The sequence below is a fragment of the Streptomyces sp. NPDC002403 genome (assembly GCF_053593015.1).
On record NZ_JBSFBQ010000002.1, the window covers coordinates 1 to 111,401 of the forward strand.

Genomic DNA, 111,401 nt, shown 5'->3' on the forward strand with positions numbered 1-111,401 from the left:
GAGGGGGGTGGGGGGTGTGTCGGGGAGGGTGGTGAGGGTGTGTCGGGTGTGGTTGTCGTCGAGGGTGACGAGTGGGCCTGTGTGGGTGTTCTGGATGTGGGGGAGGAGGTCGGTCCGGGTGATGACGGCGGTGGGGCGGGCGTCGGTGAGGATGTGGGCGAGTCGGTCGGTGGGGTTGGCGGGGTCGAGGGGGAGGTAGGCGGCGCCGGATTTGAGGATGCCGAGGAGGGTGGGGAGGAGGTCGGTGCCGCGGGGGAGGCAGACGCCGATGAGGTGTTCGGGTCCGGCGCCCAGGGTGCGCAGGTGGTGGGCGAGGCGGTTGGCGCGGGCGTCGAGTTCGGCGTAGGTCAGGGACTGTCCTTCGGCGGTCACCGCGATCGCGTCGGGTGTCCGAGCGGCCTGCTCCGCGAACAGTTCGTGCACCGTCCGCGTCACCGGACGCTCCTCGTGAGGCGCTCCGGCGATCAGGGCGTGCTCGGCCTCGTCCAGGATGTCGACACGGGACAGCCGGGTGGTCTCGTCCTCGACGACCTGCTGGAGGAAGCGGACGAAGTGCCCGGTCATCCGCCGCACGGTGTCCTGCTCGAAGAGCGAGGTGGCGTAGATCAGCTGTCCCTCGAAGGTGCCGTCGGCCGAGGAGTTGATCTGCAGTTCCAGGTCGCACTTGGCCACGCCGCCGGTCGCCTCGAAGGGCTCGATGCCGAGCCCCGTCAGCTCGACGCCTCCGCCGCCTCGCTCATGGAGGGTGAACGCCACCTCGTACAGCGGGGTGCGGGACATGTCCCGCTCCGGGTGCAGCTCGTCGACCAGGCGGGCGAAGGGGACGGCCTGGTGCTCATGGGCCTGGATCAGGTTCTCGCGGGCCTGCTCGATCAGCGCGGCGAAGGGCGGGTCGCCCTCCCAACGAGTGCGGATCACAAGGTTGTTGATGCCATAGCCGATGAGGCCCTGGAGCTCGGGGCGGGTGCGGCCGGAGACCACCGTGCCGACGGGGATGTCGCACCGGGCGGTGTAGCGGGCGAGCAGGGCCTGAAAAGCGGGAAGCAGCACCGCGAAGGGGGTCGCGCCGTGCTTCAGCGCCAGTTCACGGACCTTCTCGGAGAGTCCGTGGGGCAGAGCGAAGGGCACGTTCGCGCCCTCATGGCGCCGGTGGGCGGGACGTGGCAGGTCGGTGGGCAGATCGAGCGGAGTGATGCCGGCCAGCTGCTCACGCCAGTGGTCCAGGTGCCGGGCGAACGCCGCACCGCTCTCCTCGGCGCGCTGCCATGCGGCGTAGTCCGCGTACTGCACCGGGAGGTCCGGCAAGGACGGCTCCCGGCCGCTCGCGAATCCCTCGTACAGGGCTACGAGTTCGGACAGGAGAACGTGTGTGGACCACGCGTCGAACGCGATGTGGTGGAGGGTGATGCTCAGGACGTGGTCGTCGTCCGCGAGCCGCAGCAGACGAGCCCGGACGGGCCACTCGTGCTCCAGATCGAAGGGGACGACCGACATCCGCGCGACGAACCCGGCGGCACACCGCTCCCGTTCGGCGGCGGACCGGGCGCTCTCCCGGTCCAGAGGGAGTCCGACGGCCGCGGGCGGGTCGATGATCTGGACCGGTTCGCTGTCGACCAGCCCGTACCGGGTGCGCAGCACTTCATGCCGCGCGATCAGTGCGGTCCATGCCCGTCCCAGGGCCGAGGTGTCGAGCTCGCCCCGCACCCGGAAGGCGAGCGGCACCAGGTATTCGGCGCTGTCCGGCTCCAGCCGGTTGAGGAACCACATCTGCTGCTGTCCGAACGACAGCCGCAGGGCCCCGGACCGGTCGACGGGGGTGATGGCCGAGCGGCGGCCGTGGGGACGTCCGCCGGCGAGCCGCTGACGGAGGAGCTTCTCCTGAAGGGCGTCGACGTCCGTCTGCTTCTTCTTTCCGACGCTCATCTGTTCCAGTCCTCCCGCTGCCGCCGCTATGAGTGAGCAATCGTTGTCCGACATTCCGTCGGACTTTTCCTGGATGTACCGGGGCAGTGAGAAATCAGCTCTCCGCTGCCTGCTCCATACGACGACGCAGGCTCAGGGGGCGCATGTCCGTCCATACCTCACCGATATGTGTGAGGCATTCCGCGCGCTTTCCCTCGACGCCCTCCGCGCGCCAGCCGGCAGGGAGATCCCGGTCGGCCCACCAGATGGAATACTGTTCCTCGTCGTTGACCACGACACGGTAGATCTGGCCGTCATCCTGTTCGTCAGCCATGACAAAACCCCTCCAAGAAGCCGCCGAAAAACGGCATTCGGGTATTCCATATCTGTTCGATCAGTTTTCTCGGCGACCCGATACTCCGTCTATACCGGGGCTATCCGGCAAGAAGCCCTCCGGCCCGGGGCCCGATCGAAGTCGGGTCCCGGGCCGGAGGGCTTCGGGTGTGTGTGCTGCGGAGCCTGCCTAATCGGCGGGTACACCGGCGGCGACGGGCGCCGGCTGCGGCTGTTCGCTCCTGCCGGGCAGTCGCTTCAGCACACCCGGCAGCGTCCAGGCCCGTTCGCCGAGCAGGGCCACGGCGGCGGGGAGCAGGACGCCGCGCACGATGGTCGCGTCGATGAGGATGGCCACCGCCATGCCCACGCCCATCATCTTGTTCTCGATGGCGGAGAGCGTGATGAAGATGGTGAACACCGCCGTCATGATGACGGCCGCGCTGGTGACGACGCCCGCGCTGGCGGCGATGCCGTCGACGACGGCCTCCCGTGTGGTGGCCCCGGCCAGTCGGCGCTCCCGGATCCGGCTGAGAATGAAGATGTGGTAGTCCATGCTCAGGCCGAACAGCACGACGAACATGAACAGCGGCAGCCAGCCGGCCACGCCTCCGTACGAGGTGAAGCCGAGCAGTGAGCTGAAGGCGCCGTCCTGGAACACCCAGGTCAGCACCCCGTACGCGGCACCGATGGAGAGCAGGTTCAGCGCGATCGACACCAGCGGAATGGCCAGCGACCGGAACACCACCAGCAACAGCACGAACGCCAGGACGAGGACGAACCCGACGACGAGCGCCGCCCGCGAGGTGAGCTGATCCTTGAAGTCCTCGGCGAACGCGGTCCGGCCGCCGACCGCGTAGTCGATGCCCTCGACCTTGCCGAGGGTCGCCGGAAGGGTGTCCTCGCGCAGCGTCTTCAGCGCGGCGTTGGAGACCTCGTCGGTGCCGCTGCCCGCCAGCGGAACGCGCACCATGAGGACGTCGTCGATCTGCACGGTCGAGATCGGGCCCGCCAGCCTGCCGCCACTGTCCGCGATGCGCTGGTGGAGTCCGTCGACCGCCGCCTTGACCTGGGGGGTGTCCGAACTCCCGCCGTCGACGCCCCAGACCGCGATCCGCGTGGGGGTCGGGGCACCGGGGAAGGCCTCCTGCATGCGGACCGCGGCGTCCACCGTGGGAGCGCTGCGCGGCAGGCTGTTGACGACGGCCGCGTCCTGCAGATGCATACCGGCCGCCGGTGCCGCCATCACGAGCAGCGCGACCACCGCGGCGCCGCCCCACACCGCCGGGCGCTTGACGACGGCACGTGCCAGCTTCTGCCAGGTGCGGGACTCGGTCGAGGTCGTGCGGCGCTTGCCGAGCCAGGGCACGCGGCCCTTGTCGACGCGGTGCCCGAGCGAGGCCAGCAGGGCCGGCAGCACCGTGACCGAGGCGATCATCGCCAGGCCCACCACGAGAGCGGTGCCGAGCGTGAGGCCGCGGAACACGCCGAGGCCGCTGAGAAGAAGGCCGCACAGGCAGAGGATCACTGTCACGCCGGAGACGATGACGACATGGCCCGAGGTGCGTGAGGCGATGTGCAGCGACTCGGACACACTGCGTCCGGCGGCCCGTTCCTCGCGCTCACGCCGCAGGTAGAACAGTGAGTAGTCGATGCTGACCGCGATGCCGATCAGCAGGATCATCGAGGTGGCGGCGCTGTTGACGGCGACCCATCGTTCCAGGATGGCGATGAGACTGAAGGTGCCCACGACCGTGGTCGCCGCCAGCAGCAGCGGGATCGCCGCCGCGACCAGGGCCCCGAACACGACGAGGAGAATGACCAGGGTGATCGGCAGCGCGGTGCGCTCCGCGCTGGCGAAGTCCTTCTTCACGGCGTCGTCGACGGCACGGGAAAGGCTGGTGTCTCCGGCCTGGACGACGCGCACGTCGCTGTTCCGTTCGGCGACCCTGTCCACCGCTTCGACCACCGCGTCGAAATGTGCGCCCATCTCTTCGTTCGGGCCCGCCACGAAGAAGGTGACCAGCCCGGAGCGGCCGTCCTTCGAGATCTGCTGTTCCGTCCCCGGATCCAACGGGGTGCGCAGGCCGGTGACGGCGCCCGGCGACTTGTCGAACTCGGCCACGAGGTCCTTGGTGGCCTTGACGAGCGCCGGGTCGTCCATGAACTTTCCGCCGCCGCCGTCGCGGGGCTGGACGAGGACGTTCTCCAGGACCGGCTCGTAGCTCTTCTGCGAGCTCAACGCCCGCTTGACGGCGCCGGACTCACCCGGGTCCGGCGTCCTGGCACTGGACCCGGAGAGCGCGGCGCTGGCGAGCAGCGCCACGACGACGAGGGCCAGCCAGCCGCCGATCGCCAGGGCACGGTGCCGCATCGACCAGCCGGCGATCCGCTCGATGAACGCGCCCTGGCCCCCACTCGCGGCTAAACCGCCCTTTTCGGTACTTTCCGACCCTTCACGAGTCGGCGACTCGGTGACTGCGTGACTACTCTGCGTACTTGAGCGTTTGCGCAAGCGCGACATGAACTAAGGTCCTTCCCGAAAGGGGCGATGCGTTGAAGACTCGCCGACGGCGAGGTGTTGCTTCCTTCTGCCGGGCCGTCAAGTTGCCGCTTGGCGGCCCGGTTCGGCTACTTTCTCACTCGATCTCCTTGAGAACGCGCTCGACCGAATGCATACGGGTCCGCAGATCGGCGAGATGCTCGTCGATGGCGGTCAGCTTCTGCTCGATGGCGTCCTCGTTCCGAACCGCTTTCTCGGCGAGCGTCCGGTATTCGTAATCACGGGCAAGAATGGCTCTGGCCCGCCAGGTCGCGGCCATGTTCCAGACGACGATCGTGACGATCACGATGACCATGCCGAAAATTCCGACGGCCCCGATGATTTCTTGCCAGCCCCGGGTGTTCATGAAGGAGATCCTTTCTCGCCGTTCGGCTGGACGGCGTCGCCCGCGCTGAGCGTCAGTACTGCGGCCGCGATGGTTTCCGGTGTGAGGTCGAGCGCGAAAGGGGCCAGCTCATAGAACTTCATGGCCTTTCCGTCGCTCGATATTTCGAGGTGGGCCGAGACGAGGCCCGCGGCTTCGAGCTTCCGTAGATGGGCCTGGAGCAGGGCGCGGCTGATGCCCAGCTCACGGGCCAGCTGGCTCACGTAGTTGCGTCGACGGGACAGCGCGGCCACGACCCGGAGCCGGTGCGGGCTGGACAGTGTGGCCAGCACCCGCACCATGTCGTCCCCGTCACGGAAGGAGGTTCTCACAGTGGCACACCCGACATGCCAAGGAATGTTAGCAGGTGTGTGCAGGGGTATCCACTCATGTCGATCAAGCGCTCCCGTCGCCAATTCGCTCATGACGCAAGCCTGTTGGCGCGTCGACGTACCGCCTGCTGCGCAAGCATGACCGCGCTCGCCATGAGCAGCGACAACGCAGGTCCGACCAGGAACGGGGGGATGCCGTCCGGGAGGGCCCGGCCTCCCAGGTAGCCGAATCCGATGGTGTACGAGAGGAACACGGCCTCGGCGATCCCCGCCCCCGCCAGGTACTTGCGGATCGGGAACCCCGAGATCCCGGCGGCCAGCCCGCCCGTGCCGCGCCCGGTGGGCACGAAACGCATCGCGATCACCGAGGGCACTCCGTACCGCTGGATCCGCCGCGTCGTCCACTCCAGTGTCGAGCGGCGCCGCGCGTCCCTCGACAGCCAGGCCAGCACGCGACCGCGTGACCTGCGCCCCATCCAGAAGACGCCGAGGTCCCCCAGGACGGCGCTGGTCAGCAGGATGGGAGCCAGGGCCGCGAGGTCGAGACCGCCCGTCGCGGCGAGGGTGCCCGCGCTCGTCAGCAGGGCGGAGTTCGGCACCAGGGGTGGCATCGTGGCGAGGATGAGGAGCACGTACATCCAGTGCACGCTGTCCATGACCACCAACTCCCCTGTTTGCCGTACACCTCTCTGCACCTGCATCTAAATGTTGGCAGGTGCCAAGCCGGGCATCAACCGCAGACGGGAGGGACCAGGGGCATCTGGGAGTCAACCCCTAGGGGTGCCGGGCGGGACCCCGGAGGAGGCGTTGTCCAGAACTCTCCGTCTTGGCCGAACTACACTCGTTGAAGCGGAAGTCGAGCCAGAAGCGTGGTCAGAATCCCGATGACCCGGGGCAGCGACTCGTCGAAGTAGAAGTGCCCGCCGTCGACCAGGTGCACCTCGGCACCACGGATGGCGTAGTTCTTCCACAGTTCCAGATCGGCGGGCGTGACCGACGGGTCCCGGTTGCCGCCCATGACGATCAGCGGGCAGGTCAGCGGAGCGCCCGCGGTGTATCCGTACCTCTCGATCGCGCGCAGGTCCCCGGAGATCACGGGAAGGGCGAGCTGCCACAGCTCCTCGTTCTCGTCCAGTTTCCGTGCGCCCTCGCCGCCCAGCTCGCGGAGGTAGGTCCGTAGTCCGTCCTCGTCGAACGACAGGCCGCGGGGGGTGCGCTCGGCCGGGGCCTTGCACGCGGACACGAACAGACCGGCCAGCGGCGAGGGGAAGCGCGGCTGGAGCCGGCGGGCGGCCTCGAAGGCCACCATGGCCCCCATGCTGTGTCCGAAGAACGCGGTGGGACGGTCGAGGGGCATCTCGATGCCCCGTACGATCTCCTCCGCCAGCTCGGGTATCGAATCGGGCATGGGGTCGCGGTAGCGGTCCTGTCGCCCGGGGTACTGGACCGCGACCAGTTCGACCGTCTCCGGGAACAGGTGCGCCCAGCTGTGAAATGTGCTTGCGGCACCTCCCGCGTGCGGGAAGCAGTACAGCCGGGTCCGCGCACGGGGGCGCGGCAGGAATCGCCGGAACGGGCTGGGCGTCGACATCGTGCGCTCCTACACATCGAGTGCGGCGATCACGCCGCACATCCTGTTCTCCGCTGTGCGCCGTGGCTCACGCGATGGCCGTTGCCTTCCGTACGTCGCCCAGGCGGCGCAGCACGACGGGTGCGCCGCCTCGCGCCGCCTCTCTGGCCAGCGCGGCGACCAGGCCCGGACCCAGGTCCACGCCCTCGACCAGCCAGCTGCCGCGAGGGCCGGGTCCGAGGTGCTCGACGGTCACCGGACCCGCTTCGCCGGGCAGCACCTCCAGACCGCGCAGATCCGCGGCGATGCCGACCCCGACGGCCTTCAGCACGGCTTCCTTCCGCGTCCAGGAGCGGAGCAGGAAGTCCCGCCGGTCGTCCTCGCGCCCGATCGCCCGCATCCGGGAGAGTTCGAGGTCGGACAGGACCAGTTCCGGCACGCCTTGCGGAGCGAAGTCGTGCACGGCTTCGATGTCGACGCCGATGCTGCCGCCTGCGGTGACGGCCAGCGCCCAGTGCGGACCCGATCGCGCGAGACCGAACTCCAGACCGGTGGCGGGCCGGGTGATCCGGGGCCGGCCGTGCGCCCGGTCCCCGCAGGCCGGGCAGATGTGCCGGCCGAAGCGGATCGAGCCGGGTGGCACACCGAGGTACTGATCGGCGAGCACACGGCGCAGCGCGGAGTGCACACCCGCGTAATGGGCGGCGAACGGAGGGCGTCTGGCGCGGACGACGCGGAGTTCCTCGTCGTCGAGGAGGCCGAGGTCGCCCGGGGCGGGTTCGTCCGGGACGCGGCCGTGCCAGATGTGCGTCGTGCGTGTCGCGGCGAGACGGCCGCGGCTGTCGTTCATCGTCTGGTCGCTTTGCTCGACGTGGAGTGCACGGTCGCCTTCATGCGTGGAGGGAGGAAGCGGAAGCCGGTGCCCGCAGTGGCCGCCCCATCGGTGTGGCGGCGGCCAGGGTACGGCGTTCCCCCATCGTCGGCCCCTCGGCTATACCCGCGCTATACGCGAGCTCCCCGCCCCGGTCGGGCCGGGGAGCGCCGCAGGCTTCCCCGGCCCGGTACGCCCGTTCGGCTCTTCGCGCCGCGGCGCGGCGGAAGCTGCGCGTATAGGGGGGCTATAGCGGGTGGACGAAGGGTTGTGCGCAGCAGCGTCGAGCGCCGAGAGGGCGGACCATGGCAGAGGTCGATGTCCGAGTCCTTGCGAAGTCGGACCACCGAGCCGCTCATGACCTGGCGAGAGGCGCGCAGCACGCCTCCCCGGTCTCCGACGGCGAGTGGGCGTACGTACAGGATCTCCATGAACCCGGGCTGGCCCTGGGTGCGTACCTGGACGGGGAACTGGTCGGTACCAGCCGTCTGCAGCGGTCACGGCTCGCGCTGCCCGGCGGTGCGACCGTGCCCATGGCAGCGGCGACCGGGAAGGGGGTGCGCGCCGACCGCACGCGGCGTGGGATCTTCACACTGCTGGAGCGTGAATGCCTGGACCTGGCCGTGGAACAGGGGTTCGCCGTGGTGGGCAGCCGTGTGAGCGAGGCGACCATCTACCGCCGTTTCGGGCACGGGGTCGGCAATCGGTCCCGCGCGGTGCGGCTGTACCCGCACGAGGCCCGGCTGCGGCCCGAGGTGCCCTGCGGCGGCGACGTGCGGCTGGTCGACGGCGCGTCCTCGGTCGCTCTGCTGCCGCGGCTGTACGAACGGCTCGGCCCCTACCGGCCGGGCGTGATCGGACGGTCCGCGGGCTGGTGGAAGGCCACGTGGGAGCCGCTGGCGCAGTCACCCAGGAGCCCCGTGGTCGCCGTGCATTCCGGACCGGACGGCGATGACGGCTTCGCCGTGTACCGGACCATGCAGAGTGCGGACTCCGGTGCCCGTGTCACGCTGATGGTCACGGACTTCCACGCGGCGAATCCGGAGGCCGTCGCGGGTCTGTGGCGCTTCCTGCTCGGCGTGGACCTGGTCGAAGAGGTGTGTGCGCGTCGCCGGCCCACCGACGAACTCGTCGAGGGAATGCTGGACGACTGGCGGGCCTGCCGCACCCACTCGCTCGACGACGACCTGTGGCTGCGGCTCGTCGACCTCCCGAAGGCGCTCGACGCACGCTCCTACGGTGACGGCGAGCCGTTGGTGCTGGAGGTCGCTGACGAGCTTCTGCCCGCCAACGCCGGGAGATATCGCATCTCGCCCGAGGGTGTGGAAGCGACATCGGAGCAGGCGCAACTGTCGATGGGCGTGGACGCATTGGCCATGGCCTACCTCGGAACCACGAGCTTCGCCACTCTGGCCGGAATCGGTGGTCTGCGGGTGTTCGACAGCAAGTCGCTGCCGAACGCGGACCGACTGTTCGGCACCTCCGCGGCGGCCTTCTGCGGAACCACCTTCTGACTGGGTTTCGTGTAAGGGGCCACGAATCTCCCCGGCTCTTCGCCGGATACCGTCCGAACGGTGTCCGGAGAGTCACTTGTGACAACGCTCCGAAGGAATACGGTATTTCGTCCCTTTAAATCGTTGATTACGGCTTCTACGACTTGTTGGTCCCAGGGGTCGGACGTAGTGTCGAAAGTGCCGCAGTCAGGAACAAGGAGCGGCACAGCGAACTCCTCCAGAGGAGGCGAAGATGAAGGTTCGTGGCATCTTCGACCACAGCGACAGGGGTCGCGGCGGATACGGCGGCCGTGGCGGATACGGCGGACGCGGATTCGGCGGCCGTGGCGGTTACGGCGGCTACGGCGGCCGTGGCGGTTACGGCGGACGCGGATTCGGCGGCCGTGGCGGTTACGGCGGCTACGGCGGCTACGGCGGCCGTGGAGGCGGCTGGGGTTACTGACCCTCTTCACCCCCTTCACCCCCGATCCCTGACCACCCCTACTCGAGGCAGGCTCGCGCAGCGCGCGGGTCGGCCTCGTCTTTTGGGCCCATTCCCATGGCCACGGACCACGGACCACGGACCACGGACCATGGACCGAGCACCACTGTGAGGTGATGCCCATGCGCTTTCACAGCCCGCTCAAGCGTTCCGCCCGTACCGAAGAGCCGCCCGAGGACCCGGTGACGGATGTTCCGATCCGTACCGATCCCGTCAGCATCCTGGCGTCCTTCCGGCGTTTCTGGCCGTTGACCAGAGGCGACCGGCGCTGGCTCGTCGTCATCTTCCTCTGTGCGGTCCTGGCCGCCCTCGCCGAGACCATCACCGTCCTGCTCTTCGCCAAGCTCACCGACAAGGCTCTGCAGACCGGCGACGTCAGCGCCTTCTGGACGCCCGCCGGTCAGTGGCTCACCGTGGCGGTCGCCGGTGCCGTGGTGGGGTATCTGGGCAGTTCGCTCGCGGCCTGGACCGCCGAACGCTTCGTGCTGCGGCTGCGGGCCCGGGTGTTCGGCCATCTCCAGAAGCTCCCGCCGCACTTCTTCCAACGCAACCGCCGGGGCGACCTGGTGGAGCGGCTGACCGGCGACGTGGAGGCCATCGAGGCACTGGTGGTCTCCGGCATCGTCGGGGCGGCGTCCGCACTGTTCGGCACCCTCTTCTACGCCGCGGCGGCCGTGTGGCTGCGCTGGGACCTGGCCCTCGCCACCTTCGTCATGGTCCCGATCCTCGTGCTCGCGACCCGCGGGTTCGCCGGACCGCTGCGCGCGGTGTCCCGGCGCGGCCGTGCGGCGGACGGCGCCATCACGGCCGTGGTCGAGGAGACGCTGGTCAACGTCGTCATGACGCAGGCGTACAACAGGCAGCAGGACGAGGAGGACCGGCTCAGCAGCAAGGCACGGGTCCGGTTGCGGACCGCGGTCAGGGCCGTCCGTCTCACCGAGTTCTACGAGCAGTTCATCGAGGTCCTCGAAACGCTCTGCGTCCTGACGATCATCGGCCTGGGGGCGTGGGAGATCTCCGCCGGCCGGATGACCCTCGGACAGCTCCTGGCCTTCGCCGCCTTCATCGGCTATCTCTACCCGCCGATCCGCTCGCTGGGCCAGCTCGGTCTGACCGCCACCGCCGCGACCGCGGGCGCCGAACGACTGCTGGAGATCCTCGACTCCGAGCCCGCCGTCACCGACCCGGGTGACTCCGTGCCCGTGCCGGCGCGGAGCCGGGCGCTGGGCGAGGTGGAGGCGCGCCAGGTGTTCTTCCACTACCCCGGCAACAGCGAGATGGTGCTCAGGGACCTCTCGTTCACCGCAGGTCCAGGGGAACTGCTGGTCATCACCGGCCCCAGCGGCGCGGGCAAGTCGACCCTGGCGGCGCTGCTGCTGCGGTTCTACGACCCGGACACCGGCAGCGTACGGCTGGACGGCGTGTCCGTGGACCGGATGCCGCTGACGTACCTCCGCCGGAACATCACTCTGCTGCCGCAGGACACCCTCGTCCTGCACGACACCATCGAGAAGAACATCGGCTGCGGAAGCCTCGACGCGAGCCACGACGACATCGTGCGGGCCGCGCGGGCGGCCGACGCCCACGCGTTCATCGAGGCGCTCCCGGAGGGATATGACACCGTCATATCCACCGGCACCTCCCGGCTCTCCGGCGGCCAGTTGCAGCGCATCGCCATCGCCCGCGCCATGCTGCGCGACGCACCCGTCCTCCTCCTCGACGAGCCCACCACCGGACTGGACCGGCTGGCCGCGGAGCGCATCCTGGAACCCCTGCGGCGGCTGGCCCGGGGCCGCACCACCATCGTGATCAGCCACGACCTGGCCCTGGCCGCGGACGCCGACCGCATCCTCGTGCTGGACGAGGGCCGGCTGGTTGAGTCCGGCACCCACACCCAACTGCTCGACAGGAGCGGCCTGTACGCCACGCTGTTCGAGCGCCGCACCCGGCCGCACAACGGAACGGTGTACGAGCCTGCGCGGCCGTCAGGAATCCACTGGAGGTAGCCGGCCCCCGGCTACAGGGCCCCAACCGTACGGACCGACCCGGTCGTTACTATCCGGCGTGGCCGAAACGACCGAAGGACCTGCCCCCCGTACCCGCATACTCGCCGATCTGACACCTCTGCGGAGCTCGCCCGACTACCGGCGGCTCTGGTTCGGGAACACGGTCTCCTGGATCGGGCAGGGGATGACCTCGCTCGCCGTGTCGCTCCAGGTCTACGACATCACCGGGTCCGCCTTCTCGGTCGGGCTCATCGGATTCTGCTCGTTCCTGCCGATGGTCGTCTTCGGGCTGTACGGCGGGGCCGTCGCCGACACCATGGACCGCCGCAAGCTCGGCCTGGCCAGCTCCGCCGGGTCGTTCACGCTCTCCGTCGCCCTCGTCGCCGTCACCGTCGCCGGGGTGGAGCGGGTGGGGCTGCTGTACGCGATCGTCGGCCTCCAGGCGGCCTGCTTCGCGGTCAACTCGCCCGCCCGCAGCTCGATGATCGCCCGGCTGCTGCCGCCCGAGCAACTGCCCGCCGCCAACGCCCTCAGCTCCATGACCAGCACCACCGGCACGCTGGTCGGGCCGATGCTCGGCGGGCTCGTCGTCGGCTGGTGGGGCTACCGGGCCGCGTACACCGTCGACGCCCTCACCTTCACCGCCGCGCTCCACGCGATGTGGCGGCTGCCCGCCATGCTGCCGCAGCGCGAGGAGGGCGCGGGGGACAAGCGGGCGTCCGTCGCGGACGGGCTGCGCTTCCTCGGTACCAGGCCCAACCTCCGGATGACCTTCTTCACCGACCTGTGCGCCATGCTGCTGGCCCACCCCCGGGCGCTGTTCCCCGTCGTCGCCGTCCTCTGGTACGGCGGTGACGCGAAGACCACCGGACTGCTGGTCGCCGCCCCGGCGCTCGGCGCGCTGCTGGGCGGGGTGTTCTCCGGCTGGCTGGGGCGCGTCCGCCGCCACGGCCTCGCCGTGCTGCTCGCCGTCGCCTGCTGGGGCACCGCCATCGCGGTCTTCGGCCTCACCCGGCAGCTCTGGCTCGGGCTGCTCTTCCTGGCGCTCGCCGGATGCGCGGACACCACCTCGATGGTCTTCCGCAACACCATGCTCCAGGCGGCCGTGCCGGACGAGATGCGCGGGCGGCTCCAGGGCGTGTTCATCGTCGTCGTCGCGGGCGGGCCCAGGCTCGGCGACTTCGTGGCGGGATCGGTCGCCGACCTGACCTCGCCCGCCCTGGCGGTGACCGGCGGCGGGATCGCCTGTGTCGTCGCCGTGGCCCTGCTGGCGCTGCGGTGGCGCGGGTTCGCGCGGTACGACGCGCGGGACCCGCAGCCCTGACGTTCCCGCCTCACTCCCGCGGCGGCCCCACCACCGAGCGGGCGAAGCCCAGTTCCACCAGGTCCTGGGGGCGCAGCCGCAGCTGGTCGGCCGTGGCACGTACCTCCTGCGGGGCGCGCTTCAGGATCGCCGCCGCCAGTTCCGGGGCGATCACCGAGAAGTAGCTGTCCCGGGTGACATGGGTGTTCCCCGGTGCCGCGAGTGCCAGCGCACCGCCCGAACCGCCCTCGCCGATCACCAGGGTGGTGACGGGGACCCGGGCCTCCGCCATCGCCGCGAAGGCGTCGGCGATGGCGGCACCCGCGCCCGCCCGTTCCGCCTCCGCGTCGTTCGCCGCGCCCGGGGTGTCGACCAGGGTGAGCACGGGGACGCCGAGCCGGCCGGCCAGCCGGATCACCCGCGCCGCCGCACGGTAACCGGCCGGGCGGGTCGCGGTGCCGCACTGGGCGACGTACGCGATCGACCGGCCGTCGCGCCACCCGAAACCGCAGAGCAGCCCCGGGTCCGTACCCCCGCAGCGGTCGCCGCCGAGCGGGAGCCGGTGCTCGAAATAGGCGTCCAGATACGCCTCGGCGCGCGGCCGGGCGGGCGAGCGGGCCTGGCGGACCGCGTCCCAGCCGCTCTGCGGGAGGCCGGTGGCGGACAGGGCGTCCGGCACGGGGGCGGGGAGCGCCGGGGAGCCCGGGGCGTGGAGCGCCCGCAGCCAGTGCGCCACCGTCTCCGCGAGCTCCCCGGGCGGCACGACCGCGTCGATCTGCCCCGCGGCCAGCTGACCCTGTGCGGTGTACGCGGAGGGGTCCGCGTCCGGGGGCCGTACCCGGGAGCCGGCGAACCCGACCTGGGCGCCCGGCAGCGCCAGGATCACATCGGCGCCCGCCCCCAGCGTGGCCCAGCCGCCGCCCGTCGTCGGGTCGCGCAGGACCGCGAGCTGCGCCGGGCCCGCCGCCCGCAGCCGTGCCGAGGCGCGGGCCACCCGCTGGAGCTGCGTCAGGGCGACCATGCCCTCCTGCATCCGGCTGCCGCCCGTCGCGATCAGCGAGACGAGCGGCAGCGCCCGGGTCCGGGCGGCCTCGTACGCGGCCTCCAGCCGGTCCCCGGTGCGCTGCCCCAGCGAACCGCCCAGGAACCCGAACTCGAACGAGACCAGCACACAGCGCCGGCCGCCGACGGAGGCGAGGCCGTGGACGACGGACTCCTCCTCGCCGGTACGGGCCGCGGCGCGGGCCCGGGAGTCCGCGTACCCGGCCCAGGCCAGGGGCCCGTCCCCGTCGTGACCGGGCGCGACGGCGTCCCCGGGCGCCGGGGACTCCTCGAAGTCGTCGGTGACTGCCGCGATCGCCGCTCTCGCCGTCAGCCGCTCAGGCATGGAGCGACCGCTTCATGATCTTGCCGAGGTCGTTGCGGGGCAGCGCGTCCAGGTAGTGGACCGTGCGCGGGCGCTTGTGCGGGGACAGCTGGGCGGCCACATGGCCGGCGAGCTCCTGCGCGGAGGGCGGCGAGGCCGGGTCGGCCGGTACCACCCAGGCGACGATCCGCTCGCCCAGATCCGGGTCCGGCTCCCCGGTGACGGCGGCCTCGCGGACGCCGGGGTGGTCCAGGAGCGCGTTCTCGATCTCCCCGGCGCCGATCTTGTAGCCGCCGCTCTTGATCAGATCGGTGGCCTTGCGCCCGACGATCCGTACATAGCCGTCGGCGTCCCGGGTGGCCATGTCCCCGGTACGGAACCAGCCGTCCCCGGTGAATGCGGCGGCCGTGGCGTCGGGGCGGTTCAGATAGCCGGTGAAGAGGTTCGGGCCGCGCACCTGGATCTCGCCGATGGCGTCGGGGCCGGTGGCATCCGCGCTGAGGACGGTGCCGTCCTCCTCGACCAGGCGGAGCTCCACACCGCGCAGGGGCGCGCCGACCGTTCCGGGGCGCGGCTCGCCGTCGGCCCGGACACCCGTGTTCATCAGGGTCTCCGTCATGCCGTACCGCTCGATGACCCGGCGGCCGGTGGCCGCCGCGATCCGCTCGTGGTCGTGCACCGGCAGCGCGGCCGACCCGGACACCAGCAGCCGGGCCCCGGCCAGCGCCTTCGCCAGTCCGGCCGCCCCGGGGCCGGAGCCGTCGAGGGCCTCGGCCAGCCGGTGGTACATCGTCGGCACGCCGAAGAGCATGGTGCCGCCGCACGACAGTTCCCGGGCCACTCCCTCGGTGGAGAACCTGCCCAGGTGCCGCACCGACCCGCCCCGGCGCAGCGGCCCCAGCACGCCCAGGATCAGGCCGTGCACGTGGAACAGCGGCAGGGCGTGGACCAGCACGTCCTCGCCGGTCCACTGCCAGGCCTCCTCCAGCGCGTCCAGCGAGGCGGCGATCGCCCGGCGCGGCAGGATCGCGCCCTTGGGCGGGCCCGTGGTGCCGGACGTGTAGACGATCAGCGCGGGGGACTCGGGGGAGGGCTCGGGCAGCGCGGCGCCGGACTCCCGCGGGCCGGTGTCGACATCGATGCGCTCCAGCGCCTCCAGCACCGGCGGAAGCGGATCGCCCGCCCCGGCCAGCACCACGCTCGGTTCGCTGTCGGACACGATGTGGGCCAGTTCGCGCGTCCCCGTCTTCGGGTTGAGCGGAACCGCGGGCACCCCGGCGTGCAGCGCGGCCACGACGGCGACCACCGTCTCGGGGGTGGGAGTGGCCCAGACCGCGACCCGCCCGGCACCGGCGATGCGCGCGGCGAGCGCGGTGGAGGCGGCGGCCAACCGCTCGTAGGTCATGGCGTGTTCGCCGAACCGGGTGGCTTCCCGGGTCGAACCGTCATCCGGCACAAACAGAAGAGGAGTCACCCACCGCACCCTAAGGGCTGCCGCAAGTGACAGACCCTAGTCCCGCCGGAGTCCCCGCATGCGCCCGTACGCGTACACGCAGCCCGCCAGCGCCAGGTCGGACAGCAGCATGAAGCCGATCGAGTACGAGCCCTTCGCGCTGTAGATCGCCCCCATCACCAGCGGTGGCACGAAGCCGCCCAGACCGCCCATCGCGCCGACGATCCCGGTCACGCTGCCCACCTTCGCCTGCGGCGTCACCTGCGAGACCAGGGCGAAGACGCTGCCGCTCGCGGTGCCCAGGCCCGCCGCCATGCAGAGCAGCGCGATCGTGCCGCCCGGGGCCAGCGGCGGGTCGAAGGCCTGGACGATCGCCATCAGGGCGGCCAGGCCGAGCGCCGCCGCCGTGACCACGGCCGGGTGGACGCGGTCCGAGAGCCAGCCGCCGATCGGCCGGAAGACGACGGTGACCAGGGCGAACCCGGCGGCCTTCGTGCCGGCGTCGGTGGGCGACAGGTCGTACCAGGTCTTCAGATACGTGGGGAGGTAGACGCCGAACGCGACGATGCCGCCGAAGCCGATCGCGTACAGCGCGGACAGCTCCCAGGTGACCCGCAGCCGTCCGGCGTCGGCCAGCCGGTGGGCGAGCGAGTCGGTCGGCACCGTTCGGTCCGGGCGGTCGGTGATCAGCACGGCGGCCAGCGCCGCGTACACCACGAGCGCCGCCGCGACCACCAGGTACGGGAGGTCGTCGCCGTGCCCGGCGATCCTCGGGGTGAAGTACCCGGACAGGGCGACGCCGCCCATCCCCATGCCGAAGATGCCGAGCGCGAGGCCCCGCTTGGCGGGCGGGAACCACGAGTTGACCAGCGGGATGCCGATCGCGAACGTGGTGCCGCCCAGGCCCAGCAGAAAGCCCACGACGAGCATCGCGCCGTAGGAGTCCCGCGCCGGGATCAGCAGCAGCACGGGCGCGATGGTGAGCGCCGAGACCAGCGGGAACATCAGCCGCGCGCCGTACTTGTCGGTGAGCGCGCCCGCCGGGATCCGCCCCAGCGAACCGACCAGCACCGGCACCGCCACCAGCAGCGACTGCTCGAACGAGGTCAGCCCCAGCCGCTCCTTGTAGTCCCCGGACAGCGGCGCGATCAGATTCCAGGCCCAGAAGGTGAGCCCGAACCCGATCGTGGCCATCACAAGGTTGCGACAGGCGGCCGCGGACGGCGCGTCGACCGTTGAGGGGGACTGCTTGACGGCGGTATCCACCCCCTCAGTCAAGGGCGGGCGCAGGCCCCGGGCCCGCCGGAATGCGCCATGCGAGTCATGCCCGGCCCCGGGACGGGAACGGGGGCGGGGTACCGCCGGACGCGACTTGCCCAGTCACGAACCGGACAAAGCTGCGACAATCGCAGTATGGACCGTCTGGACAGAGAAATCCTCGGCATCCTCCAGGAGGATGCCCGGATCTCGTACCGCGATCTGGGGGTACGGGTCGGGCTCAGCGCCAACGCGGCGGCCGACCGGGTGCGCAGGCTGCGCCGCGACGGCGTCATCCGCGGCTTCACCGTGATCATCGACCCGGCCGCCGACACCCGTACCGGACTCGTCGTCTTCATCGACGTGACGCTGCGGATCGACACGACGAACGAGGTGTTCGAGCGGGCGGTGCTCTCCCTGCCCGGCATCACCGAAGTGGTCCATGTGACCGGCGGCCACGACTATCTCGTACGGGCCGCCGTCGCCGACACCGCGGCCCTGGACGGACTGCTGCGCCGGCTCAAGCGGGAGGCCGGGGTCGCCCACTCCAGCACCCGGGTCGCGCTCAGAGCGGCGCCTGCCAGGTGAGGGTCGGCGGGCGCGAGCCGTCCTCCTCGCGCCCGTCGTCGGCGACCGTCAGCCGGACCGCTGCCCGCCCGTCCGGGAGAACGGCCGTCGCGTCCACCTCCACCTCGATCGCCGAGGCCCCGGCCCGCCGGTGCGCGGCCGCGAGCGCGCTGCGCAGCGCGGCGAGCAGCTGCCGGGCCACGGGCTCCCCGACCAGCGCGTCGACCGCCCCGGTGAAGTGCACCGACGGCGGGAAGCCGAGCACGGCGGCGGCGCCCCCGGTCTCCCGCAGCACCCGGCCCCGGAAGGTGGCGGGAGCCTCGGCGGGCGGCTGCTGAAGGGCGAAGATCGCCGTCCGGACCTCCTGGATGGTGGAGTCCAGCTCGTCGACGGCCCTGCCCAGCAGCTCGTCCGTCTCCGGGGCGGCGGCCCGGCGGCGCGTCGACTCCAGCATCATCTCGGTCGCGAACAGCCGCTGGACCACGAGGTCGTGCAGATCGCGGGCGATCCGGTCCCGGTCCTCGTACACCGCGAGCTGCTCCCGGTCGTGCCCGGCGTCCGCCAGGACCAGCGCCAGCGCGGCCTGCGAGGCGAACTGCGTGGCCAGCAGCCGGTCCACCGCCGTGTACGGGCGGTCGCCGCGCCGCCGGGGCAGGGCGAGGGTGCCGATCAGCCGCCCGCCGCTCTGCAACGGCAGCATCATGCTGGGGCCGAACCGCGACCGCACATGCGTCGTCATCCGCGGATCGGTCGCCGAGTCGTCGATGAACACCGGCTCCCCGCCCAGCAGTTGGACCAGCACCGCGGAGCCGGGCTCGATCGTCGTACCGACGATCCCGGCCGGGTCGTCGAGCGTGGAGGCGGCGACGATCTCCATCCCGCCCGCCTCGTCGGGCTGGAGGATGACCCCGGCGCCGGCGTCGGCGAGCGTCCTGGCCCCCTCGGCGACGGTCATCAGCGCGTCGGCCGCGCTCCCGCCGCTCAGCAGCGCGGTGGTGACGGCGGCCGCCCCCTCGATCCAGCGCTCCCGCTGCCGCGCCGCCGCGTACAGCCGGGCATTGGCGATCGCGATGCCGGCCTGCGCGGCCAGCGCCCTCAGCACCGCCTCGTCCGAGTCGGTGAAGCGGCCGGTGTGCTTCTCGGTGAGGCAGAGGTTGCCGAAGACCTGGTCGTGGACCCGGATCGGCGTCCCGAGGAAGGAGCGCATCGGCGGATGGCCGGGCGGTACCCCGCCGGCCCGCGGGTCGGCGGTCGGGTCGTCGCGGCGCAGCGGCCCCGGCCCGTCGGCGAGTGCCCCGGGCATTCCCGCGTGCCCGTCCGGGAACCGGCCGATCCGCTGCCGCCCGGTGTCGTCCCGTCCCGTGGTGTACAGCTCGCCGATGGTGCCGCGCTCCGGGTCGAGCACGCCGAGCGCGCCGTACCGGGCGCCGGTCAGCGCCGTCGCGGTGTCCACGATCTGCTGGAGCATGACCCGCAGTTCGAGATCGGAGCCGATGCCGAGCACCGCTTCCAGGAGCTCCGACAGCGGGGGCTTGTGAGGGGCGGGCTCCGCTGCCGCGACCTCCTCGCCGAACGGCTCCGCGGCCGTGTCCGTCGTGTCGTCGGTCATGCGCCGCACCCCCAGGGTCGTGCTCAGCAGGCGAGCGGGTCGAGGACCATCGGCTCGATCTTTCCGTCCAGCATGGCACCGAGCCCGAGTACCGCGCAGACGTCCGGGCGCTCCGCGATGTGCACCGGCATGCCCGTCGCGTCCCGCAGCATCTGGTCGAGCCCGGGCAGCAGCGCGCTCCCGCCGACCATCATGATTCCGCAGTCCACGAGGTCGGCCACCAGGTCCGGCGGGCAGTCGCGCAGGATCGTGCCGAGCCCGTCCAGGACCGCGGTCAGCGGGGCGTGGATGGCCTGCCGTACGGCGGCGGTGTCGACCTCCACCGAGCGGGCCAGCCCGGTCGCCACGTCACGGCCGTGGATCTCGGTCGTGGCGGGCCCCTTCGAGGTCAGGCCGCCGCCGCTGAGCGCCAGTTGCAGCGGGCGCACCGACTGGCTCGGCAGCATCAGCGCGTGGTGCTGCCGCAGATGCTGGATCACCGCGTGGTCGATGGCGTCGCCGCCGATCGGGATGCGGACGGCGGTCACGATCGAACCGAGCGAGAGCACCGCGATCTGGGTGGTCGCGGCCCCGCACACCATGATCATGGAGGCGGTCGGCTGCTCGACCGGCAGCCCGCAGCCGACGGCCGCCGCGATCAGGGTGTCGACCAGTTCGACCCGCCGGGCACCGAGCCCGACCAGCGTCTCGACGGCGGCCCGCTGGGCGAGCGGATCGCTGTCGTGCGGGGTGCAGGCGGCGGCCCGCAGCCGGGGCTTGCGGCGCAGCTGGCGGCGGAGCTTCTCGCCGAGCAGATGGCGGAGCATCCGCTGGGCCATCTCGATGTCGATGACGGTCCCGCCGGTGACCGGGCGGGCCACCCGGATGTAGTCGGGGGTGCGGCCCGTCATCTGTTCGGCGAGCGCGCCGACGGCGATGAGCGACCCGGTACGGGTGTTCACCGCGGCGACGCTCGGCTCGTCGACGACGAGCCCGAGACCCTTGACGTACACCCGGGTCCGGGCGGCCCCGAGGTCGACGGCGACATGGCAACGGCGCAGCTGCTCAAGGCTGACGGTCACGGCAGGTTCTCCCGAGTGGCGGACGACGGTACCGGCGGAAGCCGGCTCCCTCTGGCATCGTGCGCCGTTCGGAGTCGTGGCGCGCGTCGGGTTGAGCCGTAGGAGGTACGGGCTGACGGGCCGGCAGAAGGGGCGGCCGCGCGGTGCTCAGCCCGGGAGCAGCCGCTGGAACAGGCCCCAGGTGAACTCGGCGACGTACCGCTCGCCCGTTCCCGGTCCGGTGATCGCGAGCGCCCATCGGGTGGGCGCGCTGCCCTCCATCGGGCGGGCCGGCGCGAAGGCCCGCGCGACCTCGTCGACCGTGCCGGACCAGGGGCGCAGATCCTCGACCGTACGCAGCTGCGGGGCGGGCGCCCCCGGGGCCCGGACCAGCCACTCGTTCCACACCGCGCCGCCCGGCGCGACCATCACCTCGAACCTGAGATCCGGCCACAGCGGCACCGGCCACCGCAGCGCGTCGCACTCCAGATCGCCGATCGTGCGGCGCACGGACGAGGCGGGTTCGCCGAGCACCGAGCGGTAGCGGCGCAGCGCGCCCCGTCCGCCGGGCGCCCGCACCATGGCCTGCCAGCGGCGGTTGGCCTCGCGCATCTCGGCGAGCGAGGCGCTCAGCTCGTGCCGGGCGTCCTCGACGAGGCCGGGCTGGTGGTCGGCCATCCGGCGCAGCAGGACGAGCTGGAACTCACGGGGGCCGAAGGGTGCGGTCATGGATCCAACGGTTCCACACCGCGGTCCCCGGGGCCTGCCCGGTGGACGGGCCCGGCCGGGGCCTCGCGTTCGGATCGGGCCCGATCCGAACGAGGTTCCTAGCCCAGCATCCGGCGCAGCAGGTCCCGCAGCGTCGTCCGGTCCTCGTCCGACAGCTCGGCCAGCGGCTCCCGGGCGAAGGTCAGCGAATCGCGCAGCTGCTGCGCGGTCCGCGCGCCCAGCTCCGTCGGAGCGGCCAGCTTCACCCGCCGGTCGGCCGGATCCGGCCTGCGCTCCACCAGGCCGCGCGTCTCCAGCCGGTCGACGATGCCGGTGACGTTCGACGGCTCGCACTTCAGCTTCTGGGCGATCCTGCGCATCGGCATCGGCTCCAGCGAGAGCAGCCCGAGCACCCGCGCCTGCGCGCCGGTGAGCGAGTGGGCCGCCGCCGCCTCGTCGTACTCCTCGTAGTAGCGCGCCACGACAGTGCCGATGAGCTCGACGACTTCGAGGGTCAGAGGGTCTGTGCGCGGGGTGGCCATGACACCCAGGATAACCGGTTGCTTGACAACATGAAATATTCAGGAGCATGGTTGTTTCACTACATGAAGTATTTCGCTTCCCCGGTGCGGCTCCCACCGCCCCGGCCGGAGCTTCCCCCACCCCGTAGGACATTGAGGAGAACCCGAGCCCATGTCAGCAGCACTTCCCACGTCCAGCCGTGAATGGCACCTCGTCGCCCGCCCCCACGGCTGGCCGAAGGCCGAGGATTTCGCGCTGCGTGAGGCCCCGGTCACCGCTCCCGGCGAGGGCCGTGTCCTCGTCCGCAATCTGTACTTCTCGGTCGACCCGTACATGCGCGGCCGGATGAACGACGTGAAGTCGTACACCCCGCCCTTCGAGCTCGACCGCCCCATGGACGGCGGAGCGGTCGGCGAGGTCATCGCCTCGAACGCCGAGGGCTTCGAGGTCGGCGACCACGTCCTGCACGGCCTCGGCTGGCGCGAGTACGCCGAGTTCCCGGCCGAGCGCGCCGTGAAGGTCGACGCCTCGCTCGCCCCGCTCCCCGCCTACCTCGGGGTGCTCGGCATGACCGGGCTCACCGCCTACGCGGGCCTCTTCGACGTCGCCTCCTTCAAGGAGGGCGACGCCGTCTTCGTCTCCGGCGCGGCCGGTGCGGTCGGCAGCCAGGTCGGCCAGATGGCGAGGATCAAGGGCGCCTCGCGGGTCATCGGCTCCGCCGGCTCCGACGAGAAGGTCAGGCTCCTCGTCGAGGAGTACGGCTTCGACGCGGCCTTCAACTACCACGACGGCCCGGTCGCCGAGCAGCTGCGCGCGGCCGCCCCCGACGGCATCGACGTCTACTTCGACAACGTCGGCGGCGAGCACCTCGAAGCGGCGATCTCCTCGCTCAACCTGCACGGCCGCGTCACCGTCTGCGGAATGATCGCCCAGTACAACGCGACCGAGCCGACCCCCGGCCCGCGCAACCTCGCCCTCGTCATCGGCAAGCGGCTGCGCATCCAGGGCATGCTCGTCGGCGATCATGCCGCGCTCCAGCCGCAGTTCGTCCAGGAGGTTGCCGGCTGGCTGGCCTCGGGCGAGCTGAAGTACCGCGAGACCTTCGTCGAGGGCATCGAGAACGGCTTCGACGCCTTCCTCGGTCTGCTGCGCGGCGAGAACACCGGCAAGATGATCGTCTCCCTCGCCTGACAGCCGCCCCGGCGCACCCGTTAGGCTCATCCACAGGCCGTCGCGATCGTGGGCGCGAGTCGCGGCGCACAGCAGGAGGAATCCTCAGCATGACCATTCAGGACATAACCGTTGCCTACACCGCCGTCGCCACCGCCGAGAACGGCCGTGACGGCCGCGTCTCGTCCGACGACGGCAACCTCGACGTCATCGTCAACCCGCCCAAGGCCATGGGCGGAAGCGGCGCGGGCACCAACCCCGAGCAGCTCTTCGCGGCCGGCTACAGCGCCTGCTTCCAGGGCGCACTGGGCGTGGTGGCCCGCCAGGAGAAGGCCGACATCTCCGGCTCCACGGTGACCGCCGAGGTCTCCATCGGCAAGACGGCCGAGGGCGGCTTCGGCCTGGAGGTGGCGATCAGCGCCACCATCCCCAACGTCGACACCGCCACCGCGCTGGCGCTCGTGGAGAAGGCCCACCAGGTCTGCCCGTACTCGAACGCCACGCGGGGCAACATCAAGGTCGAGCTGTCGGTCGCCTGACCGCCCCGCTCGCGGCGGACCGAGGGCCGCACCCCACGAAGGGGTGCGGCCCTCGGCCATGTCCGCGGCAACGGCCCGTCCGGCGGCGCCCTTTGCCGCCAGTACGCTGACGTCATGCGTGATCTAGGGGCGGGCTTCGGCTACTTGATAAAGGGACAGCGCTGGGTCGGCCGGCACGGTCGGTGGTTCGGGATAGGGCTGCTGCCCGGACTGATCACCCTCGTGCTGTACGTGGCGGCGCTCATCGGTCTCGGCTACGGCGCCGACGACCTGGTGGACTGGGCGACCCCGTTCGCCGACGACTGGTCCTCGCCCTGGCTCGGCCTGCTCCGCACCACCCTGACCGTGCTGGTCTTCGGCCTCGGGCTCTTCCTCGCCGTGATCACGTTCACCGCCGTGACGCTGCTGATCGGCCAGCCCTTCTACGAGTCGCTCTCCGAGCAGGTCGACCGCACCGAGGGCGGCGAGGTCCCCGAGTCCGGGCTGCCGCTCTGGCGGGAGCTGTGGATCTCCGCCCGCGACAGCGTCCGCATCCTGGTGCGGGTGGGGCTCTACTCGGTGCTGCTCTTCGCCCTCGGGTTCATCCCGGTGCTCGGCCAGACCGTCGTCCCCGTGCTCGGCTTCTGCGTCACCGGCTACTTCCTCGCCGAGGAACTCACCGCCGTCGCGCTCCAGCGCCGCGCCATGGTCCTGAAGGACCGGCTCGCCCTGCTGCGCGGCCGCCGCCTGCTGACCCTCGGTTTCGGCGTACCGCTGGGGCTCGCCTTCCTGATCCCGTTCGTCGCCGTGTTCCTGATGCCGGGCGCCGTCGCCGGAGCGACCCTGCTGGCGCGCGACCTGGTGGGACCGGAGAACGAGGACGACGACCCGGCACCCACCCCGTACACGCTGGACAAGGACTGAGGAGACCGATCGCCCATGACCGAGCTCATAGCCGTCGCGGTCATCACCGTCCTCGCCGTCATCAGCCCGGGTGCGGACTTCGCGATGGTCGTCCGCAACAGCTACCTCCACGGCCGTACGACGGGACTCATGGCCGCCGCCGGGGTCGCCGCGGGCGTGCTCGTCCACGTCACGTACACGATGCTCGGCGTCGGGCTGCTGATCGCCTCGTCGACCGCCCTGTTCACCGCGATCAAGCTGGTCGGCGCGGCCTATCTCGTCTACATCGGGGTGCGGACCTTCTTCGCCCGCGGGGACGTCGAAGTCGATCTGGGGACCGAGCCGCGGCTGACCCGGCTCGGAGCCCTGCGGACCGGCTTCCTCACCAACGCGCTGAACCCCAAGACCACGCTCTTCGTCGTGTCGACCTTCACCCAGGTCGTCGGGCCCGGGACCGGGGTGTGGCAGCAGGCGGGCTACGGACTGTTCATGTCCGCCACCCACTTCGGCTGGTTCGCCCTGGTCGCGCTGTTCTTCTCGAACTCGCGCCTGCGCACCTCGATGCTGAGGTGGCAGAAGGCCCTCAACCGGGGCATCGGATCGGTGCTCGTCGGGCTGGGCGTCACCCTGGGTCTGGCCCGCTGAGCGACGCCCCGCCGGACCCGGGTCAGCTGCTGTGCACCTCCAGCGCCGACCTGACCGCCGACTCCAGCGCCCCCTCGATCCAGGCCGGCTTGATCGAGGTGTGGTCGCCGGCGAAGTGCAGCGGCCCCTCGACCGAGCGCACATCGGCGAACAGTTCGGTGTGCTGGCCCGGCAGCAGCACCGACGCCTCGCCGTACGCGTACGGGTCGCGCATCCACGACTGGGTGGCGCCCGCGCCCGTGTAGAAGACCTCGACGCGCTGCCCGTACACGTCCTGCACCCCGCCCAGGGCGTGCGGGTAGCGCTCGTCGTCGTCCAGCGAGTCCCACTTCAGCGCGTCGTCGGCCCAGCTGTACGAGGCGAGGACGACGCCGCCCGCGCTGCCCTCGATCGGGTGCGAGGGCTGGAACATGAAGCGGTTGGCGTTGTCGGTGACCGATCCGCCGCCGATGACATGCGCCGCCTCGGGCTGGTTGCGGGCGGTCGCCCGGTACGCCGCGTAGTGCACGCGCTGGTTGGGCGGGAGGTGGCCGGGCGGCACGGAGGGGTGGGAGCCCAGCAGGGAACCGTCGGCAGGTGCCTTGCCCAGCCGGTAGGCGTCGTACAGACCGGGCTTGACCCGCTCCAGCTCGGCCTTCCAGTCCTTCTCCTCGAACTCCCACCAGCGGCGGCTGAATTCGAGCAGCACCTTGGTCGCCGCGTCGTAGTGGATCTCGGTGATCGCGCGCCGCTTGCCGTACGAGAACGCGGGCGTGACCGGGATGTGGCGCAGTCCGGAGAACGGCACGGTGATGATCGCCCGGTCGCCGCGGAAGGTCTGACGCACCAGCGGCCTGCCGTCGCGGCCCTCGGAGACCGTCTCGACCTCGACACCGTCGGTGCCGTGACTGATCCTGGTGGCCCGGCGGTCCAGCCGCACCAGGTCCTTGACCCGCGCGTACATCGCGTCGGCGAGGACGCCGGTGCCGCCCGGCAGCTCGAAGAACGCGGTGTCCGGGCTGATCAGGGAGGCCCCGATGAAGCTGTGCACAAAAGCGAGATGGAGCCGGGACGTGAGGTTCTCGACCGTGCCGACGAGGTCGATGGTGCGCTCGTCGAGCTTGGCCGCCTCGGTCAGGAAGCGGAACATCGACCAGTGCCCGTACCGCTGGATCACCCGCGCCCAGCCCTCGACGAGCTCCCGGCCCTCCTTGCCCTCGAACTCCGCCCGCACGGGCTTGAAGGCATCCCGCACGATCGCCGCGGCGGTCTTGTTCTCGAACGCGGCGGGAACCCCGAACGAGCGGTTGATCGCCTGGGGCTTCGCCGCGTAGTCGGCCTTGCGCATCCGGATTCCGTTGACGTGGATCCAGGTGCGGTTGGCGGGCTTGCCCTCGGCGTCGACGTCCACCAGGTGGAAGCGGCGGCGCTTCAGGTCGAAGCTGTCCATGAGGCCGGTGACCAGCGGGTGGATGTCGGGGATGCGCATCGCGCCGGCCTCGGCGTTCTGCTTCGGGTCGGCGAAGGGCGCCTTCGCCTTCTCGTGGCCGCCCTGCCGGAAGGTCTTGATCCGGCCGCCGACGCGGTTGCCGTTGGCCTCGATGACGGTGACGGTGTGCCCGGCCTCGCGCAGCAGATGGGCGGCGGTGAGCCCGGCCGGTCCGGCGCCGACGATCAGCACCTTCTTGGGGCTCCTGCGGCTGCGCGGCAGGCCCTTGGAGAGCAGGATGTCGCGGTAGTGGGGGACCAGCGGCCGGTCCTGTTCGTCGCGTACGAGGATGGCGCGGGCGACGGTCAGGCAGGCGTTCCAGTCCGATCCGGTGGCCGCGGGGGCGGGCACGGTGCCGGATGCGGCGGGGGAGCCCGCGGCACCGGGTGCGGCGGCGCTCGCGGTGCCGGAAGCGGCGGTGACGGCTAACGCGGCGGCACCGGCGGTGGCACCCGTGATGAGGGTGCGGCGGGAGGGCAGGCCGGAAGAGGGTCCGGCGGGCTCGGTAGTCATGCGGCAACCCTGGGGCGCCCGAATGGGTGCTCTGTGCCCGGACGCGCGTAGACCGGCCCGAAATCACCCGCAGGGGGCGCGAGTCGATCAGGTTCCGCTGTACGTCGCCGCAGCTGATGTCATGATTGCGGGTTCTTCGCAGTCCCTTGTTCCGGCGGCTGCAAAAGCGCCAGGAAGTCCCCGAACGCCGCGGGCATGTCCACCGAGTCCGGGTCCAGCAGCCACTGGTACTGGAGCCCGTCCAGCACCGCCACGAGCAACGGGGCCGCGCGCTCCGGGGTCAGCCCGCCGGGCAGCCGCTCGCCGTACTCCGCGCGCAGTATCGCCGCCATGCTCGACCGGACCTGGGTGTAGCGGCGGGTGAAGAACTCCCGCGCCGGATGCCCCTCGGTCACGCTCTCGCCGAGCAGCGCCGAGAACGTCTGGACGATGCCGGGCCGCATCGCGTTGTACTCCACCAGCGAGGCCAGCAGCTCGATCCGCCAGACGCCGTCGCTCTGGGTGGAGCCGCCGGTGTCCCACTGGTCGCGCTCCGCCAGCACGGCGACGAGCAGCGCCTCCTTGGTCGGGAAGTAGTGCAGGAGCCCCTGCTGGCTGAGCCCGACCCGCTCGGCGACCGCGCTCAGCGAGGCGCCGCGGTAGCCGCGCTCGGCGATCACTTCGAGCGTGGCCCGGACGATCTCCGCCCGCCGCTCCGTACTCCTGCCCCGCACCATCGCCCCGGCCCCTTTCGGCGCTCCATCGGTCCTGCACTGCGGACCGTACGCCATTCGTGTGTCACGAAGTGATAACGAAACCTACTGCTCTACCTGTCATGGAGTCAGTATGGAGGCATTCAGTCCGGTTCCGACGAGGAGGTACGGCCGTGGCAGGCGCGTCCACACCCACCAACCCCGATGCGGTCCGCGAGGCCGCGGTCGACGCGGCGCTCGCCGCGCTCGGGCTCGACGACAAGGCGCGGCTGCTGGCCGGCCAGGACATGTGGTCGCTGCCCGCGCTGCCCGGCATCGGGCTGCGCTCCCTGGTGATGTCCGACGGGCCGATCGGCGTCCGGGGCGTCGCCTGGAGCGCCGACGACCCGTCCGTCGCGCTGCCCTCGCCCACCGCGCTGGCCGCGACCTGGGACCCGGCCCTGGCCCGCCGGGCCGGCCGGCTGCTGGCCCAGGAGGCTCACCGCAAGGGCGTCCACGTCCTGCTCGCCCCGACCGTCAACCTCCACCGCTCCCCGCTCGGCGGGCGCCACTTCGAGACGTACAGCGAGGACCCGTACCTCACCGGCGAGATCGGCACCGGCTACGTGCTCGGCGTGCAGGACGGCGGCGTCGGCACGACCGTCAAGCACTTCGTCGCCAACGACGCCGAGACCGACCGCTTCACCGTCGACAACATCGTCGCCCCGCGCACCCTGCGCGAGATCTACCTCGCCCCGTTCGAACGCATCGTCAAGAACGCCCACCCGTGGGGCATCATGGCCGCCTACAACCGGGTCAACGGCTCCACCATGACCGAGCACCGCTATCTGCAGAACGCGGTGCTGCGTGGCGAATGGGGCTTCGACGGCTTCATCGTCTCCGACTGGCTGGCCGCCCGCTCCACCGTCGCCGCCGCCGACGGCGGCCTCGACGTCGCGATGCCGGGCCCGAAGACGGTCTACGGCAAGGCGCTCGCCGACGCCGTGCGGGCCGGCGAGGTCGCGGAGTCCGTCGTCGACGGCGCGGTACGCAATGTGCTGCGGCTGGCCGCCCGTGTCGGCATCCTGGACGGCGCCCCGCCCGTCGTCGACGAGGCCGCCCGCCCCGCCGCCGTCGACGGGGACGCGCTGGCCCGCGAGATCGCCCGCCGCTCCTTCGTCCTCGTACGCAACGAACGCGCCGCCCTCCCCATCGACCCGGCGGCCGTCCGCTCCGTCGCGGTCAGCGGGGCGCTCGCCAGGGACGCCCGGGTCCTGGGCGGCGGCTCCGCGCAGGTCTTCCCGCCCCACGTCGTCAGCCCGCTCGACGGCCTCCTCGCCGCCCTCCCCGAGGGCGTCGTCGACTACCGCGTCGGCGCCGACCCCAACACCGAACTCGTCCCCGCCGAGAAGGGCTTCGAGTTCAGGGCCGTCTGCTACGACGAGGCCGGCACCGTCATCGGCACCGCACCGCTGCGCGGCGGCACCGTCCAGTGGATCGGCGACGACCTCCCCGAGGGCGTCACCCGCGCCACGCTGCACACCGTCGAGATCACCGGCACCTTCGTCCCGCGCGACAGCGGCGAGCACGTCTTCGGCACCCGGGGCACCGGCGCGCTCACCCTCACCGTCGCGGGCGAGACCCTGTACGACCAGGTCCACCGGGTCACCGGATCCGCCGACCCCGGCGAGGCGTTCTTCGGCAACCCGCTGGAGCGCGGCCGGATCACCCTCACCGCGGGCGAACCCGTCGAGGTCTCGCTGCGGCAGGTCCCCGAGACCCTGGACGACGACCAGCCGGTCCTCGGCGTCTCGTTCTCCCTCTGCCACCTCGGCCCGCGCCGCGATCCCCAGGAGCTGATCGCCGAGGCCGTCGGGGCGGCCCGCGCCGCGGACACCGCGATCGTCGTCGTCGGCACCACCGAACGCGTCGAGTCCGAGGGCTTCGACCGCACCGACCTGAGGCTCCCCGGCCACCAGGACGACCTCGTCCGGGCCGTCGCCGCAGCCAACCCGGACACCGTCGTGATCGTCAACTCCGGCTCCCCGGTGGAGCTCCCGTGGCGCGACGAGGTCGCCGCGGTCCTGCTCGGCTGGTTCCCCGGCCAGGAGGCCGGCCACGCGCTCGCGGACGTCCTGCTCGGCGCCGGCGAACCGGGCGGGCGCCTGCCCACCACCTGGCCGGCCGCGCTCGCCGACGTCCCGGTCTCCGGCACCACCCCCACCGACGGCGAACTCCACTACGACGAGGGAGTCTTCGTCGGCTACCGGGCCTGGGAGAAGGCGGGCACCGCGCCCGCCTACCCCTTCGGCCACGGACTCGGCTACACCACCTGGGAGTACGAGGGCCTCACGGCCGGCCCGGACTCCGTCACCGTGCGCCTCCGCAACACCGGCACCCGGCCGGGCGCCGAGACCGTCCAGGTCTACCTCGCCCCCCGGGACGACACCGCCGGGCGCCCGGCCCGCTGGCTGGCCGGCTTCGCACGGGTCGAGGCGGCCCCCGGCGAGAGCGCCGAGACGGTGATCGCGCTGGAGCGGCGTACGTACGAGATCTGGGACGAGGAGGCGTACGGCTGGGTCCTGGTCCCCGGCACGTACGAGGTGCAGGCGGCCCGCTCGCTCGCCGACGTACGCCTGACGGCGACCGTGGACATCGAGGAGTAGCGGCCGGGCGGCGGGGGACGGAGCGGTGCCCGTCCCCCGCCGCACCGTCAGCGCACCGTGAATCCGTACACGGTCGTCGAGACGAACTCCTCGCCCGGCCGCAGCACCGTGCTCGGGAACGCGGGCCGGTTCGGCGAGTCGGGGAAGTGCTGGGTCTCCAGCGCGATCCCGGCGCACGGGCCGAACGGCCGCCCGTCGAAGTGGTCCGCCGTGTACAGCTGGAGCCCCGGCTCCGTCGTCGTCACGGTCAGCACCCGCCCCGAGGCAGCGTCGTACAGCTCGGCGGCCGGACCCGTTCCCGCCGCGTCCAGCACGAAGTTGTGGTCGTAGCCCGCGCCGACCGGCCGCGGCTCACGGAAGTCGAACCGGGTGCCGTCCACCGGCAGGAACTCGCCCGTGGGCAGCGACTCGGCGTCCGCCGGGGTGATCCGCCCGGCCGCGATCCGCAGCGTCTGGCCGAGCGCGCTGCCGCTGCCGGCGCCCGCGAGGTTCCAGTACGTGTGGTTCGTCAGGTTCAGCACCGTCGGGGCGTCGGTCGTCGCCCGGTACGCGATCCGCAGCGCCCCGCCCTCGTCCAGGGTGTAGGCCGCCGACACCGCGAGACGGCCCGGGAAGCCCTCCTCGCCGTCCTCCGAGACCAGCGAGAGCTCCACACCCCCGGCGACCTCCCGCGCCCGCCACACGCGCTTGTCGAAGCCCCCGGCCCCGCCGTGCACCTGGTTGCGCCCCTCGTTCGGCGTCAGCCGGTGCGTGCGCCCGTCCAGTTCGAAGCGGGCCCCGCCGATCCGGTTCGCGTACCGCCCGACCAGCGCGCCGAAGTACGGGCCGGGGAACGCCTGGTACCCGGCCAGGTCCGGCAGCCCGAGCGCGACCTCGGCGCGCGCCCCGTCCCGGTCCGGCACCTCGACCGACTGCACGATGCCGCCGTACGTCAGCACGCGCACCCGCGTACCGTCCCGTTCCAGCGTCCATCGGTGCACCCGGCTGCCGTCCGCGAGAGTGCCGAAGTCTTCCGTGCGTGTTGCCGTGCCCGAACCAGTGACCATGATCACGGACCTTACGCGGGCGGCCGGGCGGCGGTGACATTGCGGTACGCGATCTCCGCCAGCCTCGCCTGCCCGTCGCGCCCCGGATGGAACCAGTCCCACTGGCTGAGCTGTCTGCCGGTGAAGGGGTAGTCGAAGACCGCCCCGCCGTCGTAACGGCAGCGCCGGTCCTTCGCGCAGACCTCCCGCAGCACCGTGTTGTACGCCACGACCCGTTCCTGCACCGACGCGCGCCGGGCCGACGCCCGCGCGCCCATGTCGTCCGCGTCGCCCAGCATCGACCGGCAGATCCCCAGCTTCCAGACCTGCTTGCCCAGCGCGTTGCCGCGCCCCGTCGACCAGAGCCGCTTGAGGTCCGGCACGCTCGACACGTACACCTGCGCCTTGGGCGCCCCGGACCGCAGCTGACGCATCGAGGCCTCGAACGAGGCGCGGAAATCAGCCACCGGCGTCATGTACCGCGCCGAGTCCCGGCAGGCGTCATTGGCACCGATCATCACCGTCACCAGATCGGGCTTCTCCTTCGCGGCCAGCGCCATCTGCTCCGGCAGCTGCGCGATCCTGGCGCCCGTCTCGGCGTGGTTCCAGCTGCGCGAGGCGGCCCCCGTCTCACCGAGCAGCCGCACGGCCAGGCTGCGCACCTCGCGGTCGGTGCCGGTCGCCCAGGAGACCTCGGGGCAGTCCGCCAGCACCGAACAGGCGTCGAAGCCCCGGGTGATGGAGTCGCCGACGGCGGCCACCGAATCCGGCTCACGGTCCCAGACCGGTCCCGGCCTGGCCGAAGGCTGCGCGGCCGCCCCCTTCGTCGTCCCCTCGGGTCCGGAGTCACAGCCCGTCAGCACGGCCGTGCCGAGCACCGAGACCGCCGCCAGGAGGGCGGCCGCGGTACGCGAACGGCGGCGGGCGGAACGATCCTGCATGCCTTGGTCCCCTCGGTTATGCCCCCGGCAACCCCTGGTGGCACCGGTCGGAAGGCCCGGCCGCTCCGGCGAGTGAAAGCTGAGCGGATGATGGGCCCGGGACCGACCGTACGTCACACCTGGGACCCCGCCGCGCGGTAGCTTTTCCTCGTCGAACCAGCGGCGCGTTCCCCCGCCCGGCTCCACTCGGGTGGCTTTCAGGAAATCACATCACGTCACATACTGTCCCTTTTCAGGAGTTTCACCCCGATGCTGTTTACTGATGACAACCTCGGGATCCGGCCGAGAAGAGACGGTACGGGTGCGAGACCGCTGGGGAAGGCGAACTTCGTCCCACACTGGAGGTCCCGGTGACGACACGTGGAGTTCTGTACGTTCACTCCGCACCGCGCGCGCTCTGCCCCCATGTCGAATGGGCGGTGGGCGGTGTCCTCGGTGTGCGGGTCCAGCTGGACTGGATCAGACAGCCTGCCGCACCCGGCACCTGGCGGTCCGAGTTCTCCTGGCAGGCCCGCCCCGGTACGGCGTCCAAGCTCGCCTCCGCGCTGCGGGGCTGGGACCTGCTGCGCTTCGAGGTGACGGCGGAGCCGAGCGCCACGTCGGAGGGCGAGCGCTACAGCTCCACGCCCGGCCTCGGCATCTTCCACGCCGTCACCGGCATGCACGGCGACATCCTGGTCCCCGAGGACCGGCTGCGGGCGGCGCTGGCCAGGTCCGTCCAGGGCGAGAGCGACCTGGAGGCCGAGATCGCCAAACTGCTCGGCAAGCCGTGGGACGACGAACTGGAGTCCTTCCGCCACGCGGGCGAGGGCGCACCGGTGCGGTGGCTGCACCAGGTGGTGTGACGGCGCGGAACGCAGCGAACGAGGCCCGCCCTCCCGAGAGGGGAGGGCGGGCCTCGTCGTACCGGGACCGCGGACCGCGGGTCAGACGCTGCGGAACGCCAGGACCACGTTGTGTCCGCCGAATCCGAACGAGTTGTTGATCGCGGCGATCGTCCCCTCCGGCAGCGGCCGGGGCTCGTCGCGCACGATGTCCGCCTCCACGGCCTCGTCGAGGTGCTCCACGTTGATCGTGGGCGGCGCCATCCGGTGGTGCAGCGCCAGGACCGTCGCGACGGTCTCGATGCCGCCCGCGCCACCGAGGAGGTGACCGGTCATCGACTTCGTCGCGGAGATCGCGACATGGTCGAGGTCGTCGCCCAGGATCTTGCGCAGGGCCTTCAGCTCCGCGACATCGCCCTGCGGCGTCGACGTGGCGTGCGCGTTGAGGTGCACGACCTCGGACGGCTTGAGGTCCGTCTGGTCCAGCAGGTTCTGCATCGCGGCGGCGATACCGCGCCCGGTCGGCTCGGGCTGCGCGATGTGGTGGGCGTCCGCGGACAGCCCCTGGCCCAGCACCTCGCAGTAGACCCTGGCGCCACGCTTCGCGGCGTGCTCCGCGGACTCCAGGACGACCACTCCGGCGCCCTCGCCGAGGACGAAGCCGTCACGGCCGGTGTCGTACGGACGGGAGGCCTTCTCGGGCTCCTCGTTGTTCTTGGACATCGCCATCATGTTGGCGAACGCCGCGATCGGCAGCGGGTGGATCGCCGCCTCGGTGCCACCGGCGAGGACCACGTCGGCGCGGCCGGTGCGGATCATCTCGACGGCGTACCCGATCGCCTCGGCGCCCGAGGCGCAGGCGGAGACCGGGGTGTGGACACCGGCCTGGGCGTTGACCTCGAGACCGACGTTGGCCGCCGGTCCGTTGGGCATGAGCATGGGCACGGTGTGCGGGGAGACGCGGCGTACGCCCTTCTCCTTGAGCACGTCGTACTGGTCGAGCAGAGTGGTCACGCCGCCGATGCCGGAGGCGATGACCGAGCCCAGCCGCTCGGGCCGGATGTTCTCGTCCTCGCCGGCCTTGCCGGTGAAACCGGCGTCGGCCCAGGCCTCACGGGCCGCGATCAGCGCGAACTGCGCCGAGCGGTCCAGCTTGCGGGCGAGCGGACGGGGCAGGACGTCGCCCGGGTCGACGGCCGCGAGGGCGGCGATCCGGACGGGCAGCTCGGCGAAACGTTCGCCCTCGAGAGGCTTGACGCCGGACCGGCCGGCCATCAGACCTTCCCAGGTCGACGCCGAGTCGCCACCCAGCGGAGTGGTTGCGCCGATACCGGTGACGACCACGGTGCGATTGGTCGAGTTCACTGGAAAATCTTCTCCACGTGTAGAGGGTCGTGAATCAGCGGCGCCACCGCCGGGTGGCGACACAGTGCAGGCCTGATCAGCCCTGGTGCTTGAGGATGTACTCGGCAGCGTCGCCGACCGTCTTGAGGTTCTTGACGTCCTCGTCGGGGATCTTGACGTCGAAGCGCTCCTCGGCGGCGACGACGACCTCGACCATGGACAGCGAGTCGACGTCCAGGTCGTCGGTGAAGGACTTGTCCAGCTGGACGTCCTCGACCGGGATACCGGCGATCTCGTTGACGATCTCGGCGAGACCCTTGACGATCTCTTCCTGAGTGGCGGCCATGTTGGCGCTCCTTCGATGTTTAACTGCAGGTTGGGGCGTGCGGGCCGAAACGGCCCGGTGTGCCTAGGGGAGGGTAACGACCGTCGCGGCGTAGACGAGACCCGCCCCGAAGCCGATGACGAGCGCGGTGTCGCCGCTCTTCGCCTGACCGGTCGCCAGGAGCCGCTCCATTGCGAGCGGAATCGAGGCGGCGGAGGTGTTGCCGGTGGTCTCCACGTCGCGGGCGACGGTGACGTTCTCCGGCAGCTTCAGGGTCTTCACCATCGAGTCGATGATCCGCATGTTGGCCTGGTGCGGAATGAAGACGTCCAGGTCTTCCGGGGCGATCCCGGCCGCGTCCAGCGCCTGCTGGGCGACCTTCGCCATCTCGAAGACGGCCCAGCGGAACACCGCCTGGCCCTCCTGCGTGATGGCCGGGAACTTCTCCGGGCGCTCGGCGTGGAACTCGTCCCACGCCACGGTCTGCTTGATGGTCTCGGACTTGTCGCCCTCGGAGCCCCAGACGGTCGGGCCGATGGCGGGCACCTTGGAGGGGCCGACGATGACCGCGCCGGCGCCGTCGCCGAAGAGGAAGGCCGTCGCGCGGTCCTCCTTGTCGGTGAGGTCACTGAGCCGCTCCACGCCGATGACCAGCACGTACTCCGCCGAGCCCTCGACGATCATGCCCTTGGCGAGGGTCAGCCCGTAGCCGAAGCCCGCGCAGCCGGCCGAGATGTCGAAGGCGGCGGGCTTGCCCGCGCCGACCAGGTGGGCGATCTCGGTCGCGATGGCCGGGGTCTGCTTGAAGTGCGAGACGGTGGAGACGATCACGGCGCCGATCTGATCGGGCGTGATCCCGGCGTCCGCGATGGCCTTGCCGGACGCCTCGACGGACATCGCGGCCACGGTCTCCTCCTCGGAGGCCCAGTGGCGGGTGGCGATGCCGGAGCGCGAACGGATCCACTCGTCGGACGAGTCGATCGTCTCGAGGATCACCTCGTTGGGCACGATCCGGGTCGGACGGTAGCCGCCGACACCCATGATCCGTGCGTACGGGGCGCCCTGGCTGGGCTTGATCTTCGACATTCTCTCGGGCTCCTTAGGCGCCTGCGTGCTCGGAGATGAGCGCGCGGGCCGCGTCGAGGTCGTCGGGGGTCTTGAGCGCGAGCGTCTGGACACCGGGCAGCGCGCGCTTGGCGAGCCCCGTGAGGGTGCCGCCGGGGCAGACCTCGACGAGAGCCGTGACGCCCAGCTCCTTGAAGGTCTCCATGCACAGGTCCCAGCGGACCGGGTTGGCCACCTGGCCGACCAGCCGGGCGATGACCTCGTCGCCGCCGGCGACGGCCTTCCCGTCGGCGTTCGAGACATATGTCACGGCCGGGTCGGCGGGCTTCAGCTCCGCGGCGGCCTCGCGCAGCCGGTCGACGGCGGGGGCCATGTGGCTCGTGTGGAAGGCGCCGGCGACCTTGAGGGGCACCACGCGGCGCACGCCCTCGGGCTTGTCCTCGACCAGCGCGGCGATCTGCGCGGCGGTGCCCGCGGCGACGATCTGACCCGCCCCGTTGACGTTCGCCGGGGTCAGCCCGAGCTTCTCCAGGTGCGCGACCGACACCTCGGGGTCACCGCCCAGCAGCGCGGCCATACCGGTCTCGGTGACGGCCGCGGCCTCGGCCATGGCGAGCCCGCGGGTCCGTACGAGACGCAGCGCGGCCTCGTCGCCGATGACTCCGGCGAATGCGGCTGCGGTGATCTCGCCAACGCTGTGACCTGCGACGACGTTCGGCGACGCGTCGAGTGCGGCGGCGGACAGCAGACCGGCGGCCACCAGCAGCGGCTGCGCCACCGAGGTGTCACGGATCTCGTCCGCGTCGGCCTTGGTGCCGTAGTGGGCGAGGTCGAGCCCGATGGCGTCGGACCAGGCCGCGACGCGGTCGGTGGCACCGGGGAGGTCGAGCCAGGGAGTCAGGAAGCCGGGCGTCTGAGCGCCTTGGCCGGGAGCGACGAGTACGAGCACCCTCACACTCTCTCTTGTGAACGGTCCGGAACACCCGTGGGGACAGGGACGAAGAACCGTATGGGGAATTGTTGATGTCCGACAAAAGTCTAGGACTGAGGATCTCTCGCGGCCAAGCGCCCCAGGATCAGGGCGATCCGCAGCGTGAACGCCGAGCGGACGTCGGAAGGGGACCATCCGGTGACGTCTGTCACACGTCGAAGCCGGTAGCGCACGGTGTTCGGGTGGACGAAGAGCATTCGGGCCGCGCCCTCCAGGCTGCTCGCCTGCTCCAGATACACACTGAGGGTTTCGAGCAGAGCGGAGCCCGCTTCTTCCAGCGGTCTGTAGATCTCCTCCACCAACTGGTCCCGCGCGGCGGGGTCCCCCGCCATCGCGCGCTCCGGCAGCAGATCGTCGGCGAGCACCGGCCGAGGCGCGTCCTGCCAGGCACCGCACGCCCTGAGTCCGGCGGCCGCGGCCTGCGCGGACCGGGTCGCCGCCAGCAGGTCGGGCACCACGGGTCCGGCGACGACGGGGCCCGCCGCGTACGGGCCGATCAGCGCCTTCGCGACCTGCAACGGGTTGTCGCTGCCGCCCGCGATGACCACCAGGCGGTTGCCGAGCACCCCGGTCAGGACCTGGAGCTTGGCGTGCCGGGCGGCCCGCCTGATCGCCTCCACGGTCAGCTCGCTGTCGCCGTCCGGGGCGGTGCCCAGCACCACGCAGACGTGTTCGGGGGAGTTCCAGCCGAGCGCCGCGGCGCGTGACACGGCGCCCTCGTCGGCCTCGCCGGACAGCACCGCGTTCACCACGAGCGATTCCAGCCGGGCGTCCCAGGCGCCGCGCGCCTCGGCGGCCTGCGCGTACACCTGGGCGGTCGCGAAGGCGATCTCCCGGGCGTAGACGAGCAGCGCCTCGCGCAGCACCGACTCGTCGCCGGGCGCGGCGACCTCCTCGATCGCGGCCTCCATGACCTCGATCGTCGTACGCACCATCTCGACGGTCTGCCGCAGGGTGATCGCCCGGGTCAGCTCGCGCGGAGCCGTCCCGAACACATCGGTGGAGATGGCCTGCGGGGTCTCCGGGTGCCGGAACCACTCGGTGAACGCCGCGATACCGGCCTGGGCCACCAGACCGATCCAGGACCGGTTCTCCGGTGGCATCGCCCGGTACCAGGGCAGCGACTCGTCCATGCGGGCGATCGCGTTCGCGGCGAGCCGGCCGGAGGACTGTTCCAGGCGTTTCAGGGTCGCGGCATGCAGGTGGGCGGCGTTCGCCTCGGGCTGTTCAGGATCGGGTCGGGGCACGGAGACAAGACTGCCTTATCCGGCCACGAGCACGGTGGGCCGGGGCGACCGCGGGTCGTACCGGCCGGTAGCGGCCGGGAGGTCCACCCGCGCCCCCGCCCGGCTACCGTGGGCGGGTGATCTCCGTACACCGCGCCGAGGACCGCTTCCAGGGCGGGGACCAGGACGCCGGCATCCTGTCCCGGCACGCCTTCTCCTTCGGCAGCTTCTACGACCCGGACAATCTGCGCTTCGGCCCGATCATGGCCTGCAACACGGAGCGGCTGGAGCCCGGCGCGGGCTTCGACGAACACCCCCACAGCCATACGGAGATCGTCACCTGGGTCGTCGAGGGCGAGCTGACCCACCGCGACTCCACCGGCCACGCCACGGTCGTACGCCCCGGTGGCCTCCAGCACCTCGGCGCCGCCTCCGGCGTGCGCCACGTCGAACGCAACGACGGGGACACCCCGCTGACGTTCGTCCAGATGTGGCTGGCGCCGCTCGAACCGGGCGGCGAACCCTCGTACACGATCGTGCCCGGCCTCACCGACACCACCCCGTACGCCGTCCCGGCGGCCGGTGCACTGCTCCACGTGCGCAGGCCGGCCCCGGGGGAGCGGGTGGCGCTGCCGGACGCGGCGCGGGTGTACGTCCATGTGGTGGCCGGGGGCGTACGGCTCGGCGACGAGGAGCTGGAGCCGGGCGACTCGGTGCGGATCACCGGCGAGGAGGGGCTGGAGCTGGTGGCGACCGGACCGGCCGAGGTGCTGATCTGGGAACTGCCGGCCTGAACTACCGGCCGCCGTCCCGCCGCCACATCGACCACATGGGCGGCCCGGCCCGAAACGTCATCTCCTCGTGCACGACGAAGCCGTGCCGCTGGTAGAAGGTGAGATTGCGGCGGTTGCTGGACTCCAGGAAGACCGGCCGCCCGTCCGCGTCCGCCCGCTCCAGCAGCCCGCCGAGCACCCGAGCCCCGCGCCCGGTGCCGCGCGCGTCCGCCCGGGTGCCGATGTACTCGACGTACCAGTGCTCGGGACCGGCCGGATGGCGGTGCTCCATGGCGAACAGCCTTCCCGCCGTACGCGGGAGTTGGGTCCTCGCCGCGCGTACGAGCGGTCCCGCGTTGCGCAGCAGGTACGTCGCCGGCAGCTTCCACTTCCCGGGCTCCGCCCACACCGCCGCGACGGTGCGCTCCGGATCGGTCCAGACCCGGCCGGCCGGGACCTGCTGGGCCAGGTGCGCGGTGAACAGCAGCCGCAGCCGCCGGTCCCGGTCGCGCGGCATCAGCCAGCTCCAGACGGGATCCTCGGCGTAGGCACTGGCGAGCACGGCGGCGAGCGCGGGGACATCGGCGGCGGTAGCGCGGACTATGTCGGCCATGGCCGAGGAGAGTAGCGGGTGTCGCGTCGGCCATGCCGCTCTGTCCGGCGGGCCGACCGATTCTGCCCTCGTGTACCTGGCCCGCACCTGCGCGTTTCGCGTAGTGATGGAGGGGCCACCACCCCGTGCACCCTTACGGAAGGCTTCTGATGCGCGCACGAGACTCCGAACGCGCCCATGGTTCCGCTCGCGCGCACACGCCGGTGAGACGACCGGAGACGGACGAACTCCCCGAGCACCTGCCGCTCAACCTCCAGAGCAGCCTCGGCAACGCCGCCGTCGTCCAGCTGCTCCGGCAGGCCGGACACTCCTGGGCGCACTCCGAGGAGGAGCAGCAGCAGTCGCAGGAGCACCGGCACGAGGTGCAGCGTTCCGCCGTCCACGACGTCCTGCGCACCGGCGGCAGGCCCATGGACGCCCCGCTCCGGGAGGAGATGGAGGCGCGCCTCGGCGCCGACTTCTCCGACGTACGCATTCACGACGACAGCACCGCCCGGGCTTCCGCCGCCGAGGTCGGCGCCCGCGCCTACACCTCCGGCCACCATGTCGTCGTCGGCGCGGGCGGAGGCGACAAGCACACCCTCGCCCATGAGCTGACCCATGTCGTCCAGCAACGACAGGGCGCGGTCGCAGGCACCGACAACGGCGCGGGCCTGCGGATCTCCGACCCCTCGGACCGCTACGAGCGGGCCGCCGAGCAGAACGCCCGCCGGGTCATGTCCGCACCGGTACGGACCGGGGTGCCCGGCGACCGGGAGGAGTCCGCCTCGCATGCGCCGTCGACCGCCGGGGCATCGGTCCAGCGCGCCGGTGACTGGAAGAACAACCCGACGAAGAACGCCCTGGCCGCGGAGAAGGCGGCCAACCCGGGCAACGCGCTCGTGCACACCCTGCACCACATCGTGCCCAAGTCGCTGCTCGAAAAATTCGCCGGTCTCCTCACCCCGGGCCAGCTGACCGATGTCGTGACGGCTCTGGCACCGGTCGCCCCGACCGCGTTCACCACGAACAGCAGCCAGCTCCCCTCCGTCTCCAAGGCGTTGAAGAACGTTCCGGCGAATTTCGCTCTCGGCCCCGAACCAGCGGTCAGGAACGACGACCCGGGCAGCAGCGGACCGGACCTCAACTTCGCCGAGGACGGTGCCATCACGCCCCGCTCCGAACAGCTGGAGCATGTCTACGACTTCATCGACGCGAAGGTCACCGCCGGGGCGGCGGTCACGCAGACGGAGCTGCAGAGCGAGTTCATCGATCCGTTGCGACAGGCCTGCGTCGAGCACAACGCCGTGGTCGCCAGTCTCGGCCTCGCCAACGGCGTGGGTCTCGACCCGAACCGGACGGCCTGGTCGGGCGACGCGGCCACGCGGTCCCAGCGCCGGACCCACATGATCGAACCGCTGGTCTGACGAGGACGAAGGGGCCCGAGGCCGACGCTCGGTCGTCCTCGGGCCCCTTCGCCGTTCAGGCTTCGGACAACCTCAGAGCGTGCCCACGAACGCCCGCCAGGCGTCCGCTCCGACGACCAGGACCGGCCCGTCCGGGTTCTTGCTGTCCCGGACGGGCACGGCGCAGGGGAGCCCGTCGACCACTTCGAGGCATTCGCCGCCGTTGGTGCCGCTGTAGCTGGACTTGCGCCATGCGGCGCCGCCGGTGACGGTGCACTCGACGCACTCGCCGCCGGTGCTGCCGCTGTAACTGGACTTACGCCACCGCGCGTTTTTCAGGTCGTGGCCGGTCTCCATAACGCTCCTCCATCACGCGGGTGATCAGCGCCGCAGATTCCTCTACGGAGAGGGCTGTGGCCTGCAAGTGAGCGTAACGGAGTGCGGCCTCCCTGACAGTGTCGGGGCTGGCGGTCATATGACCGGAAACGATGTCTTCCGTGTAGACGATGTCCGGGTCGCTGTTGAAGCGCATTGTGGTGAACGAGCCATCCAGGCTTGCATGTTCACCGGCCGCGAAGGGCAGCACCTGGATCCGCATCCAGCGGTGGTCGACGAACTCCAACAGCCGGAGCAGTTGCTGCCGCATGACCTCGTTGCCACCGATCGGCCGGTGCAGCACGGCCTCGTCGAGGACGGCCCAGGCGAGTGGGGGCCGTTCCCGCTTCAGGATGCGCTGGCGCTCGATCCGGGCCGCCACCTGATTGTCGAGGTCGTCCGGCATACCGGTGGCCAGCACCGCTTGTGCGTACTCGTGCGTCTGCAACAGCCCGTACACCACCTGTGACTGGAACGTGGAAATGTACGCGGCCTTGGCCTCCATCTCCGCGTACGGCTGGAACCAGGCGGGCAATTGGCTGTGCAGGACCAGGCCGATCAGCCGAGAGAACACGCCACCCGTGTTGAGCGCCGCGTCCAAGCGCTCGGAGAAGTCGCGGGTGGGTACCTTCTTCGTGGTCTCGATCTGACCGATCAAGGAACCGGTGCAGAAGATGATGTCGCCGAGCTGCCCCTGCTTGAGGCTGGCGGCCTCTCTCTGTCGGCGCAGTTCCCAGCCGTAGTAATCCAGTGGGGAAGCGCTGGGATTGAGGGTCTGGATGTTGGCCACGGCGGGGCGCACCTCCGGCGTTCAACGCCTCGCGGCGTTCGTTTCCGTACGTAGCCGAGCGTAGCCAAACCGCTGCACTCTGGTGACATGAATCACGTATCCGCTCCGCCGCCGGGCAGCGTCGAGCCGACCTATCACGCCGACTTCGCGGTGGGCGAGCACTCCGCGCGGCATCTGCGCCGCATCCTGCACCTCTACCTCACCGGCTGGGAACTCCCGGATGTGGCCGACGCGGCGGAGCTGGCGCTGACCGAGCTGATCGCGAACGTGGTGCGGCACGTGCCCGGCCGTCGCTGCCAGACGTTCATCTTCCGGCTCCCGGCCGGGGGCGTGCGGGTCGAGGTCGCGGACGACTGTGCCGACGTGCCGATGATGGTCGTCGGAGACGAACTCGACGAGGGTGGACGGGGGTTGCTGCTGGTCGCCGCGCTCACCGACCGATGGGGCGTCGAACCGCGCCGGGACGGGCGCGGAAAGACGGTGTGGTTCGAGTGCCTGGCCGCGAAGGCCGCCGACCGATGATCTTCTTCTATGCGAGCTGCTTGTAGTCCTTGGGAAGCCGCCTGCCGAGGTCGGTTTCGACCTGCCTCCAGTCGATGTGTCGAGGGGCGTCATGTGGTGGGGGCAAAGCCTGATCAGGGTGGCGGCTCGGTTCGCGAGGGCGCGCTGTGGCTTGATTGGCTCATGCGCAGTTGATCTCGGCTCCGCGGAGTTCGATGATGTCTGTTGCTGCCGGGGAGCGGGGGGACAAGCGATGGTGCGTGAATCCGACCGCTGCCGCTCACTGGTCAGTTCGACATGAGGCATCGCTTGCAGCTTGCGCTGCAGGTCGTGTTGGTCCTGGTCGCAAGCCTGTTCGGCATTGTCACCAACTACGCCACCAACGTCGACGACACGCCATGGCTGCTCAAGGTCATTCAGCATGCGTCCGTGCCGGCCATTGGCGTCCTGCTCATCGCGATGGTCGTCGGCCAGGTCGTCGTGTACCGGCTGGAGAACCCTCCCCCACCACCGCTCGACTGGCCGCGCGACAGAGTGCCGTACCCCGGGCTGGATGCCTTCGCCGAGGACGAGGCAGCCGTGTTCTTCGGGCGAGAATCCTTGGTTGCCGACCTGACACAGAAACTGCATGCTTCGTCGGAGCGGCCGACCGACCGCTTCCTGGTGCTCGTCGGCGCGTCAGGGAGCGGTAAGTCCTCGCTGGTCAGAGCCGGAGTGATTCCCCGTTTGCAAGGGCGCCGCTGGACACTTGTGCCCGCATTCTCCCCAGGACCGAACCCTCTTGGTGCGCTCGCGTCGGCCCTGGCAGCTGCGAGCGGGGGACAGGAACCGGCAGGTGTTGTCCTACGACGGCTGCGCCAGGGGCCGGATGCGCTGAAGAACGAACTGGCACGGCTGCGCGGCGGCCGGTTCCGGCGGGTACTTCTCGTGATCGACCAGTTCGAGGAGGTGCTCACACTCGCCGGCGATCGCGAGCACGCCCAGTTCCTCGACCTGCTCCGCTTCTGCGTGGACCAGGACCCCAGCGTCCGTGTCCTGACTACGATCCGGGTGGACTTCCTGGGCCGGGTCCTGGTCACGGGGCATGCCGATCTCTTCCAGCATCCGATCGCGCTGGGTGCGTTGGCGCGAAGCCAGTTCTCCCAGGTCGTAGAGGGCCCTGGGGCCCTCGTAGGCCTCTCCTTCGCTCCGGGTGTGGTGGACACCATCGTGGAAGAGGCCGCGACGGACGATGCTCTTCCGTTGCTCGCCTACCTCCTCCAGGAGCTGTACTTCGCGTCCGGTCCCGGAGAGACCGTCACGCCGGAGCTGTACCGCAGTCTCGGTGGGGTCGCCGGTGCTCTCGCCCGGCAGGCGGACCAGACGGTGGCCGCTCTGGGCCCGGGCGACGGCATCGACTTCGTCCTTCGGGTCCTCCTCCGATTCGTCACGGTCCAAGGCCAGGACGTGGCCCGCGAACGAGTCGGGCTGGCGGACCTCACCACTCGTGAACGACGCGTGGTGGACGCCTTTGTCGATGCACGGCTGCTCGTTTCCGACGCTCAGGGGGATGCGGTTTCCGGCCAACTGCCCTATGTGCAGGTGACGCACGAAGCACTGTTCCGCCAGTGGGCACCCCTGCGACAAGAGGTCGAGTCGCGCATCGAGCAGTTGCGCGAGCGCGCGGAGCTGGAGCGATGGGCCGAGGACTGGGAGCAGTCCGGCCGTAGTGACGACTACCTCCTCTCAGGAGAACGGCTCGCGCTCGCCCAGCGCCGACTCGCAGTGCTGGATGAAATGGGCAGTGCCTCACAGTCCGTCCGAACGCTGGTCCAGCACTCGCAGCAGCGCGACCTCGCCTACCTCAGCCGCCTCTCCGAGAGCATCGGTCAGTACGCACTCAGCAGCGCGGAGAGCCATCCCGAGCGGTCGATACTTCTCGCCCTGGCAGCGCTCGGCGAGTGCACACCCACACCCCCGGCCCGTCGCGGACTCATGGCCGCGCTGGCTTCGAGTCACCACCGCACCCGTCTGGACGGGCACACGGACACGGTTCGCCATATCGCCTGGTCCCCTGACGGCCGACTCCTGGCCACTGCGTCACGGGATGGCTCTGGCCGTGTCTTCGACGCCGGATCCGGCCGCGCGCTGCTCGTTCTGCCCTCCGGCGGCGCCATGGTCGAGTCGGTTTCCTGGTCCCCGGACTCCGCCCTGATCGCGACAGCGGGCAGGGAAAGAGCTGTACGCGTCTGGGACGCGCTGTCAGGGGAGCCCGTCCGGCTGCTGACCGGGGCCACGGACATCGTCAGGCAGGTGGCGTGGTCACCCGATGGTGCCCGTATCGCCGCCACCTCGAAGGACCGCGTCGTACGTGTCTGGAGCGCCGAAACCGGTGCTGTCGTCCAGGAGTTGCGTGGTCATCGCGATGACACGTGGGGCGTCACCTGGTCGCCGGACAGCACTCGTATTGCCTCTGCCTCCCACGACCAGACGGCGATTGTGTGGGACGTGGCGTCGGGAGCCTCCATCGCCACGCTGACCGGCCACTCGGATTTCGTCGAAGGCATTGCCTGGTCGCCGGACGGGGGCTCCATCGCCACGGGCTCCGGCGACCACACCGCCCGCATCTGGGACGCCCGAACCGGCGCGCTGAAGCTGCTCCTGCGCGGGCACACCGACTACGTATGGAACCTGGCCTGGTCGCCGGACAGCCGGATACTCGCTTCCGCCTCCTCCGACCACACGGTGCGGCTCGTCCGTGCCGACGATGCCAAGGTGCTGGCCGTGCTCCGCGGCCACTCCGACACCGTGTGGGGCGTGACCTGGTCGCCGTCGGGCACGCAGCTCGCCACGAGTTCGACCGACGGGACCGCGAGCGTGTGGGATCTCCGCCCGCGAGGAGCCGAGACAGTCGCCGCCTACGGTCACGGGGGCCCGGTGAACCAGGCGGTCTGGTCCGCCGACGAGCACAGCTTCGCGACCGCATCCGACGACGGCACCGTCAGGGCCTGGCATGCGGCCGACGGGACACCGGCGGGCCTGAACGCAGTACTCGAAGACCGGGTGTGGAGTGTGGGGTGGTCGCCGCACAACCGGATCGCATTCGCCACCAACGACGGTCTTCTCCGCATCGCCGATGAAGCAGGCACCACGCTGGTCGAGTTGCGGGGCGAGGTCATCGAAGGGTGTGCCTGGTCGCCACGGGGGGACCGCGTCGCGACGGGCGGACACGACGGGGCCGTACGCGTGCGGGAAGCAGACACAGGGGCCGAACTCACCGCGCTGACTGGCCACCAGGACTGGGTGGGGCGTGTCGCATGGTCCTCCAGCGGCCGGTACCTGGCCAGCGCATCCGACGACCGCACCTGCCGCCTCTGGGATGTCACCGAAAGCCGGCAGCTCACTGTTCTGCGCGGTCATGAGAACTACGTGGACGACGTGTCGTGGGCGCCGGACGAACAGAGGGTCGTCACCGCATCCGGAGACTGGACCGCAGCGGTATGGGACGTGGCTACCGGCCGACGCATCGACGTGCTGAAGGGTCACGAAGGCCGGGTCCGCGCCGTTGCCTGGTCACCCGACGGCCGGTATCTCGCCACGGGCTCGGACGACCGCACCGTTCGGGTCTGGTCGGCCTCCGCATTCGAGGAGATCGCGGTGGTCGGCGTCCACCAGGACAAGGTGGCGTCGGTCGCCTGGTCGCAGGACAGCACACGCTTGTTGACCGCCTCGTTCGACGGGACGGCCCGCATCTGGCCGGCTTCCCCCGACTACGACCAGCTTGAGGCCCATGCCCGGGGCCGGGTCTTCCGGACCCTGACCCAGGACGAGCGGCGTCGTCACCTGCTACCGCTGGCGACGTAGCGGACGCCGCTCAGTAGCACTGCTCCACCGTCCGGTCGTCCGTGCTCACCAGGTAGTCGTCCGGATCGAGGTCCATAACCTTGCGGGCAGGCGACGACCAGTACAGAGCATTGCGCTCAGCGAAGGTCTCGGGGCCGTCGTAGGAGATCATCCACACGAACTGGTTGCGCTCCCGATCGACCCAGGCCCCGCCGATCTCGAACCCCAGCTCCAGCCGCAACGGCACGATGTCCGCCCGCCAGCGCCGTACCCACTCGTCGAGCAGACCGTCGCGAACGGTGTAGGTGCGGAGCTGCGTGGTCCTGGGCACGGGCGGTGTCCCTCTCGAAGTCGTGATTGCGTGCAGACGGTGTGGTTCGAGTGCCTGGCCGCGAAGGCCGCCGACCGGTGATCCCCCTCAGCGACCGGAGCGCAGCTCCGCGAGCACCGCGTCCGTGAACGGCGGCCACGCCTCCACCGCCCACGGGCCGAAGGCCCGGTCGGTCAGCGCGACGCACGCCGCGCCCGCGACCGGGTCGATCCACAGGAACGTCCCCGACTGCCCGAAGTGCCCGAAGGTCGCAGGCGACGAGGAACTGCCCGTCCAGTGCGGCGACTTGGAGTCCCGGATCTCGAAGCCGAGGCCCCAGTCGTTGGGGTTCTGGTGTCCGTAGCCCGGCAGCACGCCCTTCAGACCCGGGTGGACGACGGTCTGCGCGGCGAGCACCGTGTGCGGGTCGAGGAGCTGGGGTACCTGCACCTCCGCCGCGAACCGCACGAGGTCGTCGACGGTCGAGACGCCGTCCTTGGCGGGCGAGCCTTCCACGGTCGTCGCCGTCATGCCCAGCGGTTCCAGCACCGCCTGGCGCACGTACTCGGGGAACGGGATGTCGGTGGCCTTGGCGATGTGGTCGCCGAGCACCTCGAAGCCCGCGTTGGAGTAGAGCCGGCGGGTGCCGGGCGCGGCCGTCGTACGGTGCTCGTCGAAGGCGAGCCCGCTGGTGTGCGCGAGCAGGTGCCGGACGGTGGACCCCTCGGGCCCGGCCGGCTCGTCCAGCTCGACCGCGCCCTCCTCGTACGCCACGAGCGCCGCGTAGGCCGCGATCGGCTTGGTGACGGAGGCGAGCGGGAAACGGTGCGCGGTCGGGCCGTGCGTACCGACAACGGTGCCGTCCGCTCGTACGACGGCAGCCGCCGCGGTGGGGACGGGCCAGTTTTCGATCATCGCCAGGCTCTGCATGCGTATGAGCCTAAACCCGTCCCCGATTGCGCTTGCTTCGAGTGCACTCCAAGGTTCTAGCGTGGAGGTCATGACGGTGATGGAGAGCACTTCGACGAAGGTGGACGTCTGCGCCACGGCCCCGCAGGCGCATCCGCGTCCCGAGGGCCACGACCGGTACACCATCAGTGAGGTTGCGGCCTTCACCGGGCTCACCGCGCACACCCTGCGCTGGTACGAGCGGATCGGGCTGATGCCGCACGTCGACCGGTCCCACACCGGCCAGCGCCGCTTCACCAACCGTGACCTGGACTGGCTGGCCTTCGTCGGCAAGCTGCGGCTGACCGGGATGCCGGTCGCCGACATGGTCCGGTACGCGGAGCTGCTGCGCGAGGGCGAGCACACCTTCGAGGAACGGCAGGAGCTGCTGGAGGCGACCCGCCGCGACGTGAGGACGCGGATCGCGGAGCTCCAGGACACCCTCGCCGTGCTCGACCACAAGATCGACTTCTATGCGGGCGCCCGCCGGGCGCCGGAAAGGCCCAGTGCCTGATGACTGACGACAAGATCACCACCGTGGAGCTCGGCGACGGCGGCCCTCAGGTCGGCGTACAGGGACTCGGCTGCATGGGCATGAGCGAGTTCTACGGCGCCACCGATGAACCCGCGGCCCGCGAGACGCTGGAGACGGCGCTGGCGGCGGGCGTCACCCTCTTCGACACCGCGGATGTGTACGGTCTCGGTGCCAACGAGACCTTCCTCGCCCCGTTCGTCGGGGCGCACCGGGACGAGATCACCCTCGCCACGAAGTTCGCCATAGAGCGCAAGCAGGACGACCCGCACTACCGGGGCGTGCGCAACGACCCCGCGTACATCCGCAAGGCCGTCGAGGACAGCCTGCGGCGGCTGGACACCGACGTCATCGACCTCTACTACATGCACCGCCGCAACCCGGACGTCCCGCTGGCCGAGTCCGTCGGCGCGATGGCCGAGCTGGTCCAGCAGGGCAAGGTCAAGCAGCTCGGGCTCAGCGAGGTGACCGGCGCGGAGCTGCGCGAGGCGCACGCGGTGCACCCGATCGCGGCCCTGCAGTCGGAGTGGTCGCTCTTCAGCCGGGACGTCGAGCGCAGCGCCGTACCGGCCGCCGTGGAGCTCGGGGTGACCCTCGTGCCGTACTCGCCGCTCGGCCGGGGCTTTTTGACCGGGGCGTTCACGGACGCGGCCAAGGAGCTGTCGGAGGGCGACTTCCGCCAGTACCAGCCCCGCTTCACCGGCGACAACGCGAAGAAGAACGCCGCCCTGCTGGAGCCCGTCCACAAGATCGCGGCGGCGCACGGGGCGTCGGCCGCGCAGGTGGCGCTCGCCTGGGTGCAGCAGCGGGCCCAGGTGCACGGGCTGACCGTGGTGCCGATCCCGGGCACCCGCAGGAGCAGCCGGCTGCTGGAGAACGTGGCCGCCACCCGGCTCACGCTGACCGACGGGGAGCTGGCACAGCTGGAGCCGATCGCGGGGCTGGTGGCCGGGGACCGGTACCCGGACATGAGCTCGACCTCCGCCGCACGCGAGTAGCCGCCCGTCGCCCCGGGCTCAGCGCGCCTTCCCCTCGGTGATCGCGGCGAAGGCGCGCAGCGAGTCCGTGCCCGGGGCGAAGTAGCCGGTGTGACCGCGGGCGTCGTCGGCCGGGACGCGGCGCGCGCCGAACTCCGGGGCGGCCGGGTCGGGGCCGTGGCCGAGCCCCGCCACCTCGACGTTCGGCACCTTGCCGATCCAGTCCGTGGCGTCCTTCGCCGCCCAGACCCGGGCACCGGTGTGCAGATCGGCGACGTCGTCCGCGCGCATCCCGGGCGAGCCGAGGACGACCAGGTCCCGGGCGCGCAGCCGGGACGCGGCGAGCCCGCACACGACGGAGCCGTAGCTGTGGCAGAACACGGCGGGCGCGGGCACACCGTCGGCCGCGAGACCGTCCGTGAACCGCTCCAGCCGGCCGGCCCCCGCCTCGGCGAGCGAGCCCGTCGCGGCATCGATGCCGAGGCCCACGGGCGTGGTGTATCCGGCCCAGGCCACGACCGCGCTGCCGGGCCCGGTCCGGGCGTACAGCGCCTTCGCCATGCCGGCCGGAGTGCCGTACACATCGTTCGTACGGTCGAAGGTTCCGGCGTCGATGTCGGAACCCGGCACCACGACCGCGACATGGCGCGCGGTGCGCAGGTCCCCGAGGACCTCGGCGACCTGACCGCGTCCGCGCGGGTCGAACGCGAGGATCTGCCGTCCCCGGCCCTCTCCCAGGTGGGCGTACCGGGGGTCGTGACTGGCCTTCAGGGAAAGGGCGTTGGCCCGGTAGCGCAGCTCGACCGGAGCGCCGTCCAGGTTGCCGACAACCAGCGGATGGCGTACGGCCAGAGCCTGTTGCTGCTCGACGGTCAACCCCCTGAAGAACCGGGCAACTTCAGCAGGGGTGCTCCGCCCCGGGTCTGGCAGCTCCCGACCCAGCGCGTGGTCCGCGCGCCAGGCCGCCGTGCCCGGGGGCGGTCCGGTGAGGGGCTGCTGGGCGTTCCCGGACGCCCAACCGGCCGTCCCCGCCACCATTGTGGTGGCCAGTGCGAACGCGACCAGAGTCCTCGCGTAGCGGCGCATCCCCTCGTCCTCCCTCTCCGGCTGATCCGGCTCCCGTGCGCCGTCCGGCGCGACGGGGAGGAAGGTAGGAAGAGGGCCGGCCCGGGGGCGTCACACCAGGGGGCCAAGTGCGGGGTCATACCCGGGTAGGGCGTGGGCGCCACTGCGCGGTGGTCGGCCCCGCGCGCGCTCGAACAGTCAGATGAACAGGTCCGATACCCGGACGTGCCGTCAGGCGGCACCGCAAGTCGGGCGACTCGTTCTTCCGAACTGCCTTGCGGCCACGCCAAAGACGATACCGCCGACCAGGAACCAGGGATTCCATAGCACCAGCGTCCACAGCCGCTGTTCCGGGCTCACGACTATTTCCTGGCCAGCTGTGTCGGTCAGCAGCAGCACCTCGACCACGATGCCGCGCACCAGCAGCACAGCGCAGACGCACCAGCCCAGGGCCTCTACCGCCCTTCCGGCCAAGCCGCGAGGCCGTGGCAAGGCGAGAAGCCATCCCAGCATGCCACCGACAAGGCACAGCACTCCCACGCCCCACAAGCCCACCACCACGAACCACCCGGGGCGTTCCTCGGCCAGGGGTCCCGCCGAGACGCTCAAGCCCCAACTGCCACCGAGCGCCCAGTAGAAATGAAGCACAGCGAAAGCGGCCGCCCATGTACACGCGATACGCCCCCACCACCCCGGCGTTGTCCTGTCCTGCGGATCTTCAGGCATAGCGAGGAGCATGCCACTGCCGTGGCGTGCAGCCGCCGGCAGCACCGAGAAGCCCGGATGCCCCCGTGCTGCCCGGAACAAGAGTCCCGGGGCGCGATCGGCGAGGCCGACGGTCGTCTGTTCTTCGAGCTCGACAACGACAGCCTGACAAGCAGCTGTGGTCCGTCCCGAACACCGGCCACCCCCTCGTCCTCGGCGACACGGTGGTGATGTACCGGACGGCAGCGGACAAGAAGTCCAGCGGGACGCCGGCCGTGGACATACGCACCGGGAAGGAACGGTGGCGCCACAAGGACCTGACCATGTACGTCGACGGCATCCGCGGCGGAGCGCCGACCGAGAGGCAACTGGCCCTCCTGGTCGACGAGAAGCACGGCACGCACCTGGTGCGCGTCGACGCCAGGACCGGGCGGCGCGGCCCGGTGCGCTCCCTGCCGGACAAGGAGCTGCTGAGCGTCCGATGCGTCGGGGACACCGTCTACGCCCTGTGCGCCGACCGGCTGAGAGACCCCGGGAACCCGGACGACCGGGGCCAGGCGCAGAGCCGTCTCTACGCCGTGACCCTCGCGGATCCGAAATGAGATCCGAAGCGGGACCGGACCCTCACCCCTCGCCCGGCACCACCACCCCCGCCTCGTACGCGAAGATCACCGCCTGTGCCCGGTCCCGCAGGTCCAGCTTGGCCAGCACCCGGCCGATGTGCGTCTTCACCGTCTGCTCGGCCAGCACCAGCTTCCCCGCGATCTCCTGGTTGGACAGGCCCCGCGCGATCAGTTCGAGCACCTCCGTCTCGCGCGGGGTCAGCCCGTTCAACCGCAGCGACTGGCCGCTCCGGGTGGCCCCGGTCGGGCCCTGGCGGGCGAAGTCCGCGATCAGCCGGCGGGTCACGGACGGCGCGAGCAGCGCCTCGCCCGCCGCGACCACCCGCACCGCCGAGATCAGGTCCGCGGGCGGCGCGTCCTTCAGCAGGAAGCCGGACGCCCCGGCGCGCAGCGCCTCGTACACGTAGTCGTCCACGTCGAACGTGGTGAGCATCAGGACCCTCGGCCGGTGGACCACCCCCACCGGAGGGTTCAGCAGCTCGCGGGCCGCCGCCAGACCGTCCATCTCGGGCATCCGGACATCCATCAGGACCACGTCCGGGTGGACGCTCCGGCTGACGTCGATGCCCCGGCGGCCGTCCGGCGCCTCACCGACCACGTCGATGTCGCTCTGCGCCGAGAGCAGCGCCGCGAACCCCGCCCGCACCATGGCCTGGTCGTCGACGATGATCACGCGGATGGTCAAGAGTCCTCCGGAACCGTGGGAGCAGCAGGGGGCAGGGGCAGCCGCGCGGCCACCCGGAAGCCGCCGTCGGGCAGCGGCCCGGTGTCCAGCGTGCCGCCGGTCAACCGTACGCGTTCACGCATACCGACCAGCCCGTGCCCCGTCCCGGCCTGCTCCAGCGGCGAATCGGGCTGCTCCGCCCGGTCGTTGACCACCAGGACGGTCAGATGCGCGCCGTCGGACGTGACCGACACCCGGGTCCGCGCGCCGGGGGCGTGCCGGATCACATTGGCCAGCGCCTCCTGCACGATCCGGTACGCCGACACGTCCACCGTCTGCGGTACGTCCGGCAGTTGAGCGGGGAGCGACAGCTCGGCCGGCAGCCCCGCCCGTACCGTCGCCTCCACCAGCTGCTGCACCCGGTCGAGCCCCGGCTGCGGTGCCCGTTCGCCCTTGGTGCCGTCGCTGCGCAGCACCGTGAGCAGCCGGCGCATCTCCGTCAGCGACTCCCGCGCGCTCGCCGCTATCGTCGCGAACTCCTCGCGCGCCTGTTCGGGCAGGCCGCTGATCCGGTAGGGCGCGGAGTCGGCCTGGACCGTGATCACGGACATGTGGTGCGCGACCACGTCGTGCAGCTCACGGGCGATCCTGGCGCGTTCCTCCAGCAGCGTGCGCTGCGCCCGCTCGGCCTCGCTGATGGTCTCCTGCTCGGCGAGCCGGCGCTGTGCGTCGCCCCGTTCCCGGATCACCGCACCGATCACCATGAGCACCGCGCCGAACGCCGGGAGCAGCGCCGCGGTGCCGTTGCTGCGGTCCGTGCCGCCCAGGTGCAGGACCAGGCTCGCCACGGCGGTCAGCGCCCAGACGGAGACCACGGTCCGCCGGGTCTCGCGCAGGGCCACCGCCAGCATCACGAAGAGGTAGCAGATCAGTGTGGGCGGGGGCCAGGGCCAGACGTTCATCGGCGGCTCCGGATACACCAGCAGTACCAGCGCCCCCACGATGTCGGCGGGGAAGACGATCCACCACGCCTGCAGCGGGCGGTGCGCCAGCATCAGCAGCGGCGCCGTCTGGGCGACGGTCAGCAGGCCCGCCAGTCCCTCGGCCATGCCGTATTCGTTGGTCAGCACATTGAGCGTGACCGGGACGAAGATCGCCGCGAGGGCGAAGACGACCACGTACGGCAGCAGTCTCCGCCACCGTTTGGACGCGTTCGCGAGCGGCGGGACCGGGGGATGGGACGGATGCGAGAGGTCGTGGGCCATCGCGCGCAGATTGCGGCGGGCGGCGCTCACCAGGCCGTCGGCGGCGGGCTGCGGGCGCGGCGGCGCTCCGGTCGGGGAAGTGGTCATGGCCGGACCAGCCTAGGGAGCGGACCTGCCCGGTGGCGTCATACCTGGGTTCCGGTTCGCCGCCGGGCCTCTCGTACGGGGGTACTACCGGCCGGTCGGGCCGACCGGCCGCAGGGCCCTACAACTCGGCGAGCAGTTGGGCCTTCTTGGCGCTGAACTCGTCGTCCGTCACCAGACCGGCCTGGTGCAGCTCCCCGAGGTGCCGGATCCGCTCCGCGATGTCCGCGGGGTCGCGCCGCACCGCACCCGCCAGGACGGCCGCGGGAGCCACGGCCGAGGAATGGTTCCTGCGCACCGATTCCAGCACGGCCGCGGCGAACGGCAGCGACTCGTGCACCGGGCCGTAGCCGAGGCCGAAGACCACCGCGGCCGGGTCCTGATCGGCCCGGGCGGGGCGGGACGCCACCGGCTGCGGGCCGGGCACCGCGCCCGGATCCGCGACCACGCCCGCACCACTGCCCCGGTCGGGGCACGCGCCCGCGCCCGCCCCCGGGACCGCGTTCTCCAGGCCCCTGGGCACCAGCCGCAGATAGCCCTCGAACCCCTCCGGCGAGCGCCACTCGACGCCGCTCAGCTCCGTCACCGGGAACGTCTGGTCGCCGGCCTTCCACTTCGCCGTGGAGGCGCCCGTCCAGAACCAGCGGAAGGAGACCCGGTCCCCGTCGAAGCCGGCCCGGCCGTCGTACGCCTTGAACTGCATCGGTGCCTCGGGCGCCGCGACCAGGAACCGGTCGGCGGGCTCCGACGCCTCGGGGCCGAGCCGGGCGCGCAGTTCGTCCGCGTAGTACTCGGCCAGCGTCTCGCGCTCGGCGGGGAGCACCAGCCGGTACGGATCGCAGCCGTCCTTCAGCTGCCCGGCCGCGGCCTCGACCAGTGGATCGGCACCGCGCCTGGGCACGGCACGCAGGACCACCGTGCCCCGCTTGCCCGGGGTCAGCGTCACCGACGACAGCGCCGCGTGCGGGACGCGTCGTTCACGAAGGCTCTGGAAGAGCTTCGGTGTGCGGATCCCCCGTTCGAAGCGGATGAGCACGGAGTCGGCGTCGAACTCCCAGGTGGCATGAATTCCGGCCAGCACATCACCCATGTGCCTCATCGTATGCGGCACTTGCGTCGCACGTCCCCCCTCGTCACGGGTCACGGTCGATGGTCCGCCAGGGTCCCCGCGCCCGTCAGATGCCCTGGCTTCCGGTGATTCGTTCACGGCAGCCGCCGTCGGAGACCGCGCAGCTCACCGATTCGTAGGCGCCCACGCCGATGGCGGCGAAGTTGCCGAGACTCTCGGTACCCGGCTCGAAATAGCCGCTGTGCCCGACCGCGTCGCCCGCCGAGACGATGCGCGCGCCGAAGCCCGGGTCGACCGGGTCCGCGCCGTGGCCCAGCCCGCCGAGCTCCAGGTTCGGTACGTCCTCGATCCAGTCGCCGCGATCACGCGTCGCCCACACCCTGGCCCCGGTCCGCAGCTGTGCGGCGTTCTCCACCCGCATGCCGGGGCTGCCGGCCACCGCGATGTCACCGACCCTGGCGGGCAGTTCGTGCGCGGCGACCCCGCAGAGCACCGAGCCGTAGCTGTGGCAGAACAGCGAGACCGGGGCATCGCCGGGCAGCGCGTCCACCAGCGCCTTCAGCCGCACCGCCCCGCGCTCGGCGAGGTTGCCCAGGGCCGCGTCCATGCCGATCCCGGCGGGCGTCGTGTAGTCGGCCCAGGCGATGACGGCGGTACGGGTGCCGGGGCGCGCGGCGCGCTCCGCCGCGTAGAGCGACTTCGCCATGCCGACCGGAGCGGCGTTCACCTTGGGCGCGGACCGCTCCAGCGTCAGCAGATTGGTGTCGACGCCGGGGACGACCACGGAGATCCGTTCGGCCCGGTCGAGACTGCCGAACACCTCGGCGGCCCGGCCCTTCCCGGACGGGTCGAAGGCGAGGAAGTGGCGGCCCCGGGCGAGCATCGAGTCGAAGCGGTGCATCCGGCGGACCGCCTCGGCGCGGCCGTCCGGGGAGAGCCGCACATCGTGCATGCGGCGCCGCTCGACCTGCCGCGCCTGCGTGACGGCCCGCCGGTTGGCGCGGTAGCGCAGGGTGACCGGAGCGCCGTTCAAATTGCCCACGACCAAGGGGTACTTGTCGGCCAGCGCGGTGCGCTGCGCGGCCGTGAGCGTGGCGAAGAACTGGGCCAGCCGGTACGGCGGCGCGTCGGCGTCCGGCAGCGCATGACCCGCCACCCGGCCCCGCGCCCAGGCGGCGAGCGCGATCGTGCGTGGCTCGTCGGAGGGTTGGTGACGTACGGCGGTCCAGCCAGTGGTCGCCAGCATCACGAACACGACCGCGACGGCGAGCAGCGCGCGCCATGCGGTGAGCGTGGGGGAGGAGTCGAAGGAAGTCACTCCGGCCCACATTAGGAGACGCGCGACGACAGCCGTGAAGAGGGTGACGCACATCACTCGGCTGCGGGGAATTCGGGTGCGCACTTTTCACGCTGTGTGGTTGTCACACGCACGCTCAGGCGCGCGGAGCGCCTCCGGGATGTCACATGTGGCCGCCGGGGAGCGGCTGTTGTGAAGTCGGTCATGCCGCGGAAGTGAGGCATGCGGCACATCGGGCGGGCGTTTTGCGGTCAGGCCGGCCCGGCGTCCGCCCGCCAGTCGCCGGCCAGGGCCGGTCCCAGCTGGTCCAGGTACGACTCGGTCAGGGCGCGCAGCGAATCCACGTCGCCGTCCCGGCTCCGCCCCCAGAGCTGACCGGCCACCCGCATCACCCCGCCGAAGGCCGCCACGGCGACCCTCGGCCGCGGGTCCTCGTCCACGTCGAGCCCCTCGCGCCCCGCGATCAGCAGCGAGAGCTGGTTCTCCAGCGTGCTGCACCGCCGCAGATGGGCGGCGAGCAGCGAGGGCGTCGACTCGATCATCCGGTACGTACGCATGTGGAGTTCGACCGTGACGATCTCGTCCAGCGCCTCGCCGATGCTGTTCCAGGCGCAGAGGACCGCATTGCGCATCGCCTCGAACGGGGCCTCGTCGGCGGGGCGTCGGCGCAGCTGCGCGATGAAGTGCGACTCCACCATGTCCTGGATGGCGAAGGCGGCATCCTCCTTGGAGGCGAAGTAGCGGAAGAAGGTGCGCTGGGAGACCTCCACGGCGTCGACGATCTCGTCGACGGTGGTCTCGTCGTATCCCTGGGTGGTGAAAAGATCGAGGGCGGCGTGCAGCAGAGAGTCCCGGGTGCGTCGCTTCTTCCGCTCGCGCAGTCCGGTCGGATGCGAACCCCGCTGCCCATCGGTCACTTAACCGGCCTTCTTTCTCCTGCTTTGTCCAGCTCAGCGTACCTGTGAGCTACGTGACAGTTACCGACTTGTGAAATGGTTTGTCAACTGTCAGAGGCTGACACTAATCTCCCGGACATGACTAGTCAGACCACCGTCGACAAGGCGTCGCGGGAGCCGAAGCAAGCCGCCGCTCCCGTACCTGCCAAGGGGCTGCGCGGCCACCCCTGGCTGACGCTCTTCTCCGTGGCCATCGGCGTGATGATGGTCGCGCTCGACGGCACGATCGTCGCGATCGCCAACCCCGCCATCCAGCAGGATCTGAACGCCTCGCTCGCAGACGTCCAGTGGATCACCAACGGCTACATGCTCGCCCTCGCGGTCTCCCTGATCACCGCGGGCAAACTCGGTGACCGGTTCGGCCACCGCCAGACCTTCCTCATAGGTGTCGTGGGCTTCGCCGCGGCATCCGGGGCCATCGGCCTCTCCGACAGCGTCGCCCTGGTGATCGTGTTCCGGGTGCTCCAGGGCCTCTTCGGCGCCCTGCTGATGCCCGCCGCGCTCGGCCTGCTGCGCGCCACCTTCCCGGCCGAGAAGCTGAACATGGCGATCGGCATCTGGGGCATGGTGATCGGCGCCTCGACCGCGGGCGGTCCGATCCTCGGCGGCGTGCTGGTCGAGCACGTCAGCTGGCAGTCCGTCTTCTTCATCAACGTGCCGGTCGGCGTGATCGCGCTGCTGCTGGGCCTGGTGATCCTCAAGGACCACCGCGCCGAGAACGCGCCGCGCTCCTTCGACATCGGCGGCATCGTGCTGCTGTCGCAGGCGATGTTCTGCCTGATCTGGGCGCTCATCAAGGGCTCCGAGTGGGGCTGGGGCGACTACAGGACGCTCGGCTTCCTGGGCGCCGCCGTGGCCCTGTTCGTGGTCTTCGCGCTCTCCCAGAAGAACGTCAGGGAACCGCTGATCCCGCTCGCGATGTTCCGCTCCATCCCGCTGTCCGCGGGCGTGGTCCTGATGGTGCTGATGGCCTTCGCGTTCATGGGCGGGTTGTTCTTCGTCACCTTCTACCTCCAGAACGTGCACGGTCTGAGCCCCGTCGACAGCGGTCTGCACCTGCTGCCGCTGACCGGCATGATGATCGTCGCCTCGCCGCTCGCGGGCGCCATGATCACCAAGTTCGGCCCCCGGGTCCCGCTGGTCGGCGGCATGGTGTGCACGGCGGTCGCCATGTTCGGCATGTCCCAGCTGGAGATCGGCACCGGCACCCTGACCATGTCGATCTGGTTCGGCCTGCTCGGCCTCGGCCTCGCCCCGGTCATGGTCGGCGCCACCGAGGTCATCGTCGGCAACGCCCCGATGGAGCTCTCCGGCGTCGCCGGCGGTCTCCAGCAGGCCGCCATGCAGGTCGGCGGCAGCCTCGGCACGGCGGTGCTCGGCGCCGTCATGGCCTCCCAGGTCGACGCCAAGCTGGCCGACAACTGGAAGGCGGCGCAGCTCCCGCCGCTCAGCCCGGAGCAGCTGGACCAGACGTCCTCGGCCGTCGAGGTCGGCATCGCGCCGGTCGGCGGAAACGTCCCGCCGGAGATCGCCGGGAAGATCGCGGGCGTCGCCCATGACACCTTCGTGTCAGGGATGAGCACGGCGTTCATGGTCGCGGGTGTCGTCGCGGTGGTCGCCGCGGTGGTCGCCACGCTCACCAAGCGCGGTGCGAACGCCGAGGCGGGCGCGGGCGCCGGTCACATCTGACCGGACGCCACGACGGCTCCCGGGCTCCGCGCCCACGCGTCAACACAGTGCGTACAACAGCCCCGCCGGACCCGTCCGGCGGGGCTGTCGCCTATCCGGGTGGTGTGGTCCGCGCCCCCTTTCCCGGGGGCTTCTGCGCAGGTCAGGGTGCATGCAACTGATCCGCACAACTGATTCGCACCACCACGGGGGACGATTTCCATGCGTACGACCGTTCTTGCCACCGCCCTGGCGGCCACCGCCCTGATCCCGCAGACCGCCGCCCACTCCGCGCCCGTCGGGCTCGGCTCCTGCGCCGCCGGACAGCTCTGCCTCTGGGACGAGCCCGACTTCACCGGCACCCGCCGGACCCATGAGCTGTCCACGACCGACATCGAGAGCTGTGTCCCGCTGCCGAAGGGCAGCAAGGTCCAGGCCCTCGCCAACCGCACCGGCCGCCCCGTCACCACGTACCAGTCGGCGGAATGCGCCGAGACCGGCGAGTTCGAGACCTACCCGGGCGGCGGCACCTGGGTGCCCCGGTCCCCGTACCAGGTCAGGGCCTTCAAGATCTGGGAGAACTGACCGCACGGCGCGGAACCGGCCGGGCACGCCGAAGGGCGGCGGGACCTCCCGGTCCCGCCGCCCTTCCTGCGTACTTCGTCGGCCCTACGCGTCGCCGCCGGCCGCGCCCGGGTCGGCCGCGGCCACATCCAGCAGGTCGTACCGGTCGATGGCCTGCTTCAGCAGCGAACGGTCGATCCGGTTCTCCTTCGCGAGCTCGGTGAGCACCGCGAGGACGATCGACTGCGCGTCGATGTGGAAGAACCGGCGGGCCGCGCCACGGGTGTCGGCGAAGCCGAAGCCGTCCGCGCCCAGCGACTGGTACGCGCCGGGCACCCAGCGCGCGATCTGGTCCGGCACCGAACGCATCCAGTCCGAGACCGCCACGAACGGACCCTCGGAGCCGGAGAGCTTCCGCGTGACGTACGGGACGCGCTGCTCCTCCTCCGGGTGCAGGAGGTTGTACCGCTCCACGTCCACGGCCTCGCGGCGCAGCTCGTTCCAGGAGGTCGCCGACCAGACGTCCGCCCGGACGTTCCACTCGTCGGCGAGGATCCGCTGCGCCTCGACGGCCCACGGGACCGCCACACCGGACGCCAGGATCTGGGCCGGGATCTCGCCCCGGTCGGCGGCCCTGAAGCGGTAGACACCCTTGAGGATGCCCTCGACGTCCACGTTCTCGGGCTCGGCCGGGTGCTGGATCGGCTCGTTGTAGACGGTGAGGTAGTAGAAGACGTCCTCGTTCTCTTCGGGGGTCCCGCCGTACATCCTGCGCAGACCGTCCTTGACGATGTGCGCGATCTCGTACCCGAACGCCGGGTCGTAGGCGACACAGCCCGGGTTGGTCGAGGCGAGCAGCTGCGAGTGGCCGTCCGCGTGCTGGAGACCCTCACCGGTCAGCGTCGTACGGCCGGCGGTCGCACCCAGCACGAAGCCGCGCGCGAGCTGGTCGGCCATCTGCCAGAACTGGTCACCCGTGCGCTGGAAACCGAACATCGAGTAGAAGACGTACACCGGGATCAGCGGCTCGCCGTGCGTGGCGTACGCCGAACCGGCGGCGATCAGCGACGCCGTGCAGCCGGCCTCCGAGATGCCGTCGTGCAGCATCTGACCGGTCGGCGACTCCTTGTACGCGAGCAGCAGATCACGGTCCACCGCCTCGTACTGCTGACCCAGCGGGTTGTAGATCTTCGCGCTCGGGAAGAAGGCGTCCATACCGAACGTGCGGTACTCATCGGGCGCGATCAGCACGAAACGCTTGCCGATCTCCTTGTCCCGCATCAGGTCCTTCAGGATGCGGACGAACGCCATGGTGGTGGCGATCGACTGCTGACCAGAACCCTTCTTCGCGGTCGCGTACGTCTTGTCCTCGGGCAGGACCAGCGGCTTCGCACGCACCACCCGGGTCGGGACGTAACCGCCCAGACCCTTGCGGCGGTCGTGCATGTACTGGATCTCCTCCGAGTCACGGCCCGGGTGGTAGTACGGCGGCAGGCCGTCCTCCAGCTGCTTGTCCGTGATCGGGATGTGCAGCCGGTCGCGGAACCGCTTGAGGTCCTCGACCGTGAGCTTCTTCATCTGGTGGGTCGCGTTGCGGCCCTCGAAGTTCGGCCCCAGGGTCCAGCCCTTGACCGTCTGCGCCAGGATCACCGTCGGCTGGCCCTTGTGGGCCTTGGCCGCCGCGTAGGCCGCGTAGACCTTCTTGTGGTCGTGACCGCCGCGGCCCAGGTGCAGGATCTGGTCGTCGGTCATGTCCTTGACCATGTCGCGCAGCCGCGGGTCGTCCCCGAAGAAGTGCTCACGGATGTACGCACCCGACTCGGTGGCGTACGTCTGGAACTGGCCGTCCGGCGTGGTGTTCAGCTTGTTGACCAGGATGCCCGTGCGGTCCTGGGCCAGCAGCGGGTCCCAGGAGCGGTCCCAGACCAGCTTGATGACGTTCCATCCGGCGCCGCGGAACTGCGACTCCAGCTCCTGGATGATCTTGCCGTTGCCGCGCACCGGGCCGTCGAGCCGCTGGAGGTTGCAGTTGACCACGAAGGTCAGGTTGTCCAGGCCCTCGCGGGCGGCGATGGACAGCTGGCCGAGCGATTCCGGCTCGTCCATCTCGCCGTCGCCCAGATACGCCCAGACATGGGACTTGGAGGTGTCGGCGATGCCGCGCGCCTCCATGTAGCGGTTCATCCGGGCCTGGTAGATCGCGCCGAGCGGGCCGAGGCCCATCGAGACGGTCGGGAACTCCCAGAAGTCCGGCATCAGCCGCGGGTGCGGGTAGCTGGACAGGCCGTTGGGCGCCTTCGACTTCTCCTGGCGGAAGGCGTCGAGCTGCGCCTCGCTCAGCCGGTCGAGCAGGAAGGCGCGGGCGTAGATTCCCGGGGAGGCGTGTCCCTGGAAGAAGATCTGGTCGCCGCCCAGACCGTCGTCCTTGCCGCGGAAGAAGTGGTTGAAGCCCACGTCGTACAGCGAGGCGGAGGAGGCGAAGGTGGCGATGTGGCCGCCGACACCGATCCCCGGACGCTGGGCGCGCGACACCATCACGGCCGCGTTCCAGCGGGTCGCGTTGAGGACCTTGCGCTCGATCTCCTCGTCGCCGGGGAAGAACGGCTCGTCCTTCGTGGCGATCGTGTTCACGTAGTCCGTACTGCGCATCTCCGGCACGGCGACACGCTTCTCGCGCGCGCGCTCGATGAGGCGGAGCATCAGATAACGGGCCCGCTCGCGGCCTCGCTCGTCGACCGCGGCGTCGAGCGAGTCGAGCCATTCCTGGGTCTCTTCGGGATCGAAGTCCGGGACCTGGCTCGGCAGGCCGCCAATGATGATCGGGTTGCGATCGGATCCGGAAGCCACGCTGTTCCTTCGCTGTTCGGTGGTGCTCTACGGGGCCTGAACGAGGGAGAACATGCCCCCGGGATGTATGCAAGTACGCCATCACCATCGTGTACCGCGAGGGCGCAAACGTCATCTCTACCGAGGGGTAACCGCCGTGTTGTGAGACTTCGCGTCCGGTGCGCGGGGATGGTCCGTGCCAAACCGCAACCATACGCCCAAGCCGTCCAAGCGTTCCCAAAGGATGTTCGACTCCGAATGGCGGACCGAAACGGCATAAGCTGTGGAAGGACGTAAAGGGTGTGGACGGTAGCGCCGGGCCCCCGGAGGGGATCTGCCGACAGTGCGGCGACGTGGCATGGAACGTCACCGTTTAGGCGGTCTCGGACGCCGGGTACTTGCGCGATCCGCCGCTCCCGTGTGGACTACGGCCAACGCCCCGCGCACGCGCGTGGCTGCAGCATTTTCCGAAACATGATCAGGAGGCAACCCGTGAGCGCGACCGCGGACCACGCGGAGGAGCGGACCAACCCGGCAGCACGCCTGGGGTTCGAGCCCGGACAGGTGGTCCAGGAGATCGGCTACGACGACGACGTCGAGCAGGAGCTCCGTGAGGGCATTGAGGCCACAATCGGCCAGGATCTCGTCGATGAGGACTACGACGACGTCGCAGACGTCGTCCTGCTGTGGTTCCGCGACGAGGACGGCGACCTTACGGACGCGCTGGTGGATGCCATTGGTCTGATCGAGGACGGCGGTACGGTCTGGCTGATGACGCCGAAGACCGGCCGTGACGGGTACGTCGAGCCGAGCGACATCAACGAGGCCGCACAGACGGCCGGTCTCTCCCAGACCAGGAGCATCAACGCGGGCAAGGACTGGACGGGCAGCCGTCTGGTCACGCCGAAGGCGGCCAAAGCCAAGCGCTGAACCACGCTCGCCACGCATTCGCCCTGAAGGCCCCCGACGGCATCGAGCCGGCCGGGGGCCTTCGTACACCCGTCGGGGCCGGCGTGGCCGCCCCCGCGCGGGCGCTGCGTGGCCCGCCGCGAGCCCTGCGTAGGGTGGGAGGCACCCGGACGGCCCAGCCCGGTGAACGTAGCGAAGGGACGCTTTTCATGGCGATCGAGGTCGGTACCAAGGCCCCGGATTTCGAGCTGAAGGACAACCACGGCCGGACCGTGAAGCTCTCCGACTTCCGCGGCGAGAAGAACGTCGTGCTGCTGTTCTACCCGTTCGCCTTCACCGGCGTCTGCACGGGTGAGCTCTGCGCGCTCCGTGACGAGCTGCCGAGGTTCGAGAACGACGACACGCAGCTGCTCGCCGTCTCCAACGACTCCATCCACACCCTGCGCGTCTTCGCCGAGCAGGAGGGTCTCGAATACCCGCTGGTCTCGGACTTCTGGCCGCACGGCGAGACCTCGCGGGCGTACGGCGTCTTCGACGAGGAGAAGGGCTGCGCGGTGCGCGGCACCTTCATCATCGACAAGGAGGGCGTGGTGCGCTGGACCGTCGTCAACGGTCTGCCCGACGCCCGGGACCTCAACGACTACGTCAAGGCGCTCGACGCGCTCTGATCCGGCACCGGTGGATCCGCGGGCGACCCGGCGAAAAGCCTGCTTCGCCGGGAACCGGTCACTAGGATCCAGTCGTTGATCGGATGCCAACGCAACGTGGAGGCGCCGGCGTGTGCCGGCCCCCAAGGAAACCAATGGGAGGACTCGTGGGAGTCAGCCTCAGCAAGGGCGGCAACGTCTCGCTGACCAAGGCCGCGCCGAACCTGACCGCGGTCATCGTCGGTCTCGGCTGGGACGCTCGCACCACCACCGGTGGTGACTTCGACCTCGACGCCAGCGCCCTGCTGACGAACGCCGAGGGCAAGGTCGGCAGCGACGGAAACTTCGTCTTCTTCAACAACCTCAAGAGCCCCGACGGCTCCGTCGAGCACACCGGTGACAACCTCACCGGTGAGGGCGAGGGCGACGACGAGGTCATCAAGGTGAACCTGGCCGGTGTCCCGGCCGACGTCGACAAGATCGTCTTCCCGGTCTCGATCTACGAGGCCGAGACCCGTCAGCAGAGCTTCGGCCAGGTGCGCAACGCGTACATCCGCGTGGTCAACCAGGCCGACAACAGCGAGCTGGCCCGCTACGACCTCAGCGAGGACGCCTCGACGGAGACCGCCATGGTCTTCGGCGAGCTGTACCGCAACGGGGCGGAGTGGAAGTTCCGTGCCATCGGTCAGGGGTACGCCTCGGGGCTGCGCGGCATCGCGCAGGACTTCGGCGTCAACGTCTGAGAAGGCGCGACCCGGGCCGCGCCGCCGAGGCGCGGCCCGGGTCACGCCAGCAGTACCCCGTCCGGCGCCGCACCTCCGTGCGGCGCCGGACGCGCTCAGAAGACGGCCCGGAGGGCTCCTCGGCCCACCGGGCCCAGCAGACGGTTCATCGACTCGGGGAGGACACACACCATGGGCGTCACGCTCGCCAAGGGAGGCAATGTCTCCCTCTCCAAGGCCGCACCCAACCTCACCCAGGTGCTGGTCGGGCTCGGCTGGGACGCACGATCCACCACGGGTGCCGACTTCGACCTCGACGCCAGCGCGCTGCTGTGCCAGTCGGGCCGGGTGCTCGGCGACGAATGGTTCGTGTTCTACAACAACCTCACGAGCCCCGACGGCTCCGTGGAGCACACCGGCGACAACCTCACGGGCGAGGGCGAGGGCGACGACGAGTCGGTCATCGTCCATCTCGAGCAGGTGCCGGCGCACTGCGACAAGATCATTTTCCCGGTCTCCATCCATGAGGCCGACAGCAGGGGCCAGACCTTCGGTCAGGTCAGCAACGCATTCATCCGCGTGGTCAACCAGGCGGACGGTCAGGAACTCGCGCGTTACGACCTCAGCGAGGACGCCTCGACGGAAACCGCGATGATCTTCGGTGAGCTCTATCGGTACAACGGCGAGTGGAAGTTCCGTGCAGTGGGACAGGGGTACGCGTCCGGGCTGCGCGGCATCGCTCTAGACTTCGGGGTCAACGTTTCGTAAAGCCGCGCACGGCGCGGGGGAGCCCCGTACACCTCGGGGGAGACCCGTTACATACACGATGGGGTAGCCAGTGCTTCTGAAAACCTTCGGCTGGTCGTTCGCGGTTACCGCGCTCGGCCTTGCCGCAGCTTGGATCTACGGGGGGTGGGAAGCCTTCGGGGTCGTCGCGATTCTTTCCGTCCTGGAGATCTCGCTGTCCTTCGACAATGCGGTGGTCAACGCCGGAATCCTGAAGAAGATGAATGCCTTCTGGCAGAAGATCTTCCTCACGGTCGGTGTACTCATCGCGGTCTTCGGTATGCGACTGGTGTTCCCCGTCGTGATCGTGGCCATCACCGCCAAGATGGGTCCGATCGAGGCGATCGACCTTTCCTTCAACCAGCCCGAGCGTTACCAGGAACTCGTCACCGACGCCCACCCGGCGATCGCCGCGTTCGGTGGCATGTTCCTGCTGATGATCTTCCTCGACTTCATTTTCGAGGACCGTGACATCCAGTGGCTGCGCTGGATCGAGCGTCCGCTCGCCAAGCTCGGCAAGGTCGACATGCTGTCGGTCTGCATTGCGCTGATCGTGCTGCTGGTCGCCTCCATGACCGTCGCGACCAACGCGCACCAGCACGGCGGAGGTCACGCGGACAAGGCGGAGACGGTCCTGCTCGCCGGTATCGCCGGTCTGGTCACGTACCTCATCGTCGGCGGTCTCTCCGGCTTCTTCGAGAACAAGCTGGAGGAGGAGGAAGAGCGCGAGCACGAGGCCGAGGAAGAGGCCAAGCGGAGCGGCAAGAAGGTTTCCTCCGTCGTGCTCGCCGGCAAGGCCGCGTTCTTCATGTTCCTCTACCTGGAGGTGCTCGACGCGTCCTTCTCGTTCGACGGTGTCATCGGCGCCTTCGCCGTCACCAACGAGATCGTGCTGATGGCCCTCGGCCTCGGTATCGGCGCCATGTACGTCCGTTCGCTCACGGTCTACCTGGTCCGTCAGGGCACGCTCGACGACTATGTCTACCTGGAGCACGGTGCCCACTACGCCATCGGCGCGCTGGCCGTGCTCCTGCTCGTCACCATCCAGTACCAGATCAACGAGCTCATCACCGGCCTGACCGGTGTTGTGCTGATCGCCTGGTCCTTCTGGTCCTCGGTCCGGCGCAACAAGGCGCTGGAGGCCGAAGGCGGCGACGGCGAGGGTTCCAAGGCGGAAGTCCCGTCCGGGGTGTGACCCGGTAGGGATTGCGGAACGCTCTCAGCGGGGTGGTCCGTGAGGCAACGGTTCTCCGGAGACATCCGGACCCGGCCCCACGGCCGCCCCGCAGCGATGTGGGCGTCCCGCGCCCGGGCACGGGACGGCCGTGGGACGGGGCACTTTTCTACCGAGAGGCATGGGGGTTGGGGATGGCGTTCTGGGACGGCCTGTGGCCGCGGCGGGAGGCACAGTTCGAGTCGGGCAGCGCGGCGACCAGCTCCATCGTGCTCTCCCGGCGGCACGCCACGGTCTCGCTCACCAAGCAGGGGGCGCTGACCGGCAATCTGCGGGTCAATCTCTCCTGGCAGATGCGTACGTCGGACATCATGGGCCGCTCGCGGCAGAGCGGCCGGCTGCTGCGGCCGCTGAAGCTCTTCCAGCCCGACGTGGTCCAGGCCCACACCCAGGGCATGGTCAATGTCGACCTGGATCTGGGCTGCATGTACGAGCTGAAGGACGGCACCAAGGGCGTCGTCCAGCCCCTGGGCAACCTCATCGGCGACCTGAACTCCCCGCCGTACATCCGGCTCAGCGGGGACGACCGCTTCGGTGCGCCGTCGGGTGAGACCGTCTACGTCAACCTCGACCAGCGCGACCAGATCAAACGGCTGCTGTTCTTCGTCTACATCTACGACCAGACGCCGGCCTTCGACCGTACGCACGCCAAGGTGACGCTCTACCCGGGCAACGGCCCGCGGATCGAGATCGAACTCGACGAGCACGCCCCCGAGGCCCGTTCCTGCGCCGTGTTCACGGTGGAGAACATCAAGGACGAGCTGATCGTGCGGCGCGAGGTGAAGTTCGTGTACGGGTTCCAGTCGGAGCTGGACCGGCTGTACGGCTTCGGCATGCAGTGGGGACGCGGCTACAAGTCCCGTACCTGAGCGGACCCCGGCCCGGTACCGGACCCGGGGCCGTCAGGGAGCCGCGCCTCAGGACCGTACGAACTGCGGGCCCTGCGGCGGCAGCACGAAGTTCGGGTCCGGGGCGGGTGCGGCGGCCGCGGCCGGCTGCGGATAGCCGTACGCCGGCTGGGCGGGCTGCGGGTACCCGTACGCGGGCTGGGCGGGCTGCGGGTACCCGTACGCCGGCTGGGGTGAGGCCGGGGCCGCCGCGGGCTGCGGATAGCCGTACGCGGGCTGCTGGTGCTGGACCGTGACCTGGGAGTCGGGGCCGGGCGGCACGGCCGGCGGGAAGGCGGGCGCGGGCGGGAACCCGGACTCCGGTCCGGGCGAGGGCGCCGCCACGGGCGCCGGGGCCGGCCCGGGCTCGGCCGCGGTTTCGTCGACCGAGATACCGAAAGCGGTCGCCAGGCCGACCAGCCCGGTCGGATAGCCCTGCCCCACGGCCCGGAATTTCCAGCCATCGCCGCGCCGGTAGAGCTCGCCGCAGATGATCGCCGTCTCCTCGCCGGTCTCCGGCCGCACGTCGAAGACCGCGAGCGGATCCTCGTCGGCCGAGGCCGCGTCGTACAGCAGGATGCGCAGATCGTGCACCTGTGCGAATGCGGCGCCGTCGGAGGAAGCGGCGACGACCACCTGCTCGACCGAGGCGTCGAGCCCGCCCAGATCGGCCTCGATGGTGTCCGTGAGCCCCTCGGGGACGCTGCGCTTGGGCAGCCGTCGTACCAGGCCGGAGGGGTGGCGGGGCTGGTTGTAGAAGACGAAGTCCTCGTCCGAGCGCACGCGGCCACCGGTTCCGAGCAGCAGGGCCGAGGCGTCCACATCCGGAACTCCCGTGCCCGGGGTCCAGCGCAGCACGGCCCGTACGGCCATGGCGTCCAGAGGAACGTTCGAGCCTTTCACCATCGCGTGCGTCATGCCCGTCATCCTGCCTGCTGGCTGCCCGCACGGACAACGCGGGGGTCGCACCGAGTGTCCCGGCGCCATGCCGGAAGAGCATGGTCCGCGGCGCTGCGACCCATCGGGAAATGGACGAGTTACCCGGAATTCATGCACGTGGGGAACTGTCGACACCCGCTCGTACGTACTATTACCGGCCATGCGTTGCACGGCCGGTCAGCCAGTTCGGGGGAGTTACATGCGTCATTTCGGGCACATTGCGCCCGCCACAAAGGAGGGTCTGTTCTTCCAGGAGCCGTGCGAGTTCGGTCCGGATTCTTCGGCCCGCCTGCTTTCGGCGGCCCTGGGGGCGACCCTGTACAGCCCTGCCACCCGGCCGCGGCTTGCTGATGACGTCGTCAAGCAGGCCGGGCGCGGTGTCGTCTCGATGGTGCTGTGCCTGGAGGATTCGATCGACGACTCCGAAGTCGCCGGTGCCGAGGAGAACCTGGTCAGGCAGTTCGCCGAGCTCGACGCGCGCGGCGCCGAGGTGCCGCTGCTCTTCATCCGGGTCCGGGAGCCGGGCCAGATCACCGACCTGGTGGACCGGCTCGGCGCCACCGTCCGGATATTGTCTGGTTTTGTACTTCCCAAGTTCACCGAAGAGCGTGGCGTGCCCTTTATGGAAGCACTCACCAAGGCCGAAAAGGCTTGTGGGCGTCGCCTCTTCGCGATGCCCGTCCTCGAATCGCCCGAGCTGCTGTACCTGGAGACCCGCGGGGAAACGCTCCAGGGAATAGCCCGCACCGTCGACAAGTACCGCGAGCGGGTGCTCGCGCTGCGGCTCGGCGTCACCGACTTCTGCTCGGCGTACGGACTGCGCAGGGCGCCCGACATGACGGCGTACGACGTACAGATCGTCGGCGCCGTGATCGCCGACGTGGTCAATGTGCTGGGCCGCGCGGACGGCACCGGCTTCACGATCACCGGCCCGGTGTGGGAGTACTTCCGGCTCCAGGAGCGCATGTTCAAGCCTCAGCTGCGCCGCAGCCCCTTCCTGGAGGGCCGGGCCGAGGAGCTGCGCACGGCACTGATCGAGCACGATCTGGACGGTCTGCTGCGCGAGATCGGGCTCGACCGGGCCAACGGTCTGCTCGGCAAGACCTGCATCCACCCCTCGCACGTCGCGCCCGTGCACGCGCTGTCCGTGGTCAGCCACGAGGAGTTCAGCGACGCGGAGGACATCCTGCGGCCGGAGCGCGGCGGCGGTGGCGTGATGCGTTCCGCGTACACGAACAAGATGAACGAAGTGAAGCCGCACCGGGCCTGGGCCGAGCGGACCCTGCTGAGGGCCGAGGTCTTCGGCGTGGCCAGGCAGGACGTCGGCTTCGTGGAACTGCTGGCCGCGGGCCTCGCCGAATGAGCGGGCACCCGGCAGGGACGGCGAAAGAGAAAGAGACGGCGAACGTGGTGTGGTCGGGCAGCTGGGTGGCGGAGCGACTGGGCGTCGAGCTCGTCGGTGACGGGAAGCCCGAGGGCGGCCGGGAGCTGAGAGAGCTGCTGGGCCTCGCCCTGCGCCGCAATCCCAAGCGGGCCCACCTCCTCGTGTCGAACGTCCTCGGCAAGCACGTGCCGCAGAAACCCTCCGTGGTCTACGGCACCGGATTCGAGCTCGGCCTGCGGGTGCGCGAACTCCTCGGTGACGCAGAGGCGCGCCGGGCCGTGGTGCTCGGTTACGCGGAGACGGCCACCGGCCTCGGACACGCGGTCGCCGACGGGCTCGGCACGGCACCGTACCTCCACTCCACGCGCCGCCCCGTCGAGGGCGTGACGCGGGCGGGCGGCTTCGAGGAGTCCCACTCGCACGCCACCTCGCACCTGCTGCTCCCGGAGGACCCGGACCTGCTGGCGGGCGACCGGGGCCCGGAGGGCGCCGACGCGCCGCTGGTGCTGGTGGACGACGAATTCTCCACCGGCAACACCGTGCTCAACACCATCCGCGCACTGCACGAGCGCTATCCCCGGAGCCGCTACGTCATCGTCGCCCTGGTGGACATGAGGTCCCCGGCCGACCGGGGAAGGCTGACCGGCTTCGCCGCAGAGATCGGCGCCCGCGTCGACCTGGTGGCGCACGGTTCCGGCACGGTCACTCTCCCCGAGGGCGTCCTGGAGAAGGGCCAGGCACTGGTCGCCGCGCACGAAGCGGAGCCCGCCGATTCCGCCGCGCACGAAGCGGCCGGTCCCGCCGGTCCGCGAGCGGCCGACGCCCCCGGCCCCCGGCCCTGCACCCGGGTGGACCTCCGGTGGCCCACCGGTGTCCCCGACGGCGGCCGGCACGGTTTCACCCCCGCCCACCGGGCGATCCTGGAACCGGCCCTCCCCGCCATGGCCGCCCGCATCGCCGAAGCGCTGGGCGACGCCCGCCGCGTACTGGTCCTCGGCTTCGAGGAGCTGATGTACGCCCCCCTGCGTCTGGGCACGGCCCTGGAGGAGCGCACCGACGCCGAGGTGCGTTACTCCACCACCACGCGTTCCCCTGTCCTCGCCGTGGACGACCCGGGCTACGCGATACGGACCCGGCTGGTCTTCCCGGCCCACGACGACCCGGCCGACGGGCCCGGTGACCGGTTCGCGTACAACGTCGCGGGCGCCGGCTTCGACGCCGTGGTGCTCGCCGTCGACTCCGCCGCCGACACCCCCGAACTCCACGCCCCCGACGGCCTGTTGGCACAGCTCGCCGCCCACACCGACCACGTCCTGCTCGCCGTCGTCCCCTCGTACGTCCCGTCGCGCCCCCACCCGCGCGTCCCCGAACGGCAGGAACCCCCCATGCTGCCCGAGCCCCTCCGCGGCCCCGCCTTCTCCTCCTACGCGCCGGACGAGGTCGGCTGGCTGCTCCAGGACCTCTCGGACACCGAGCTGGAGGCGCCGACCGAGGAGCGCGAGGAGGCGATACAGAGCGGCGGCGCGCACTACGCCGAGTCGCTTCCCGTCGAGTACCAGCCGTCCGACCGGTACCAGGAGCTGTTCAAGGCGGCGCTGGAGCTGTCGGCCGCCCGCGTCGCCCGCGCCGTCGGCACCGTCACCGAGACGGTCCTCGCCGAGCGCGGCCCCCGCCCGGTCCTGGTCTCCCTCGCCAGGGCCGGCACGCCCGTCGGCGTGCTCATGCGCCGCTGGGCCAGGCACCGGCACGGCATCGACCTGCCGCACTACGCCGTCTCCATCGTGCGGGGCCGCGGCATCGACGCCAACGCCCTGCGCTGGCTGGCGGCCCACCACGACCCGGCGGACGTCGTCTTCGTCGACGGCTGGACCGGCAAGGGCGCCATCACCCGTGAACTCTCCGCGGCGCTCGCCGAGTTCGACGGGTTCGACCCGGAGATCGCGGTACTCGCCGACCCGGGCGGCTGCGTCCGCACGTACGGCACCCGCGAGGACTTCCTCATCCCGTCCGCCTGCCTCAACTCCACCGTCTCCGGGCTGATCTCACGGACCGTCCTCCGTTCCGACCTGGTGGGCCCCGAGGACTTCCACGGCGCGAAGTTCTACCGGGAGCTCGCCGGCACCGATGTCTCCGGTCACTTCCTCGACACCGTCGCCGCGCACTTCGACGAGGTCGCCGACGCCGTGGACGCCGAGGTCAAGGAGTTGCTCGCGGCCGACCGCGCACCCACCTGGGAGGGCTGGGCCGCCGTGGAACGCATCAGCGAGGAGTACGGCATCCACGACGTCAACCTCGTCAAGCCGGGCGTCGGCGAGACGACCCGGGTGCTGCTGCGCCGCGTCCCGTGGAAGATCCTCGCCAAGCGCGGCGCGGGCGCGGACCTCGGACACATCCGGCTGCTGGCCGAGCAGCGGGGCGTACCCGTGGAGGAGGTCGACGGACTCCCGTACACCTGCGTCGGACTGATCCACCCGAAGTACACCAGGGGCGCGACGGGCGCGGACGGCAAGGCGGTGGAGTCGAAGTGACCGCCCCCGCGGCCCGGGCGAAGGCCGAGTCCGGCGCCCCCGTGACCCTGGTCGCCAGCGACCTCGACCGGACCCTGATCTACTCCTCGGCCGCGCTCCGGCTCGCCGTGCCGGACGCCGAGGCCCCCCGGCTGCTCTGCGTGGAGGTCTACGACCGCAAGCCGCTCTCCTACCTGACGGAGACGGCCGCGGAGCTGCTCGTCGAACTGGCCCGCACCACGGTCTTCGTCCCGACGACCACCCGCACCCGCGAACAGTACGGACGCATCCACCTGCCCGGCCCCGCAACCCGGTTCGCGATCTGCGCCAACGGGGGACACCTGCTCGTCGACGGCGAGTCCGACCCCGGCTGGCAGCGGCAGGTGGCCCGCAGGCTCGCCGACGAATGCGCCTCCCTCGCCGAGGTCCGCGCCCACCTCCTGGCCGCGGCCGACCCCGCCTGGCTGCTCAAGGAACGGGTCGCCGAGGACCTCTTCGCCTACCTCGTCGTGGAACGCCCGCTGCTGCCCGCGGGCTGGGCCGAGGAACTGGGGGAGTGGGCGCGGACACGCGGCTGGACGGTCTCCCTCCAGGGCCGCAAGATCTATGCCGTTCCGGGCCCGCTGACCAAGAGCGCAGCCATGGAGGAGGTGGCCCGGCGCACCGGCGCCACGCTCACCCTCGCCGCCGGTGACAGCCTCCTGGACGCCGACCTGCTCCTCGCCGCCGACCGCGCCTGGCGCCCGGCCCACGGCGAACTGGCCGACAGCGGCTGGAGCGCCCCGCACGCCGAGGCGACGGCCGCGCACGGCGTGGCGGCGGGCGAGGAGATCCTCCGGCACCTCCTCCGGGCCGCGGGCGAGGCAAGATCGTCCTGACGCCGGGCGAAGGCGCCCCGGCCGATCGACGCTGCGAGGAGCGCAGGATGACCAAGGGCAACGAGACCAAGATCACGGACGAGCTGTACGCGTACATGCTGGCGCACAATCCACCGCTCGACGCGGTGCAGCGCGAGCTCGTGGAGACCACGTACGCGCGCCTCCCCGAGCACGCCGGCATGCAGTCGGCCGAGGAGCAGGGACCGCTGCTCGCCTTCCTCGTCCGGCTGACCGGGGCGCGGCACATCGTGGAGGTCGGGACGTTCACGGGGTTCTCCGCCCTGTCGATGGCGCAGGCACTGCCCGCCGACGGGCGGCTGATCGCCTGCGACATCTCGGAGGAGTGGACCGCCTACGGCAGGGAGGCCTGGGAGAAGGCGGGCGTCGCGGACCGGATCGAGCTCCGTATCGCCCCCGCGCTCGACACCCTGCGGGCGATGCCGGCCGAGCCGCACATCGATCTCGCCTACCTGGACGCGGACAAGGGCAACTACATCCCGTACTGGGAGGAGCTGGTGCCCCGGATGCGGCAGGGCGGTCTCGTCGTCACGGACAACGTGCTCTTCCACGGCGGGGTGACCGACCCGCGGGCGACCGGCGGAGCGGCGGCGATCAAGGAGTTCAACGACCACGTGGCCGCCGACGCGCGGATGGACAGCGTGCTGCTGACGGTGTCCGACGGGCTGACGCTCTCCCGCAAGCGGTAGCGGCCCCGCCCGCCCGGGACCGCCCGCTCCTCCTCAGAGCCTGTCGGGCGACCTCCGACCGGGCGAACCTCTGCCCGGGCGATCGAAGGCCCCTGGCCGGTTCTCAGCCGCAGCAGCCCCCACCGCAGCAGCCGCCCCCGCCGCCCCCGCCACCGGCCGACGGGGCGGCGGGCGCGGACCTGGCGGCCGACCCGCCGACGGCCACGGTCGAGAGCAGCTTCACGGTGTCGGCGTGCCCGGCGGGGCAGGAGGCCGGGTCGGAGGACCGGGCCATCGGGCGGCTGAGTTCGAAGGTGTCTCCGCAGGAGCGGCAGCGGAATTCGTAACGAGGCATGGCCCCAGGCTAACCGCGACCGCGGGCTCAGGAACCGCGCCGGACGACCGGCATCGGCTGCGTGGTCGCCCTCCGGCTCAGCCGCATCTCCCGCGCGGCTTCCTCGGGGTGGCGCGCCCGCCAGTACGGGTTGTCGTGCGGAAGGCCGCCGCTGACCCGCCCGTACATCCCGAACACCATCAGCATCAGACCGACCACAAAGCTGAACAGCACGTTCTGGATGCGGAAGGCGAGGAAGTTGTAGTCGGTCTCCAGCAGCGCGAGATTGACGAAGCCGCTGAGGATGAAGGCGATGCCCAGAATCATGTTGAGTGTCGAGGCGAAGTTGCCGCCGATCACCATCCCGATGAACAGCAGCAGGCCGACGCAGATGGACAGGACGCTCAGCGCACCGTTGGTGTTGAGGCCCGCGACGGTGGCCCCGCCGGTGTTGAAGAAGCCGATCTTGTCGATCAGTCCCAGGACACCGAAGGCGAGCAGCACCAGACCCATCAGCCCTGCCCCGACCCGGTAGACGCTGTTGAGCCGGTGATCGACCGGCAGATGCTTGTCGAGTTGCGTGGCCTTGCGGCGGCGGGGGGCCTGTCGCCCCGTGGTGTGCAGCACGTGGGTGGCCATGTCGGTCGTCTCCTTCGGGCGTACTACCAGGATCCGCCCATGGCGACGGCACCGCACACCAGAGCCCCCGGGGGTCACGGCGCACCGCCGGTACGGCTCAGGCGCCCGCCCCGCGCTCCTCACGGATCTCGGAGACCACCCGCGCGGCCGTCCGCCGCACCGCCTCGGTCTCGGTCAGGAAGTGCCAGTAGTCGGGGTGACGCCCGTCGAGCGCGGCGACGGCGCGGTCCAGCCGGGCCACGGCGTCGTCCAGCGGACGGGCATGGCGCGGATCGGGCGTGCTGCGGCCGTCCATGGCCAGGCGCTGCGCGTCGCGGACCGCGAACCGGGTCCGCTGGATCTCCTGCTGCGGATCCTTGGCCACTGCATCCAACCGGTGCAGCCGGTCACCGGCCGCGGACACCGCCTCGTCCGTGGCGTTCAGCAGGGCACGGACCGTGCTCAGTCGGGACGTCGCATCGGCCCACCGCTGCTCGTCCCGGGCCCGGGCGGCCTCCTTCAGCTTCTCCTCGGCCTGCCGCACATTGACGGCCGCCTGCTCGGGCACGGGCTGGAGATCCTGCCAGCACGCCGCGGAGAAGCGCCGCCGCAACTCGCTCAGCACCGGCTCCACCGAGCCCGCCCGGGTCGTCAACGCCTGCGCGCGCGTACGCAAGGACACCAGCCGGTGGTCGATCTCGGCGGCGCGTTCGGGCAGCTTGTCCGCCTCGGACCGCACCGCCTCGGCATCGCGCAGCACCCGGTCGGCACGCTGCAGGGTCTCGGCGACGCCGTGCCGGCCGGCGCCCTGGTTGAGCTTGGTCAGCTCGGGCGCGAGGGCCGCCAGCCGGGCGGCGAGATCATCCGCCCGCAGCCCGGACGCGCGTACCGCGTCGAGAGCGTTGCTCGCACCGAGCAGCGCCTGCCGGGCCCGCTCCACGGCGGGCGCGAGCCGGGCCAGCTGCGTCTCCGCGCTGCCCAGCAGCGGACCGAGCCCCTGCGCGAACCGGTCCAGCTCGGCCTTGACCCGCACCAGCTCGTCCTTGGCCGCGGCCAGCTCCGACCGCGCGCGGGCGGCGACCGACGGCTCCAGATCGTCCCGGTCCAGGTCGTGCGCGTCGACCGCGGTGATGTAGGTGTGGCTGACCTCGTCGATCCGTCGCCCCAGGGCGTCGAAGCCGTCCACGGCCTTGCGCGCGGCGGGCGAGCTGTCCACCGCGGTGATCGTCTCGATCGAGATCCGCAGATCGCGCTGGGCCGTGTCCAGCTCGTAGAAGGCCGACGCGGCGGCATCCTTCGCGGCCTGCGCCTCGGCGCGCTGACTCTCCCCGCGCCCGCCGAACCAGCGCCTCGTACCACCACCCGCGAAGGCGGCCGGCAACGCGGCTGCGAGCAGCGGCACCGGCAACAGCATCAGCGCGACGACATCCCTGACGGCGGAACTCCCACCCGCTCTCGCCCGCGGCCGCGCGTGTGTCGCCGTCACATCCCTCTCCCGTGCCGTTTCGCCCTGCCCGGTACATTCTCCCACCAGGTAAGGACGAACACACGGGCCGGTTAGTTCGCGCTTCGGACCGTGACTTGGCCGTTGCCGCTCCGGGCCTTCACCACATGACTGCTGCCGTCGCTGCGCGGCACGTCCACCGAGATGTGCCCGTTGTCGGCGGAGGCGTCCACCGCGTACGCCACGGGGCCGCCCGGAAGATCGATGGTGATCGCCCCGTTGTCGCTCACGGTGTCCACGAGATCCGGCACGGTCGTGAACCCCAGCCGGATGCTGCCGTTGTCCGACCGCGCCGACACGGACTTGGCCGAGACCCTCTCGGTGATGATGGCGCCGTTGTCGCTGGCCAGCTTGAGCGGCCCGGTGGAGTCCCGGACGGTCACCCTGCCGTTGTCGGCGCTGAGCGTGAGCGGCGTACGGAAGCCGGAGGCGACGATCCTCCCGTCGTCCCCCTTCACGACCACCGTCACCCCGCGCGGCACCTTCACCTGATGCTCCGCGTCACAGTTGCTGATCAGCGCCTCGCACTTCACCCCGAGCGTGAGCGTGTCGTCCTGCATCCCCCACTGCGGCTCGGGCCCGTCCCCGAACGCCACCCACCCATCCACACGGCGGGTCACCTCGACCTTCTGCACGTCGGCCGGCACGAGCTCCAGCGAGGACTGTCCGGAATGGATGGTCAGCGTCTTCCCGCTCAACGCGAACGACTTGTGCTCGGCGGGCGCGCCGCTCACATCCGTACTGCCACAACCGGTAAGAACAAGAGCCAGAAGCACGGCCCCACCGGACGCGATGAGAGTGCGGGTACGGACTGCCACGATGATCTTCCCCCAGGTCGTACGGCGGATGCTCCGATGCTGCGACCCACACCGTACGTACGTCCCCGCCCCCGCCAGAATCCGGACGGCTACCGTAAGCGGGGTGGGGATAACCCCCGCACGAGCCCTTTCTGCCCGCTTCTGCCCCGCCGCACTCCCGCCGACCGGCGTCCCGTCCGCCGGCGCCGGGGATCGTTTGTGACCACGGGCCGCAGTCCATGTACGCTGTTGCCTCATCCACGGGTGCGTAGCTCAGGGGTAGAGCGCTGCTCTTACAAAGCAGATGTCGGCGGTTCGAAACCGTCCGCGCCCACCAGTGCGAAGGCCCCCGACCGATCATGGTTGGGGGCCTTTGACATCCACTTGTGATGTCAAAGGGTGCCGTCCCCACGGCCGGGACGCTGCCGCTTCAGCATGCGGTCGAAGTGGCTCACGGCCTTGCGCTGCGTGTCCTGCACAACGTGGGCCGTCAGCCGGCCGCCTTGGCGATGATGCGCTCCATCTCCTCTGGGCCGAAGGCCCGCAGAGTCGTGGAATGTACGTTGCCCACCCCACCGAGCTGCAGGAGTGCTGCCGTGGCGGTTTCGTCGTCGGGCGCCTCGATGATGGCCACGAGGTCGTACGGACCGACGGTCCAGTAGATGCTCAGGAGCTTCGCCCCGAGTTTCTGTACCGCTGATCCGAAGGCCTCGGAGCGCTTTGCGGTGTCCTTGTAGTTTCGGACCCCTTGATCGGTCCAGCTCAGCAAGGTGACGTACGTCGGCATGTTCTTTCACCCTCACGAGGAGACACATCGTGAGACCAAGACTGGACATCCGGGACAGAACCTGCACGAGATACGCACCCGAACGAGCAACACGAGCGACCACAGGCATCGCGGGGCAGGCTGACATCAACGGGTGCGGTCACTCACGGTCGGGACGGTACAGGGCAGGCTTCACGGGGCCGGTGGCCGTTCCGGGTGGACATTCATGGTGCGGGGGTGCTCGCCACGATTGCGGTCGTGCGAAGGCGAGATGGGCGCAAGGGGCAGGTGTGCCTCATACGCCGGGTGGGCCGGGCGCGGGGCGGGGAGTGTCCAGGCGGAGGACGAGTGCGCGCAGGGCGCGTAGTTCGGTGTCCAGGGCCTGTAGGCCTGTGCGGCTGAGGGCGATCCACGTCCGGGGGCGCCGGCCGGCGTAGCCCTTCTCCACAGTGATCAGGCCTGAGTCCTCAAGCACCTTCAGGTGCCGGGAGAGGTTTCCGTCGGTGACGGCCAGTTGCTTCTTCAGGAAGCCGAACTCGACCCGGTCGGCTTCGCGGGCGACGGTGAGGATGCCGAGCCGCACGCGCTGGTGGACAGTGTCGTCCAGCGCCCGGGTCGGGTGCGCTCCTTGCTGGTCGTCCGGAGTTGCGGTGCTCACGAGGTGACCGTACGCGCACCGGCGGCGTGGGGTGCGGCTCGGCGGTGAGCCGCCGTCCACTCGGACAGGCCTGCGAGGAGCAGGACGGCGGCGAGCAGGAGCGCCTTGGCCTGCGGTCCGTCGGCCCAGCCGGGGTGGGCGGGGTGCGCCCAGGGGAGCCACCCGGTGCCCCAGGAGGCTCCCAGGTAGCCCGTGAGCAGCAGTGCGTGAGTGATGCCGGCCGCTGCGGCGATCCAGCTGCGTTCGGCGATACCGAGGGCCAGGAGTCCGATGCCGACCAGGTACCACGGGGAGGCGTAGCTGTTCTCCAGCAGTGCGGCCTCCCATGACTGGTTCCTGCCGAACAGCAGCATCACCAGTGCTGTCGTGATCGCCGCGGCGGTTGCCGCGGTTGCGCGAGTCCACATCCTGCGGCGGGGGACGATGCCCCGGGTCTCGCCGCGCAGGCGGTACCAGCGGGCGAAGACGAACCACGCCAGGGGGAGGAGCGCGAACCATATGCCCCAGGCCGCGAAGCGCAGGGCGGCGCCGTCGAACTCGCCCTCCAGGCAGGGAGTTCCCGGCTCATGGACGACGCACAGGCCGGTCAGTTCGGCGTAGGCGAAGGCCGGGTAGGACTCGATGTTGCGCCCGTGGGCTCCGAAGTTGAAGGCGTACCTGGCGAGCGGAGCGGCTGCCAGTGCGAGGAGGCCGAAGCCGAAGAGGGGGACCCACGAGCCGTTCAGCTGCGTGCGGGTTCTGACCCGGAGGCCTTCTGCCGCTGCCAGCAGGCCGGCCGCGTGCGCCCTCGGTTCGGACTCCGTGCCGTTCAGTGCGGGTGTTCCCATGTTTTCCCCCTGCGGTCGCGCTGCGGTCAACACTGAGAGGCGGTCCACCGGATGGCCGCCCGCCGAGCATTAACTTTGCGACGCAAAGTACATGGCGGTCAAGAGTTGCGTGGCGTGCGGTGTGCCGCCCCGCTGCCGTGGCTGAAGGTCATGTTGAGGCCTATGCTCAGCGGCACGGTCGACCGGAGGGGGCACTGGTGGAGCAGCAGTGGCCAGAGGGGCCGCATGCCGATCCCGAGGCGGCGAGGGACCGGTACAACGCAGACATGCGGGCATCGCATCCCTCGCTGAGGGACCTTTTCCGCGTGGAGATGCGCAGTGCCCACATGGGTCTGGCGATCGTGATCATCGCGAGCGTCTTCGTGGGGGTGGTCCGGGCACCCAGGACGGGCGTGATCGTCGCGGGAGCCTTCGCCGCGCTGTTCGTCGTCGCTCTGGGGGTGGCACTTGTGGCGGGAGGCCGAGGACGAAGCGCGGTGCGCGCCGCGTACAGGTTCACGTTCGGCTGGGCCGACTGGATCACTCCGTAGCCGAACCGCATGACTGCCGGCATCGCCGGATGGCAGGCGAACAGCTACCGGCAGGGTGATGACGACGACTGGTACATGGGGAGTCCGAACGACGACGGCAGCATCGACTGTTGGAGTGCCTACGCCGATTTCCGCGAGGCGCTGCGGCAGAGAGCGGCCACTGTTGTCCTTCGGTGCCCTGGGAAGCGTGCGCGCTTCCCAGGGCAGCGCTCAGGCGTTGGGGCGCTTGCCGTGGTTGGCGTTCTTCTTCTTGCGGGCGCGGCGCTTGTTTCCTCGCTTGGCCATGACCTGCCTCCCTCACCTGGGGTTTTCGGGGCAGCGCCAGCTTAGGTCCGGGTCGCCTCGGCCGCATCAGCGGTGCCGGTGAGGGCCTCGATGAGCCAGGTGAAGGCCGGTGCCGGGTCATCCGGGGGCGGCCAGGAGTTGATCACGGCGAGCAGGTGGAGGTAGCGCCTGTAGCGGGGGTCGTTCACCGCCTTGAGGAAGGGGAGCAGGGGGCGGTCGGTGGTGTTGGCGTATTCGGCCCTGATCGCCTCGACGACCGGGGCGGCCAGGGGTGACGTCGGGGCGGTGCCGGCCTGCAGGGCCGGGGTGATGCGGGCGTGGATCATCGCGGCGGGGTCGGGGCGGGTGAGGTCGGTGGTCACGTGGCCGGTCAGGCGGCGGACGAGGGCGGCGAAGTCCGGGGACCGGGTCAGTCCGGCCAACTCGATCCAGGCCTCGACCTGTTCGGTTTCGGGGTTCTCGGGCAGCTCCGGAGTCATCGAGCGCATGATTCCGGCGAACCCCGGTGCCGCGTCCGGGCCGCCGAACGCGGTGGTGAGGAAGTCGTCGATCAGGTGGCGGCGTTCGTGCTCGGAGAGTCCGGCCAGTTCGTGCATGGGTTCCAGCTCCTCAGGTGGGGAACCGCGCCTGGCCGCCGCCGTCAGCACCGCGCGCCGCATCCGCAGCGTACGGATCTGCACCGTCAGCGCCCGGGCGTGCGCCGCGGCGACCTCGGGGAGGGGGAGTTCGCGGTCGGCGACCTTGCGGATCGTGGGAAGGTCCAGTCCCAGCTCGCGCAGCGTCCGGACCAGGCGGAGGCGTGCCACGGCATCGGGGGAGTAGAGGCGGTAGCCGGCGGGGCTGCGGGTGGCGGGGGACACGATCCCGCGGTCGGAGTAGAAGCGGACGGTCTTCACCGTCAGCCCGGTCTGCCTGGCCAGATCCCCGATCGGGAGGAGCGCGTCGCCGTTCATGCCCGTAACCATCGGGTCTCCCCCTGCGGGAGAGTCAACCCAGGAGCCGCCGTAACGTGTCTTGTTCACGTCAGCACCATCCCAGGGGGGATACATGTCGTACGGCTATCCGCCGCCCCGGCCCGGCCAGGAACCCCAGCCCGGTCAGCCGCCCCAGCAGCCGCCACCGTCGCCGTATGCGCAGTGGCCGCAGCCCGGCCCCGGGGCATACGGCTATCCGCAGCCGCCGAAGAGTTCCCGTACCGGGCTGATCGTCACCTTGTCCGTGCTCGGCGGGGTGGTCCTTCTGCTGGCGGCCGGTGTGCTGATCGCCGTGACGAGCGGGGGCGGCCCGTCGTCGACGGCCAGGTCGAAGCCGTCGGCGGGGGAGTCCGCGAAGAGCGAGGCGCCCGCGACGGGCGAGGCCTCCGACGCGCCCACCGGGCTGCCGGCTCCCGAAGGTACGGACGCCGAGGGCGATGTGCGGATCACCCGGTGCGAGGTGGACTCGCTGACCGAGTGGCCGGACGCGGACGTGGAGGTCGTCAACCACTCCGACACCCGGGCGTCCTACATCGTGTCCGTGGAGTTCGTGGACGGCGACGGTACGCGGCGCGCCTCCGGGCTGGCGACGGCCACCGACCTGGCGGCGGGGCAGAAGTCGGTGCAGAAGGCACAAGGGCTGGGGAAGGTTCCGGGCAAGATGACCTGCAAGGTCGCGGAGGTGACGCGGCTTCCTTCGTCGTAGCGGCTGACGCGGGGGCGGTGCCCGGTCGGGCGCGAGCGCGGACCGTGCGCCGCCGTCCGCGGCGTCACCCGTATGGGCGCATCCGAGTAGCCGCACGGCAGGGCGCCACGCAGGGTCGGTTCTGTTCCGCAGTCCCGATCCGGCCAAGGAGTTCCGATGGCACACTCAGCGCCCGCGCCCGGTCCGGTCCCGGCAGGTTCCGCCGGCCAGGGGGACGTCGACCCCTGGGCAGCCGGCGGGATCATGTTCGCCGGTGTCCTGCTGCTCGTCGACGGTGTCCTCGGAGTGATCAAGGGCATCACCGGCATCGCCTCCGACGACGTGTACGCGCACGTCAGGAACTACACCTTCAAGTTCGATGTGAGCTCCTGGGGGTGGATCCACCTCGTTCTCGGCATCGTGCTCGGAGTCGTCGGCTGGGGCATCCTCAAGGGTGCCGACTGGGCCCGTGCCACGGGTGTGGCGCTCGCGGCCGTCAGCCTGATCATCAACTTCATCTGGCTGCCGTACCAGCCGGTCTGGGCGCTCGTCTCCATCGCCATCGACGGGTTCGTGATCTGGGCCCTGTGCACGGGCGGCTCGAAGGCGGTCATCTGAGCGGGGACGGAGCCCCTGGCCGGAGGTAGAAATGGAACTCGCCGCTCTTGCCGCCGAGGCGTATGTCTACGGGTATCCGCTGGTCCGTGATCTGTCGGTGGTCGAGGGCTTCATGCACACGGGCTTCGGTCCGCTGCCGCCCACACCCTTCAACCACTTCGCGCACGCGGACCGGTCGTCGTCGGCGGACATGCCCTTCGTGTCCGCCGGCGACACCGTCCGTTCCGTCGTCCATCTCGATCTCTCCGGTGGACCGGTGCTGCTGCGCCTTCCCCGCACGGACGGCACGGACGGAGCGGCCGGTGCGTACTGTGTGTTCCAGTTCGTCGATGCCTGGACCAACAACTTCGCGTACGTCGGGCGCCGGGCCGGCCGCGCCCGGGCCGGGGAATGGCTCGTCGCTCCCCCGGGCTGGGCGGGCCGCGTGCCCGACGGCGTGCTCGGGGTCGTCGACGCACCCACCTCCGTCGTCTCCGTCATCGGGCGCCACATCTGCGACGGCTTCGACGCCCGTGAAGACCCCGCACGGGGCCGCGCGCTCCAGGAGCGGCCGGGCGTCAGCTACGTCGAACCGGGCGCGCACCGTACGGGACTGCCCGCCCCCGACCCCGACGTACCGGAGGCGCTGAGGTTCTTCGAGCGGCTCAGGGTGTGGATGGCCGACTTCCCGCCGTCCGCGCCCGACCAGGCGTACCAGGACCGGTTCCAGCCACTGGGGCTGCTGGAGGAGGGGCCCTCGCCGTACACCCGCGCCGGCCCCGCCCTCGTACGAGCGCTGACCGAGGGCCTGGCCCGGGGGAGGGCGTGGGTGGAGGAGACGAGCCGGGCCGCGGCGGCGCGCGGGGGGTGGGTGCTGGATCCGCACCTCCACGACTACAACCTCGACCACTACGGCGTCGGAACCGTCGACTCCCCGGAGTGGCGGATCGCCGACCGGGAGGTGTCCTACCGGACCAGGGCGGTCGCGGCGCGGGGCTCGCTGTGGGGCGTGCACGGGTACGAGGCGGTGTGCGCCCGCACCATCGGCGACGCCGGGGGCGAGCGGCTGAACGGAGCCCACTCCTACGTGCTGCGCTTCGAGGGCCCGCCGCCCGCGGCGGGCTGGTCCCTGGCCGTGTACGACCCGGCCGGTCGGCGCATCGGCGAGGCCCTGGCGGGGCGCGGTCCGGTGCACGGGAAGGAGGGCGGTCCGTCGGCCGTCCGCATCGGGCGGGACCGGCCGGAGCACCCGGACGCGGCGGAATCGGCGGACGCGAACCGGCTGTCCGTGCCCGACGGGGAGTTCCGGCTCGTGCTCAGGCTCTGCGCGCCGGGGCCCGGGGTCCTCGACGGGACGTACGTGATCCCCGCCGTCGAACGGACCCGGTGAGGAGGGGGGAAGGCGGCCGGGCCGGGCGGAGGCGGGACGGTTGTCAGTGGTGCGGTTCACACTGGAGACATGTGCCGCAGCATCAAGACCCTTCGTCCGCCCGCCATCCCCGAAGAGGCCACCGAGGAGGAGATCCGGGCCGCCGCCCTGCAGTTCGTGCGCAAGGTGTCGGGCTTCCGTGCTCCGGCCGCGCACAACCAGGAGGTGTTCGACCGGGCCGTCGACGAGATCACCGAGGCGACCGTCGGACTCCTGGAGGGGCTGGAGATCCGGGGCGCGGTCAGGACGCCGTAGTGGCCGTCGCGTTCGCAGGCGCCGCGGCGGCCGTCTCCCCCGCCGGGCGGCGTATGAGATACGCGGCCAGAGCGCCCGCCACGAACAGGGCGAGGACCGATACGGCCGTGCCCACCCACGTCGCGCCCAGCCACTGGCCGCCGAAGTAGCCGAGGCCCACGCTGTAGCCGGCCCAGGCCACGCCCGCCAGGGCCGACCAGGGAAGGAATTCCTTGACCTTGCGATGCGCGGCGCCCGCGCCCAGGGAGACCACCGAGCGCCCGGCCGGGGCGAAGCGGGCGATGATGACGAGGATGCCGCCGCCCCGGGCGAGGGCGGTACCGAGGCGTTCCTGCGCGGAGGTGAGGCGCCGGGAGCGGGCGATGGCCCGGTCCAGACGTTCCCCGCCGCGCCAGGCCAGCCGGTAGGCGACGAGGTCGCCGAGTACCGAGGCGGTGGCCGCGCAGAGGATCAGGGCGAGCAGTGAGGGGACCTCGGTCACCTGCCCGGCGGCGCCGCCCGCGACGGTCGTCGAACCGGCGGCGGCAGCGGTGGCGGCGGTGATCACCAGGACCCCGCTGGGCAGCAGGGGCAGAAAGACGTCCAGGAGCACCGAAAGGGCGACCACGGCGTAGATCCATGGGCTGCCGGTCAGCGCGCCCACACTCTCAAGCACCTACTACTCCCCGATTCGGAACAACGCCGCGACGTCGCAGGGGAGCGGCAGGAGCGGCAGGGTCAGCTGTACAGCGTACGCCTGGCGTTCATCCGGTGATCCACAAATACGAGCGATGTTGGGAACCTCACGTACACCCGGAAATGGGAAGCCTCGGTTCCGGGCGCACGCCCGGATGTACGTGAGGAACGGCCCGCGTCGGCCCCGGCGGAGCGGTCCGTGGGCGGTGGAGCGGTCGCGTACGGATCAGACCGTCACGGGCGGTGCCTGCTCGGACGCGCGGTCCTTGTCGTACTCCGTGCCGTTCCGGTCGAACAGCCGGTCCAGGGCCAGTGCGCCGGGGCCGGTGAACACCAGCAGGAGGAACGCCCAGCAGAAGACGGCCGAGGGCTCTCCACCGTTCTGCAGCGGGAACAGCGCCTCGGGCTGGTGGACCTTGAAGTAGGCGTAGGCCATCGAGCCGGAGCAGATCAGGGCGGCGAGACGGGTGCCGAGCCCGAGCATCACGAGGATGCCGCCGACGAGCTGGATGACCGCCGCGTACCAGCCGGGCCAGGTGCCGACGGGTATGGAGCCGCCGTTCATCGCGCCGCCGAGGATGCCGAAGAGCGAGGCGGCGCCGTGGCAGGCGAAGAACAGGCCGATGACGATCCGGAAGAGGCCGAGTGCGTAGGGCTGAGCCTGGTTCAAGCGTGTCTGCATGGGGGGAGGGGCTCCTTCGGTCTGGTGGGGACGTGAACCGATTGAGTGCCTCAGATTAGGGAAACCTCACCAATGCTTGCAACTTCAACATTTCGTCGACGGGCTGAAAATCGCCCTACGGGTGGCGGGTGGATTTCGGCCCCGCACCCTCTTCATCTGCGAACCTCTCTTCGCCGTCTTGGCCTGAACCAATGGCGGCGCAGCTTTCCGGCCATGCGAGGGCGGGGGTGTGAGCTGGTTGCTGGACCACTTGCCGCTGTCCTGCCCGGGGTCGCCCGGGGCGTGGAGCCGGTCCCGGGCGGGCCGGGGAGCGTGTTGCGCGCGGGTGAGCAGGTCGGCTGTGCGGTGTGGGCCCGGGGGTGCCGCCCGGCCCGGGGCGGGCGCGGTGTCACGCCCCGCCGCTCCGTGTGGTGGACCAATGACGGCAGGAGTCGTGGCGGCGAGGTGGCGATCGGGGGGCGGCGGTGCGAATCGGGCTCGGTGGGGGCCTTTTCGCGGGGCCGGCGGATCCTCCCGGTGCCGGGCGCCGACCGCCGTCGCCCTTCGGGTTCGCCGGCTGTGCGGGTGTCCGCCACGAGCGGCCGTACTCGGCCGAAAACGTGCCGATGATTCCGGGGCGGGGCCGGAGGGCGGGGCGGTGGCGGAATGCCGCTCTTGCGGCGGCCCGCTCACACGGGTACGGAGCCGTGCGGCATGCACGGCTCCGTACGGTGTGGAGCGAGTGTGGGGGCTTGGAGGCCCGAGTCCGGTGCGGGGATCAGCAGTTGTTCAGGACGGACTGCAGGGCGCTCTTCTCGGCCGGGTCGACGGTCAGGTCGTAGTAGTGCTTCACGTGCACCCAGGCCCGTACGTACGTGCACTGGTACGCGGTGCGCGAGGGCAGCCACTTGGCCGGGTCCTTGTCGCCCTTGGCCTGGTTGACGTTGTCCGTGACCGCGATGAGCTGTGGGCGTGTCAGGTCGTTGGCGTACGCCTGGCGCTCGGCGGTCGTCCAGCTGCTCGCGCCCGAGCGCCAGGCCTCGGCCAGCGGGACCATGTGGTCGATGTCCAGGTCGGATGCGGCGGTCCAGGTGGCGCCGTCGTACTCCGAGTACCAAGTGCCGCTGACGGCGGCGCAGCTGGAGTCCTGCGTCACGTTGGTGCCGTCGCGCTTCAGGACGACCTCGCGGGTGTTGCAGGCGCCCGACTGGGTGATCCAGTGCGGGAACTTGTCGCGGCTGTAGCCGCTCGACGAGCCCTCCGCGGCGACGGTCAGCTCGCTGAGGTAGGTGCGGGCGGTCGAAGCGGAGACCGGGGTGGGCATGGCCGCTTGGGCCGTGGGGGCGGTGAGCAGGCCGGTGGTTGCGGCGAATGCGGCGGATGCGGCGACAACGGCGATGCGACGCGCGTAGACACCAGACATGCGAACTCCCTTGATGTGGGGGGACCTTGGACGGGTGACCCGTGGGGCCCGGCCATCGTGGCGGTGCCGGGTTTCCGTGGGGTGGGCACCAGGTAACAGGGTGGCGACATGGGCACGTCACATCAAGGGTTTTGGCGAACAGGCCTGGAGCATGGGGGCGTACGTCCGCATCTGCGCGGGCGTACAGGCTGACATGGCGACAAGTCGACGCCGCGGAGGGCCGGTTCGCGCGCATGGTCCGGGGCGGGCCGGCCGTAGGGTTGCGGCGTGCTGCTACCGGTCAACATCACGCTCGGAGTCGTGCTCGCCGTGCTGCTCGCGGCGGCGGCCGGGGTCGCCGCGCTGGCCTCGCTCGGCCGGTCGCGCGAGATCCTGCTCGCCGGGCTGCGGGCGGCGGTCCAACTCGCCGCGGTTTCCCTGCTCATCGGCTGGGTGGTCCACTCGGTGGCGCCGCTGCTCGGGTTCGTGGCGCTGATGTACGCCGTGGCGGTACGGACCGCGGGCCGCCGGGTCACCGGCAATCGCACCTGGCGATGGGCGGCGCTGCCGATCGCGGCAGGGGTCGCGCCGGTTGTCGCGCTGCTGCTGCTCACCGGACTCGTCCCGGTCCGGGGCATCGCGCTGATCCCGGTGACCGGCATCCTCATCGGGGGTGCGCTGACCGCGACCGTGCTCGGCGGGCGGCGGGCGCTGGACGAGCTGACGACCCGGCGCGGGGAGGTGGAGGCGGGGATGGCGCTCGGACTGCTCGACCGTGAGGCGAGGATGGAGATCGCCCGGCCCGCGGCGTCGGACGCGTTGCTGCCGGGGCTCGATCAGACCCGGACGGTGGGGCTCGTGACCCTGCCGGGTGCCTTCGTGGGCATGCTGCTGGGCGGCGCCTCACCGGTGCAGGCGGGGGCCGTGCAACTGTTCGTACTGGTAGCCCTGATGGCCGTGCAGGCGGTGGCCGTCGCGACGGTGCTCGAACTGGTCGCGCGGGGGCGGCTGCACCGGGACTGAGGCCGGGGCGCGTGCCGCCGGGATGCGGCTATCGCGCGTCGATGTGCAGAAGGATCGAGCCGTCGGGTGCCGCCTCCACCCGGATCCGTGTCAGGTCCTCGACGTGCGCGTCGGGGGAGAGCGCCCCGGCGCGCGGGCCGACGCCCACGACCCGCATGCCCGCCGCCCGGCCCGCCGCGATGCCCGCCTCCGAGTCCTCCAGGACGACGCAGTCCGCCGCGGCGAAGCCCAGCTCGGCCGCGCCCTTGAGGAAGCCCTCCGGGTCCGGCTTGCTGGCGCCGACGCTCTCGGCGGTGACACGGACCTCCGGCATCCGCAGGCCCGACGCGGTCATCCGGGCCCGGGCCAGCGCCTCGTCGGCCGAGGTGACCAGGGCGTGCGGAAGCGCGGCGATCGCGTCCATGAAGGCGGGCGCGCCGCCGACCGGTACGACGCCGTCGGTGTCGGCGGTCTCCTCGGCGAGCATGACCCGGTTGTCCGCGTAGTTCTGCTCCATCGGGCGGTCCGGGAGGAGCACCGCCATGGTGGCGTACCCCTGCCGTCCGTGGACGACCTTGAGCGTGGCCTCCGGGTCCAGGCCCTCGCGCAGCGCCCAGCGCCGCCAGCAGCGCTCCACGACGGCGTCGGAGTTCACCAGGGTGCCGTCCATGTCCAGGAGCAACGCCTTAAAAACACCTATGGTCACTGACCTGGGCACGGGGCCATCCTCTACGTCGTAGCTTATTTGTTTCGCTACGATACAAAGAAGGGTGCTGCTCTGGCCAATCCAGAGACGCGAATGAGCCCCGACCGCGAGTGCGGTCGGGGCTCCGGTTGTTCTTCAGGTCACAGAGCGGGCTGCCCGCTGCCAGGGCACATCTCGCGCGAGCCCTGCGGCTGGTGGGGAGTGGTCGGGGTGCCGGGCGGGGAGCCCACGATGGCGCCGCAGGAGGGGCATCCGCCCTCGCACTGGCCGGGGTCGAATCGGTGTCCGGGGTTCGTGTCGCACATATCAGTTCCTCCTCGATGGGGGTGGTGCTGACAGAGGTGGTGCACTTGCCACTCCGACCCGGCCGGGCGGGCGGGCGCCCGCCCGGCCGGGTGGAGAGTCAGAAAGCGGACTGTAGATCGAAAGGCTGTCCGCCCTTGCCCTGGCCGGCACGGGCCGTGTGCTGGAACAGGACGAAAATCCGGGACTCGCTGTGGAACACGAGACCTACCCCCGGGTGGGCATTCGGCTCGGCCGCTCGCTCGCCGGACGTGTAGGTGTACACCTGCGCGATCTCCGCGTTGCCCGCGTTCGTGAGCATGGCCGCCAGGTACTGTTCGGCCCGCGCGGGGGTGATCTTGCCGTCGTCGTACAGGTCCGGCACGGGAACCTCGGCCGGAGGCACGTCTATGACGGGCACCTCCGGGCGGTCGTACTTGTCGCTGGTGGACGCGGCGGTGATTGCCGCCCACAACTGCGACCCGGTGGAAAACGTGACGTGGATCCCGAAAGGCCGGCCGTCTTCCTGCCAGGGCTCGGCTGCCTTCACGTCCGGAGCTTTGAGTAGGGTCTCAACGGCGAATTCTTGGAAGCGCGCGGGTCGCATTTGTGATCATTCCTTCCGTGGCGGCCGAGCCAGTCTAGGCGGGAAGCCGAGGAGTGGAAGTTGTCAGCCTTACGGGCACGTCCGGACCCCGGTCGCCGCCGGCCTTGGGTACGGGCAGGCGGGTCATCGGCGCTCCTCCCGCCACGCGCGGGTGAGACGGACAGCGGTCGGGCAGGGCGAGCAGCGGCAGGACGCGCACACGTAGGTGTGGCCCACCAAGGTGCGATATGCCTCGTCGCCGGGCGAACGGACCGGCGCTGACGTCGGCGCGGTCACGACTGCCTGCCGTCGTCCGGTCGGAGGCCGCGCTGCTCCCGGCACGGCGCGCACGCGTACCGGCTGACCGCCGGCCCCGCGTCCTCGCCGACAACGTCGATCAGGACCGCAGTCCTGGACGGGCCCTTGTGCCAGTCGCACCAGTCAGCCCCAGGGGACTCCTGGCCCGGCTCTGGACGGGGCGTCACCGCTGCCTTCCCTTGCACCTGTCGCACTGGCAGGGCGGGTACGCCTGGCCAGCGGGGATGGTCTTGGCTGGAGTGACCTCGGTCGCGGGTTTTACGATGCGCGTCGTGAGACCGTGCCGGTCTACCTCGTACACCTTGATCGTCATTGGCATGCTCGGCTCCATACGATGACTGGTGCTCAGCACCGTAGGAGCGCACGAACGAAGCGAGGGACAGGATTCCTGCCCCTCGCTCATGAGTTCGACCTATGCGGCCAGCAAGCCCAGTTGGTCGGCGAGTGCCGCCGCGCGCTGCCGCCGTGCCGGGCTCCGCGCCTCGGTCTCCTCCAGCACGATCCGGCGCGCGTAGCCGTTGTACTTGATCGTCTCAGGGGCGGCCTCGTGAGCTTTTTCCAGCGTGGCGAGTGCGGTCTCTGCCTGGCCGTCGAGCTGGTACGCGCGAGCCTCCTCGATCCGGTGCCGAGCCAGCCGAGGCCGGGACGGGATCGCGCTCGCGTCCGCCGCGATGACCTGTCGCACTGACTCTCCGCCGGCGCGGAGCTCGACGGCGATGGTTACGGCGTGCGCGCCCATGATGGCCTGCGAGAAGCTGGTGATCGGGTGGTAGTAGCCGGGAGTGAGCTTCTTGGAGGTGGCTTTGGCCTTGTCCCACCATCCCAATGCGTCCCCGGTCGCGCCGCGGCGCGCGGCCGTGTACCCGGCCTCGAACTGAAGCGCTCCAGCAATCGCCATCGTTCGGTCGTCGGCGCCGGGCAAGAACCGCTCCAGGTGGTCGAGCGCCTCCAGAGTCATGGCGTCCGCAGCGTCGAAGTGGCTCGGGCCGGTGTCGCGGTGTGCCTGCGCAGCCAGCCACGCGGCGACACCGATCGCGTGCGGGTCCTCGGACTCCTGCGCGGCGACTATGCCGCGCTCGGCCACTCGCCATAGGAGTGCGCTGTCGGGCTGGTAAGCCACAAAGAACTGGCTGAGGCTGTACACCTCAGAGAGAACAGCCTGCGCCGCGCGCCGGTCCGCCGCCGAATCTGACTGTCGTACAGCCAGTTGGGCATCGCGGATCAAGTTGGGGAGCAGTTCGCCGATGACCTCGCGATGGTTCGGCGCCTGGTGCCGGGCGTCCCAAGCCTTCGCGAGCCGGGCCGCCAAGTGCTCCGCCGGCGGCGCCTCGCGGTCGCCCCCCAGGGTCAGGGCATTGACCGCGTCCCGGACCTCCGGCAATCGGGAATGGCCTGGACCGATGAACAGATCGACGGGCATGGTCTGGTCGCCCGTCAGGTCCGCGAGGTTCCGCACCCGTAGCAGCTCAGCGACTCGCAGGATCACGGGGAGCTTCGGCATGCCGATCTGCCCTGTCTCTACCTGCTTGACCCACGAGGGGGACATGCCGAGCAGCCCAGCCGCGACTGGGCGGGACATGCCGCGCTTCGTGCGGAGAATCTGCATGCGTTGACCGAATGCCATCGGGTCGGCGTACGGGTCCGGGGTAGCATCGTTTGGCATGGCCTTGCCCCTCTCTGTCCAGCTCGTCACTGCCAGGGTATGGGGCAGGGCCCTTTCTGCGGGTGGCGTCGCACGATCCTGATGCACGGCGTCCAGCACCCGGCCGAGGACGACAACGGCTGACCTTGAACGCACGAAACCGCCCCCTCCCGCACTACGCGGGAGGGGGCGCGGCTACTTCTGCGAGAGCTGCCACAGAGTCAGGGCGAGGCCGATCACGCCGACCAGTGCGGCCAGGGACGGAAGGGGCCACCGGGCCCGCTCCAGAGCATCGAGGCGCCCAGTGTCGCGCTTCTGTCGTTCCGTCTCCCCCCGTTCGAGCGCGTCGAGTCGCTGCTCGACGTCCATTAGTCGCCGGTCGGTCTGGTCTCCGCGCTGGGCGAGTAGCGCAAGGCTGCCGTTGACGGTGGCGAATCCTTCGGCCATGGTGCCGCGCAGCTCGGCGAGGGCGACCGCGATTGCGGCCGTGTCGGTCGGCTCGGTCACTCGCGGCCCCCGGTGTCGGTGAGGCTGAGGCCGAGGCGGGCGAGCAACTGCTCGACGACCGGCAGCGCCATGACCCGGGCGAGGCCGGCCGCGACGGCGAGCGCACCCGCGACCCACGGCAGCGACTCGCGGATACCGGCCGCGGCCACGATCGCGGGGAGCGCGGCGGCGAAACCGGCGGCGGCCTGAATGGCGGTACGGACAGCACGCTTTGTGCTCGGCTTCATGCTGATCACTTCTTCCCGCCGTAGGCGATGGTGTGGAGTGCGGCCCAGCCGCGGGGGCCGATGGCGGGGTCGTAGTGCTGTCCGGCGGCGCGGTAGGCGGGGTTCGCCTGGTGGAAGCGGGCGACGGCGGCCTGTGTCGCGGGCCCGTAGGTGTCCGCCTCGGGAACGGCCTTGGCCATGTACCCGGCGGCCTTGAGTGCACGCTGAAGCCCGCGCGCCGAGGGCGACTTGCGGTCCGGGGCGAGACCGGCCGGGAACGCAGGCGGCGCGTACGGCTTCGGCGCGGTCGGCTTCGACGGCTTGCTCGGCGCGGTCGGCTTCGGTGCCTTGTCCGCCCACGCCGGGTCAGCAGACCGGATGCCCTCCGGGTAGTCCGGGTAGCCGTACCCGTAGACGTACGTGTCTCGACGCTTTCGCGTCTTCAGGTACACCCCGTCACCCTCGGCCGAACCGCTGGTGTTGGTGTTCCCCTCCACGGTCGTGATCGTGTCGGCGGTGTAGCTCACCACGATGCCGGTGTGCGACCCGCCGCCGCGGCCGTAGAAGACCTGGGCACCGATGGCGGGGTACTCCGACCAGCGCTTGCGGTCCTTGAACCACTGCGCTCCCGTGGCGCAGCTGGCCGTGCGCGGGAACAGACTGGCGGCCCCGGCGGTCATGGCCACCCATGACACGAACGTGGCGCACCACGCCTGCCAGTCCGCCCATTCCAGGCCAGGCACGGCCGGGCCGTACTTCGTCTTGTTGTTCCAGTGGCCGTTGGTCTTGCCCTCGCGGTAACCGATCTCGGCCCGCGCGGTCGTAATCACCTTGTCGGCGATCGGCGTTGCCATGGGTGGGTGTCTCCAGACATGAAAAAGGCCCCGGCCGGATCGGCGCGGGGCAACGCAAGAAGTGGGGTAGGGGTCAGGTGGCGGACGGGCCGGGGTCGGTCGGAGTCATCGACTCCGTGTAGGTGAGCGTCCGGCCGGCCGACCGAACGCGGAATTGACCGGACTGTTCCAGGACGTCTACGGCCTGTTGCACTATGGGCAACATGGCCGGGTTGCTCGGGTTGTCGGTACTGGCCTTGATAACCAGCGTGACGGGGTAGTCGCCGACACGGTCGACGCTGTCGGCGTGAATTTCCCACTCGGTGCCGGTCGGTCCCTGCGGTGCGCTGATGGGCATGCTGGTACTCCTGATCTGTCTATCCGGCTGCGACGGTGCCTGAGAAGGAGACGGCGCTGCCGCTCCCGATGGCACTGGTCGGGTCCATGCTGGTCAGGGTGCATGTTCCGCTTGATTCGATACGTACCGACCCGGAGGAGGTACCGCCCTTATCGAACTGGGTGATGTACCGGCTTCCGGGGCAGCAGTCGGCGGGGAGGGTGCAGGCCAGAATGTCGCCGATGTTCCCGGTCGAATCAGCCGCGGGAAGGCTCGCCCCGGTTCGGGAGAGGATTACGGTCCATTCGACCGTCCCGCCCGCCCGGCGGGCCGTGAAGCTGCTCAGTCCCCACCCGGCCGCAGGGATAACGCTACTGGTCAACGCTACTGGCGTGTAGTTGTTCAGCCTGGCCGCGGTGATGCGCATTCCGGCGAGCCACTGTGTCATGGGTATCTCCTCAAAGGGCGACGATGGCGGGATGAGCAAGCCGGACATCTGCGCCCGCGGGCTGCGGCTTGACGATGCCGTTGACGGAGCGCACCACAGTCATCTGCTGCGGGCTGGTCGTGGTCATGGAAGCGTCAGGGATCAACCGGATTCCCCACCAGTACGAGACGTCGGCTGGGGTCGGAGTGCCACCCTGCCGGGTACGGACACGAGACCGTGACGCGGTGGCCGGCGCGGTCGCCGTGACGCTGATGTACGTCCACACCCCGGCCGGGACCGTGACGGCCGTGCTCGGACTGGTCGACAGCAGCACATCGGCAGCTGTGTACCAGTCGGTCACGATCCGCATATCCGCCCATCCGGCGGGTGAGTGCACCCAGCCACACATGGTGTAGCTCGCGCCGGGGGTGATGCTGCCGGCCGGGCTGCGAGGCTCGGACAGCACGCCAGGGGTCGGCGTTCCAGCAGGGGTCAGCAGCAGTGAAGCGGCTGCGCCTCGGGCCTTATGGGTCACGGCAGTTGAGCGCGTGACGGTGCCGCCCGAGCCAATCCACCCGGACGTATCACTCACCAGCGGGTTCGGGTTGATGACCGTGCCCACCGATACGGCGGTCACGGTTTCTCCGCCTACCGTGAGGTCGAACGGGTACTCGGCCGGGTCCGGGGTCCAGACCGGGCCGGACGTCGTGGAGACCGACAGCACGGTCCCTGTCGCCGACACCGCGGCGGCCAACGAGGACCCCTCTGTGTCCGCGCGTCCAAGGACCGTATCGCCGACGACTCCGACGCGGTACGGGCCGGCCGGAGTACACGACAGGGTGAGATCCCAGGTGCGCGGTAGCGGCTGGTGCTGGATCTGCCGTACGAGGAGGTCGAGCGGGCCCGGACCGGTGAAGTGCGGCGGGCGGACGATCCGTATCAGGTCGCCCGGTACCAGTCCGAGCGCAGCAGGGATGAGTTCCGGGTGCCGGTGGAGCCGGACTCGAACCGTGGGATACCGAGCCTCGTCCCACGTGCCCAGGTGCGCCCGCCACGCGGCGATGGGCTGAGCCTGGTCGTCCGTGCCGAGTGAGAGTGTGACGGCCTCCTCGTACACCCCTGCCCCGCCCTGCTCCGGCGGTAGCACGGATAGCGGGCCCTCTTCGACCACGGCCCGTCCGGACGACCCGCCGGAGCGCGTCACGGTCACGTCGTTGCGGAGCTCGGAATCGTCGTCGACCGGTTCCAGCGGCGGCGCAACTTGGCCGGCCGCGTAGTCCAGGGTGAGGGCCGGTGCCTGGTTGTAGAGGGTGGCGCGGTCCCGGTACACCAACCCCAGCCGATCCATCCTCTCGTACAGGATGCCGCCGTCCGTCTCGACGACCTCGGACACCAGCGTCATAAGCTCGGCCTGCCCCTGTGGCCCCATCTGCTCAGAGCTGAGCACGGCGTCACCGTCTCTGGACGCCATGAGCAGTTGCGGTTCCTCGGCCGCGAGGCGCACCAGCCGAGTTACTGCGGGTTCGCGGGCAAAGGCGCGGTCGGCGCCGTTGTAGATCAGGCTGTTGGGAGTCGTCCCGGTGCCAGGCACGGCCACGACAGACAGATGACCGATGGTCATGCCCTGCGTGCCACCCGACGTCCAGGACCCTGATACTGCGGTGACGGAGCCCATTGCCCCGGCGTAGATGGTGTTGACGTACCACCATTTACCGTCGGCGATGTCGCGCCAGGCACACACCAGCCGACTACCGCTTGCCCCGTTGTCCGATACGAAGATCGATAGCCGATTCCAGACACCAACGAAATCGGTGAGCGCTGCGGACTCGCTGTACACCACGAACCCCAGAATCTCGCCGTCACTGTCGCGGGCCTCAAGCCGAATGCCTGACGTGCTCGCGTAGACGTGCAGGGTCCGGGCCTGCGCCCCTGCCACCGTCACGCGCAGGATCTCTGTCTGGAGTCCGGGCATTGTGGGCAGTCGGTAGACCATCTCTACGTGCCAGCCCTGGCTTTGCGTAGCAGGCACCCGTGCGGACAGTGTGGCTACCTCACCAAGGGTCGGCAGCGCGGCCGATCCGGGCAAGCTGTCATCGGCGGCAAGGTCAAGCCCTGTGGCCGTGGCCGGCTGCACCCCTTCGATGGGGGAGTAGAACTGTGTGGATCCGTCGCCGTCTTCCATCGGCCAGTACGCCAGCAGCCCCGGAGCCGACGGGATTCGCCGGCGCAGCGTGGATTGGAGCGGGCGCCGCCCCTGGTTGAGGCGGCGCAGGATGCCCGCGGCCTGCACGGGCACCCACGCGTCCTGCTCGCTCGCGGCCCAGCGCGGCGGCCACTCGGACACCTCGCCATGGAAAATCCCCTGCCGGTGGGTCACGTCCGCTGCTGGGCCGAGCGCCCACACGCGGCCGGCGCTGTCCGTCATGCCGGTAGCGCCGTCCGCCAGGGCCCGGAAGTCCGGCGCGGCGACGACCGCGCCGCCGATGCCCGCACGCACCTCTGCACGGTGAATCCGTCCCGTTACCGGAGCGTCCCCGTTAACGGCCGACGGTGCAAGGTCGAGCGGTGCTGTACCGGCGTAAATGCTCACAGCCGGGCTGGCTGTCATCGGGGCGCCGATGACTTCCCACGGCCCGTCCATCGTTGGCGCCCACCACAGCGTTGCGGTGAAGCCGCCCGCGCCGTTGTCGACGTCCAATGTCGCGCGGAGTGCGGCACGCGGCGGCAGCGCCGGCAAAGGCTGCTGCGCCAGGTACGTTACTGCCCCGGTCACGGACCAGTTCAGAATCAGCAGGCCGTTGGCGAGCCGCAGCAGATACGACCGCTGGTTGGTCGCAGAGATCCATTTGCCGATCAGTGAATAGCTGCCGGCCGCGTTCCAATCGGTCGTGGCTTCAACCCGGATGTCAATGTCTCCGGTGATGTCCAGCGCCGCAGCGTCCGGGGTCCGGGCGTACGAGGTTGGGATGCCAGAGAGGTTGAGGTATGCCTCGGTCCCCGGGATCGACACCCGTACCGGGGTGTTCCGCCCCAGCAGCCCGAAGTACGGGCTGCTGGGGTTGCGCGGGGAGTACCGGCCCGTCTTGTTGTTCAGGAGGAGCGAACAGGACGCAGGGTCCGGCTGCGCCCCCTCGCTCGCCGTGCCGTGCGTGATCTGTACCGGCTCCCGGGTGTACAGGTCCGACGTGATGTCCGTCCACACCCCGCCGAGCTGGAGCTCGGCCCGCAGGCCGAGCGCATCCTCGGGAAACGCCACGCGCCTACCTCCTGTCTCTCTTGCCCGCAAGCACGAGCTGTACGTCACCGCCGCGGACGCGGATTGCGTGCCGCAGATCATCGAGAAGCGCGTCATCACGACGCGACCCGGACGACCTGATTTCGATCACGGTCCGGGCCGGGCCACCCGCGCCCGTACCGACCGCGCCGCCCGCAGCCGACCCCGCAGGGACTGGCACGGCGGACGGGTCGACCAGTGCGGACATCGACGCGTCGACCGCGCCGCGGCCCCCGTCGATGCCCCTCACGAGTCCCTGCGGGATGTACCGGCCGACCGCAGCCATGACCCGCGACGGCGAGTGAATGCCGAGCGCCTGCCGGATGGCTTTCTGCATCCCCTTGGCGATCGTCAGCATCTGCCGTTCGATCAGCTTCTGTTGGGACTGGAGACCCTTCACGAGTCCCTGCGCAGCCTGGATCCCGGACCCGTACATAGCGTCACCAGCGGTCTTCCCGGCACCGTCTGCGGCCTTGACTAGTGCAGCCTGCTGCGCGTTGATCTGCTGCACCTGCGAGGCCGAGGCGTTCGCCAGTGCTGCGGCGGAGCCGGCGCCCTGCTCGACGCCGGCCTGTGCAATCTGCGCGATCAGGTCGCTGCGCACACCCTTCTTTTTGAGCGTGGCAAGCTGCCGTGCGAACTGCTGCGCCTGCGCCACCCGCGAGGTGAGGTTGTTGAGGATCGACTCGGCCGAAGAGACCCCGCCCCCGGACGTGATGTTTCCCGCGTCGAGCACGCCTTTTCGTACGTCAGCGGCGAGCTTGTCGCGGTCCTTGATCTGGTCGGCGACCTTCTTCTGAGCAGCTTTCAGCTGACCTGCAATCTTCGCTTCCCTGTTGGCGAGCGTGATCAGCTTCTTACTTCCGCTGCTGATCTTCCCGAGCGCCTTCGACCGCTTCTTGCCCGGCCGAAGACCATCGGTCACCATGTCCGCGAGTTTGGTCGATGCGGCCTTGACCTGCTTACTCGATCCGGTCAGACCGTCAATCAGGCCGCGTGCAATCCACCGGCCCTGAGCCGCGGTCACCTTCGACGGTGAGTGAATGCCGAGTGCTTTCGCGATCGGGCCTGGGATCATGGACTTGGCCCAGCTGATCAGCTTGCCCTTGATCCAGCCCCCCATGCCCTTGATGCCGTTCCATAGGCCCTGGACGATGTTCCTGCCCTTTTCGAGGAGGAGTGATCCCAGATTTCCGATGGCGCTCTTAATTCGAGCGGGAAGGCCGCGCACGTACGTAACAAGCTGAACAATTTTCAGGGCGATTTGGAACTTCAGCTTGTCCCAGACTTTCACCGCAGCGGCCACGAAAGTAGAAATCGTGGTCACGATGCTTTTGCCGATGCCCTTGATCTTTCCCCAGATCCAATCCCACACGGCACTTGTGGCAGATTTGATCCGGTCCCAGTTGGCGTAAATCAGTGCGGCGAGACCGACGATCGCGGCGATTACCCACCCGATCGGGCCCATGGCAATTACCCACGCTGCGGCCATGCGGGCACCCTGGATCATCGCCTGTACGCCCATGAGTAGCCACGTGCCCACCACGCGCGCACCTGCGGCAACCTGCGTGCCGGCCGACGCCAGTGCCGACGCGCCCGACGTCACCCATGCAGCTACGGTCTGAGCGGCCGAGACTGTCGCAGTGATACCCATCAGCACCAGGACCGGCAGCAGCGCGCCACCGATCACACCAGCCAGTATCTGAAGCGTGCCAGAGTTCTGCTGCGCCCACGTGCCGAAGCGCATCAGGGCCGGAATGACCTGCGAGCCGAGGACATTTACGACCCCCTGCTCAAGGCTCCGCTTGAATGCCTCAACGCGAGTTCCTGCGTTGTCCCGCAGCGAATTACCGGCCTTATCGGCGGCGCCGGAGAAATTCCCGAGCGCGCCAACCGCCTTTGACGGGTCGAGAGCAAGAAGCGCTTTTTGTACGTCCTCCGACTTCGTACCGAAAAGCTCGGCAGCAGCAGCGTCCCGCTTGACGGGGTCCTCCATGGCGCGCAACTTGTCGAGCGTCATTTGGAGGGCCTGCGTGGCTTTCGGGCCGCCCGCCGAAAGCATTTGGACCATCTGACTAGAATTCAGCCCGATGCTCTTGAATCCTGAAACGATCTTGTCGCTACCGGCGACACCCTCGATCGTGAATTCCTTGAGTGCGTCGCCCACGACATCGGTATCGCGCGCGCCAGCCTTGAGGCCCTGCGACATGAGACCGGTAGCGCTCTGCGCGCTCAGTCCGAGACGCTGGAAAATGACTGAGTACTCATTGAAGGTATCCGCGATGTCGTCGGCGCGCGGACCCATTCCCTGAAGACCCTTGGTGATGACGTCAAGTGCCATCTTTGCATTCGGGGCAAGGCCGGTTTTCATGACCTGCCCGATTGCATTTGCGGTCTGTCCAAGGTCCAACTCAAATGTATTCGCGAGATCGCTCACATTCGTGGCGATGCTCTTGATCTGCGAATTGGTCGCGCTCGGCGGAAGAAGCCCGGCGCGCATGGTCGCAGAAATCGAGTCCGCGGCACCCTGGAAATCCTCGGTCACCCCGGCCGCATACATCTGCCCGGCGATTTTCCCGTACTTCTGCGCTACCGCGGGAGTGGTGCCGAGCTGCGCCGCAAGCCTGCCCGTGATGCGGGACTGGTCGAGCGCCTGCCCGATGCCTGCCATCAGCACCGCGCCGGCCGCGACTCCGGCCGCAGCAGCGGCCAACTTGATCTTCGAGAAACCGCCCTCGGCGGCCTGCGCCGCAGCGTCGGCCCCATCATCCGCGCCCTGGCGCAGACCGTCGCCGAGGGCATCACCGGCCGCTCGGCCCACCGTTCGGCCGGCCGACACGAAACGGCCCCGGGCATCCCGAATGCTGCCGTCGGACGCCCGCACGAACCCTGCGCCGAGCGCCTGCCCAGCAGCCTGCCCGGACCGGTCCGCGTCCCCCGTCATCCGCTGCCCGGCCGCACGGAGATCCCCCTCCGTGCGCCGCAGCGCGGGCCTGACCTGACCATCGTCGATCGTGATGTAGCCGGTCAACTCGCCAACGGTAAGCGCCATCACCGGCCCCCCTTCTGCCCGTTGTCACTGGGCGGTGAGAAGTGACGGTTGACCCGGCACTCAGTGGAGAGCAGGCCGATGATGCGGGCGCGCAGCCATCGCCACGACCGCTCGCGCAGGACACCGCTGGACGCGTCAATGCCGTAGACCTGGTGCAAGTCGCACTCGATCAGGGCCCATTGGCCCAGCAGCGCATCCCAGGTCAGGGACGGGGCGCCGCGGCCTTGCGGCTGCGCGACGAGACCGCCCTCGTACCACTCGTAGAGGCCGGTTTCCGGGTCGTACTCGCCGCACCCGACGCCGAGGAGCCGCGCGACGCCTGCCGACGGCCCGCCCTGTTCTGTGCTTTTCCCGGGGCGTCCCCGGTCGCCCAGTACGCGGCGGCGGTCTCACGGTCGGCGGTGATCCACATCATGGCCGTGAGTGCCACATGCCGGAAGCGGCCCCAGCTGAGATCGGCGCGCAGCTCTTCGTACGTGTCTCCGAGGCACATGCGGTACAGATCGAGTTCCTGCTCGTCGTCGAGCGCGGGCGCCATGTCAGCGCTGCCCCCGGCGGCGAGGCGGGCCGCCATGGTCGTAATGCGCTCGATCCGGATACCGTCCTCGGCCGACGGGTCCTCGATCCGGTACGTCCGAACCACACCGTCCCGGCCTGCGATCGGCAGTTCGAGCGCGTCGTCGAGAAAGTCGCCGAGCGCCTGAAAGTCGGTCACGGCGTCTCCGGGGCAAGCGGGTTGGTGATCGGCAGAAGAGCGCCGTCTCCGGTGAGGGTGACCTCCACCTGATCCAGTGCGGTGTACTCGCCACCGGACGGAGCCCACGTCACCAGGGCGTGACCCTCGTACGCCTCCGGCAGACCGGAGCGGTCCATGTACCGGACGTGAACCAGCGACGCCGACCCGTACGCGAAGCTGGCGAGGCGCAGCGCCTCGTGAACGGCGTTGTACGTCTTCGCCGTGTCGTTGATCTTGCGGTTGATCGTGGCCGACAGCTCCCACGACTGGCCGGTCTTGGTGTTCCCGGCCCAGCCATCGGAGTCGTAGTCCGAGGAGTCTTCGATGTTCGGCTCGGCGGCCGGCTGAAATTCCGTGACTCCCGGGCACAGCTTCCAGTCCGGCGTAGAGCCGGTACCGACGTTGACCTCAAGCCGCCACCTGCGGGCGAGCGCGGTCACTGCGGGTTCGACAGGGGTACTCATGGGGCGTTCTCCTACTCGTAAGCGTTGGGGGTGGCCCGGGTGGTCCGGGCGTAGTAGTTGGCCGTCAGCTCCATGCGGCCGTTGCTGTCCAAGCCGAGCTGCGCCTCGGACTGGCGCCACATCAGCGCCACGTGGACGGTGCGCAGGTGGAATGCCTCGCGGCCGTGCAGGAGGTCGCACACGGCGTCGGCCAGGCTGTACGCGTCGCGCGGATCGCGGCCGGCACGCATCCGCACCTGTACCGCGGTGATCGCGTCCGTTCCGCCCGTGTCCTCGACCGAGTACGGCGTCAGGCAGATGACCCGATCCGGGGCCGCGGGCATCACGCCGAGGATGATCGCCGTGCCCTGTGTGGGGTACGGCTCATCCGGCGGCCCGTACGTACCGAGGCCCTGCTCGTCGAGCAGTTCGGCCAGACCTTCGGCGACGTCAGCTGTGTAGCTCACTGAAGTGACCGCCGCAGCTGCGCCGCGATGATCCGGCCGACCGCCGCGGCCTCGGCAGCCATCGGCTGTTCCAGGTATTTCGCGGTTCGGCCGGTGTCGTGCCGGTAGTCCATCTCCTCGTGCTGTCGGACGGCGTACGGGGTGTCGTAGGCGACTGCGGCTGTGAGCTGCTGCTCGTCCACGGTGGCGGTGCCGGATCGTTCGAGGGTGCCTTCCTCGATCGGCACCCGCTCGCGGCTGACCTGAAGCACATGTTCGGCGCCGAGCCGCAGCCCGCGGGCTGCACCCTCGCGGGTGCCCCGGATGATGGCCTCGCCGTTCCACGTCAGCCGTGCGCGCTGCGTCATTCGCAGAACACCTCCGTGCTCTCGGGTACCGGAAGCCCCGGCGCGGTGTGTGGGGCGATGTGCAGCGCGGTTGTTACGCGGCCAGACGGCAGAGTGATCCGAGACTGTGGCGGGCAGTCGAGCCCCGGCTCGGCGATGATCTGGGCAGTCGACGTGACCTCGGCGCCGGTTCGGTCCCGCACGGTTCGTACGGTCTCGGAGACGAGTGCGGCCACGGGGGCGCCCGGCGGCCAGTAGACCGGGCCAACCGGTCCGTCACCGCGGTACCGGGCGATGGTGATGCGGTGCGGCAGCAGCCACGTGGGCACCCTCACCAGATCACCCCCGGCAGCAGTCCGGCGCGGGCCAGAGTCCGTTGTGCGCGCGGTCCGATGTCGACCGCCACACCGACGGGCCCGCCCTTCCGGCCGGACATGCTCACGGGGCCGATGCTGACCGAGTCCCATTGGCCGGCCGCTCCGGTGTCGTCCCCGCCCTGCGCCGCCACGTACTCGACCTGCGCGCACGTGGCGGCGGCGAGCGCGGTCACGATCGCGGGATCGGTCGGCATGCCGTCGGCGTCGGTCTGGTAGACCGCGGTGAGTAGGGCGTCGTCAACGTCCTCGCTTGCGCGGGTCAGCAGCCGTACGGCGTCCGCCGGGGCGGGCTGCCCCGTGTACTCCGCCAGTTGCTCAGAAGTGGCGTACACACGGGGCATCGGTCACCCCTTCGGCTTGGGCTTGGACGGCGAACGCCCCGCGGCCTTGGCCTGCGGGGCGTCCTTGGCCGGCTCTGACTCGGTGTCCGGGTCCGGATCGGCGTCCTCGTGATAGCGGCGCAGCAACACGGCGCGCCCCCCTTCCTGATCAGGTGGTGGCGAGGGTGCCGACGCACACACCCTTGTCGTCGAGCCGCTTCACGGCGTAGTGCAGGTTCGTCGTGATGACCGTGGTGCGCTTGAGAATGTCCCGGTCGAACTCGACGATCGGGCGCCGCTTGTACAGCAGCCCCAGCGCGTTGTTCTTGAGCAGCAGGAACTTGCCCGCGGCCACCCGGTCGGTGACGATCACGGGCATGCCCGCGATCTCGCCGATCTGGCCGGTGCGCACGGCGGTGGTGCCGCCCAGCTTCGACGCGTCGATGAACTGCGGGTCGGCCCACACCTGGGTCCGCTGCACGGAGTTGATGAAGAGACCGGCGAACTCGGCAGGGTCGAACTCGTCGCCGAACCGACTGATGGCGTTGTTCACGACCCCCCACGTGAGCACGGTCTCGCCGGTCGCGCTCGTGTAGGTGTACGGCTGGCCTCCGCCCTGCGCGGTCTCATTCGCCTGCGCCTGCGCGATCAGCGCGGCGTCGACCTTGCGGGCGGCGAGGATGCCGAACTGGCGCTGCGCCTCGGTGCGCGGGTCGCCCAGCGCGTTCAGCATGGCGTTGTCGCTGATCTCGACGGCCTTGCCGGCTTCCTTGATGGTGGCCTTGCTGCTGGTCTGGCCCATGACGGTGGTGCCCATGGCGACGGCCTCGGTGAGGTCGTCCAGCTCGCCGAGGGCTCCCCACTTGGGGAAGTTGATCGTGTCGCCGGGCTGGCCGGCAAGGGTGTCGTCGGTAAGCACGGCGGGGCTGCCTCCGACGCGTACGGCGCCGGTGAACTTGGCCTGGGACATGTCGCCCCACACCTCGGGGACGATCAGATTGCTTGCCTTGGTCTCGGCCACGGTGGGCCCTCCTTGGGGGTTATCCGGCGAGGCGCCGGTAGGTGTCGGGGTCGGTCTCGTAGAGCTCGGCGCGCTGGGCGTAGCCCATGGCGGCGAACTGGGCGGGGGTGACGCCTCCGCCTTGCTGGCCGGTGAAGTCGGCGCCGCCGCGGGGCGGTCCGGCCGGCGCGGTGCCGAGCTTCGGGTTCGCGGTCACCGCGGCCTTGACGGCGGCGGCCACGGCGTCGGTGTCGGTGGGGTCGATGTCGGCGAGCGAGGCCGCGAACGAGCGGGAGTCGAGCAGGGCGTCAGGGTCGCCTCCGGCGTCGCGCGCGGTGCGGTACACCGCCAGTTCGACCGCGGTCTGTCGGGCCTGCTGCTGCGACTCCGTGAGCTGCTGCGTGAGCTGCGCGGGGTCCGGCGGGGTGTCGCCCGGCACGATGCCGAGTGCCCTGCCGATCTCCTGCGCAAGCTGTGCGCGGGCGTCGTCGGCGGCCTGCTGCTTGGCCGTGACGCGGGAGCGCCCGGCGTCCTTGCGGGCGGCGGCCAGATCGGCTTCAAGCCGTGCGATCGTCGCGGCCGGGTCCTGCTCGTTGCCAGTGCTGACGGCCGGGTCGGTGCTCGGCGGCGCGGTGGGGGTCGGGGCCTGCCCGGTACCCGTCGGGTCGCCCTGCTGGCCGGTGTCGCCCGTGCCGGTGCCGGTCGTGGTCTCGCTCATGGGGTGCCCTCCTGGGGCGGTATGGGCCCGCTCCTGGCGGGCGTGGGCATGCAAAAAGGGGCCCGCTCCTGGCGGGCCCCGGGGTGATGCAGTCTGTGGTGCGCCTACTCGGCGCGGTCCTTAGAGGCGAGCGGACGGGCGCGGGCGTATCCGCGGACCCATGCGCCACGCAGCAGCGACGTGCGCGGGTACGGGCATGCGGTCGGTGGGTCGCCGCGGCGCCCGGCCTCGGCCCCCTCGTTCACGGCACGTGTGACGTCCTCGCGCGTTCCCACTGCGTCACCTCTTGTTCTGGTGGTCGCTCTCGTTCTTACGGGCGCCCTCGGCCCAGCGCTGCCGCTCGCCGGTCGCCTTCTCGATGAACTCAGCCTGCGTCAACCGGCCGTGCTTCGCCCACCATTCGCGCAACTCGTCGGATGCACGGGCGTGCGCAATACGGGCTGGCCCTGAGAACAGGCTCATGGGGTCGATGCCGTCGACTTGCGCGCGCTTGTTGAGCAGGTACCCGCGGCACGCCTCCTCGGCGTCGAGATACTGCCGGTAGACGTACTCGGCGTACATCTCGCGTGCCTTGGCTCGGGTGATCCGGTCGCGCGCCTCGGTGCCGCGTTCCTCGGCGGCCTTGACCGCGGCGGCCAACTCGTCCGCGAACTTCGCGTCGCGGGCGAGCGCTCCCCATTCCTCCGGCTCCGGCAACGGGTCGAGTACGTCGTCAACCGCGGCCCGGTCGGCGAGCATGTTCGCCACGGCGTCGCCGGTCGCGGCTGCGGCCGGCAGTGGGTCGGGTGGGTAGCGGCGGTCCAGCTCGGCCGCGATTCGGCCGCGGTCCCGGTCGTCGAGCGAGGCGGCCCGCATAGCGGTGCCCATCTCCTCGTCGGTCATCTCGCGCATGGTCTCGGCGTCGCCGGACCGGACGCGGGCGGCCTGTACGTACGGGGTGCTTGGCGCGGTGTTCGGCGTCGGGAGGTTCGACGCTCCGGGCTGCTCGCGGGCGCGGAGCCGACGCAGGTCCGGGTGCGCGGCAAGGTGGTCGCGCATGGCGCCCTGCCACTGCCTGACTTTGGCGTTCGCGGCGCGCGCCGCCTCGGGCGTCGTTGCCGCGGCCGACCGGTTCTTGTACTTCCTGATGGCGCGCTCGATGGCGCGTTGCCGCTGCCCTGCCTCGTACCCCTCGGGGTCGCTGCCCCCGTGCGCGGGCGGGCGCGTGATGCCCGGCGTGTACGCGGCCACAGAATGGCGGCAGTTCGGGTGTTGCAGCCCGGCCCGGCGCGCTTCGTCGAGCGTCCCGGCGACGTGCACGGGCACCTGCTCGCCGTCCTTGGTCGCGTGCTCGGCCTTGACCGTGCGGGCACCGTCCGGGCCGCTGATCGCGAGAATCTGCGACTCCCACGGGCGGCAGAGCGGGCACTCGCGCGGCGCGTTGCTGACGATGACCAGCTCAACCCCAGCAGTCTCCAGCGTCCGCATGTGCGATTCGGTCGCCGCTCGGGCTACCCCGGTACGTACAGCCATTTCGGCGTAAGAGGTCAGTTTCCAGCGGCGGCCGGCGCGGTCGACGAATGACGTGATTCCCTCGTCTGCCCAGCGCTGCATGGCGTCCTGCGTGGCCTGGCGGCGGGTGCCGATGCCGAGCAGCGGCGTTGCCGCGACTTGCGCCACGATCGCCCGGAAGCGGTCGAGCACGGTTCGCAGGATCGACCGGTGGGTGTCGGTGACGCGGTCGACTGTCTGCTGTGCGAGGCGGTCGACGGCTTGCGCCTGCGGGGTGATGTCGTCGACCAGACGGCGGGCGTCGTCGGACAGTGCGCCAAGCTCGGCGACTCCGGCGTGGTGGCCGACGTTGTACGCCTCGGCCGTCACGTTGAAGACTTCGAGCGTGACGGCCTTGCCGAGTTCGTCGACAACCCCCTGTGAGGCCCGACGCAGTGCCGTGATAGCGCTGAGCTTGCGCTCGGCCCACTGCGGCGAGTCATACCCGCCCTCCAACTGGCGGGCAATGATGCCAAGTAGGCGTTCCTCGGCGGCGGCGTACAAGTCACGCGTACCGGCGGCCAGATCCTCGACCATGCCCGGGTGAATCGGCACGTGTCCCCCCGTTTGCACTGCTATGCGATCAGCTCCGGAGTACCTTGGCCTCATGCCGACTGACCACACCCAACCGAGCCAGATCAGGTGCGACCGTTGCGGTCAACTGCTCAGCTATTGGGGGCCGATGGGCAATAGGAGTTGTAGGCGATGTGGCTTGATGCTGGTAATGAGCGCCGCTGCGACTCCCTCAGCTCGGCAAGAGACTGACCGCGTGCTTGACCGGATCAAAGGGTGTGCCGCCCTCGTCGCTCTCGCGGTCTTCGCCTTCATCATCTACGCGATAATCAGCGGAGGTAGCGGCAACTGAGAGCGCCGCCGCACATCTACATGGGGTAGGTGTCTCCGGGGTCGGGCGCTGCTGCGCCGGTCTCAGCAAGGATCGCGGCAACCTCGGCGTCAACCGCCGCGTCGTCCAGGTCCGGCGACCGGTACTTGACCTTGGTCCTGGTGCTGACGGCTCCTGCCCGTGCGAGCAGTTCCAGCGTGGTTGCCTTGCTCTGCTCGGACTCGGCGGCGTCGAGCCGGAACTCAACGATCGGGCGCTCCGGTGTGATCCGGGCGCCGAACTGGGCGACGGCGAGCAGCTGGTAGGCGTGCAGGAAGTCGGCGAGGCTGCTGCGCCAGTGGCCGGCCTTCTTCTTCGTCGTTGTCGTGCTGCGGCCCTTGCGGTCGTCGACTTCCGTGGCCGTGATCGCCTCGCCTGCGGCCTCAAGGCCGAAGCTCTGCGCGGAGTATCCGGCAGACTCAACGGCCTTGCGGGTCAGCGCCTCGGCCGTCTGCTGGTGCTCGGCAACCCTGATTGAGAACTGCGACAGGGTGATGCCGCCGGCTTCGGTGGGCGGCATGTTCAGGCTGCTGTACACCTCGCGGTCGTCGTCGAACGCTGCTCCCTGGCCCGGCCCGAGGCTGGTCAGATACCCGTCGGGGACGACCAGTCGTGCGCGGGCGAGTCGGATGTCACGCATCCATGATGTCCAGACGTCATCGAGCGCGGCGAACTGGTCATGGATCGGGGCCGCGTAGTCGCTGCGTCCCATGGGGCTTGACCGGTGCAGGCGGTTCGGCGTCATGTTCGGCACGTAGACGGCCGTCAGCATCGGGATACCGGTGTCGACCGATACCCCGTCCTCGCCGAGCGATCCGGCCAGTCCGGCTGTCTCAGGGTGCTCGGTGAGCGGCACGGCCCGGCCGATGTTGTCCGGGGTGCCCTCGTACAGGGCGTGCACGATGCGGCCCGGCTCGTGCCGTTCCAGGTGCCGGTAGATGGTCTGTGTGTCGCCGCTGTCCAGCTCCCGCCAGAACGTCACGGCCCGCAGGTGCCCGAATGCGTACTCGGGTACGGCGTTGTCCGGCTGCACGGTCGTCGGGATCGGTCGGTCCGGCACGATGCCCCGATCCCACGTCAGTCGCAGGAAGATCCCGGACATGGCCGATGCCTGCTCGGCGGCACCGAGCAGCAGCGAATGCACGCGCGCGGTGTCGATCGCTTTGGCGAGGTAGTCGGTTGTGGTCGTGTCCGGGGTGGTGATGGCTGGCATCTCCGCGAACAGAAGATCGGCGGCCACGGTGGCGATGTCGCCCGGCAACGGGACATGTAGCCTGCGTTCCCGCTTTCGCGGGTAGTCGGCCGACTGCCGTCCCCACAGGGACCTGCGCCCGCTGCGGCCGTCTTGGTCGGCGCGGTGCGGGGTGTGTTCGCGGCGGTCGGCGACCCGTGCAAGGCGGTCGGGGTCTCCGGCGTACCACATGGCGTCGCGGGCCATTTCGCGGTACGCGGCGGCCATGGCCGGCGGCGGCCACGGTGCCCCGTTGTCAGGCAGTGCCATCGGTGGTCACCTCCTCGGATGTGGTCTGCTCGATCACATCGGCGACGTCCCGGAGGAAGTCAGCCAGGCACCGGCTGATGCTGCCGTGGGTATCGGTCGGGTCGGTGGTGATCGTTCCGGCCTGGCACGGCATGCCGCCAACGGTGATCGTGACGGGCAGGGTGATCGACGGCAGGGTTACCGCGAGGGGCGCGGTTGTCATGCTGTGGCCTCCTCAGCGGTGGGCATGGTGAGTAGGTGTCGCCACTCGTGGGCGGAGCTGTGAACGGCGTAGCGAAGCGCGTCAACGGAGTGATCGTTGAGCTTCACCGGCTTGTCCTCGCCCTTTTCGGCGGCCTGCTCGTCCCACACGTATCCGGGTAGTTCGTCGAGCAGGCCGGCGCATGACCGGTGGATGCGGAGTCGGTCTGCGGCAAGGGCAGAAGCCACGGACCGGATGCCGTCACCAACTGCGTTGTCGGCGCGGGCGATACCGGGGTATCCGTCGGACCAAAGCTGTGTGATCAGCGAAGCGGCGGACGGGTCAATGAACGTCCACTCAGGCCGGATGCCCTGATCGGTCACCCACTCGCGGATGGCGGCGGAGTATTGCGCGTCGGTCATCTGCCGTTGCGCCTGGCGGGAGTCGTGGCGCCACTCTGCGCACGCGTACAGCCGGTCGTCGACACCGAGGCCGAGCAGGATCACAGACGTTGCATTGACCGTGCCGTAGTCCACGCCGATCCAGTGTCGGCGCATCTCCGGCAGGGTGTCGACGACGTGGCGCGCTTCGTCGTACGCCTCGTAGATGGCGCCTTCGGCCATGACCCACAGCCCGAGCACGTTGCGCTTGTAGAACAAGCCCCGATAGCTGGCTTTGGTCCGAGCTTTGTACGCGTCGGACAAGCCTGGGTTGTCGTCCATGACGAAATGCCAGGACCGGAGACGCGTCTCGCGGGGCCGGAGTAGGTACTCCTTGCGGGCCCAGTGGTTCGGGTTGTCCGGGTTGGTCGTCCCGAAGATCTTCGAGCCGTCGATAGAGCAGCGGGCGTTCAGCTGGTCGTAGAAGGATCGGGGGAGCGTCGTCAACTCGTCGACGTACGCGCCTGCGCAGGTGAGGCCGCGGACCTTCGGTTCGGCCTGGGCATCGTTGGCTCCGAGCGTGTGCACGGTGCGGCCGAGCACGTGCGCGGTGGGGGCGCCGTTGGTGTACGTGATGTCGCGGGCGAGCGGCCCGAAGATCGACGGATCGGTAAGCGGCCCGAACACGTTCCGGGCGAGGCTGTCGCGGGTGCGGCCGACCATGACCAGCTCGCCACCCTCGGGCCGGTCGGCCACAAAGTCCAGCCACCGGAGCAGTGACGCGATGGTCTTGCCGCTTCGAACGCTGCCTTCCCAGATGTTCTGAAAGGCGCGGGCCTCCATGATGGAGTCGATCTGTTTCGGGGAGAGCGCGAGGCTACTGCCCATCGGCGGCGGCCTCCGGCTCCTCCTCGGCCTCGACGGGCGGGCCACCATGGCGGGCTGCGTAGTCGCGGGCGAGACCTGCCATCAGGTCGCCGATCACGCTGCGCCCCTGCTCGCCCGGGTCGTTCTTCGGCGGTACCAGCTTGAGCGAGCGGTCGAGCGCGGCCCCGGCGGTAGCCATCATGGTGCGGCGGTCGGCCGGCGTCGGCTCGGGCTGCATGCGCTCGGCGTACGAGTGCATGGATCCGCCCCACTCGAAATAGAGCTGCGGCTGTGTCATGCGGCCGATTTCGCGTTCGGCAACGTCATGCAGGGTGGCGGCCATTTCGGTGCGCCGTGCGTCAAGGTCCGCTTTGCGTACGGCGGTCGCGGTGGCGACCTCGGCGGCGCGGTCGAAGGTGAGCCCCGCGTCTGCGGCGATCTTCGAGACGGTGCTCGGTGAGCGCTTGAGCTTCTTGGCGATGGCGTTGCGGGTCATGCCCGCGGCGTGGTGGCGGCGGACGGCTCGCCGGTCTGTCTCAGTGATGGGTCGGGGCTTGGTCACGCGTCACCTCCTCGCCGCGGTGGTCTGTGTGGTGGGGCCGGTCCGGGCGGGTTGCCACTTCCCGCCGCATGCTGTCGTCACCAGCTCTTCCGGACCGGCCCCGGGCATGCGAAACGCCCCGTCGCGACGAGAGAGCGACGGGGCGTTCGGGGCGCCAGTTTCCGGGCATGCCGGGGTCGCCTCGATTAGATCACAGATCGATAACGGTGGGCAACGTCACTTCGGGCAGAGCGTCTTGCGCAGCGCCTCGTTCAGTGCCTTGCCCTGCGCGTCCGTGAGCGGGCGGGCGTCATTCCCGAACCGCTGCGCCGCCAACCAGTCGATTTTGCCGTTCGGCTTCGCGAGCGAGGAGCACTGATTCCGCCCGGCATCAATTGCCTTCTGCTCATCCACGATGATCTGCGGGTCAACGGCTGCGATCGCGTCTAGGTACGCGTCGCGGGCGTCGCCGACCGGAGCGGGCGGAATGCCGGCGGCCTTCTCGGCGGCCGAGTAGTCGACGGTCGTCTCCTTCGGTGCGGGCTTTGTGACGTCCTTCTCCTCGCTCGAGCAGGCAGTCAGGGCGAGCAGCGCGGTAGCGGCGAGCAGGACAGCGGCGGGTTTCACGATGGCACTCCGTACGTAGGGCTGTGCAAGGTGTGACAGATGGGGTGTACGGATGGTTGTGCTCGGGCGCGCGCACGACGCTCGGCCCGTCCGGTCGTACGGCTGCGCCTCGCTGTGTCGTACAGCGGGGCGCAGCTTGTCGTACGGGTGCCGCTCGCGCGTCATACGGCCTGGTCAGTGGCCTGCTGGGCGTCGTACGGGGCGAGTTGGTGGGCGGTAATCTGGGGCGCCGTTCCGGGCGGGTAGCCGCCGGTTTGCCATGCGTGGTGGTACGCGTTCGCGACGATGTAGAGCGCCTGTCGTACGGCGTCGGATGCGGTGCAGCCGGTGCGCATGATGACGGCAAGATCGTCGCGCATGCCCTCGTCCTGGACGCGCACGGTAAGAGGCTTGCCGACTGCGGGGATGGTCGGGGTTTTGGTCTGGGTAGGCTTCGGCTTAGCCATGGTCGGGGGTGTCTCCCGTCTGTGGTGAGGGCCCGTTCCGGCATGTGGAGTGCTGGGGCGGGCCCGTAGCGGTTACTGGGGGTCCGAGTACGCGACTACGGCGTCAGGGTCCGGGGTGTCTCCGTCGCGCCATACGGTGACGCGGAGGCGCACGTCAGCGGAGTAGTCCCGCTGTGCGCCGTCCAACTTGCGCTGAGCGAACTCCGCGTCCGTGCGTGGCAGGCCACCACTGGCCTGTTTCGTCTCGACGGTGTGCCAGCTTCCTTTGGGTAGGTTGTCGGCGTCCCATTGGCGCTCGAGGCGCCAGATTCGGCGGCCGGTCCAGAGCTGGTTCTTGGCGTCGTTGGCGGCGGCCTGGAACGCCTCGGAGACTAGGCCGGGGTTTTCGCGGATGATGCGTCGGACGTAGCTCGGGGTGGCGCCGAGTTCGTGGGCGATTTCG

At 70.4% G+C, this 111,401-nt stretch carries 114 protein-coding genes and 1 tRNA gene (1 of these 115 running past the window's edge); 37 read left to right on the forward strand and 78 right to left on the reverse strand.

The window, feature by feature from the left end:
* From ACWCPY_RS02360 to ACWCPY_RS02395, 8 genes are all read right to left on the reverse strand, one after another.
* Nucleotides 1-1,923, reverse strand: a 1,923-nt coding sequence (locus ACWCPY_RS02360; protein ID WP_451262418.1) for a condensation domain-containing protein, incomplete at its 3' end; no start/stop codon positions are given.
* 94 nt (nt 1,924-2,017) lie between these two features.
* On the reverse strand, nt 2,018-2,236 hold the full coding sequence (locus tag ACWCPY_RS02365) for an MbtH family protein (protein ID WP_362444798.1): 219 nt from the start codon (nt 2,234-2,236) through the stop codon (nt 2,018-2,020).
* Between the two features lie 189 nt (nt 2,237-2,425).
* Complete coding sequence (locus ACWCPY_RS02370; RefSeq protein ID WP_451262419.1) at nt 2,426-4,609, reverse strand: MMPL family transporter; 2,184 nt, start codon at nt 4,607-4,609, stop codon at nt 2,426-2,428.
* Between the two features lie 265 nt (nt 4,610-4,874).
* Nucleotides 4,875-5,144, reverse strand: coding sequence for a hypothetical protein (locus ACWCPY_RS02375; RefSeq protein WP_451262420.1), 270 nt, complete (start codon nt 5,142-5,144; stop codon nt 4,875-4,877).
* Nucleotides 5,141-5,494: an ArsR/SmtB family transcription factor gene (locus tag ACWCPY_RS02380; protein ID WP_451262421.1), complete on the reverse strand. Its 354-nt coding sequence runs from the start codon at nt 5,492-5,494 to the stop codon at nt 5,141-5,143. The genes ACWCPY_RS02375 and ACWCPY_RS02380 overlap by 4 nt, the downstream gene beginning before the upstream one ends.
* 89 nt (nt 5,495-5,583) lie before the next feature.
* A complete protein-coding gene (locus tag ACWCPY_RS02385) occupies nt 5,584-6,150 on the reverse strand; it encodes a DedA family protein (protein ID WP_451262422.1) in 567 nt (188 codons plus the stop codon).
* A gap of 179 nt (nt 6,151-6,329) precedes the next feature.
* Nucleotides 6,330-7,085, reverse strand: a complete 756-nt coding sequence (locus tag ACWCPY_RS02390) for a thioesterase II family protein (RefSeq protein ID WP_451262423.1) — start codon at nt 7,083-7,085, stop codon at nt 6,330-6,332.
* 67 nt (nt 7,086-7,152) lie between these two features.
* On the reverse strand, nt 7,153-7,914 hold the full coding sequence (locus ACWCPY_RS02395; RefSeq protein WP_451262425.1) for a 4'-phosphopantetheinyl transferase family protein: 762 nt from the start codon (nt 7,912-7,914) through the stop codon (nt 7,153-7,155).
* A gap of 326 nt (nt 7,915-8,240) precedes the next feature.
* On the opposite strand from ACWCPY_RS02395, the gene ACWCPY_RS02400 reads away from it, so the two are divergent.
* The 4 genes from ACWCPY_RS02400 to ACWCPY_RS02415 all read left to right on the forward strand — a co-directional run bounded on the left by ACWCPY_RS02400 (nt 8,241) and on the right by ACWCPY_RS02415 (nt 13,260).
* Entirely contained in the window at nt 8,241-9,449 is a 1,209-nt protein-coding gene (locus tag ACWCPY_RS02400) for a GNAT family N-acetyltransferase (RefSeq protein ID WP_451262426.1), read from the forward strand.
* Between the two features lie 232 nt (nt 9,450-9,681).
* On the forward strand, nt 9,682-9,891 hold the full coding sequence (locus tag ACWCPY_RS02405; RefSeq protein WP_451262427.1) for a hypothetical protein: 210 nt from the start codon (nt 9,682-9,684) through the stop codon (nt 9,889-9,891).
* A gap of 161 nt (nt 9,892-10,052) precedes the next feature.
* A complete protein-coding gene (locus ACWCPY_RS02410) occupies nt 10,053-11,936 on the forward strand; it encodes an ABC transporter ATP-binding protein (protein WP_451262428.1) in 1,884 nt (627 codons plus the stop codon).
* A 58-nt stretch (nt 11,937-11,994) separates the two neighbouring features.
* The gene (locus ACWCPY_RS02415; protein WP_451262429.1) at nt 11,995-13,260 is read left to right on the forward strand and encodes an MFS transporter; all 1,266 of its coding nucleotides are present in this window, start codon (nt 11,995-11,997) and stop codon (nt 13,258-13,260) included.
* A gap of 10 nt (nt 13,261-13,270) precedes the next feature.
* Here ACWCPY_RS02415 and ACWCPY_RS02420 read toward each other — a convergent pair whose 3' ends face one another.
* From ACWCPY_RS02420 to ACWCPY_RS02430, 3 genes are read right to left on the reverse strand one after another with little or no spacing between them, the layout of a single operon-like run.
* The gene (locus ACWCPY_RS02420) at nt 13,271-14,626 is read right to left on the reverse strand and encodes a carboxyl transferase domain-containing protein (protein ID WP_451262430.1); all 1,356 of its coding nucleotides are present in this window, start codon (nt 14,624-14,626) and stop codon (nt 13,271-13,273) included.
* Nucleotides 14,619-16,088 carry an acyl-CoA synthetase gene (locus ACWCPY_RS02425; protein ID WP_451262431.1) on the reverse strand — a complete coding sequence of 490 codons (1,470 nt, stop codon included), beginning with the start codon at nt 16,086-16,088 and terminating at the stop codon, nt 14,619-14,621. Before ACWCPY_RS02425 ends, ACWCPY_RS02420 begins: the two co-directional genes overlap by 8 nt.
* A 27-nt stretch (nt 16,089-16,115) precedes the next feature.
* Nucleotides 16,116-17,324, reverse strand: a complete 1,209-nt coding sequence (locus ACWCPY_RS02430) for a nitrate/nitrite transporter (RefSeq protein ID WP_451262433.1) — start codon at nt 17,322-17,324, stop codon at nt 16,116-16,118.
* A 147-nt stretch (nt 17,325-17,471) separates the two neighbouring features.
* Here ACWCPY_RS02430 and ACWCPY_RS02435 point away from each other — a divergent pair, with 147 nt between their 5' ends.
* Complete coding sequence (locus tag ACWCPY_RS02435; RefSeq protein ID WP_072483521.1) at nt 17,472-17,903, forward strand: Lrp/AsnC family transcriptional regulator; 432 nt, start codon at nt 17,472-17,474, stop codon at nt 17,901-17,903.
* On the opposite strand, the gene ACWCPY_RS02440 is transcribed toward ACWCPY_RS02435, so the two are convergent.
* From ACWCPY_RS02440 to ACWCPY_RS02455, 4 genes are all read right to left on the reverse strand, one after another.
* Nucleotides 17,881-19,491, reverse strand: a complete 1,611-nt coding sequence (locus tag ACWCPY_RS02440; RefSeq protein ID WP_451262434.1) for a GAF domain-containing protein — start codon at nt 19,489-19,491, stop codon at nt 17,881-17,883. The genes ACWCPY_RS02435 and ACWCPY_RS02440 overlap by 23 nt on opposite strands.
* A gap of 23 nt (nt 19,492-19,514) precedes the next feature.
* Nucleotides 19,515-20,552 (reverse strand): rod shape-determining protein MreB, encoded by a 1,038-nt coding sequence (gene mreB, locus ACWCPY_RS02445; RefSeq protein ID WP_451262436.1) that lies wholly within the window; start codon nt 20,550-20,552, stop codon nt 19,515-19,517.
* Between the two features lie 147 nt (nt 20,553-20,699).
* Complete coding sequence (locus ACWCPY_RS02450; protein ID WP_451262437.1) at nt 20,700-21,260, reverse strand: hypothetical protein; 561 nt, start codon at nt 21,258-21,260, stop codon at nt 20,700-20,702.
* Nucleotides 21,261-21,358: 98 nt separating this feature from the next.
* On the reverse strand, nt 21,359-21,781 hold the full coding sequence (locus tag ACWCPY_RS02455) for a MarR family winged helix-turn-helix transcriptional regulator (protein WP_451262438.1): 423 nt from the start codon (nt 21,779-21,781) through the stop codon (nt 21,359-21,361).
* Between the two features lie 151 nt (nt 21,782-21,932).
* Here ACWCPY_RS02455 and ACWCPY_RS02460 point away from each other — a divergent pair, with 151 nt between their 5' ends.
* The 4 genes from ACWCPY_RS02460 (at nt 21,933) to ACWCPY_RS02475 (ending at nt 24,997) form a co-directional block, all read left to right on the forward strand.
* Nucleotides 21,933-22,952: an NADP-dependent oxidoreductase gene (locus ACWCPY_RS02460; RefSeq protein ID WP_451262439.1), complete on the forward strand. Its 1,020-nt coding sequence runs from the start codon at nt 21,933-21,935 to the stop codon at nt 22,950-22,952.
* Between the two features lie 89 nt (nt 22,953-23,041).
* Nucleotides 23,042-23,470, forward strand: a complete 429-nt coding sequence (locus tag ACWCPY_RS02465) for an organic hydroperoxide resistance protein (RefSeq protein ID WP_451262440.1) — start codon at nt 23,042-23,044, stop codon at nt 23,468-23,470.
* A gap of 114 nt (nt 23,471-23,584) precedes the next feature.
* Entirely contained in the window at nt 23,585-24,373 is a 789-nt protein-coding gene (locus ACWCPY_RS02470) for an EI24 domain-containing protein (protein WP_451262441.1), read from the forward strand.
* Nucleotides 24,374-24,388: 15 nt separating this feature from the next.
* On the forward strand, nt 24,389-24,997 hold the full coding sequence (locus tag ACWCPY_RS02475) for a LysE family translocator (protein ID WP_451262443.1): 609 nt from the start codon (nt 24,389-24,391) through the stop codon (nt 24,995-24,997).
* 22 nt (nt 24,998-25,019) lie between these two features.
* Here ACWCPY_RS02475 and ACWCPY_RS02480 read toward each other — a convergent pair whose 3' ends face one another.
* Nucleotides 25,020-26,978 (reverse strand): FAD-dependent oxidoreductase, encoded by a 1,959-nt coding sequence (locus ACWCPY_RS02480; RefSeq protein WP_451262444.1) that lies wholly within the window; start codon nt 26,976-26,978, stop codon nt 25,020-25,022.
* A gap of 119 nt (nt 26,979-27,097) precedes the next feature.
* Complete coding sequence (locus ACWCPY_RS02485; protein ID WP_451262445.1) at nt 27,098-27,694, reverse strand: TetR/AcrR family transcriptional regulator; 597 nt, start codon at nt 27,692-27,694, stop codon at nt 27,098-27,100.
* Between the two features lie 149 nt (nt 27,695-27,843).
* Between ACWCPY_RS02485 and ACWCPY_RS02490 the strand changes: the two genes are divergently transcribed.
* The gene (locus ACWCPY_RS02490; RefSeq protein WP_451262446.1) at nt 27,844-30,315 is read left to right on the forward strand and encodes a glycoside hydrolase family 3 protein; all 2,472 of its coding nucleotides are present in this window, start codon (nt 27,844-27,846) and stop codon (nt 30,313-30,315) included.
* Between the two features lie 47 nt (nt 30,316-30,362).
* Here the strand turns inward: ACWCPY_RS02490 and ACWCPY_RS02495 are convergent, their stop codons facing one another.
* A complete protein-coding gene (locus tag ACWCPY_RS02495) occupies nt 30,363-31,361 on the reverse strand; it encodes an aldose epimerase family protein (protein WP_451262447.1) in 999 nt (332 codons plus the stop codon).
* A gap of 11 nt (nt 31,362-31,372) precedes the next feature.
* Nucleotides 31,373-32,281, reverse strand: coding sequence for an SGNH/GDSL hydrolase family protein (locus ACWCPY_RS02500; RefSeq protein ID WP_451262448.1), 909 nt, complete (start codon nt 32,279-32,281; stop codon nt 31,373-31,375).
* Between the two features lie 350 nt (nt 32,282-32,631).
* Here ACWCPY_RS02500 and ACWCPY_RS02505 point away from each other — a divergent pair, with 350 nt between their 5' ends.
* Nucleotides 32,632-33,126, forward strand: coding sequence for a DUF3145 domain-containing protein (locus ACWCPY_RS02505; RefSeq protein WP_451262449.1), 495 nt, complete (start codon nt 32,632-32,634; stop codon nt 33,124-33,126).
* A gap of 81 nt (nt 33,127-33,207) precedes the next feature.
* On the opposite strand, the gene fabF is transcribed toward ACWCPY_RS02505, so the two are convergent.
* The 5 genes from fabF to ACWCPY_RS02530 all read right to left on the reverse strand — a co-directional run bounded on the left by fabF (nt 33,208) and on the right by ACWCPY_RS02530 (nt 38,077).
* A complete protein-coding gene (gene fabF, locus ACWCPY_RS02510; RefSeq protein WP_451262450.1) occupies nt 33,208-34,470 on the reverse strand; it encodes a beta-ketoacyl-ACP synthase II in 1,263 nt (420 codons plus the stop codon).
* Between the two features lie 76 nt (nt 34,471-34,546).
* Nucleotides 34,547-34,795, reverse strand: coding sequence for an acyl carrier protein (locus tag ACWCPY_RS02515; protein WP_266733232.1), 249 nt, complete (start codon nt 34,793-34,795; stop codon nt 34,547-34,549).
* 63 nt (nt 34,796-34,858) lie between these two features.
* Entirely contained in the window at nt 34,859-35,860 is a 1,002-nt protein-coding gene (locus ACWCPY_RS02520; protein ID WP_451262451.1) for a beta-ketoacyl-ACP synthase 3, read from the reverse strand.
* A 13-nt stretch (nt 35,861-35,873) separates the two neighbouring features.
* Nucleotides 35,874-36,788 carry an ACP S-malonyltransferase gene (locus ACWCPY_RS02525; protein ID WP_451262453.1) on the reverse strand — a complete coding sequence of 305 codons (915 nt, stop codon included), beginning with the start codon at nt 36,786-36,788 and terminating at the stop codon, nt 35,874-35,876.
* A gap of 89 nt (nt 36,789-36,877) precedes the next feature.
* Nucleotides 36,878-38,077, reverse strand: a complete 1,200-nt coding sequence (locus ACWCPY_RS02530; RefSeq protein ID WP_451262454.1) for a PucR family transcriptional regulator — start codon at nt 38,075-38,077, stop codon at nt 36,878-36,880.
* A 116-nt stretch (nt 38,078-38,193) separates the two neighbouring features.
* Here ACWCPY_RS02530 and ACWCPY_RS02535 point away from each other — a divergent pair, with 116 nt between their 5' ends.
* Complete coding sequence (locus ACWCPY_RS02535; protein WP_451262455.1) at nt 38,194-38,850, forward strand: pirin family protein; 657 nt, start codon at nt 38,194-38,196, stop codon at nt 38,848-38,850.
* 1 nt (nt 38,851) lies between these two features.
* Here ACWCPY_RS02535 and ACWCPY_RS02540 read toward each other — a convergent pair whose 3' ends face one another.
* On the reverse strand, nt 38,852-39,442 hold the full coding sequence (locus tag ACWCPY_RS02540) for a GNAT family N-acetyltransferase (protein ID WP_451262456.1): 591 nt from the start codon (nt 39,440-39,442) through the stop codon (nt 38,852-38,854).
* Nucleotides 39,443-39,645: 203 nt separating this feature from the next.
* On the opposite strand from ACWCPY_RS02540, the gene ACWCPY_RS02545 reads away from it, so the two are divergent.
* On the forward strand, nt 39,646-40,848 hold the full coding sequence (locus tag ACWCPY_RS02545; RefSeq protein ID WP_451262457.1) for an eCIS core domain-containing protein: 1,203 nt from the start codon (nt 39,646-39,648) through the stop codon (nt 40,846-40,848).
* Nucleotides 40,849-40,920: 72 nt separating this feature from the next.
* On the opposite strand, the gene ACWCPY_RS02550 is transcribed toward ACWCPY_RS02545, so the two are convergent.
* Together ACWCPY_RS02550 and ACWCPY_RS02555 are read right to left on the reverse strand one after the other, a co-directional pair.
* Nucleotides 40,921-41,184 (reverse strand): DUF397 domain-containing protein, encoded by a 264-nt coding sequence (locus tag ACWCPY_RS02550; protein ID WP_451262458.1) that lies wholly within the window; start codon nt 41,182-41,184, stop codon nt 40,921-40,923.
* Nucleotides 41,144-41,992: a helix-turn-helix domain-containing protein gene (locus ACWCPY_RS02555; protein ID WP_451262459.1), complete on the reverse strand. Its 849-nt coding sequence runs from the start codon at nt 41,990-41,992 to the stop codon at nt 41,144-41,146. The genes ACWCPY_RS02550 and ACWCPY_RS02555 overlap by 41 nt, the downstream gene beginning before the upstream one ends.
* A gap of 87 nt (nt 41,993-42,079) precedes the next feature.
* On the opposite strand from ACWCPY_RS02555, the gene ACWCPY_RS02560 reads away from it, so the two are divergent.
* Together ACWCPY_RS02560 and ACWCPY_RS02565 are read left to right on the forward strand one after the other, a co-directional pair.
* Nucleotides 42,080-42,514, forward strand: coding sequence for an ATP-binding protein (locus ACWCPY_RS02560; protein ID WP_451262460.1), 435 nt, complete (start codon nt 42,080-42,082; stop codon nt 42,512-42,514).
* A gap of 288 nt (nt 42,515-42,802) precedes the next feature.
* The gene (locus ACWCPY_RS02565) at nt 42,803-46,336 is read left to right on the forward strand and encodes an nSTAND1 domain-containing NTPase (RefSeq protein WP_451262461.1); all 3,534 of its coding nucleotides are present in this window, start codon (nt 42,803-42,805) and stop codon (nt 46,334-46,336) included.
* A 10-nt stretch (nt 46,337-46,346) separates the two neighbouring features.
* Here ACWCPY_RS02565 and ACWCPY_RS02570 read toward each other — a convergent pair whose 3' ends face one another.
* Together ACWCPY_RS02570 and ACWCPY_RS02575 are read right to left on the reverse strand one after the other, a co-directional pair.
* On the reverse strand, nt 46,347-46,646 hold the full coding sequence (locus ACWCPY_RS02570; protein ID WP_451262462.1) for an NIPSNAP family protein: 300 nt from the start codon (nt 46,644-46,646) through the stop codon (nt 46,347-46,349).
* A gap of 87 nt (nt 46,647-46,733) precedes the next feature.
* Nucleotides 46,734-47,555: a serine hydrolase domain-containing protein gene (locus ACWCPY_RS02575; protein ID WP_451262463.1), complete on the reverse strand. Its 822-nt coding sequence runs from the start codon at nt 47,553-47,555 to the stop codon at nt 46,734-46,736.
* 70 nt (nt 47,556-47,625) lie between these two features.
* Between ACWCPY_RS02575 and ACWCPY_RS02580 the strand changes: the two genes are divergently transcribed.
* Together ACWCPY_RS02580 and ACWCPY_RS02585 are read left to right on the forward strand one after the other, a co-directional pair.
* Entirely contained in the window at nt 47,626-48,087 is a 462-nt protein-coding gene (locus tag ACWCPY_RS02580) for a MerR family transcriptional regulator (protein WP_451262465.1), read from the forward strand.
* Nucleotides 48,087-49,103: an aldo/keto reductase gene (locus ACWCPY_RS02585; protein ID WP_451262466.1), complete on the forward strand. Its 1,017-nt coding sequence runs from the start codon at nt 48,087-48,089 to the stop codon at nt 49,101-49,103. The genes ACWCPY_RS02580 and ACWCPY_RS02585 overlap by 1 nt, the downstream gene beginning before the upstream one ends.
* Before the next feature lie 18 nt (nt 49,104-49,121).
* On the opposite strand, the gene ACWCPY_RS02590 is transcribed toward ACWCPY_RS02585, so the two are convergent.
* On the reverse strand, nt 49,122-50,168 hold the full coding sequence (locus ACWCPY_RS02590) for an alpha/beta hydrolase (RefSeq protein ID WP_451262467.1): 1,047 nt from the start codon (nt 50,166-50,168) through the stop codon (nt 49,122-49,124).
* A 210-nt stretch (nt 50,169-50,378) separates the two neighbouring features.
* Entirely contained in the window at nt 50,379-50,873 is a 495-nt protein-coding gene (locus ACWCPY_RS02595) for a DUF3995 domain-containing protein (RefSeq protein WP_451262468.1), read from the reverse strand.
* 209 nt (nt 50,874-51,082) lie between these two features.
* On the opposite strand from ACWCPY_RS02595, the gene ACWCPY_RS02600 reads away from it, so the two are divergent.
* The gene (locus ACWCPY_RS02600) at nt 51,083-51,454 is read left to right on the forward strand and encodes a hypothetical protein (protein WP_451262469.1); all 372 of its coding nucleotides are present in this window, start codon (nt 51,083-51,085) and stop codon (nt 51,452-51,454) included.
* A 22-nt stretch (nt 51,455-51,476) separates the two neighbouring features.
* On the opposite strand, the gene ACWCPY_RS02605 is transcribed toward ACWCPY_RS02600, so the two are convergent.
* The 5 genes from ACWCPY_RS02605 to ACWCPY_RS02625 form a co-directional block, all read right to left on the reverse strand.
* Nucleotides 51,477-52,160: a response regulator gene (locus ACWCPY_RS02605; protein ID WP_403780506.1), complete on the reverse strand. Its 684-nt coding sequence runs from the start codon at nt 52,158-52,160 to the stop codon at nt 51,477-51,479.
* Nucleotides 52,157-53,491, reverse strand: coding sequence for a sensor histidine kinase (locus ACWCPY_RS02610; protein ID WP_451262470.1), 1,335 nt, complete (start codon nt 53,489-53,491; stop codon nt 52,157-52,159). The genes ACWCPY_RS02605 and ACWCPY_RS02610 overlap by 4 nt, the downstream gene beginning before the upstream one ends.
* A 118-nt stretch (nt 53,492-53,609) precedes the next feature.
* Nucleotides 53,610-54,578, reverse strand: coding sequence for a DUF4429 domain-containing protein (locus ACWCPY_RS02615; protein WP_451262471.1), 969 nt, complete (start codon nt 54,576-54,578; stop codon nt 53,610-53,612).
* A gap of 85 nt (nt 54,579-54,663) precedes the next feature.
* Nucleotides 54,664-55,875, reverse strand: a complete 1,212-nt coding sequence (locus tag ACWCPY_RS02620; RefSeq protein WP_451262472.1) for an alpha/beta hydrolase — start codon at nt 55,873-55,875, stop codon at nt 54,664-54,666.
* A 230-nt stretch (nt 55,876-56,105) separates the two neighbouring features.
* Nucleotides 56,106-56,771, reverse strand: a complete 666-nt coding sequence (locus tag ACWCPY_RS02625) for a TetR family transcriptional regulator (RefSeq protein ID WP_451262473.1) — start codon at nt 56,769-56,771, stop codon at nt 56,106-56,108.
* A 117-nt stretch (nt 56,772-56,888) separates the two neighbouring features.
* Between ACWCPY_RS02625 and ACWCPY_RS02630 the strand changes: the two genes are divergently transcribed.
* Entirely contained in the window at nt 56,889-58,499 is a 1,611-nt protein-coding gene (locus ACWCPY_RS02630; protein ID WP_451262474.1) for an MFS transporter, read from the forward strand.
* 201 nt (nt 58,500-58,700) lie between these two features.
* The gene (locus ACWCPY_RS02635; RefSeq protein ID WP_451262475.1) at nt 58,701-59,063 is read left to right on the forward strand and encodes a peptidase inhibitor family I36 protein; all 363 of its coding nucleotides are present in this window, start codon (nt 58,701-58,703) and stop codon (nt 59,061-59,063) included.
* An 84-nt stretch (nt 59,064-59,147) separates the two neighbouring features.
* Here the strand turns inward: ACWCPY_RS02635 and aceE are convergent, their stop codons facing one another.
* The gene (gene aceE, locus ACWCPY_RS02640) at nt 59,148-61,889 is read right to left on the reverse strand and encodes a pyruvate dehydrogenase (acetyl-transferring), homodimeric type (RefSeq protein ID WP_451262476.1); all 2,742 of its coding nucleotides are present in this window, start codon (nt 61,887-61,889) and stop codon (nt 59,148-59,150) included.
* A gap of 471 nt (nt 61,890-62,360) precedes the next feature.
* On the opposite strand from aceE, the gene ACWCPY_RS02645 reads away from it, so the two are divergent.
* From ACWCPY_RS02645 to ACWCPY_RS02670, 6 genes are all read left to right on the forward strand, one after another.
* Complete coding sequence (locus ACWCPY_RS02645; RefSeq protein ID WP_072483487.1) at nt 62,361-62,798, forward strand: DUF3052 domain-containing protein; 438 nt, start codon at nt 62,361-62,363, stop codon at nt 62,796-62,798.
* A 188-nt stretch (nt 62,799-62,986) separates the two neighbouring features.
* Nucleotides 62,987-63,445 (forward strand): peroxiredoxin, encoded by a 459-nt coding sequence (locus tag ACWCPY_RS02650; protein WP_451262477.1) that lies wholly within the window; start codon nt 62,987-62,989, stop codon nt 63,443-63,445.
* Between the two features lie 146 nt (nt 63,446-63,591).
* A complete protein-coding gene (locus ACWCPY_RS02655) occupies nt 63,592-64,167 on the forward strand; it encodes a TerD family protein (RefSeq protein WP_072483704.1) in 576 nt (191 codons plus the stop codon).
* 171 nt (nt 64,168-64,338) lie between these two features.
* Nucleotides 64,339-64,914, forward strand: a complete 576-nt coding sequence (locus ACWCPY_RS02660) for a TerD family protein (RefSeq protein WP_451262478.1) — start codon at nt 64,339-64,341, stop codon at nt 64,912-64,914.
* Between the two features lie 70 nt (nt 64,915-64,984).
* Complete coding sequence (locus tag ACWCPY_RS02665) at nt 64,985-66,127, forward strand: DUF475 domain-containing protein (RefSeq protein ID WP_451262479.1); 1,143 nt, start codon at nt 64,985-64,987, stop codon at nt 66,125-66,127.
* Between the two features lie 173 nt (nt 66,128-66,300).
* Nucleotides 66,301-67,035 carry a TerD family protein gene (locus tag ACWCPY_RS02670; protein WP_451262480.1) on the forward strand — a complete coding sequence of 245 codons (735 nt, stop codon included), beginning with the start codon at nt 66,301-66,303 and terminating at the stop codon, nt 67,033-67,035.
* A gap of 48 nt (nt 67,036-67,083) precedes the next feature.
* Here the strand turns inward: ACWCPY_RS02670 and ACWCPY_RS02675 are convergent, their stop codons facing one another.
* Nucleotides 67,084-67,971: a TerD family protein gene (locus tag ACWCPY_RS02675; protein ID WP_451262481.1), complete on the reverse strand. Its 888-nt coding sequence runs from the start codon at nt 67,969-67,971 to the stop codon at nt 67,084-67,086.
* Nucleotides 67,972-68,191: 220 nt separating this feature from the next.
* On the opposite strand from ACWCPY_RS02675, the gene ACWCPY_RS02680 reads away from it, so the two are divergent.
* The 4 genes from ACWCPY_RS02680 to ACWCPY_RS02695 are packed head-to-tail and all read left to right on the forward strand — an operon-like array spanning nt 68,192 to nt 73,468.
* Nucleotides 68,192-69,355: an HpcH/HpaI aldolase/citrate lyase family protein gene (locus ACWCPY_RS02680; protein ID WP_451262482.1), complete on the forward strand. Its 1,164-nt coding sequence runs from the start codon at nt 68,192-68,194 to the stop codon at nt 69,353-69,355.
* Nucleotides 69,352-71,904 (forward strand): phosphoribosyltransferase, encoded by a 2,553-nt coding sequence (locus tag ACWCPY_RS02685; protein WP_451262483.1) that lies wholly within the window; start codon nt 69,352-69,354, stop codon nt 71,902-71,904. Before ACWCPY_RS02680 ends, ACWCPY_RS02685 begins: the two co-directional genes overlap by 4 nt.
* The gene (locus ACWCPY_RS02690; RefSeq protein ID WP_451262484.1) at nt 71,901-72,761 is read left to right on the forward strand and encodes an HAD family hydrolase; all 861 of its coding nucleotides are present in this window, start codon (nt 71,901-71,903) and stop codon (nt 72,759-72,761) included. The genes ACWCPY_RS02685 and ACWCPY_RS02690 overlap by 4 nt, the downstream gene beginning before the upstream one ends.
* Nucleotides 72,762-72,808: 47 nt before the next feature.
* Nucleotides 72,809-73,468, forward strand: a complete 660-nt coding sequence (locus ACWCPY_RS02695) for an O-methyltransferase (protein WP_451262485.1) — start codon at nt 72,809-72,811, stop codon at nt 73,466-73,468.
* A gap of 103 nt (nt 73,469-73,571) precedes the next feature.
* Here ACWCPY_RS02695 and ACWCPY_RS02700 read toward each other — a convergent pair whose 3' ends face one another.
* From ACWCPY_RS02700 to ACWCPY_RS02715, 4 genes are all read right to left on the reverse strand, one after another.
* Complete coding sequence (locus ACWCPY_RS02700) at nt 73,572-73,802, reverse strand: FmdB family zinc ribbon protein (RefSeq protein ID WP_451262486.1); 231 nt, start codon at nt 73,800-73,802, stop codon at nt 73,572-73,574.
* Nucleotides 73,803-73,829: 27 nt separating this feature from the next.
* The gene (locus ACWCPY_RS02705; RefSeq protein WP_451262487.1) at nt 73,830-74,420 is read right to left on the reverse strand and encodes a DUF4383 domain-containing protein; all 591 of its coding nucleotides are present in this window, start codon (nt 74,418-74,420) and stop codon (nt 73,830-73,832) included.
* A gap of 97 nt (nt 74,421-74,517) precedes the next feature.
* The gene (locus ACWCPY_RS02710) at nt 74,518-75,885 is read right to left on the reverse strand and encodes a hypothetical protein (RefSeq protein ID WP_451262488.1); all 1,368 of its coding nucleotides are present in this window, start codon (nt 75,883-75,885) and stop codon (nt 74,518-74,520) included.
* Between the two features lie 71 nt (nt 75,886-75,956).
* Nucleotides 75,957-76,721 (reverse strand): DUF4097 family beta strand repeat-containing protein, encoded by a 765-nt coding sequence (locus tag ACWCPY_RS02715; protein WP_451262489.1) that lies wholly within the window; start codon nt 76,719-76,721, stop codon nt 75,957-75,959.
* A gap of 241 nt (nt 76,722-76,962) precedes the next feature.
* Between ACWCPY_RS02715 and ACWCPY_RS02720 the strand changes: the two genes are divergently transcribed.
* Nucleotides 76,963-77,037, forward strand: a tRNA-Val gene (locus tag ACWCPY_RS02720).
* Nucleotides 77,038-77,190: 153 nt separating this feature from the next.
* Here the strand turns inward: ACWCPY_RS02720 and ACWCPY_RS02725 are convergent.
* The 3 genes from ACWCPY_RS02725 to ACWCPY_RS02735 all read right to left on the reverse strand — a co-directional run bounded on the left by ACWCPY_RS02725 (nt 77,191) and on the right by ACWCPY_RS02735 (nt 78,951).
* Nucleotides 77,191-77,487: a GYD domain-containing protein gene (locus ACWCPY_RS02725; RefSeq protein ID WP_451262490.1), complete on the reverse strand. Its 297-nt coding sequence runs from the start codon at nt 77,485-77,487 to the stop codon at nt 77,191-77,193.
* A gap of 274 nt (nt 77,488-77,761) precedes the next feature.
* Nucleotides 77,762-78,124: a transcriptional regulator gene (locus ACWCPY_RS02730; protein WP_451262492.1), complete on the reverse strand. Its 363-nt coding sequence runs from the start codon at nt 78,122-78,124 to the stop codon at nt 77,762-77,764.
* A complete protein-coding gene (locus ACWCPY_RS02735) occupies nt 78,121-78,951 on the reverse strand; it encodes a hypothetical protein (RefSeq protein ID WP_451262494.1) in 831 nt (276 codons plus the stop codon). The genes ACWCPY_RS02730 and ACWCPY_RS02735 overlap by 4 nt, the downstream gene beginning before the upstream one ends.
* Nucleotides 78,952-79,262: 311 nt before the next feature.
* Here ACWCPY_RS02735 and ACWCPY_RS02740 point away from each other — a divergent pair, with 311 nt between their 5' ends.
* Nucleotides 79,263-79,481, forward strand: a complete 219-nt coding sequence (locus tag ACWCPY_RS02740) for a hypothetical protein (protein WP_451262811.1) — start codon at nt 79,263-79,265, stop codon at nt 79,479-79,481.
* 210 nt (nt 79,482-79,691) lie between these two features.
* On the opposite strand, the gene ACWCPY_RS02745 is transcribed toward ACWCPY_RS02740, so the two are convergent.
* Together ACWCPY_RS02745 and ACWCPY_RS02750 are read right to left on the reverse strand one after the other, a co-directional pair.
* A complete protein-coding gene (locus tag ACWCPY_RS02745) occupies nt 79,692-79,766 on the reverse strand; it encodes a 50S ribosomal protein bL37 (protein ID WP_015034725.1) in 75 nt (24 codons plus the stop codon).
* A gap of 41 nt (nt 79,767-79,807) precedes the next feature.
* The gene (locus tag ACWCPY_RS02750; RefSeq protein WP_451262812.1) at nt 79,808-80,719 is read right to left on the reverse strand and encodes a MerR family transcriptional regulator; all 912 of its coding nucleotides are present in this window, start codon (nt 80,717-80,719) and stop codon (nt 79,808-79,810) included.
* Nucleotides 80,720-80,813: 94 nt separating this feature from the next.
* On the opposite strand from ACWCPY_RS02750, the gene ACWCPY_RS02755 reads away from it, so the two are divergent.
* From ACWCPY_RS02755 to ACWCPY_RS02770, 4 genes are all read left to right on the forward strand, one after another.
* Nucleotides 80,814-81,446: a hypothetical protein gene (locus ACWCPY_RS02755; RefSeq protein WP_451262496.1), complete on the forward strand. Its 633-nt coding sequence runs from the start codon at nt 80,814-80,816 to the stop codon at nt 81,444-81,446.
* A gap of 156 nt (nt 81,447-81,602) precedes the next feature.
* Entirely contained in the window at nt 81,603-82,043 is a 441-nt protein-coding gene (locus ACWCPY_RS02760; protein ID WP_451262497.1) for a DUF7144 family membrane protein, read from the forward strand.
* Nucleotides 82,044-82,074: 31 nt separating this feature from the next.
* Nucleotides 82,075-83,412 carry a DUF1254 domain-containing protein gene (locus ACWCPY_RS02765; protein WP_451262498.1) on the forward strand — a complete coding sequence of 446 codons (1,338 nt, stop codon included), beginning with the start codon at nt 82,075-82,077 and terminating at the stop codon, nt 83,410-83,412.
* Between the two features lie 69 nt (nt 83,413-83,481).
* Complete coding sequence (locus ACWCPY_RS02770) at nt 83,482-83,706, forward strand: DUF2277 domain-containing protein (protein WP_451262499.1); 225 nt, start codon at nt 83,482-83,484, stop codon at nt 83,704-83,706.
* Here the strand turns inward: ACWCPY_RS02770 and ACWCPY_RS02775 are convergent.
* The 3 genes from ACWCPY_RS02775 to ACWCPY_RS02785 all read right to left on the reverse strand — a co-directional run bounded on the left by ACWCPY_RS02775 (nt 83,693) and on the right by ACWCPY_RS02785 (nt 86,465).
* On the reverse strand, nt 83,693-84,361 hold the full coding sequence (locus ACWCPY_RS02775) for a DedA family protein (RefSeq protein WP_451262501.1): 669 nt from the start codon (nt 84,359-84,361) through the stop codon (nt 83,693-83,695). The genes ACWCPY_RS02770 and ACWCPY_RS02775 overlap by 14 nt on opposite strands.
* A gap of 246 nt (nt 84,362-84,607) precedes the next feature.
* On the reverse strand, nt 84,608-85,063 hold the full coding sequence (locus tag ACWCPY_RS02780) for a DoxX family protein (RefSeq protein WP_451262502.1): 456 nt from the start codon (nt 85,061-85,063) through the stop codon (nt 84,608-84,610).
* Nucleotides 85,064-85,820: 757 nt separating this feature from the next.
* Nucleotides 85,821-86,465: an HNH endonuclease family protein gene (locus tag ACWCPY_RS02785; protein WP_451262503.1), complete on the reverse strand. Its 645-nt coding sequence runs from the start codon at nt 86,463-86,465 to the stop codon at nt 85,821-85,823.
* 267 nt (nt 86,466-86,732) lie between these two features.
* On the opposite strand from ACWCPY_RS02785, the gene ACWCPY_RS02790 reads away from it, so the two are divergent.
* Complete coding sequence (locus ACWCPY_RS02790) at nt 86,733-87,467, forward strand: ABC transporter permease (protein ID WP_451262505.1); 735 nt, start codon at nt 86,733-86,735, stop codon at nt 87,465-87,467.
* A gap of 28 nt (nt 87,468-87,495) precedes the next feature.
* Here the strand turns inward: ACWCPY_RS02790 and ACWCPY_RS02795 are convergent, their stop codons facing one another.
* The 28 genes from ACWCPY_RS02795 to ACWCPY_RS02930 form a co-directional block, all read right to left on the reverse strand.
* Nucleotides 87,496-88,164 (reverse strand): HAD-IA family hydrolase, encoded by a 669-nt coding sequence (locus tag ACWCPY_RS02795; RefSeq protein WP_451262506.1) that lies wholly within the window; start codon nt 88,162-88,164, stop codon nt 87,496-87,498.
* Between the two features lie 391 nt (nt 88,165-88,555).
* On the reverse strand, nt 88,556-88,984 hold the full coding sequence (locus ACWCPY_RS02800) for a hypothetical protein (protein ID WP_451262508.1): 429 nt from the start codon (nt 88,982-88,984) through the stop codon (nt 88,556-88,558).
* 766 nt (nt 88,985-89,750) lie between these two features.
* Nucleotides 89,751-91,001, reverse strand: a complete 1,251-nt coding sequence (locus tag ACWCPY_RS02805; protein WP_451262509.1) for a helix-turn-helix domain-containing protein — start codon at nt 90,999-91,001, stop codon at nt 89,751-89,753.
* A 174-nt stretch (nt 91,002-91,175) separates the two neighbouring features.
* Entirely contained in the window at nt 91,176-91,487 is a 312-nt protein-coding gene (locus ACWCPY_RS02810) for a hypothetical protein (RefSeq protein WP_451262510.1), read from the reverse strand.
* Entirely contained in the window at nt 91,484-91,714 is a 231-nt protein-coding gene (locus ACWCPY_RS02815) for a hypothetical protein (protein WP_451262511.1), read from the reverse strand. The genes ACWCPY_RS02810 and ACWCPY_RS02815 overlap by 4 nt, the downstream gene beginning before the upstream one ends.
* Nucleotides 91,715-91,719: 5 nt before the next feature.
* On the reverse strand, nt 91,720-92,547 hold the full coding sequence (locus ACWCPY_RS02820) for a CHAP domain-containing protein (protein ID WP_451262512.1): 828 nt from the start codon (nt 92,545-92,547) through the stop codon (nt 91,720-91,722).
* Between the two features lie 73 nt (nt 92,548-92,620).
* Nucleotides 92,621-92,884 carry a hypothetical protein gene (locus ACWCPY_RS02825; RefSeq protein ID WP_451262513.1) on the reverse strand — a complete coding sequence of 88 codons (264 nt, stop codon included), beginning with the start codon at nt 92,882-92,884 and terminating at the stop codon, nt 92,621-92,623.
* Between the two features lie 19 nt (nt 92,885-92,903).
* Complete coding sequence (locus tag ACWCPY_RS02830) at nt 92,904-93,311, reverse strand: hypothetical protein (protein WP_451262514.1); 408 nt, start codon at nt 93,309-93,311, stop codon at nt 92,904-92,906.
* 10 nt (nt 93,312-93,321) lie between these two features.
* The gene (locus ACWCPY_RS02835; protein WP_451262515.1) at nt 93,322-96,546 is read right to left on the reverse strand and encodes a hypothetical protein; all 3,225 of its coding nucleotides are present in this window, start codon (nt 96,544-96,546) and stop codon (nt 93,322-93,324) included.
* Nucleotides 96,547-96,550: 4 nt separating this feature from the next.
* Nucleotides 96,551-99,595 (reverse strand): phage tail tape measure protein, encoded by a 3,045-nt coding sequence (locus tag ACWCPY_RS02840; protein ID WP_451262516.1) that lies wholly within the window; start codon nt 99,593-99,595, stop codon nt 96,551-96,553.
* A 223-nt stretch (nt 99,596-99,818) separates the two neighbouring features.
* Entirely contained in the window at nt 99,819-100,331 is a 513-nt protein-coding gene (locus ACWCPY_RS02845) for a DUF7426 family protein (protein WP_451262517.1), read from the reverse strand.
* Nucleotides 100,328-100,816 carry a phage tail tube protein gene (locus tag ACWCPY_RS02850; RefSeq protein WP_451262519.1) on the reverse strand — a complete coding sequence of 163 codons (489 nt, stop codon included), beginning with the start codon at nt 100,814-100,816 and terminating at the stop codon, nt 100,328-100,330. The genes ACWCPY_RS02845 and ACWCPY_RS02850 overlap by 4 nt, the downstream gene beginning before the upstream one ends.
* Before the next feature lie 11 nt (nt 100,817-100,827).
* A complete protein-coding gene (locus ACWCPY_RS02855; protein ID WP_451262520.1) occupies nt 100,828-101,262 on the reverse strand; it encodes a minor capsid protein in 435 nt (144 codons plus the stop codon).
* The gene (locus tag ACWCPY_RS02860; RefSeq protein WP_451262521.1) at nt 101,259-101,609 is read right to left on the reverse strand and encodes a minor capsid protein; all 351 of its coding nucleotides are present in this window, start codon (nt 101,607-101,609) and stop codon (nt 101,259-101,261) included. The genes ACWCPY_RS02855 and ACWCPY_RS02860 overlap by 4 nt, the downstream gene beginning before the upstream one ends.
* Nucleotides 101,606-101,923: a hypothetical protein gene (locus ACWCPY_RS02865; RefSeq protein ID WP_451262522.1), complete on the reverse strand. Its 318-nt coding sequence runs from the start codon at nt 101,921-101,923 to the stop codon at nt 101,606-101,608. Before ACWCPY_RS02865 ends, ACWCPY_RS02860 begins: the two co-directional genes overlap by 4 nt.
* Complete coding sequence (locus ACWCPY_RS02870) at nt 101,920-102,306, reverse strand: hypothetical protein (protein WP_451262523.1); 387 nt, start codon at nt 102,304-102,306, stop codon at nt 101,920-101,922. Before ACWCPY_RS02870 ends, ACWCPY_RS02865 begins: the two co-directional genes overlap by 4 nt.
* Before the next feature lie 3 nt (nt 102,307-102,309).
* Nucleotides 102,310-102,435 carry a hypothetical protein gene (locus ACWCPY_RS02875; RefSeq protein WP_451262524.1) on the reverse strand — a complete coding sequence of 42 codons (126 nt, stop codon included), beginning with the start codon at nt 102,433-102,435 and terminating at the stop codon, nt 102,310-102,312.
* Nucleotides 102,436-102,454: 19 nt separating this feature from the next.
* Complete coding sequence (locus ACWCPY_RS02880) at nt 102,455-103,306, reverse strand: N4-gp56 family major capsid protein (protein ID WP_451262525.1); 852 nt, start codon at nt 103,304-103,306, stop codon at nt 102,455-102,457.
* Between the two features lie 19 nt (nt 103,307-103,325).
* The gene (locus ACWCPY_RS02885) at nt 103,326-104,003 is read right to left on the reverse strand and encodes a hypothetical protein (RefSeq protein WP_451262526.1); all 678 of its coding nucleotides are present in this window, start codon (nt 104,001-104,003) and stop codon (nt 103,326-103,328) included.
* Nucleotides 104,004-104,107: 104 nt separating this feature from the next.
* Nucleotides 104,108-104,278, reverse strand: coding sequence for an Rmf/CrpP fold protein (locus tag ACWCPY_RS02890; RefSeq protein ID WP_451262527.1), 171 nt, complete (start codon nt 104,276-104,278; stop codon nt 104,108-104,110).
* Between the two features lie 4 nt (nt 104,279-104,282).
* Nucleotides 104,283-106,070 carry a phage minor capsid protein gene (locus ACWCPY_RS02895; RefSeq protein ID WP_451262528.1) on the reverse strand — a complete coding sequence of 596 codons (1,788 nt, stop codon included), beginning with the start codon at nt 106,068-106,070 and terminating at the stop codon, nt 104,283-104,285.
* 344 nt (nt 106,071-106,414) lie between these two features.
* Complete coding sequence (locus ACWCPY_RS02900) at nt 106,415-107,917, reverse strand: phage capsid protein (RefSeq protein ID WP_451262529.1); 1,503 nt, start codon at nt 107,915-107,917, stop codon at nt 106,415-106,417.
* Nucleotides 107,904-108,119, reverse strand: a complete 216-nt coding sequence (locus ACWCPY_RS02905) for a hypothetical protein (protein WP_451262530.1) — start codon at nt 108,117-108,119, stop codon at nt 107,904-107,906. Before ACWCPY_RS02905 ends, ACWCPY_RS02900 begins: the two co-directional genes overlap by 14 nt.
* Nucleotides 108,116-109,366: a PBSX family phage terminase large subunit gene (locus ACWCPY_RS02910; RefSeq protein WP_451262531.1), complete on the reverse strand. Its 1,251-nt coding sequence runs from the start codon at nt 109,364-109,366 to the stop codon at nt 108,116-108,118. Before ACWCPY_RS02910 ends, ACWCPY_RS02905 begins: the two co-directional genes overlap by 4 nt.
* The gene (locus ACWCPY_RS02915; RefSeq protein WP_451262532.1) at nt 109,356-109,907 is read right to left on the reverse strand and encodes a helix-turn-helix domain-containing protein; all 552 of its coding nucleotides are present in this window, start codon (nt 109,905-109,907) and stop codon (nt 109,356-109,358) included. Before ACWCPY_RS02915 ends, ACWCPY_RS02910 begins: the two co-directional genes overlap by 11 nt.
* A gap of 216 nt (nt 109,908-110,123) precedes the next feature.
* Nucleotides 110,124-110,513, reverse strand: a complete 390-nt coding sequence (locus tag ACWCPY_RS02920) for a hypothetical protein (protein ID WP_451262533.1) — start codon at nt 110,511-110,513, stop codon at nt 110,124-110,126.
* A gap of 161 nt (nt 110,514-110,674) precedes the next feature.
* Nucleotides 110,675-110,959 carry a hypothetical protein gene (locus ACWCPY_RS02925; protein ID WP_451262534.1) on the reverse strand — a complete coding sequence of 95 codons (285 nt, stop codon included), beginning with the start codon at nt 110,957-110,959 and terminating at the stop codon, nt 110,675-110,677.
* A 72-nt stretch (nt 110,960-111,031) separates the two neighbouring features.
* A protein-coding gene (locus tag ACWCPY_RS02930; protein WP_451262535.1) for a hypothetical protein crosses the window boundary here: on the reverse strand, nt 111,032-111,401 show its 3' portion. The gene runs 317 nt beyond the window's last position; the window shows 370 of its 687 coding nt (coding positions 318-687); its start codon lies beyond the right edge, outside the window; the stop codon is at nt 111,032-111,034.

Excerpts from the sequence above, each read along its gene's own strand:
- ACWCPY_RS02365 (WP_362444798.1), bottom strand. The coding sequence starts at position 2,236 with ATGGCTGACGAACAGGATGACGGCCAGATCTACCGTGTCGTGGTCAAC.
- ACWCPY_RS02370 (WP_451262419.1), bottom strand. The coding sequence starts at position 4,609 with ATGCGGCACCGTGCCCTGGCGATCGGCGGCTGGCTGGCCCTCGTCGTC.
- ACWCPY_RS02375 (WP_451262420.1), bottom strand. The coding sequence starts at position 5,144 with ATGAACACCCGGGGCTGGCAAGAAATCATCGGGGCCGTCGGAATTTTC.
- ACWCPY_RS02385 (WP_451262422.1), bottom strand. The coding sequence starts at position 6,150 with ATGGACAGCGTGCACTGGATGTACGTGCTCCTCATCCTCGCCACGATG.
- ACWCPY_RS02390 (WP_451262423.1), bottom strand. The coding sequence starts at position 7,085 with ATGTCGACGCCCAGCCCGTTCCGGCGATTCCTGCCGCGCCCCCGTGCG.
- ACWCPY_RS02395 (WP_451262425.1), bottom strand. The coding sequence starts at position 7,914 with ATGAACGACAGCCGCGGCCGTCTCGCCGCGACACGCACGACGCACATC.
- ACWCPY_RS02400 (WP_451262426.1), top strand. The coding sequence starts at position 8,241 with ATGGCAGAGGTCGATGTCCGAGTCCTTGCGAAGTCGGACCACCGAGCC.
- ACWCPY_RS02405 (WP_451262427.1), top strand. The coding sequence starts at position 9,682 with ATGAAGGTTCGTGGCATCTTCGACCACAGCGACAGGGGTCGCGGCGGA.
- ACWCPY_RS02410 (WP_451262428.1), top strand. The coding sequence starts at position 10,053 with ATGCGCTTTCACAGCCCGCTCAAGCGTTCCGCCCGTACCGAAGAGCCG.
- ACWCPY_RS02420 (WP_451262430.1), bottom strand. The coding sequence starts at position 14,626 with ATGCCTGAGCGGCTGACGGCGAGAGCGGCGATCGCGGCAGTCACCGAC.
- ACWCPY_RS02435 (WP_072483521.1), top strand. The coding sequence starts at position 17,472 with ATGGACCGTCTGGACAGAGAAATCCTCGGCATCCTCCAGGAGGATGCC.
- ACWCPY_RS02440 (WP_451262434.1), bottom strand. The coding sequence starts at position 19,491 with ATGACCGACGACACGACGGACACGGCCGCGGAGCCGTTCGGCGAGGAG.
- ACWCPY_RS02450 (WP_451262437.1), bottom strand. The coding sequence starts at position 21,260 with ATGACCGCACCCTTCGGCCCCCGTGAGTTCCAGCTCGTCCTGCTGCGC.
- ACWCPY_RS02455 (WP_451262438.1), bottom strand. The coding sequence starts at position 21,781 with ATGGCCACCCCGCGCACAGACCCTCTGACCCTCGAAGTCGTCGAGCTC.
- ACWCPY_RS02460 (WP_451262439.1), top strand. The coding sequence starts at position 21,933 with ATGTCAGCAGCACTTCCCACGTCCAGCCGTGAATGGCACCTCGTCGCC.
- ACWCPY_RS02465 (WP_451262440.1), top strand. The coding sequence starts at position 23,042 with ATGACCATTCAGGACATAACCGTTGCCTACACCGCCGTCGCCACCGCC.
- ACWCPY_RS02470 (WP_451262441.1), top strand. The coding sequence starts at position 23,585 with ATGCGTGATCTAGGGGCGGGCTTCGGCTACTTGATAAAGGGACAGCGC.
- ACWCPY_RS02475 (WP_451262443.1), top strand. The coding sequence starts at position 24,389 with ATGACCGAGCTCATAGCCGTCGCGGTCATCACCGTCCTCGCCGTCATC.
- ACWCPY_RS02480 (WP_451262444.1), bottom strand. The coding sequence starts at position 26,978 with ATGACTACCGAGCCCGCCGGACCCTCTTCCGGCCTGCCCTCCCGCCGC.
- ACWCPY_RS02485 (WP_451262445.1), bottom strand. The coding sequence starts at position 27,694 with ATGGTGCGGGGCAGGAGTACGGAGCGGCGGGCGGAGATCGTCCGGGCC.
- ACWCPY_RS02495 (WP_451262447.1), bottom strand. The coding sequence starts at position 31,361 with ATGGTCACTGGTTCGGGCACGGCAACACGCACGGAAGACTTCGGCACT.
- ACWCPY_RS02500 (WP_451262448.1), bottom strand. The coding sequence starts at position 32,281 with ATGCAGGATCGTTCCGCCCGCCGCCGTTCGCGTACCGCGGCCGCCCTC.
- ACWCPY_RS02515 (WP_266733232.1), bottom strand. The coding sequence starts at position 34,795 with ATGGCCGCCACTCAGGAAGAGATCGTCAAGGGTCTCGCCGAGATCGTC.
- ACWCPY_RS02520 (WP_451262451.1), bottom strand. The coding sequence starts at position 35,860 with ATGTCGAAGATCAAGCCCAGCCAGGGCGCCCCGTACGCACGGATCATG.
- ACWCPY_RS02540 (WP_451262456.1), bottom strand. The coding sequence starts at position 39,442 with ATGGCCGACATAGTCCGCGCTACCGCCGCCGATGTCCCCGCGCTCGCC.
- ACWCPY_RS02550 (WP_451262458.1), bottom strand. The coding sequence starts at position 41,184 with ATGGAGACCGGCCACGACCTGAAAAACGCGCGGTGGCGTAAGTCCAGT.
- ACWCPY_RS02560 (WP_451262460.1), top strand. The coding sequence starts at position 42,080 with ATGAATCACGTATCCGCTCCGCCGCCGGGCAGCGTCGAGCCGACCTAT.
- ACWCPY_RS02575 (WP_451262463.1), bottom strand. The coding sequence starts at position 47,555 with ATGCAGAGCCTGGCGATGATCGAAAACTGGCCCGTCCCCACCGCGGCG.
- ACWCPY_RS02580 (WP_451262465.1), top strand. The coding sequence starts at position 47,626 with ATGACGGTGATGGAGAGCACTTCGACGAAGGTGGACGTCTGCGCCACG.
- ACWCPY_RS02585 (WP_451262466.1), top strand. The coding sequence starts at position 48,087 with ATGACTGACGACAAGATCACCACCGTGGAGCTCGGCGACGGCGGCCCT.
- ACWCPY_RS02590 (WP_451262467.1), bottom strand. The coding sequence starts at position 50,168 with ATGCGCCGCTACGCGAGGACTCTGGTCGCGTTCGCACTGGCCACCACA.
- ACWCPY_RS02595 (WP_451262468.1), bottom strand. The coding sequence starts at position 50,873 with ATGCCTGAAGATCCGCAGGACAGGACAACGCCGGGGTGGTGGGGGCGT.
- ACWCPY_RS02600 (WP_451262469.1), top strand. The coding sequence starts at position 51,083 with ATGTACCGGACGGCAGCGGACAAGAAGTCCAGCGGGACGCCGGCCGTG.
- ACWCPY_RS02610 (WP_451262470.1), bottom strand. The coding sequence starts at position 53,491 with ATGACCACTTCCCCGACCGGAGCGCCGCCGCGCCCGCAGCCCGCCGCC.
- ACWCPY_RS02615 (WP_451262471.1), bottom strand. The coding sequence starts at position 54,578 with ATGGGTGATGTGCTGGCCGGAATTCATGCCACCTGGGAGTTCGACGCC.
- ACWCPY_RS02630 (WP_451262474.1), top strand. The coding sequence starts at position 56,889 with ATGACTAGTCAGACCACCGTCGACAAGGCGTCGCGGGAGCCGAAGCAA.
- ACWCPY_RS02635 (WP_451262475.1), top strand. The coding sequence starts at position 58,701 with ATGCGTACGACCGTTCTTGCCACCGCCCTGGCGGCCACCGCCCTGATC.
- ACWCPY_RS02650 (WP_451262477.1), top strand. The coding sequence starts at position 62,987 with ATGGCGATCGAGGTCGGTACCAAGGCCCCGGATTTCGAGCTGAAGGAC.
- ACWCPY_RS02660 (WP_451262478.1), top strand. The coding sequence starts at position 64,339 with ATGGGCGTCACGCTCGCCAAGGGAGGCAATGTCTCCCTCTCCAAGGCC.
- ACWCPY_RS02670 (WP_451262480.1), top strand. The coding sequence starts at position 66,301 with ATGGCGTTCTGGGACGGCCTGTGGCCGCGGCGGGAGGCACAGTTCGAG.
- ACWCPY_RS02675 (WP_451262481.1), bottom strand. The coding sequence starts at position 67,971 with ATGACGCACGCGATGGTGAAAGGCTCGAACGTTCCTCTGGACGCCATG.
- ACWCPY_RS02680 (WP_451262482.1), top strand. The coding sequence starts at position 68,192 with ATGCGTCATTTCGGGCACATTGCGCCCGCCACAAAGGAGGGTCTGTTC.
- ACWCPY_RS02685 (WP_451262483.1), top strand. The coding sequence starts at position 69,352 with ATGAGCGGGCACCCGGCAGGGACGGCGAAAGAGAAAGAGACGGCGAAC.
- ACWCPY_RS02695 (WP_451262485.1), top strand. The coding sequence starts at position 72,809 with ATGACCAAGGGCAACGAGACCAAGATCACGGACGAGCTGTACGCGTAC.
- ACWCPY_RS02700 (WP_451262486.1), bottom strand. The coding sequence starts at position 73,802 with ATGCCTCGTTACGAATTCCGCTGCCGCTCCTGCGGAGACACCTTCGAA.
- ACWCPY_RS02705 (WP_451262487.1), bottom strand. The coding sequence starts at position 74,420 with ATGGCCACCCACGTGCTGCACACCACGGGGCGACAGGCCCCCCGCCGC.
- ACWCPY_RS02725 (WP_451262490.1), bottom strand. The coding sequence starts at position 77,487 with ATGCCGACGTACGTCACCTTGCTGAGCTGGACCGATCAAGGGGTCCGA.
- ACWCPY_RS02735 (WP_451262494.1), bottom strand. The coding sequence starts at position 78,951 with ATGGGAACACCCGCACTGAACGGCACGGAGTCCGAACCGAGGGCGCAC.
- ACWCPY_RS02740 (WP_451262811.1), top strand. The coding sequence starts at position 79,263 with ATGCGCAGTGCCCACATGGGTCTGGCGATCGTGATCATCGCGAGCGTC.
- ACWCPY_RS02750 (WP_451262812.1), bottom strand. The coding sequence starts at position 80,719 with ATGAACGGCGACGCGCTCCTCCCGATCGGGGATCTGGCCAGGCAGACC.
- ACWCPY_RS02755 (WP_451262496.1), top strand. The coding sequence starts at position 80,814 with ATGTCGTACGGCTATCCGCCGCCCCGGCCCGGCCAGGAACCCCAGCCC.
- ACWCPY_RS02760 (WP_451262497.1), top strand. The coding sequence starts at position 81,603 with ATGGCACACTCAGCGCCCGCGCCCGGTCCGGTCCCGGCAGGTTCCGCC.
- ACWCPY_RS02765 (WP_451262498.1), top strand. The coding sequence starts at position 82,075 with ATGGAACTCGCCGCTCTTGCCGCCGAGGCGTATGTCTACGGGTATCCG.
- ACWCPY_RS02770 (WP_451262499.1), top strand. The coding sequence starts at position 83,482 with ATGTGCCGCAGCATCAAGACCCTTCGTCCGCCCGCCATCCCCGAAGAG.
- ACWCPY_RS02780 (WP_451262502.1), bottom strand. The coding sequence starts at position 85,063 with ATGCAGACACGCTTGAACCAGGCTCAGCCCTACGCACTCGGCCTCTTC.
- ACWCPY_RS02785 (WP_451262503.1), bottom strand. The coding sequence starts at position 86,465 with ATGTCTGGTGTCTACGCGCGTCGCATCGCCGTTGTCGCCGCATCCGCC.
- ACWCPY_RS02805 (WP_451262509.1), bottom strand. The coding sequence starts at position 91,001 with ATGCCAAACGATGCTACCCCGGACCCGTACGCCGACCCGATGGCATTC.
- ACWCPY_RS02815 (WP_451262511.1), bottom strand. The coding sequence starts at position 91,714 with ATGAAGCCGAGCACAAAGCGTGCTGTCCGTACCGCCATTCAGGCCGCC.
- ACWCPY_RS02820 (WP_451262512.1), bottom strand. The coding sequence starts at position 92,547 with ATGGCAACGCCGATCGCCGACAAGGTGATTACGACCGCGCGGGCCGAG.
- ACWCPY_RS02825 (WP_451262513.1), bottom strand. The coding sequence starts at position 92,884 with ATGCCCATCAGCGCACCGCAGGGACCGACCGGCACCGAGTGGGAAATT.
- ACWCPY_RS02830 (WP_451262514.1), bottom strand. The coding sequence starts at position 93,311 with ATGACACAGTGGCTCGCCGGAATGCGCATCACCGCGGCCAGGCTGAAC.
- ACWCPY_RS02850 (WP_451262519.1), bottom strand. The coding sequence starts at position 100,816 with ATGAGTACCCCTGTCGAACCCGCAGTGACCGCGCTCGCCCGCAGGTGG.
- ACWCPY_RS02860 (WP_451262521.1), bottom strand. The coding sequence starts at position 101,609 with ATGACGCAGCGCGCACGGCTGACGTGGAACGGCGAGGCCATCATCCGG.
- ACWCPY_RS02870 (WP_451262523.1), bottom strand. The coding sequence starts at position 102,306 with ATGCCCCGTGTGTACGCCACTTCTGAGCAACTGGCGGAGTACACGGGG.
- ACWCPY_RS02885 (WP_451262526.1), bottom strand. The coding sequence starts at position 104,003 with ATGAGCGAGACCACGACCGGCACCGGCACGGGCGACACCGGCCAGCAG.
- ACWCPY_RS02895 (WP_451262528.1), bottom strand. The coding sequence starts at position 106,070 with ATGGTCGAGGATCTGGCCGCCGGTACGCGTGACTTGTACGCCGCCGCC.
- ACWCPY_RS02900 (WP_451262529.1), bottom strand. The coding sequence starts at position 107,917 with ATGGCACTGCCTGACAACGGGGCACCGTGGCCGCCGCCGGCCATGGCC.
- ACWCPY_RS02905 (WP_451262530.1), bottom strand. The coding sequence starts at position 108,119 with ATGACAACCGCGCCCCTCGCGGTAACCCTGCCGTCGATCACCCTGCCC.
- ACWCPY_RS02910 (WP_451262531.1), bottom strand. The coding sequence starts at position 109,366 with ATGGGCAGTAGCCTCGCGCTCTCCCCGAAACAGATCGACTCCATCATG.
- ACWCPY_RS02925 (WP_451262534.1), bottom strand. The coding sequence starts at position 110,959 with ATGGCTAAGCCGAAGCCTACCCAGACCAAAACCCCGACCATCCCCGCA.